The organism is Rahnella bruchi (assembly GCF_003614975.1).
GTDB lineage: Bacteria > Pseudomonadota > Gammaproteobacteria > Enterobacterales > Enterobacteriaceae > Rahnella > Rahnella bruchi.
This window is the reverse complement of sequence record NZ_QZWI01000020.1, coordinates 1-95,729: the sequence shown is the minus strand read 5'-3', so window position 1 is coordinate 95,729 and position 95,729 is coordinate 1. Positions and strand designations below refer to the sequence as shown.

The 95,729-nt window shown below is 52.3% G+C and carries 88 protein-coding genes and 5 pseudogenes; 49 read left to right on the top strand and 44 right to left on the bottom strand.

The features are described 5' to 3' along the window. Positions 1-108 precede the first annotated feature (108 nt). From D5398_RS23095 to D5398_RS23035, 13 genes are all read left to right on the top strand, one after another. Positions 109-513, top strand: coding sequence for a colicin D domain-containing protein (locus D5398_RS23095; protein WP_244216823.1), 405 nt, complete (start codon positions 109-111; stop codon positions 511-513). Further along, positions 510-782 (top strand): colicin immunity domain-containing protein, encoded by a 273-nt coding sequence (locus D5398_RS23090; protein WP_120509698.1) that lies wholly within the window; start codon positions 510-512, stop codon positions 780-782. The genes D5398_RS23095 and D5398_RS23090 overlap by 4 nt, the downstream gene beginning before the upstream one ends. A gap of 326 nt (positions 783-1,108) precedes the next feature. Then, a complete protein-coding gene (locus D5398_RS25705; protein WP_244216822.1) occupies positions 1,109-1,396 on the top strand; it encodes an S-type pyocin domain-containing protein in 288 nt (95 codons plus the stop codon). Continuing rightward, positions 1,396-1,686: a pyocin gene (locus D5398_RS25700; protein ID WP_238485399.1), complete on the top strand. Its 291-nt coding sequence runs from the start codon at positions 1,396-1,398 to the stop codon at positions 1,684-1,686. Before D5398_RS25705 ends, D5398_RS25700 begins: the two co-directional genes overlap by 1 nt. Continuing rightward, positions 1,686-1,943 (top strand): immunity protein, encoded by a 258-nt coding sequence (locus tag D5398_RS23080; protein ID WP_119824774.1) that lies wholly within the window; start codon positions 1,686-1,688, stop codon positions 1,941-1,943. Before D5398_RS25700 ends, D5398_RS23080 begins: the two co-directional genes overlap by 1 nt. A gap of 539 nt (positions 1,944-2,482) precedes the next feature. After that, positions 2,483-2,731, top strand: coding sequence for a hypothetical protein (locus D5398_RS23075; protein ID WP_244216821.1), 249 nt, complete (start codon positions 2,483-2,485; stop codon positions 2,729-2,731). 338 nt (positions 2,732-3,069) lie between these two features. Further along, entirely contained in the window at positions 3,070-3,885 is an 816-nt protein-coding gene (locus tag D5398_RS23065; RefSeq protein ID WP_120509696.1) for an ATP-binding cassette domain-containing protein, read from the top strand. Beyond that, positions 3,885-4,700 (top strand): ABC transporter ATP-binding protein, encoded by an 816-nt coding sequence (locus D5398_RS23060; protein WP_120509695.1) that lies wholly within the window; start codon positions 3,885-3,887, stop codon positions 4,698-4,700. Before D5398_RS23065 ends, D5398_RS23060 begins: the two co-directional genes overlap by 1 nt. Before the next feature lie 4 nt (positions 4,701-4,704). After that, a complete protein-coding gene (locus tag D5398_RS23055; protein ID WP_120509694.1) occupies positions 4,705-5,943 on the top strand; it encodes an MDR family MFS transporter in 1,239 nt (412 codons plus the stop codon). Between the two features lie 13 nt (positions 5,944-5,956). Further along, on the top strand, positions 5,957-7,465 hold the full coding sequence (locus D5398_RS23050) for an ABC transporter substrate-binding protein (RefSeq protein WP_120509693.1): 1,509 nt from the start codon (positions 5,957-5,959) through the stop codon (positions 7,463-7,465). Next, positions 7,465-9,252 carry an ABC transporter permease subunit gene (locus D5398_RS23045; RefSeq protein WP_120509692.1) on the top strand — a complete coding sequence of 596 codons (1,788 nt, stop codon included), beginning with the start codon at positions 7,465-7,467 and terminating at the stop codon, positions 9,250-9,252. The genes D5398_RS23050 and D5398_RS23045 overlap by 1 nt, the downstream gene beginning before the upstream one ends. 89 nt (positions 9,253-9,341) lie before the next feature. After that, a complete protein-coding gene (locus D5398_RS23040) occupies positions 9,342-10,283 on the top strand; it encodes a DMT family transporter (protein ID WP_120509691.1) in 942 nt (313 codons plus the stop codon). Between the two features lie 154 nt (positions 10,284-10,437). Then, positions 10,438-11,712 (top strand): glycoside hydrolase family 10-like protein, encoded by a 1,275-nt coding sequence (locus D5398_RS23035; RefSeq protein ID WP_120509690.1) that lies wholly within the window; start codon positions 10,438-10,440, stop codon positions 11,710-11,712. Positions 11,713-11,833: 121 nt separating this feature from the next. Here the strand turns inward: D5398_RS23035 and D5398_RS23030 are convergent, their stop codons facing one another. Continuing rightward, positions 11,834-13,180 (bottom strand): APC family permease, encoded by a 1,347-nt coding sequence (locus D5398_RS23030; RefSeq protein ID WP_120509689.1) that lies wholly within the window; start codon positions 13,178-13,180, stop codon positions 11,834-11,836. After that, on the bottom strand, positions 13,180-14,088 hold the full coding sequence (locus D5398_RS23025) for an acetamidase/formamidase family protein (protein ID WP_120509688.1): 909 nt from the start codon (positions 14,086-14,088) through the stop codon (positions 13,180-13,182). Before D5398_RS23025 ends, D5398_RS23030 begins: the two co-directional genes overlap by 1 nt. Before the next feature lie 575 nt (positions 14,089-14,663). On the opposite strand from D5398_RS23025, the gene D5398_RS25550 reads away from it, so the two are divergent. The 9 genes from D5398_RS25550 to D5398_RS22985 are packed head-to-tail and all read left to right on the top strand — an operon-like array spanning position 14,664 to position 23,771. Beyond that, on the top strand, positions 14,664-16,199 hold the full coding sequence (locus tag D5398_RS25550; protein WP_208646064.1) for an ABC transporter substrate-binding protein: 1,536 nt from the start codon (positions 14,664-14,666) through the stop codon (positions 16,197-16,199). A 15-nt stretch (positions 16,200-16,214) separates the two neighbouring features. Continuing rightward, a complete protein-coding gene (locus D5398_RS25545; protein WP_208646062.1) occupies positions 16,215-17,156 on the top strand; it encodes an ABC transporter permease in 942 nt (313 codons plus the stop codon). Continuing rightward, a complete protein-coding gene (locus D5398_RS23015) occupies positions 17,156-18,028 on the top strand; it encodes an ABC transporter permease (RefSeq protein ID WP_208646060.1) in 873 nt (290 codons plus the stop codon). The genes D5398_RS25545 and D5398_RS23015 overlap by 1 nt, the downstream gene beginning before the upstream one ends. Continuing rightward, positions 18,028-19,242, top strand: a complete 1,215-nt coding sequence (locus tag D5398_RS23010; protein ID WP_120509687.1) for an amidohydrolase/deacetylase family metallohydrolase — start codon at positions 18,028-18,030, stop codon at positions 19,240-19,242. The genes D5398_RS23015 and D5398_RS23010 overlap by 1 nt, the downstream gene beginning before the upstream one ends. Next, complete coding sequence (locus tag D5398_RS23005; RefSeq protein WP_120509686.1) at positions 19,239-20,255, top strand: ABC transporter ATP-binding protein; 1,017 nt, start codon at positions 19,239-19,241, stop codon at positions 20,253-20,255. The genes D5398_RS23010 and D5398_RS23005 overlap by 4 nt, the downstream gene beginning before the upstream one ends. Beyond that, positions 20,252-21,268 (top strand): ABC transporter ATP-binding protein, encoded by a 1,017-nt coding sequence (locus tag D5398_RS23000; protein ID WP_120509685.1) that lies wholly within the window; start codon positions 20,252-20,254, stop codon positions 21,266-21,268. The genes D5398_RS23005 and D5398_RS23000 overlap by 4 nt, the downstream gene beginning before the upstream one ends. After that, positions 21,255-21,734 (top strand): RidA family protein, encoded by a 480-nt coding sequence (locus tag D5398_RS22995; protein WP_120509684.1) that lies wholly within the window; start codon positions 21,255-21,257, stop codon positions 21,732-21,734. Before D5398_RS23000 ends, D5398_RS22995 begins: the two co-directional genes overlap by 14 nt. Positions 21,735-21,754: 20 nt before the next feature. Beyond that, complete coding sequence (locus D5398_RS22990; protein WP_120509683.1) at positions 21,755-22,954, top strand: aminotransferase class V-fold PLP-dependent enzyme; 1,200 nt, start codon at positions 21,755-21,757, stop codon at positions 22,952-22,954. Positions 22,955-22,970: 16 nt separating this feature from the next. Then, complete coding sequence (locus tag D5398_RS22985; protein ID WP_120509682.1) at positions 22,971-23,771, top strand: IclR family transcriptional regulator; 801 nt, start codon at positions 22,971-22,973, stop codon at positions 23,769-23,771. 39 nt (positions 23,772-23,810) lie between these two features. On the opposite strand, the gene D5398_RS22980 is transcribed toward D5398_RS22985, so the two are convergent. From D5398_RS22980 to D5398_RS22950, 7 genes are all read right to left on the bottom strand, one after another. After that, the gene (locus D5398_RS22980; RefSeq protein ID WP_279635016.1) at positions 23,811-25,286 is read right to left on the bottom strand and encodes a TrkH family potassium uptake protein; all 1,476 of its coding nucleotides are present in this window, start codon (positions 25,284-25,286) and stop codon (positions 23,811-23,813) included. 244 nt (positions 25,287-25,530) lie between these two features. After that, positions 25,531-26,418 (bottom strand): bifunctional helix-turn-helix transcriptional regulator/GNAT family N-acetyltransferase, encoded by an 888-nt coding sequence (locus D5398_RS22975; RefSeq protein WP_120509680.1) that lies wholly within the window; start codon positions 26,416-26,418, stop codon positions 25,531-25,533. 166 nt (positions 26,419-26,584) lie between these two features. Then, positions 26,585-27,913, bottom strand: a complete 1,329-nt coding sequence (locus D5398_RS22970) for an MFS transporter (RefSeq protein ID WP_208646058.1) — start codon at positions 27,911-27,913, stop codon at positions 26,585-26,587. A gap of 53 nt (positions 27,914-27,966) precedes the next feature. Beyond that, entirely contained in the window at positions 27,967-29,058 is a 1,092-nt protein-coding gene (locus tag D5398_RS22965) for an Ldh family oxidoreductase (RefSeq protein ID WP_162940820.1), read from the bottom strand. Continuing rightward, positions 29,045-30,151 carry a mandelate racemase/muconate lactonizing enzyme family protein gene (locus D5398_RS22960; protein ID WP_120509677.1) on the bottom strand — a complete coding sequence of 369 codons (1,107 nt, stop codon included), beginning with the start codon at positions 30,149-30,151 and terminating at the stop codon, positions 29,045-29,047. Before D5398_RS22960 ends, D5398_RS22965 begins: the two co-directional genes overlap by 14 nt. Positions 30,152-30,189: 38 nt before the next feature. Then, positions 30,190-31,035, bottom strand: coding sequence for a fumarylacetoacetate hydrolase family protein (locus tag D5398_RS22955; protein WP_120509676.1), 846 nt, complete (start codon positions 31,033-31,035; stop codon positions 30,190-30,192). A gap of 36 nt (positions 31,036-31,071) precedes the next feature. Next, positions 31,072-31,803 (bottom strand): SDR family oxidoreductase, encoded by a 732-nt coding sequence (locus D5398_RS22950; protein WP_120509708.1) that lies wholly within the window; start codon positions 31,801-31,803, stop codon positions 31,072-31,074. A gap of 202 nt (positions 31,804-32,005) precedes the next feature. Here D5398_RS22950 and D5398_RS22945 point away from each other — a divergent pair, with 202 nt between their 5' ends. Further along, positions 32,006-32,806, top strand: coding sequence for an IclR family transcriptional regulator (locus D5398_RS22945; protein WP_120509675.1), 801 nt, complete (start codon positions 32,006-32,008; stop codon positions 32,804-32,806). Between the two features lie 11 nt (positions 32,807-32,817). Here the strand turns inward: D5398_RS22945 and D5398_RS22940 are convergent, their stop codons facing one another. Then, positions 32,818-34,140 carry an MFS transporter gene (locus tag D5398_RS22940; protein WP_120509674.1) on the bottom strand — a complete coding sequence of 441 codons (1,323 nt, stop codon included), beginning with the start codon at positions 34,138-34,140 and terminating at the stop codon, positions 32,818-32,820. 453 nt (positions 34,141-34,593) lie between these two features. Between D5398_RS22940 and D5398_RS22935 the strand changes: the two genes are divergently transcribed. Both D5398_RS22935 and D5398_RS22930 read left to right on the top strand, forming a co-directional pair. Further along, a complete protein-coding gene (locus D5398_RS22935) occupies positions 34,594-35,361 on the top strand; it encodes an IclR family transcriptional regulator (protein ID WP_120509673.1) in 768 nt (255 codons plus the stop codon). 62 nt (positions 35,362-35,423) lie between these two features. Further along, entirely contained in the window at positions 35,424-36,878 is a 1,455-nt protein-coding gene (locus tag D5398_RS22930) for a metal-dependent hydrolase family protein (RefSeq protein WP_120509672.1), read from the top strand. A 91-nt stretch (positions 36,879-36,969) separates the two neighbouring features. Here the strand turns inward: D5398_RS22930 and D5398_RS22925 are convergent, their stop codons facing one another. Genes D5398_RS22925 through D5398_RS22900 form a run of 6 tightly spaced genes read right to left on the bottom strand, consistent with a single transcriptional unit; the run spans position 36,970 to position 43,413 of the window. Then, positions 36,970-37,740, bottom strand: a complete 771-nt coding sequence (locus D5398_RS22925; RefSeq protein ID WP_120509707.1) for an ABC transporter ATP-binding protein — start codon at positions 37,738-37,740, stop codon at positions 36,970-36,972. Between the two features lie 24 nt (positions 37,741-37,764). Beyond that, positions 37,765-38,631, bottom strand: a complete 867-nt coding sequence (locus D5398_RS22920) for an ABC transporter ATP-binding protein (protein WP_120509706.1) — start codon at positions 38,629-38,631, stop codon at positions 37,765-37,767. Next, positions 38,603-39,508 (bottom strand): ABC transporter permease, encoded by a 906-nt coding sequence (locus D5398_RS22915; RefSeq protein WP_120509671.1) that lies wholly within the window; start codon positions 39,506-39,508, stop codon positions 38,603-38,605. The genes D5398_RS22920 and D5398_RS22915 overlap by 29 nt, the downstream gene beginning before the upstream one ends. Beyond that, positions 39,505-40,521, bottom strand: a complete 1,017-nt coding sequence (locus tag D5398_RS22910; protein WP_120509705.1) for an ABC transporter permease — start codon at positions 40,519-40,521, stop codon at positions 39,505-39,507. Before D5398_RS22910 ends, D5398_RS22915 begins: the two co-directional genes overlap by 4 nt. Before the next feature lie 41 nt (positions 40,522-40,562). After that, the gene (locus tag D5398_RS22905; RefSeq protein WP_415838503.1) at positions 40,563-42,206 is read right to left on the bottom strand and encodes an ABC transporter substrate-binding protein; all 1,644 of its coding nucleotides are present in this window, start codon (positions 42,204-42,206) and stop codon (positions 40,563-40,565) included. A 52-nt stretch (positions 42,207-42,258) separates the two neighbouring features. Further along, entirely contained in the window at positions 42,259-43,413 is a 1,155-nt protein-coding gene (locus D5398_RS22900) for a mandelate racemase family protein (RefSeq protein WP_120509703.1), read from the bottom strand. Between the two features lie 400 nt (positions 43,414-43,813). Between D5398_RS22900 and exoX the strand changes: the two genes are divergently transcribed. Next, positions 43,814-44,476, top strand: a complete 663-nt coding sequence (gene exoX, locus D5398_RS22895) for an exodeoxyribonuclease X (RefSeq protein ID WP_120509670.1) — start codon at positions 43,814-43,816, stop codon at positions 44,474-44,476. Positions 44,477-44,491: 15 nt separating this feature from the next. On the opposite strand, the gene D5398_RS22890 is transcribed toward exoX, so the two are convergent. Continuing rightward, positions 44,492-45,397, bottom strand: coding sequence for a LysR family transcriptional regulator (locus D5398_RS22890; RefSeq protein ID WP_120509669.1), 906 nt, complete (start codon positions 45,395-45,397; stop codon positions 44,492-44,494). A gap of 138 nt (positions 45,398-45,535) precedes the next feature. Here D5398_RS22890 and D5398_RS22885 point away from each other — a divergent pair, with 138 nt between their 5' ends. The 3 genes and pseudogenes from D5398_RS22885 to D5398_RS22875 all read left to right on the top strand — a co-directional run bounded on the left by D5398_RS22885 (position 45,536) and on the right by D5398_RS22875 (position 47,916). Then, on the top strand, positions 45,536-46,954 hold the full coding sequence (locus D5398_RS22885) for an MFS transporter (RefSeq protein ID WP_120509668.1): 1,419 nt from the start codon (positions 45,536-45,538) through the stop codon (positions 46,952-46,954). A 31-nt stretch (positions 46,955-46,985) separates the two neighbouring features. Beyond that, positions 46,986-47,228, top strand: a complete 243-nt coding sequence (locus D5398_RS22880; protein ID WP_120509667.1) for a DUF1272 domain-containing protein — start codon at positions 46,986-46,988, stop codon at positions 47,226-47,228. A 44-nt stretch (positions 47,229-47,272) separates the two neighbouring features. Then, positions 47,273-47,916, top strand: a pseudogene (locus D5398_RS22875) (hypothetical protein). 71 nt (positions 47,917-47,987) lie between these two features. On the opposite strand, the gene D5398_RS22870 reads toward D5398_RS22875, so the two are convergent. Further along, positions 47,988-50,381, bottom strand: coding sequence for a glucose/quinate/shikimate family membrane-bound PQQ-dependent dehydrogenase (locus D5398_RS22870; RefSeq protein WP_120509666.1), 2,394 nt, complete (start codon positions 50,379-50,381; stop codon positions 47,988-47,990). 179 nt (positions 50,382-50,560) lie between these two features. Further along, positions 50,561-52,714 carry a TonB-dependent receptor PqqU gene (gene pqqU, locus D5398_RS22865; protein WP_120509665.1) on the bottom strand — a complete coding sequence of 718 codons (2,154 nt, stop codon included), beginning with the start codon at positions 52,712-52,714 and terminating at the stop codon, positions 50,561-50,563. 784 nt (positions 52,715-53,498) lie between these two features. Between pqqU and D5398_RS22860 the strand changes: the two genes are divergently transcribed. Together D5398_RS22860 and D5398_RS22855 are read left to right on the top strand one after the other, a co-directional pair. After that, complete coding sequence (locus tag D5398_RS22860; RefSeq protein ID WP_120509664.1) at positions 53,499-54,254, top strand: alpha/beta hydrolase; 756 nt, start codon at positions 53,499-53,501, stop codon at positions 54,252-54,254. Between the two features lie 235 nt (positions 54,255-54,489). Next, positions 54,490-55,182 (top strand): HAD family hydrolase, encoded by a 693-nt coding sequence (locus tag D5398_RS22855; RefSeq protein ID WP_120509663.1) that lies wholly within the window; start codon positions 54,490-54,492, stop codon positions 55,180-55,182. Positions 55,183-55,377: 195 nt separating this feature from the next. Here D5398_RS22855 and D5398_RS22850 read toward each other — a convergent pair whose 3' ends face one another. The 5 genes and pseudogenes from D5398_RS22850 to D5398_RS22830 form a co-directional block, all read right to left on the bottom strand. Continuing rightward, complete coding sequence (locus D5398_RS22850; RefSeq protein WP_120509662.1) at positions 55,378-55,956, bottom strand: TerD family protein; 579 nt, start codon at positions 55,954-55,956, stop codon at positions 55,378-55,380. A 51-nt stretch (positions 55,957-56,007) separates the two neighbouring features. Then, complete coding sequence (locus D5398_RS22845; RefSeq protein ID WP_120509661.1) at positions 56,008-57,048, bottom strand: TerC/Alx family metal homeostasis membrane protein; 1,041 nt, start codon at positions 57,046-57,048, stop codon at positions 56,008-56,010. A 28-nt stretch (positions 57,049-57,076) separates the two neighbouring features. Next, positions 57,077-57,532, bottom strand: coding sequence for a tellurite resistance TerB family protein (locus tag D5398_RS22840; RefSeq protein WP_120509660.1), 456 nt, complete (start codon positions 57,530-57,532; stop codon positions 57,077-57,079). A 23-nt stretch (positions 57,533-57,555) separates the two neighbouring features. Next, the gene (locus D5398_RS22835; RefSeq protein WP_120509659.1) at positions 57,556-58,704 is read right to left on the bottom strand and encodes a TerD family protein; all 1,149 of its coding nucleotides are present in this window, start codon (positions 58,702-58,704) and stop codon (positions 57,556-57,558) included. Positions 58,705-58,757: 53 nt separating this feature from the next. Beyond that, positions 58,758-59,024: pseudogene (locus D5398_RS22830) on the bottom strand (TerD family protein); the annotation flags it as partial. A 314-nt stretch (positions 59,025-59,338) separates the two neighbouring features. Between D5398_RS22830 and D5398_RS22825 the strand changes: the two are divergent. From D5398_RS22825 to D5398_RS22805, 5 genes are read left to right on the top strand one after another with little or no spacing between them, the layout of a single operon-like run. Beyond that, positions 59,339-59,539, top strand: coding sequence for a hypothetical protein (locus D5398_RS22825; RefSeq protein WP_120509657.1), 201 nt, complete (start codon positions 59,339-59,341; stop codon positions 59,537-59,539). A 60-nt stretch (positions 59,540-59,599) separates the two neighbouring features. Continuing rightward, positions 59,600-60,736: a phosphoribosyltransferase domain-containing protein gene (locus tag D5398_RS22820; protein ID WP_120509656.1), complete on the top strand. Its 1,137-nt coding sequence runs from the start codon at positions 59,600-59,602 to the stop codon at positions 60,734-60,736. Further along, the gene (locus tag D5398_RS22815; RefSeq protein ID WP_120509655.1) at positions 60,729-61,499 is read left to right on the top strand and encodes an HAD family hydrolase; all 771 of its coding nucleotides are present in this window, start codon (positions 60,729-60,731) and stop codon (positions 61,497-61,499) included. The genes D5398_RS22820 and D5398_RS22815 overlap by 8 nt, the downstream gene beginning before the upstream one ends. A 4-nt stretch (positions 61,500-61,503) precedes the next feature. Further along, positions 61,504-62,583: a cysteine protease StiP family protein gene (locus tag D5398_RS22810; RefSeq protein ID WP_120509702.1), complete on the top strand. Its 1,080-nt coding sequence runs from the start codon at positions 61,504-61,506 to the stop codon at positions 62,581-62,583. Next, positions 62,583-63,539, top strand: a complete 957-nt coding sequence (locus D5398_RS22805) for an HpcH/HpaI aldolase/citrate lyase family protein (protein WP_120509654.1) — start codon at positions 62,583-62,585, stop codon at positions 63,537-63,539. The genes D5398_RS22810 and D5398_RS22805 overlap by 1 nt, the downstream gene beginning before the upstream one ends. A 95-nt stretch (positions 63,540-63,634) precedes the next feature. Here D5398_RS22805 and D5398_RS22800 read toward each other — a convergent pair whose 3' ends face one another. The 4 genes from D5398_RS22800 to rhaS (D5398_RS22785) all read right to left on the bottom strand — a co-directional run bounded on the left by D5398_RS22800 (position 63,635) and on the right by rhaS (D5398_RS22785) (position 67,975). Further along, positions 63,635-64,678 (bottom strand): coiled-coil domain-containing protein, encoded by a 1,044-nt coding sequence (locus D5398_RS22800; protein ID WP_120509653.1) that lies wholly within the window; start codon positions 64,676-64,678, stop codon positions 63,635-63,637. Between the two features lie 140 nt (positions 64,679-64,818). Then, on the bottom strand, positions 64,819-65,400 hold the full coding sequence (locus D5398_RS22795) for an LUD domain-containing protein (RefSeq protein ID WP_120509652.1): 582 nt from the start codon (positions 65,398-65,400) through the stop codon (positions 64,819-64,821). A gap of 126 nt (positions 65,401-65,526) precedes the next feature. Beyond that, entirely contained in the window at positions 65,527-66,966 is a 1,440-nt protein-coding gene (gene aldA, locus D5398_RS22790) for an aldehyde dehydrogenase (RefSeq protein ID WP_120509651.1), read from the bottom strand. Positions 66,967-67,156: 190 nt separating this feature from the next. Continuing rightward, positions 67,157-67,975: an HTH-type transcriptional activator RhaS gene (gene rhaS, locus D5398_RS22785; protein WP_120509650.1), complete on the bottom strand. Its 819-nt coding sequence runs from the start codon at positions 67,973-67,975 to the stop codon at positions 67,157-67,159. Positions 67,976-68,386: 411 nt separating this feature from the next. On the opposite strand from rhaS (D5398_RS22785), the gene rhaS (D5398_RS22780) reads away from it, so the two are divergent. From rhaS (D5398_RS22780) to panE, 5 genes are all read left to right on the top strand, one after another. Continuing rightward, on the top strand, positions 68,387-69,379 hold the full coding sequence (gene rhaS, locus D5398_RS22780) for a rhamnose ABC transporter substrate-binding protein (RefSeq protein WP_104925188.1): 993 nt from the start codon (positions 68,387-68,389) through the stop codon (positions 69,377-69,379). A gap of 67 nt (positions 69,380-69,446) precedes the next feature. Next, positions 69,447-70,961, top strand: a complete 1,515-nt coding sequence (locus D5398_RS22775) for a sugar ABC transporter ATP-binding protein (protein ID WP_120509649.1) — start codon at positions 69,447-69,449, stop codon at positions 70,959-70,961. After that, positions 70,958-71,971 (top strand): ABC transporter permease, encoded by a 1,014-nt coding sequence (locus tag D5398_RS22770; protein ID WP_120509648.1) that lies wholly within the window; start codon positions 70,958-70,960, stop codon positions 71,969-71,971. Before D5398_RS22775 ends, D5398_RS22770 begins: the two co-directional genes overlap by 4 nt. Further along, positions 71,968-72,990 carry an ABC transporter permease gene (locus tag D5398_RS22765; RefSeq protein WP_415838546.1) on the top strand — a complete coding sequence of 341 codons (1,023 nt, stop codon included), beginning with the start codon at positions 71,968-71,970 and terminating at the stop codon, positions 72,988-72,990. Before D5398_RS22770 ends, D5398_RS22765 begins: the two co-directional genes overlap by 4 nt. 173 nt (positions 72,991-73,163) lie before the next feature. After that, a complete protein-coding gene (gene panE, locus D5398_RS22760; RefSeq protein WP_120509647.1) occupies positions 73,164-74,087 on the top strand; it encodes a 2-dehydropantoate 2-reductase in 924 nt (307 codons plus the stop codon). A 39-nt stretch (positions 74,088-74,126) separates the two neighbouring features. Here panE and D5398_RS22755 read toward each other — a convergent pair whose 3' ends face one another. The 3 genes from D5398_RS22755 to ptrR form a co-directional block, all read right to left on the bottom strand. Then, positions 74,127-74,660 (bottom strand): cytochrome b, encoded by a 534-nt coding sequence (locus D5398_RS22755; RefSeq protein WP_120509646.1) that lies wholly within the window; start codon positions 74,658-74,660, stop codon positions 74,127-74,129. Between the two features lie 209 nt (positions 74,661-74,869). After that, positions 74,870-75,277: an H-NS family histone-like protein gene (locus D5398_RS22750; RefSeq protein WP_112287421.1), complete on the bottom strand. Its 408-nt coding sequence runs from the start codon at positions 75,275-75,277 to the stop codon at positions 74,870-74,872. A 535-nt stretch (positions 75,278-75,812) separates the two neighbouring features. Then, entirely contained in the window at positions 75,813-76,697 is an 885-nt protein-coding gene (gene ptrR / locus D5398_RS22745) for a putrescine utilization regulator PtrR (RefSeq protein ID WP_120509645.1), read from the bottom strand. Positions 76,698-76,797: 100 nt separating this feature from the next. Here ptrR and D5398_RS22740 point away from each other — a divergent pair, with 100 nt between their 5' ends. Beyond that, positions 76,798-78,189, top strand: a complete 1,392-nt coding sequence (locus tag D5398_RS22740) for an aldehyde dehydrogenase family protein (RefSeq protein WP_120509644.1) — start codon at positions 76,798-76,800, stop codon at positions 78,187-78,189. 92 nt (positions 78,190-78,281) lie between these two features. Here D5398_RS22740 and D5398_RS22735 read toward each other — a convergent pair whose 3' ends face one another. After that, a complete protein-coding gene (locus D5398_RS22735) occupies positions 78,282-78,533 on the bottom strand; it encodes a hypothetical protein (RefSeq protein ID WP_120509643.1) in 252 nt (83 codons plus the stop codon). Between the two features lie 711 nt (positions 78,534-79,244). On the opposite strand from D5398_RS22735, the gene D5398_RS22730 reads away from it, so the two are divergent. Both D5398_RS22730 and D5398_RS22725 read left to right on the top strand, forming a co-directional pair. Next, positions 79,245-79,550 (top strand): YdgH/BhsA/McbA family protein, encoded by a 306-nt coding sequence (locus D5398_RS22730; protein ID WP_112287418.1) that lies wholly within the window; start codon positions 79,245-79,247, stop codon positions 79,548-79,550. Positions 79,551-80,193: 643 nt separating this feature from the next. After that, a complete protein-coding gene (locus D5398_RS22725) occupies positions 80,194-80,397 on the top strand; it encodes a hypothetical protein (protein WP_120509642.1) in 204 nt (67 codons plus the stop codon). An 890-nt stretch (positions 80,398-81,287) separates the two neighbouring features. Here the strand turns inward: D5398_RS22725 and D5398_RS22720 are convergent. The 7 genes from D5398_RS22720 to D5398_RS22690 form a co-directional block, all read right to left on the bottom strand. Further along, a complete protein-coding gene (locus D5398_RS22720; RefSeq protein ID WP_244216820.1) occupies positions 81,288-82,256 on the bottom strand; it encodes an MBL fold metallo-hydrolase in 969 nt (322 codons plus the stop codon). A gap of 45 nt (positions 82,257-82,301) precedes the next feature. Then, complete coding sequence (locus D5398_RS22715) at positions 82,302-82,859, bottom strand: YbhB/YbcL family Raf kinase inhibitor-like protein (protein WP_120509641.1); 558 nt, start codon at positions 82,857-82,859, stop codon at positions 82,302-82,304. 68 nt (positions 82,860-82,927) lie between these two features. Next, on the bottom strand, positions 82,928-83,623 hold the full coding sequence (locus D5398_RS22710) for an NADPH-dependent F420 reductase (RefSeq protein ID WP_208646056.1): 696 nt from the start codon (positions 83,621-83,623) through the stop codon (positions 82,928-82,930). Between the two features lie 8 nt (positions 83,624-83,631). After that, on the bottom strand, positions 83,632-84,702 hold the full coding sequence (locus D5398_RS22705; RefSeq protein WP_120509639.1) for an NAD(P)-dependent alcohol dehydrogenase: 1,071 nt from the start codon (positions 84,700-84,702) through the stop codon (positions 83,632-83,634). A gap of 73 nt (positions 84,703-84,775) precedes the next feature. Beyond that, a complete protein-coding gene (locus tag D5398_RS22700; RefSeq protein WP_120509638.1) occupies positions 84,776-85,804 on the bottom strand; it encodes an alpha/beta hydrolase in 1,029 nt (342 codons plus the stop codon). Positions 85,805-85,921: 117 nt separating this feature from the next. Continuing rightward, positions 85,922-86,362 carry a VOC family protein gene (locus D5398_RS22695; protein WP_162940818.1) on the bottom strand — a complete coding sequence of 147 codons (441 nt, stop codon included), beginning with the start codon at positions 86,360-86,362 and terminating at the stop codon, positions 85,922-85,924. 78 nt (positions 86,363-86,440) lie between these two features. After that, positions 86,441-87,208 (bottom strand): glucose 1-dehydrogenase, encoded by a 768-nt coding sequence (locus tag D5398_RS22690; RefSeq protein WP_120509700.1) that lies wholly within the window; start codon positions 87,206-87,208, stop codon positions 86,441-86,443. Between the two features lie 257 nt (positions 87,209-87,465). Between D5398_RS22690 and D5398_RS22685 the strand changes: the two genes are divergently transcribed. Continuing rightward, entirely contained in the window at positions 87,466-88,407 is a 942-nt protein-coding gene (locus tag D5398_RS22685; protein WP_244216819.1) for an AraC family transcriptional regulator, read from the top strand. Positions 88,408-88,466: 59 nt separating this feature from the next. Here D5398_RS22685 and D5398_RS22680 read toward each other — a convergent pair whose 3' ends face one another. Next, complete coding sequence (locus tag D5398_RS22680) at positions 88,467-88,859, bottom strand: winged helix-turn-helix transcriptional regulator (protein WP_120509636.1); 393 nt, start codon at positions 88,857-88,859, stop codon at positions 88,467-88,469. 95 nt (positions 88,860-88,954) lie between these two features. Here D5398_RS22680 and D5398_RS22675 point away from each other — a divergent pair, with 95 nt between their 5' ends. The 3 genes from D5398_RS22675 to D5398_RS22665 are packed head-to-tail and all read left to right on the top strand — an operon-like array spanning position 88,955 to position 90,541. Continuing rightward, entirely contained in the window at positions 88,955-89,350 is a 396-nt protein-coding gene (locus D5398_RS22675; RefSeq protein WP_120509635.1) for a DoxX family protein, read from the top strand. A gap of 26 nt (positions 89,351-89,376) precedes the next feature. Further along, entirely contained in the window at positions 89,377-90,120 is a 744-nt protein-coding gene (locus D5398_RS22670) for an SDR family NAD(P)-dependent oxidoreductase (protein ID WP_120509634.1), read from the top strand. A gap of 43 nt (positions 90,121-90,163) precedes the next feature. Next, positions 90,164-90,541, top strand: coding sequence for a VOC family protein (locus D5398_RS22665; protein WP_120509633.1), 378 nt, complete (start codon positions 90,164-90,166; stop codon positions 90,539-90,541). A 118-nt stretch (positions 90,542-90,659) separates the two neighbouring features. On the opposite strand, the pseudogene D5398_RS22660 reads toward D5398_RS22665, so the two are convergent. Together D5398_RS22660 and D5398_RS22655 are read right to left on the bottom strand one after the other, a co-directional pair. Further along, positions 90,660-90,927 (bottom strand): annotated as a pseudogene (locus D5398_RS22660) (recombinase family protein); the annotation flags it as partial. Positions 90,928-91,170: 243 nt separating this feature from the next. After that, on the bottom strand, positions 91,171-92,067 hold the full coding sequence (locus D5398_RS22655; RefSeq protein WP_244216818.1) for a UvrD-helicase domain-containing protein: 897 nt from the start codon (positions 92,065-92,067) through the stop codon (positions 91,171-91,173). On the opposite strand from D5398_RS22655, the pseudogene D5398_RS22650 reads away from it, so the two are divergent. Continuing rightward, positions 92,044-93,234 (top strand): annotated as a pseudogene (locus tag D5398_RS22650) (transposase); the annotation flags it as partial. The gene D5398_RS22655 and the pseudogene D5398_RS22650 overlap by 24 nt on opposite strands. A gap of 69 nt (positions 93,235-93,303) precedes the next feature. Here D5398_RS22650 and D5398_RS22645 read toward each other — a convergent pair. Next, positions 93,304-94,121 (bottom strand): annotated as a pseudogene (locus tag D5398_RS22645) (IS3 family transposase); the annotation flags it as partial. Positions 94,122-94,586: 465 nt separating this feature from the next. Further along, on the bottom strand, positions 94,587-95,729 hold a 1,143-nt coding region (locus D5398_RS22640), incomplete at its 5' end, for an autotransporter outer membrane beta-barrel domain-containing protein (protein WP_162940817.1).

The following is a 95,729-nucleotide window of genomic DNA, read 5'->3' as shown; positions in this document are numbered from 1 at the left end:
GCCCGCTGACACCGGCAACCGCTCTCCGGTTCCGGTCACGCCGTGGCATACGGGCACAGCAGCCAAACCGGTCGAAAGCTGGTCACCACTGTCACCCCCGAAGCAGACGTGAACGGGTTGCAGGACTTTATCTACTGGCGTCCTGATGCGGTTGGTACGGGTGTCGAACCTATGTATGTAATGTTCAGTGATCCACTTGATTCAGGACGCTTTACCCGTAAGCAGTTGCATAAAAAATACCTTAAGCATGCCAGTGATTTTGGTATCAAAGACACGAAGAAAAACCGTGAAACGTTAACTAAATTCAGGGATGCAATTGAAGCGCATCTTGCAGATAAGGAAACAATTAAAAAAGGAACTTATCCTAGAAAAGAAGACTCAGATGTATTCTTTAACCCTAACACAAATAACGTCATTGTTATTGATAGTAAAGGAAAGTTTGTCACAGGGTGGAAGTTAAAGCCTGGAGAGCCGCAATTTCAAAACTTTATCGATAAGGGGATATTACAATGAGTATGACGTTAATTGATTTTGCCAAACAATTTGCTGAGTCGACGCTGAACGCAGATAATTTTGCTGATGAGTATATTCGTCTATGGAAAGTAGAAAGAGATTCAAATAATCAGGAAAAAGACACCGATATTGTATCCGAGTGTTGTTCTAGCATATTTGTCGTCGCCGATTGTTACAATCCAGAAGCTGACAGAGATGATTATGAACTAGATGAAGCTACGTTGAGGATTGAGGTGAAAGCGTTGCTTGAAAAATTCAACCTGCTTTGACGTTTAAAGTTCAAGCATCCGGCGGTAATGCCGGATGCTATTTAATTAAATGCTCACTAGGTCGCATATACATCCATATCTTGCTTACGCACTTAGCCTGTGTGACCTGGAGGAAATGATGGTAGAGCACTGCTCTCTTATCCGCTCAGCGCGGTCCAGAGCAGCCGCGTGAACCTGACGTATCAGCAGCGGACCTGCCGGTGCACGGTGCGCTGTTCTGGAAAATGACCGGCTGACGCTCAGGCTCTTAAAACGGGCGAAGGCAGCTTGCCCGGGACGGGGACGGTGCCGGTGCTGAAGGTCGTACGGGGACGGAGGTGAAATCAGTGGAGACACTGGTCACCACCGTCACCCCTGAAGCAGACGTGGCCGTGTTGCAGGACTTTATCTACTGGCGTCCAGATGCAGCAGGTACGGGCGTAGAGCCGGTGTGTGTGATGTTCAGCAACCTCTACGGCGAGACCAATGCGAAGGGGAAGTACAGCGGACGTGATTACAACACCGACGGCCCCATTCAGAACCTTGACTGGAAAAGTGCCAGCATTAATCGCGCCAGGAGAGATAAGGTGAAGCTGCATAAGGGTGTTTTGAACAAACACTTGAAAATAAGGTAATGATCGACCGTCTGGAGAGAATCCTTAAGGGAGAGCTGCAGACCACCGATACCGACACGCGTTTTTACACCCACGAAATCAGAGAGCTGGAGCGATATCGTAATCCAGGCATAAAAGACGGCGAAGTTCCCAAAAGTGTTCATGAGCAAAAAGCTGCATGGAGTAATACGCATACAGCCACTCTCGAAGACGATAAAATAAATGAAAAGGAGCAGTCTTTTTACACTGACGATGCTCTGCAGGCTGCAGACGAACAGGAATTAAAAAATGCTCTTGGAGGAAAAGAATAATGTCATTAAAAGATATAATCAAAAATGAAAGTGTAGAAGACGTACTAAGCTTTCTGGGACCTACTTCCGACTACCGAAAACTAGATCGCCTGTACACTTATAACCGCTTTAATGTGACTTCTATCGGCGAATTATCATCTACATATGATGAATTATTCCAAAAAGGCGTCCTTCAGGATCAGAACGGTAAAGTAATAAAAGGTCCTAATTGGAAAGCACCCAAATTTGTGACCGAGAAAAAATACGGCATCAAATAATTATTAACATTTTCGGACGATTTTGTTTCTACCACTTCCAGTAGACGATAGATTGCTGGCAGTTATTTCTAAGGCGGATTGCCGGACTTTACTCACAGGCGTCCCTATACGGCTAAAAAGAAGTCGACCATGTACATATGATGTCAGAAACAGCTATGGGGTGACTAATGCTAAAAGGAAGTAGAGCAAATATGAAAACTATATCGACATAGCTGGCGGCATCATTAAAAGCTTGTCTGGCGAAGTACCCGCATTGTTCTCGCCGTGATAGTTCAGATGACACTGTACACATCACGTTGTTAAAACTCTCTTTAAAAAAAGAGGTTATCGACCATCTTGTTAAAATACTTTAGAGGGACGGTAAGCCAGTGACACAGTCTTAGCTTGCATACCAGGAGGTTTGAAAACAGAAACGTGATCGGGCATGAGGTGTTTTCGCTGATCATTTCCCCAGCGTATTAATCATTTTTTCTAAAACTCAGTAATAAATAATGAGGTGCTAAATGGTAAATTTTTATGCAATGGTTCAAGATTAAGAAATGGAAGACATAATTACATTTCTCGTCGAACTCAGCGAAAGTGGTATATCCCATCCGTCTATAGAGCAGTTTTTCGGGAGATATAAAGCCTCCACTAAATACGGAAAATACAACATCAAACTGATCGATGCCATAAAGAATCTTGAGGAGGACGGCCGTATATACTCCGTGGGTGGTTATAGCTATAAAAAAGGCCCAAATTGGTCGAAACCCACCTTTGCAGCCGAGAAAAAATATGGTCTCGAGTGACCTTTTCTCTAAATAGAGTTTAAAAAAGCAACGTCCTAAAGCGAATGTTTTAGGCGTTGTTTTTCTCACCCCCAATGAGTTTAATACAATAAAAGATGTGCACATGCACGCGGATAAATAAGGCTGACGCTGACGGCGCTTTTTTTCCTTTCATTTCGCATATGTTTCTATTACACCCGCAGTGATAAGGCTGTTTACCGTAAGCATGAACTCTGATTTTTCCTTCCTTAAAATCCAGTCTGACGAGAAGAAAAATCCCAAAACCTTTTGCATCAAACTGATACATTTTGTTATGTTATCACATATCATAAGCACCCCAGAGATGAATAGGTTCAGGGATGACGCAAGACAGAGTACAACACACCGCACCGGTTCTGGCGGTTGAAGGACTGACGTTATGGCTCGCGGGTGAAAATCGTATTTCCGGTTTGAGTTTCAACATCAACGCAGGTGAACGCGTTTGCCTGCTCGGCGCTTCCGGCTCGGGTAAATCGCTGACCGCCAAAGCCATCACCGGCACAGCGCCCGCACGCGCAGATCTCCGTGGCAGCATTCGGGTGAACGGCCTGGAAGTGTGCGGCAAACCGCCGGTTTCACGTTGCTCATACAGCCGCGTGGCCACCGTTTTTCAGGATTCGTCTACGGCACTGAATCCGCTGATGACAATCGGTAAACAGCTGCGTCTCGCCCTGCCCGTCGCCAGCGTCCAAGAACTCCTCGCCATGCTGGATGCCGTAGGACTTGGCGATATCGCGCAATTAACGGCCAGGTATCCGGCGGAACTTTCCGGTGGTCAGCGCCAGCGGTTGTGTCTTGCGCTGGCGATGCAGTCGTCGTCTTCGCTGCTGCTCGCCGACGAGCCGACTACCGCGCTGGATGTACTCACCCAGCATCAGGTTTTGCAGGTCATGCAAACAGCCTATTCTGCCAGCCCTACGCGCGCTCTGCTGTTTATTACCCACGATATCGCCGTCGCCGCGCAGTTATGCGAGCGCGCGCTGGTGATGGAAAACGGCGTGCTGGTGGAATCCGCGCCGATGGCGCAGTTACTCCGTCATCCGCAACATCCTTATTCCCGGCAACTGGTGCACGCTGCCAGACAGGCCGACGCGTCGCATCAGAATCACGCAGCGCTGCGAGGAGTGGCGGTCTGATGGAATCTTCACTGCATCTGGTCACTGCCCCGTTTCTGCATCTGCATAAGGTCAGCCGGCATTTTGCGCTGCCGGGTTCTTTCTGGCGCAGGCAGCACACGACGCTTTTCGAAGGTCTGTCGCTGCGCATCGGTGGCCATGAAACCCTTGGGCTGGTCGGTGCTTCCGGTTGCGGGAAATCTTCGCTGCTGAAAATTTTGCTGGCACTCGAAGCGCCAGACAACGGCGAGGTGTATTGCACCGGAGAAAAAATCCGCCCCGGCTCCTTGCGGTCATTACGCGAATACCGCCAGCGTGTGCAGTATATTGCGCAGGATCCTGCCGGTTCGCTGCCGCCTGCTATGACGGTCGGTCAGATCATTGCCGAACCGCTTAAACATCTGGGGTTTACAGACGATATTCGTTTGCGCGTAAGCGAGGTAATGGCGCAGGTCAGCCTGAGCGGAACGCTGATTTGCCGCACCGCAGGCGAGCTTTCCGGCGGACAGGCGCAGCGCGTGGCGATTGCCCGTGCGCTGGCGATCCGCCCGCAGTTTCTGGTCGCCGACGAGCCGGTCAGCGGGCTGGATCTGCCGCTGCGTGCGCAGGTCAAACAGCTGTTGCACCAGGTAACGCAGCAAAATGGCATGGGTCTGCTGATGGTGACGCACGACATCTCCATGGTTGCCGGACTTTGCGACCGGGTGCTGGTGATGTACGGCGGCAAAATTGTCGAAGACCGCGCCACGCAGGACGTTTTACGCGCGCCGGACCATACTCATACACGGCAATTGTTGCAGGCCGTTCCTCATTTACCTTTGACCGTTAACGGATAACCGGATGCTGACCCGTTCCCTTGCGCCCGCTTCTGCGCCCAAACCGCCGCTGCTGCTCGCCAGCAGTCTGGTCTTTAACATTGGTTTTTATGCTGTCGTGCCGTTTCTGGCGATTTTCCTGCGTGACGATTTGCTGCTTTCCGGCTGGGCGATCGGTCTGGTGCTCGGGCTCCGCACCTTCTCGCAACAGGGCATGTTTTTACTCGGCGGCGCATTGTCCGACCGCTACGGTGCGCGGATCATTATTTTGCTGGGTTGCGTGGTGCGCATCGCCGGTTTTCTGCTGCTCGGGCTTTCCGACACACTGGCACCGGTGATACTCGGCGCCTGTCTGACCGGCATCGGCGGCGCGCTGTTTTCCCCTTCGATTGAAGCGTTGCTGGCGCAGGCCGGCACCCACAGCGAAAAAGCCGGAAAACGCAGCCGCGCCGAATGGTTCGCGCTGTCTGCCGTCTGTGCGGAACTGGGCGCGGTACTGGGCCCGCTGCTCGGCTCGTTGCTCTCCGGATACGGTTTTCAGCCGGTGGCGCTGGCCGGTTCCGGTCTGTTTCTGATTGCGCTGCTGGTGCTGTTTTTCACCCTGCCTGCCACGCCGAAACGCGCCACGGAACTGAAAATTGTGCCGTGGTGGCAGACGTTTCGTCAGCCGCGCTTTGTGGCCTTTATCATCGCCTACAGCGCGTATCTGTTCAGCTATAACCAGCTGTACCTGGCGCTGCCGGTGGAACTGCGTCGCTCCGGCGGCAGTGAACAAGATCTCGGGCCGCTTTTTGTGCTGGCCTCAGTTCTGGTGATCGTACTGCAAATGCCGCTGGCGCGTTTTGCACGCCGGATGGGCGCCGCACGCATTTTGCCTGCGGGTTTCGGGTTGCTGTCCTGCGCGTTTGTCGCCGTGGCGCTCTTCGCCTGGACGATCCCGCCACAAGGCTGGCTGCGGCTGCTACCGTCAGTATTGCTGATCACGCTGCTCACCGTCGGCCAGATGCTGATTGTGCCGGTCGGGATGGATCTCATTCCGCGCTTTGCCGGGCAGCATAACCTCGGCGCGCATTACGGTGCACTTTCTTCGATGGGCGGCGTGGCGGTGCTGGCGGGCAATTTCCTGCTCGGCGGGCTGCTCGATTCCGCCCTGACGCCGTCACCCGGCGCGGTCATTGCGTGGCTGGCGCTGGCGGCGGTTCCCTTTTTAAGTGCGCTGGCGATGTGGCGAATCTGCCGCCGCCTGCCTCCTCCCGCAATCTGACAAGGAAACTCTGATGTCTCTGTTACGTGTTAGCCCGCTGGCCGGGCTGCTTTCTGCTGCGCTTTTACTGACCGGCTGCTTCAACGAAGCGGATAAAACGCCCGATAAAAACGCCGGTCAGCGCCTGAAACTGGCGATGTTGCAACCGCCGCGTTCCGGCCTGACGCCGCTCAGTGACGACGCGTTTAAACTCTCACGCTGGAGCACGGCGGAAACGCTGGTGGTGCTGGATAAACTCGGCGAAGCGCAACCGGCGCTGGCAACAAGCTGGCAGCAAACCGGCGAGAAAAGCTGGCGGTTCGGGCTGCGTTCCGGTGTGAAATTCCACGACGGCAGTGTACTGGATGCTACAACCGTGGTGAATGCGCTGACCATCGCCGCCCATGCCGCGCCGAAACCGCGCATTCTGGATGGTGTGCAACTGACTGCGAAAGCCGACGGTCAGCTGGCGGTTATCGTCTCTACCGCAGAACCGGATCCGTTGCTGCCGCAGCGACTTTCCAGCCCGCAACTGGCGATCCTTGCGCAAACGGCCTACGGCGAGGAGGGTACGGTGAACCCGCGTCATACCGGTTCCGGCCCCTTTGAACTGGTGCAGGTCAACGGCACCAGCAGCGCCAGGCTGGAGCGTTTCGCCGGTTACTGGGGTGAACCGGCGAAAGCCAGCGGTATCGACGTCAGTTTTGTGCCGGACGGCACCGCGCGCGGAGCCGCGTTACGCACCGGTGCGGCAGATATTGTGGAAGCTATTCCGGTTTCACAGGCACCGTTGCTCGACCAGAACTTAATCCACGAAGTGCCGATGCCACGCACCAACACGCTGTACCTCAATACGAAATCCGGCGTGATGCAGGATGCAGCGCTGCGTGCCGCCGTGCGCGAGGCCATTAACCGTCAGCAGCTGGTGGATAACGTCTACGAAAAACGTGCCGATGTGGCGCAGGGTTTACTGGGCCCGGCACTGCCGTGGGCAGCAGAACTGCGTCAGCCGGTGAGCCACCCGGTTGCCGCCGCGAAACCTGCCGGTGATACCATCACATTAGCGACATTCAGCGAGCGCGCGGAGCTGCCGGAAGTGGCGGTGTATCTGGCACAGCAACTGACGACGGCGGGCTTCACGGTGAAACAGGTCGTACGTGAGTACTCACAAATCGAATCGGATGCGCTGGCAGGCAAATTCGATGCGTTTATTTTATCGCGGGCGACGGTGCTCGATTCCGGCGATCCGGTGGCGTATATGTACAGCGATTTTGCCTGCAAGGGCTCGTTTAATATCGCGCAACTTTGCCGCCCTGAAATCGATCTGGCGTTGCAAAAAGCCGCGGCGGTTCCGGCAGGCAATGCGCGCCGTGAGGCCATTATGCAGGCTGAAAACCTGATACTGGCTACCGATGCCGCCATTCCGATGCTGCATGAACGCGTGATTCAGGGCGAAGCAGCGGACATTCGTGACGCAGTGCGCGACCCGCGTGAACGCACGCTGATCAACGCAGCAACGCAGCGCATGGTTCAGGCCGACTGATGAGTGAATCCCTGTATTGCCGCACCTGCGCGGGGGTCAGCCGTCTGCGCATGAGTCAGACCGGCGGCGCACTGGTGCCGCTGATTTCACGCCTGCTGACGCTGACGGGGATCGTCGTGCTCACCGGTCTGCTGCCGTGGCTGTCGGGCAGTGATCCGGCGCTGTCGCTGCTGCGCGCACGGTCCGGTGAGCAGGAAGCCACTGCAGAAACGCTGGGCGCTATCCGCCAGTCGCTCGGGCTGGACAACGGCCCTTGGTTCGCGCTGACGCACTGGTTGAGCGGTTTGCTGAAAGGCGAGGCCGGTGTGTCCTGGGTTTCTGGATTGCCGGTTCTGCCCGGTATGTTGCAGGCAACCGGCGTTTCATTAACGCTGATGGCATCCTCGGCCAGCGTGGCCTTTACTCTCGCACTGCTGCTGTGCGCAGGCACGATGGTGCGCGGATTACAGGGCAGAACGCCCCGTCCGGCAGGGTTTACCGCAGCACTGTTCACCGCCCTGCCGGAGTTTTTACTGGCGTCTGTTTTGCTGATTGTGGGTGCGGTCTGGCTTTCCCTCTTTCCGCCTTATGGCTGGCAAGGCTGGCATTACGCAGTCCTGCCTTCGCTGGCACTGGGGATTCCTGCGGGCGGATATCTCGGGCGAATTTACTCCGATGCGCTCTGCGAAACCTTTAAAGAAAACTGGCTGACGACCTGGAGCGTGCTGGGTATTCAACGCCGTCATACCGCGCTGGCGGTTATCTGCCGGACGCTGCCCGGCGTAATGCCGCTGACCGGACTGGTGCTGGTTTCCCTGACCGGCGGCGCGGTGGCGGTTGAAAAGGTGTTCGCGATCCCGGGTCTGGGGCGCGCCACGCTGGGTGCCGCAGCAGCCGGAGATTTACCGGCCTTACAGACCGGCGTTTTGATCCTGCTGTTGCTGGCGTCTCTTTTTGGCATGTTAACCGGAGGGGTGCGGATCGTATTGTTGGGGCGCGCCGTAAGACTGAACGCGCTGCCGGTTCCGGTATCTTCCGATCCCACGGAAAAATCCCGACCGTGGATCCCACTGTTATGTTTGGGAATTCTGCTGGTCATGGTCTTCACCGGTTTGCCACGCGACCCGCTGGCATCGGAATATTTGCGGTTACAGCCGCCCTCTTTCGCCCTGCCTTTTGGCGCGGATGCAATGGGACGCGACCTTCTCGCCCGTGTGGCGCACGGTACGCTCAATACCTGTTTTCAGGCGCTGATTGTTTCGCTGATTTGTCTGGCTATCGGCCTCATTGCCGGAGCGTTTCCCCGCGCCATGACCGGGCCGGTTGAAGTTGCGAATGCGCTGCCGCCGGTGATCGCCGGATTAGTGGTTGCCGCCGTTAGCGGCCCGACGGCGGGAGGCGCCATTATTGCCGTGACTGCCGTCAGCTGGGCACCGCTGGCGGCTCACACAGCCGCGCGGGTGGCAGAAATCCGCGCGCGGGCTTATATGCAGATGCTGACGTTTTCCGGCGTCGGCGCTTTTCGTCGTAATGTGTTTTATGTGTTTCCCGCCCTTGCCGGTCCGCTTCTGCGCCATGCATTGCTGCGTTTACCGGGCATCGCGCTGGCGCTGGCGTCTCTGGGTTTTCTTGGCCTTGGCGCTCCGCCGCCGGTGCCTGAATGGGGACGCGTTCTGGCAGAAGGGATGCCTTACATCGAACGTGCAGGCTGGACGGTTTTCGCACCGGCGGGCGCACTGGCGTTACTGTCGGTGATGGCTGTGACGCTGGGTAACGTGCGCTGGGGAAAACAGGCGGGAGGTCGCTGAATGGTGATATGAACCATTATCTGAATTCATAATTTCGCGCTAATCTGTTGGCCTGATGTATACAAGAAGACAGAACAGGAAGACAGAAAATGGACTCGCGTAAGCCGCTGGACGGATTTGCCAGCAGCGTGATGGTTGGGCTGTGTATTATCTGGGGCGTGCAGCAGGTGGCGATCAAAAGCGCGGCGGAGGATATCACCCCGTTGTTGCAGGTGGCGCTGCGCTCGGGCATGGCAGGGCTGGCGGTGATGATTCTAATGCTTATCCGCCAGCGGAAAATCCCCTTCAGCGCACGGACACTCCGCCCCGGATTGCTGGTCGGTTTGCTGTTTTCCGTTGAATTTATGTTTGTCGCCGAAGGCCTGCGGTTCACAACCGCGGCCCACATGGCGGTTTTTCTCTATACCGCACCGATTTTTGCCGCACTCGGCCTGCATTTCCTGGTGCCGGAAGAACGGTTGAGCCGTCTGCAATGGTCCGGCGTGGGTATTACCTTTCTCGGCGTGATTGTCGCGTTTCTCTTTGGCGGTAATAATGCCGCTGCACCGCAGGCCAGCAACATGTTGCTCGGCGATTTCTTCGGCCTGCTGGCGGGGGCTTTCTGGGGCATGACCACCATCGTGGTGCGGCGCAGTGCGCTATCTTCCGGCAGTGCCACCATGACGCTGTTTTATCAGCTGGCAGGCGCGTTCGTTTTGCTCGGCGCAATGGCGTTGCTGACCGGTCAGACGCAGTTTCGGCTCACGCCGGTTTCGGTCAGCAGTATGGTCTTTCAGACTGTGGTCGTGACGTTCGGCAGTTATCTGGCGTGGTTCAGCCTGATGCGCCGTTATCAGGCGTCGCGTCTGGGGATCCTCTCATTTATGACGCCGGTTTTCGGCATTATTGCGGGCGTCGTATTGCTGCATGAACCGCTGAAAATCAACTTTATCGCCGGTGCCCTGCTGATCATGCTCGGAATTCTGACGGTAAGCGCCGATGGACTGTTGCGCCAGTGGATAGCCAAAAAGCGCCTGAGAAAATTGCGTTAATACCTGATTACAGTGAAAATTAATCCTGATCATAAAGCGCGCTACACTAAGCAGCTACCCTGCCTGTCTGAGCGATTACCAATAAAGGGAGTTTATCATCGCCCGTTTTTATCACATTACCGCGGTCACGGCCGTCAAAAAATCAGCGTCCCTGATGGGTCTGGCGCTGTTACTGGTCAGTTGCTCTTCCACGCCGCCGAAATCGCTGGTTACCCCGCTGCCACCGGTGACCAAACAGCCGCTGCCGGGGAAAACTGCGCAGCCGCAGGAACCGGTGCGCGGGGTGTGGCTGGCAACGGTTTCCCGCCTCGACTGGCCGCCAGTATCCTCGGTCACAGCCAGCAGCCCGTCGGCACGTATCAGCCAGCAGAAAAAAGCGCTGACTGACAAACTCGATAAGCTGAAAAGTCTCGGGATTAACACCGTATTCTTCCAGGTGAAACCTGATGGTACGGCACTGTGGGCCTCTAAAATCCTCCCGTGGTCAGATACCCTGACCGGTAAAATCGGACAGGATCCGGGCTATGATCCTTTGCAGTTCATGCTTGATGAAGCCCACAAGCGCGGGATGAAAGTTCACGCTTGGTTCAACCCTTACCGCGTGTCGGTCAACACCAAACCCTCCACCGTGACGGAGCTGAATAACACCCTGCCGCTTCATCCGGCCAGCGTGTTCGTGCTGCACCGCGACTGGATCCGCACCGCCAGCGATCGCTTTGTGCTTGACCCTGGTATTCCGGAGGCGCGCGACTGGATAACCAGCATCGTGGCCGAAGTGGTGTCGCGCTATCCGGTCGATGGCGTGCAGTTTGATGACTATTTCTATACCGAAGCGCCGGGTTCCACGCTCGACGATAATCTGACGTTCCGCCGCTACGGACAGGGATTTGCCTCGAAAGCCGACTGGCGACGCCACAATACCCAGCTGCTGATCGAGCAGGTTTCGCGCACCATCAAACAGCTCAAACCCGGCGTAGAATTTGGCGTCAGTCCGGCAGGCGTGTGGCGCAATGTGTCACACGATCCGGCCGGTTCCCGCACCTCTGGCGCGGCGGCCTATGATGAAGCATACGCCGACACCCGCCTCTGGGTGCAACAGGGTTTGCTCGATTACATAGCGCCACAGCTTTACTGGCCTTTTGCCCGCAAAGCCGCCCGTTATGATGTGCTGGCGCAGTGGTGGGCTGATGTGGTGAAACCGACCCATACGCGCCTGTATATTGGCGTCGCGTTGTATAAAGTGGGTGAGCCTTCAAAAGGTGAACCGGACTGGATGATTAGCGGCGGCGTGCCGGAGCTGAAAAAACAGCTCGATATGAACGAATCTAACCCGCAAATTCAGGGCACCATTCTGTTCAGGGAGAATTACCTCAACCAGCCGCAGACGCAGGAAGCAGTCAGCTATCTGAAACACCGCTGGGGAAGTTAAAACCTCGAGAACCCCTCTGAATGGCGTGATTTCACGGGTATCAAAAAAGGCTCAACACGTTGAGAAACGTATTGAGCCTTTTTATTTACGATTTTCTTGGGCACTGGAAAAACCTGAAAACTTAGTTTTCTTCCAGCTTCAGCGTAGTTTCACGTTTAAGGATCACGCGTAACACAAAGTAATAAACGACGCCGATTGCCAGCCAGCTCAGGCCAAGAATTTTGGCTTCCCAGTCCATTTCGTAAATAACGAAAGCGATGATACAAAAACCAATGACCGGGAACAGCAGGTGCAGCACCAGATTGCGGGATTTCTGGCGGATAATGTAGTGATTAATCACCGCCACATGCAGTATCAGAAAGCCCATCAGTGCGCCAAAATTGACCAGGCGACTGAGATTGTCGATATTGCCGTTAAACCACAAGCCTGAACACAAAGAGATCAGTCCGACCAGCAATGTACTGACATACGGCGTTTTGAAACGCGGATGCACTTTCGCCAGCAGTTTAGGCAGCTGTTTATCACGCGCCATCGCGAAAAGAATTCGCGAGACGGCAGCCTGTGCGACCAGCGCGTTAGCAATACCCCAGGAGATAGCGGTGGACCAAATGGTGGCTTGTTTCAGCCATTCGCCACCGGCCAGGTTTGCCGTCTCGTAGAATGCCGTATCCAGGCTGGTGAACTTCATGCCAACGGCTAAATCAGCGGCAATCCAGGTCTGCAAGATAAAGAGCACCCCCACCAGCATTAATGCACCGAGAGAGGCTTTACCTACCGTGTCCACGCCGCCTTTCGTTTCTTCAGACAACGTCGAAATACCGTCAAAACCGAGGAAGGACAATACGGCAATGGACACAGCACCCACGACCAGTGGCAGGCTGAATTTATCGGCGTTGTACAGAGGCTCCAGCGTTAAGTGACCCGCCCCGACGCCGGAATACAGCGCTATCAGCCCCAGCACCACAAAAATGCTCAGGATAATGATTTCGGCAAGCAGGATGTAGTTATTGGCCTTCGCCGTGAACTGGATCCCCACCAGATTGACAACGCTGTTGAGCGCGATAAAGCCGACGATCCATGCCCACGAAGGCACGTCCGGTAAGACCGGCGCTAATGCCGCCGCGCTGACGATATAAAGCAGCGAAGGCACCAGAATATAGTCGAGCAGGATAAGCCAGCCGGCAAAGAAACCTACCGTTTCATGAATACCACGCTGTGCGTAAGCATAAACGGAACCCGAAACCGGGAAAGCGCGGGACATGGCCCAGTAACTCATGGCGGTGAAAAACATCGCCACCATGCCTATCAGATAAGCCAGTGCCACCATGCCATTCGAGCCTTCCCACACGTAGCCAAACACACCAAAGGGCGCGATGGGCACCATGAAAATCATCCCGTAAACCAATAAATCTTTCAAAGTCAGTGTTCGGTGTAACTCTTGTTTATAACCAAATTGTTCAACAGACATCAATATTCCTCAATCTTCAACTTCAGCTGTGCAGCCACTGTTTTCGGCAATGCAAACCGGCAGGTTTTTAACGGGTCAACGACCTGACAGATTTGTAAATCACCGGTAATGCTCAGTAAGTTGATGGCATCAGGCAGACTGATATCCGTGTTGTCGGTAATAAAATGCGCCATATTTCGCGTGGCGATATCGGCAGCTTCGTCCAGCGTTTTTGCCGACGCGAGAGTGAAAATAGTGTCGCTATTTTCCAGCATCGGAGTCGGTAATTTCCGGTTTTTAATCACCTGGAGATTGACGACAACTTCGCCGGGAATTTCCAGTCCGCATACTGAGACTTCGCCATCACCCATTGCGGCATGTAAATCGCCCAACGCAAACAATGCGCCCGCCACATTTACGGGTAAATAGAGCGTGCTGCCGGCGGTGATCACTTTGCAATCCATATTGCCGCCATGGCTGTCCGGCGTTCCGCAGGAAATAGCCTCTCCGGCAGGAGCAACGCCAATGACACCGATCATAGAGTTGATTGGGAAACGCACTCCGCCCGGCAGATGCGCCATGCCTTTTTCAACAGGAACAGTCAGGATACGGGGTTCGGTCAGCTCATTCCCAATGACGCCCAGACCAGGTGCGGTGACCATTACTGCCTGATTTCCACGCATGGCAATACGCTTGATTTCAACGCGCAACACGTCGCCGGGTTCGGCACCTTCGACAAAAACCGGGCCGGTTGCCGGGTTGATTCGCTGCCAGTCCAGTTCATTAAATTCAGCCTGCTCGGACTGAATCTGATCAGAAAAGCAGTCGCAGGTTTCAAAGCACACATCGCTGCCGCTGGTGACTGTTGCTGCAGGAGGATTCTCGCGGGACATCGCATAAACCAGATGGGTATTATCAATTCTTAACATAGTCGCCCTGTAATCTGTAAAGTGTCTTCTATTCTGTTATTCGGCTTACAGTTATTTCGACTGCTAATCACCTTTTCCAGAGTCCATATATATTGCTATTTTTAAAGAGTGCAGCGTTATTCATGATTATGTCAGACGTAATTTCAGCATCCTCTGCGGGATGTATTTGTCGCATAAAATGACGTTCTGCCTGCTCGGGGATAATAGATATAGAAAACCTTTCAGAGCTGCAAGCGTTATTTAGATATGCGCATTTAACGCGCACGTATTTTTATTTATTAAAAATAGAGATTCGTATTAATGGCGCTGAACAGGCCTGTATTCAGAATGCAGCCACAGATTTCTCTATTATAGGTACGTGATATTTTAGTAATAAATAATAGTCTGGTAATAAATAATAGATTTTTCTTCTCCCTCCTTCCTGCACCTCAATATTCAAAAAACGTGACCCAGGTTTTGAAAAACACATCCCGCGTCAAAAAGTGTTGACCCTCTGGCTGATAAATGTACATTCACAACTTAGTTACATAAAAGAAACATATATTCCATAATTATGAAACAAACAGGTGATAAATATGTCCAGAACTCTGCACTATTTCTTTGCCATCCTGATGGCGCTCACCAGTGTCAGTGCATACGCCCAGGCTGAACCGACTAAGGGCGGTGTCGTTAATATCGCCATGATAGGCGAGCCCCCGACGCTCGATCCGATGATGTCCACAGCCGATCTGGTCGGCACCATCACTCAACATATGTTTGAAACGCTCTATACCTTTGATGAGAAATGGCAGGTCATTCCGCTGCTCGCCAGCCAGATGCCCGCCATTTCTGATGACGGGAAAACCTATGTGATCCCATTACGTCAGGGGGTGACTTTCCAGAATGGTCAGCCGATGACATCAAAAGATGTCCTGGCGTCGCTACATCGCTGGGAGAAAGTCGCCAGCCGCGGGCGTCAGACGGCAGAAATTATCACCGACATTTCTGCTCCGGATGACCACAGCATCAAAATAGTCCTCAAACAACCTTATGCGCCTTTGCTGGCATTGCTGTCGCTGAACAATTCCGCGGCGGTGATCATGCCTGATGCGCAAACACAGCAAAATCCGCTGACCGAATTTATCGGCACAGGCCCTTATCAGCTGAAATCTCATCAGGCCGATCGTTTTATCCAGCTGACCCGGTATGAGGGTTATCACAGCCAGGCAGGAGAACCCGATGGCTACGGCGGTGCCCGTAAGCAATATCTGGATGAAATCCGGTTTGTTCCGGTGGCTGATCCGAATACCCGCATCGAAGGCGCTGTTTCCGGGCAATTTGCTTACGTTGATTCTTTGCCGGTGGAATCTTTCGACAAGATCAAAAACGGCAAAGATAAACCCGTGTTGCTTAAGCCTTATGGCTGGCCGGTATTTGTGATGAATTCCAGGCAAGGGCTGACTTCAGACATCCTGATCCGCAAAGCCATTCAGGCCGCCCTGGCACCGCAGGACATGATGACGGCAGCCTTTGGTTCACCGGATTTCTTCAGCATTGACGGTGCGATGTACCCGAAAGACAGCATCTGGCATAGCGAAGCAGGGACTGCACCCTATAAGCCAATGGGCGATACCGCTAAAGCGCAGCAGCTGTTGAAAGAGGCGAAGTACCATGGACAAACGCTGCGGATTCTGACCAGCCGCCAGTACGAATTTCACTATAAGCTGGCTCAGGTGGCGCAGGCCTATCTGGAAGCGGCGGGTTTTAAAGTTCAGCTCGACGTAGAGGAGTGGGCTTCCCTGACGCAGAACCGCACCAATCCTGAACGCTGGGATATGTACATCTCTCACAGCCCTTTCCTGCCAGAACCTTCCCTGACCGGCATCATGTCTGACACCTCACCAGGCTGGTGGGTCAGCGACAAAAAACATGCGGCGTTGCAGGCATTTAACAGCGAAACCGATCCTCAGAAACGCGTCGCACTGTGGGCGAACGTGCAGAAAGCCATTTACGAAGATGTGCCGATGTTTAAGGTGGGCAACTTCAATGCACTGGCGGCTCAGTCTCCGGCATTAAAGGGTGTGAGACCTTCGCCGTGGCCATATTTCTGGAACGCCTATCTCACCCAATAACCGCCGGGACTTAACATGTTACGTTCAATTTTGAATCGTTTATTTGGCATGCTGGTGGTCATGACGCTGGTGGTTTCGCTGGTGTTCCTCATCGTGCACATCACCCCCGGCGATCCGGCTGCGGTCATGTTGGGGCCGGATGCGACAGGGGCAGATATTGCTGCATTGCGGGATCAGCTGGGGCTGAATGCCCCGCTCTGGCAACAGTTTGTCCACTATATCGGCAGCGTATTGCAGGGGGATCTCGGGCGTTCGATATTTCTCAATATTCCGGTGACAGAGGCCCTGTGGCAACGCGCTGAACCGACCTTTTTCCTGACCCTTATGGCGCTGCTGATCGCCACAATTATCGCGCTGCCGGTAGGCATTTTGTCCGCGTATTACCGGGGCTCGTTGTTTGATCAGATTGCCACGGGGGTCGCCATGCTGTCGGCCAGCGTGCCGTCATTTTGGTTGGGTTTGCTGTTCATCCAGTTTTTTGCCGTCAGGTTGGGGTGGTTTGATACCTCGGGTTACGGCGGGCCCGATGCCTCTTTCGCCCAGCGGATGCATCATCTGGTGCTGCCTGCGCTGTCACTGGGCGTGGTTTCTTCTGCACTGATCATGCGTTTTACCCGCGCCAGCATGCTCGACGTGCTCAACGATGATTACGTGCGCACTGCGCGTGCCAAAGGGCTGTCCGAATTTCGCGTCGTCGTAAAACATGCCTTCAAAAACGCATTGATTCCCGTCGTTACGGTGATTGGTCTGACGGCGGCGCTGCTGATCTCCGGGGCTATCGTCACCGAAACGGTGTTCGGACTCCCCGGTGTGGGCAGCCTGACCGTTTCAGCCGTTTTACGCAGGGACTATCCGGTTATCCAGGGCACGCTGCTGGTGGTTTCCGGCCTCTACGTGCTGATGAATTTCGCCGTCGATATGTTGTATTTATGGGTTGACCCGAGGGTACGTCGCTAATGTCTATTTCATCCATTACAGTGGCCCGCCATTCCCGCCATGACTCATTTATGTGGCAGTTAGTGTCGCGTCCGACCACGGCAGTCGCGCTGATTTTACTGATATTTATCGTAGTCAGTGCGGTGCTGGCTCCCTGGATTGCCCCTTTTTCACCCAGCCAGCTGGCAATTATGCAACGCCTGAAAGGCCCGGAAGCCGCGCATCTCTTCGGCACTGACGAACTGGGGCGCGATATCTTTTCCAGAATGCTGTTTGCCGGGCAAACGTCTCTGAGCGTGGGGATCGCCGTCGTGGTATTTACTTCTGTCACCGGCGTTTTACTGGGGCTTCTGGCGGGATATTTCCGTGCGCTGGATGCGCCCGTTTCGCGCCTGATTGACGCGATGATGGCGTTTCCGGACATTCTGCTGGCGATTGCACTGGTTGCCGCGCTGGGGCCGTCGGCCACCAATGTGGTGATTGCGCTCGGTATCGTCTACACGCCGCGAATGGCCAGGGTTATCCGCGCCTCGACGCTGGTTATTCGTGAACTGCCGTATGTCGAAGCGGCAAAAGCCCTGGCGGTGCCAACGCCGGTCATTTTGTACCGCCATATTTTGCGCAACCTGACCTCACCCCTGCTGGTGCAATGTACCTTCATCTTTGCCAACGCCATTCTTGCCGAGGCCGGTTTGTCATTCCTCGGCGTGGGTATTTCTCCCGACATTCCGACATGGGGAACCATGATAAGCCAGGGCCGTCAGTATATCGACCAGGCGGGCTGGATCATGTTGTTCCCTGGCATTGCCATCGTGATTACCGTGCTGTCGCTGCAATTACTGGGTGACGGATTGCGCGATTTACTCGATCCTCGACTTTCAAAAGGTGCCTGATGAACACTCACAACACACAATCTGAAGAAGCTTTGCTGATCAAAGCAGTTAAGCCGATAGGTTTCGGCCCGGTTCCCGATGTGCTTAATGGCTGCATTGATGTGCTGATCGGCAGGAACGGACAAGTGATACGGAGCGCCCCGGAGATCCGCGCGGGCAGCGACGTGGAAGTGATCAACGGCAACCGCTGCTGGCTGTCCCCTGGCTGGACCGATTTGCATACGCATATCTGGTACGGCGGCACAGACATTTCCATCCGGCCTGAAATTTGTGGTTTGTCCCGTGGAGTCACCACGCTGGTCGATGCCGGTTCTGCCGGAGAAGCCAATTTTCACGGTTTGCGTGAACTGATTATCGACTCGGCCAGCGAAGACATTTTTGCCTTTCTGAATCTGGGTTCCATCGGTCTGGTGGCCTGTAACCGTGTCAGTGAACTTACCGGACTGGCATCGGTGGATATCGACCGCATTGCCACCACCGTTGAAGCTAATCGGGATCTGATTGTCGGCCTGAAAGTCCGCGCCAGTGGCACCATTACCGCAGGCTGGGATATCGCGCCGGTGAAACTGGCTAAGAAGCTGGGACGCATCCTGAAATTGCCGATTATGGTGCACGTTGGCGAACCGCTGCCGCTTTACGACGACGTGCTTAAAACGCTGGGCGAAGGTGACATCATTACCCATTGTTTTAACGGAAAAATCGGCGGTTCGATTCTGGAAGATGAAGAATTGTACCGGCTGGTGGAAGAGTCGCAGCAGCGGGGCGTGGTGATGGATGTCGGTCATGGCGGCGCGTCGTTTTCGTTTGAAGTCGCTAAAGCCGCGCTGAGCAATAAACTGTTGCCGGACACCATTTCCACCGACATCCACAAGCGTTCTATGCCGGGCTCGGTATGGGATATGTCCACCACCATGTCGAAATTGTTGTCATTAGGCATGCCGCTGGAAGACGTGATCCGCGCGTCCAGCACCCGGCCACGCGAGGTGATCCGTCGTCCGTATCCGGCGATGCTTGAGTCGGGCGCGGCGGCCAATTTCACCCTGTTTGAAATCAATGATTCCGACCTGATTGTACGTGATTCCAAAGGGGTTCCCAGCGCACTTAAGCAGGTCTTTGACCCGCGCTACACCGTGCTGGGCGCACAGCACTGGACGGCCTCACGTTATCAGCCCGCAGAACAGTCGCCACGTTGCACGTGCGGGGGGCATGTATGAGTCTGGCAAAAGATGATGACGTCATTTTATCGGTCAGAGATTTGCAAACGTCTTTCACCACGAAACGCCAGAATGTCATTCCCGTTGACGGCGTGACGTTTGAGCTCAAACGGGGTCAGACGTTGGCGATTGTCGGGGAATCCGGTTCCGGGAAATCAGTCACCAGCCTGTCAGTCATGGGATTACTGGGAAAAAACGGTCATGTCTCCGGCGGCGAAATTCACTACCGCAACCGGCAGCAGGAACCATTACGTCTGGACAGGTTCACTGCGGCGCAATACCGGAAGGTGCGTGGCAAAGAAATTGCGATGATTTTTCAGGAGCCGATGACCAGCCTGAATCCGCTCTTTACAGTGGGAGATCAGATAATGGAAATGATCACCCTGCACCAGCCCATCTCAAAAAAGGACGCGCGGCGCAGTGCTATCGAAATGCTGGAGAAAGTCGAAATTCCGGCGGCGGCTACCCGAATTGATGATTATCCGCACAGCATGTCCGGCGGGATGCGCCAGCGCGTGATGATCGCACTGGCACTCTCCTGCAACCCTGCCCTGCTGATTGCCGATGAGCCCACCACCGCGCTGGATGTGACCATTCAGGCGCAGATCCTCGACCTGCTAAAACGTCTGCAAGCTGACCTGGGAATGAGCATTATCTTTATCACTCATAATCTCGGCGTCGTGGCGGAAATTGCCCAGGATGTGGTGGTGATGTACGCCGGAAGAGTCGTGGAACACGCACCGGTCGAAACGCTGTTTTCACGTCCGGCACACCCTTACACCCGTGGTTTACTGGCCTGCACACCGAATAATCACAACGCGGCGGAGGATGGTTCGCGCGGCGAACTTTACGCCATCCCCGGAGCCGTGCCTTCTTTAAGCGAGTTACCGGCAGGATGCGCGTTTTCCCCACGCTGTGAATACGTGAGCAGTGACTGTCTGGTTGCCCGGCCAGCGCTGCGCAGCGTGGGTAAAAATACCTGGTCGCGCTGCATAAGGAGTGAACAGTTATGAGTGACTCTTTCACTTCTCAGCCTGCGCCACTGCTGCGCGTCGAAGGTTTATGCCAGTATTTTAAAACGCAGGATGGCCGCACGGTTCACGCCGTTGAAGCACTGACGTTTGACATCAAACGCGGTCACACCGTCGGGCTGGTGGGTGAATCAGGTTCAGGAAAAACCACCGCAGGACGGGCTATTTTACGCCTGCTGGAACCGACCGCCGGACAGGTGTTTTTCAACGACACCGATGTGCTGTCGCTGCCGTCTAAAGAGATGAAACGCTACCGGCAGAAAATGCAGATCATCTTTCAGGATCCCTTTTCCAGCCTGAATCCCCGGATGCGTGTATCACAAATCATCGGTGAAGCGCTCAATACTGCCGGTTTCCCCAAAGGAGAGGCACGAAAAGCACGCGTAGAAGAACTGCTGCAACGCGTGGGGTTACAGGCAGAGCACGCGGACCGTTATCCGCATGAGTTTTCCGGCGGTCAGCGCCAGCGTATTGGTATCGCCCGCGCCATCGCGGTCGAACCCGATTTTATCGTGGCTGATGAATCGGTTTCAGCGCTGGATGTGTCGGTGCAGGCTCAGGTGCTGAACCTGCTGGGCGAACTGCAACGCTCTCTGGGATTAACCCTGTTGTTCATCGCGCACGATCTGACCGTCGTGGAATATCTGTGTGATGAAGTGGTTGTGATGTACCTCGGTCGCGTCATGGAGCGCGGGCCTTGCCGGGAAGTCTATGCCCGACCGCGCCATCCCTATACTCAGGCCTTACTTTCTGCCGCACCGGTGCCGGACCCTACCCGGAAAAAACAGCGCATCGTGCTCAGGGGCGATATTCCCAGCCCTATTTCGCCGCCTTCCGGATGCGTATTCCGTACCCGCTGCCCTTATGCGACAGCGCTTTGTGCGGCGGAGGTTCCGGCCGAACAGCACGTCAGCGATGAACATTGGGTGAGCTGCGTTCGCCTGCATGAACTTAACCTTCAGGAACAAGGAAGACACGATAATGCATACCAATAACCGGCAGAGTATGCCTTACCAGCGGCTGGCGGAGATGGGCATTGTATTGCCGGTTTCTCCTGCTCCCGTTGCTAATTTTAGTTCTCACATCATCTCAGGTAATTTGCTGTTTCTTTCCGGTCAGGGCCCGGTGGGCGCGGATAACAGCAAACAACGCGGCAAAGTCGGGCGCGATATTTCTGCTGAGGACGCTTATCAGCATGCCAGACTGACCGGCATCAATCTGCTGGCGGTGATGCATGAAGCGCTGGGGGATTTAGGTCGGGTGAAACAGGTGGTAAAACTGTTGGGCATGGTGAATGCCGACAATGAATTTAGCGATCACCCCAAAGTGATCAACGGCTGCTCGGATTTGCTGGTCGGCGTTTTTGGTAAGCAGGGGATCCACGCCCGCTCCGCCGTCGGTTTCTCTTCATTACCCGATCAAATTACTGTCGAAATTGAAGCGATCGTCGAATTCGAATAACTCTGCGGAGAACGGTAAAAATGAAAAATACTGAACTGGCACAGGCCTTACCGCTGACGCCGGTGGTCAACGTGGCCGGAACCATGACCTATCTGGGTTCGTCTATTGTCGTGCCTGAGGCGATAGACGCCATACTGAAAATTCTGCCGGAATTCGTCAGGATGGAAGAGTTACAGCGTTTTGCCAGTGGCGTCATTGCGCAACTGACCGGGGCTGAAGCAGGTTTTATTACGGCTTCCTGCGCGTCCGGAATTTCAATGGCGGTCGCAGGTTGCCTGACTCAGGACAACCTGCTGGCTATCGAACAGCTGCCGGAACTCAGCACGCCCAAAAACGAAGTGGTGGTACAGGCGGGTCATCTGGTCAGCTATGGCGCGCCGGTGGAACAAGGTATCCGTCTGACCGGCGCAAAATGTGTGCGTGTCGGTTATGCGACGCAGTGTTCTGCTTATCATCTCAGACAAAGTATTACTGAACGTACGGCGGCGGCGGTGTATATCGTGTCGCACCACGTTGTCGATCACGGGCAGTTGCCCTTAGCGCTTTTTTGCCAGATTGCCCACGAACAAGGGGTTCCGGTCATTGTGGATGCCGCTTCTGAGTATGATTTACAGCGTTTTCTGGCCGAGGGCGCAGATATCGTGATTTACTCCGGGCATAAGTTTCTCGGGGGGCCGACGTCCGGCATTGTGGCCGGTAAAAAATCCTGGGTGCGCTACGCCTGGTTACAAAATCGCGGTATCGCGCGCGGTATGAAAGCGGGCAAGGAGAGCGTTTATGGCACGATTGCCGCGTTACAGGCGTGGCAAAAGCGCGATCATCACGCCATCCGTGAGCGGGAGAACCGGGCGCTGACACTGTGGATGAGCGGCCTGCAAAACCGGAAAGGTATCCGGGTTTCGCTGGAAGCCGATCCCACCGGAAATCCGCTTTCACGCTGCAAAATTGAGGTTGACCCGGCGCAGGCTAAGATCACCGCCTGGGATCTGTGCAGTGCACTGGCGGCAGGAAAACCGGCGGTTATCGTTCGTGATCATCAGGCGGAACTGGGCTATTTTTATCTCGACCCCTGCAATCTCCATCCTGAGCAGGAGCACATTGTGCTTGCGAAGATAGCCGGAGAACTCGATAACGCGCAGCGCGCGCCTGAACCGATAATTACCGATTTCGGGCAATACCTGTTACAACGAGAGCAGTCCATATTACGCTGGCCTGATTAACCGCGACGAGATAAACATGACTCAGGAAAATGAAGAGCAGTCACCACAGCAAAGGCGACCACGCACCAGCGGCATAGACCGCGCGATACAGGTGTTAGACCTGCTGCAACAGCAACAGCAATCGCTGACCTGTTATGAGATGGCGAAAGCGGTGGGCGCACCGCTATCGACCATCTATTCTGTGGTAGATGATTTGGTCAACAAATCGATGCTCGAACGTCAGAAGAATGGGCTGATATGGCTCGGGCCGCGTCTTTACTACTACGGCTTATCTTATGGCCGTAATCTGGATTTGCTGACCGTGGCGACCCAAGAGATGGAAAACCTTAGCCAGCAATGCGGTGAAGTGATCCAGATTTGTGGCCGTGACGACGATAAAATGGTCGTGCTGGCCATGGCCGAAGGACGGGATCATTTTCACGTCGCCTCCCGCGTCGGGACGCGCATTCCGCTGAACTGGTCCGCATCCGGGCGCCTGCTGGTGGGGCATCTGAGTCTGGAAGAAAGGCTGGCACTGTTTACAACGTCTGCACCGCCCTCGCCCACCGGAAAGGCCGAAACCGATCCGCAGCGACTGGCGCAAAGTGCGTTCACCGCACTGGAACAACGTTTGTCGATTCAGGCCAACGAATCTGATTTCTCCGTAGCCTGCATTGCTTCTCCCATATGTGACACCAGCGGGGCATGCCGGGCCACCATTTCAATTGTCGTTCCCGCCAGCAAGGTGGATCAGACCCTCCCGGATTTGCGGGCGCTGGCGCAAAACGGGGCAAAAATGATTGAAACCCGTCTGGGATGGCGACCACTGCTGGCCTGAGCCTTCCCGTTGTCAGCGCCAGCAATATTATCTCGCCGGTTATCCACGCCAGAAGAAGCGGGAAAAAAGTATTAATACCGGATAGATTTCCAGACGCCCCAAAATCATCGCGGCGCACATCAGATATTTTGCACCACTGTTGAGTGTGTCGAAGGTCGAGGCGGTATCGCCAAAGCCCAGCCCCATGTTATTGATGCAGGCAGCGACGGTAGCAAACGACGTCATCAGGTCATAGCCCATCAGGCTCAGCGCCCAGACAAAGAAAACAGTGATCAGGATATACAGGAAGAAGAAACTCCACACTGAGCGTAATACGCGTTCGGTGACGACGCTGCCGCCGACACGGATCGGCAGCAGTGCGCGCGGGTGTGAAAGCTGATGCACTTCCTGACGGGATTGTTTAAACATCACCAGAAAGCGCAGCGCCTTGATACCCCCGCAAGTCGAACCTACGCAACCGCCAAAAAAACTGGCCATCAGCAAAAGCACAATGACATTCGATGGCCAACTGGCGTAATCGCCGGTCGCCAGACCGTTGTCGGTAATCATCGAACTGGTGAGGAAGAAGGCGTGAACCAGACTGTCCCGCAGGTTATACATCCCGGCATGCCAGACCTGCAAGGCAACGATCAGCACGATAATAAATGTGACCAGCAGGAAAAATCGCAGCTCAGCGTTTTGCCGGAAGGGTTTCAGCGTCCGCCGGGAAAAGGCGATAAACCAGACGGTAAAGTTAATGCCTGATAGCAGGGAAAATGCACCGGCAACCAGTTCAATCGCGTTGCTGTGATAATAACCAATGCTTTCATTGTGCGTCGAAAAACCGCCCAGAGAAACAGTGGAAAGGCCGTGACAAAGTGCGTCAAAAGCCGGCATCCCGGCCATCATATAAGCAGCCGAACACGCCAGCCCCAGCAATACATATGTCAGCCAGAGAGTACGTGAAGTATCGGCAAGGCGTGGCGTCAGACGCTCTTCTTTAAACGGACCCGGCATTTCCGACTGATACAGTTTTGCGCCACCAATTCCGAGCAAGGGCAGAACGGCCACGGCCAAAACAATAACCCCCAAACCGCCAATAAAATTGAGCTGTGCGCGATAATATAGATACGTTTTCGACAACCCGCTGACATTGCCGATCACCGTTGCCCCGGTGGTCGTGATCCCCGACACCCCTTCAAACAGCGCATCCGCAAAGCTCATCCCCAGCGTATCATCCAGCCACAGCGGCATGGCGCTGATCAACGAAAACAGCAGCCAGAACAAGACAATGATAATAAAGCCGTCACGGGTTTTAAGCTGTATACCGCTGCGTTTGGTAAACAACCATGCCAGGCCGCCCACCATGAAAAACGTCAAAAATGTCGATAAAAAAACAAAGTAGCTGCGGTCTTTGTCAAACAACGCAACCAGCATCGGAGGCAGCATGGAAAAGCTGTAGAGAAAGACCAGAAAGCCACAAAGATGAACCACGACCTGAAGTCTGGGGATCCTCAATAAAGATAAACGCTGCAAATCACGACTCCGGTGAACTCTCATTCTTATAAATGTACTGAGCTGTATTAAAGCTTAAAAACAACAAAAGGAAAGGAGTAAAATGGTCAATGAAGTAAATTAATATTACATCCGTAAAAATAGCCCCCCATGCCGCCTGACCCTTTAATGACGAACATGCCAAGGATAAAACCGGGCTGATGTAAAATCGACCTGTATATGCTGAAGAAATAATTATCTTTTCTCATTTTTTGCCTGAGGATTTTTAATTATCCGCAAAACCCGTAAAATCCTCTTTCTTCACACGCATTGGCGTAATCGGCATTCCGTAAAAATCGGTGGTGGGACCGGTGATCACCCCGCCCAGATCGCTGATAATCTTTACCGTTGAATCCCGCGCATCGAGCAGCACTTTATCCGTTTGCGTTAACATTTTCCCGAGTGAAACCCGCGCCAGTTGTTTACCCATCCCCATTCCGCGATAGCCGGGATCCACCGCAAACCTTCCCCAGTGCCAGTGATTATTTTCCAGCCAGCCAGCTACTGTGCCGAGAATATATTCCCCTGAGCGGACTATCCAGCACTGACTTTTCAACTGCGGCGGTAATGAAATCATTTCCGCCGGAATATTCTGTTCCAGCGAAAATGTTTCAGTTAATAGCCTCATGACTTCCGGCTGGTAATGACTGCGCATTATTTCTATTTGTATTCTTTGCGGATGAAGCGAAGCATTCCGCCGAAAAGTATTTATTCTCAGCGTCCGCAATCCCTTTATTACTTCCTTCACATCCTGTAATTCCATTTCATCATTAACAAATGAAAATGCGTTATCCGCAGCGCCATCTGCTTGCGCTAATTTCTGTACACCTGCCGCCGTCAGCTGAAAACTTTTGAGACGTTTATCCTCAGCTCCGGCAAGGGCCTCAACGTAATTCTTATCCACCAGCGCATTCAGCGTACGGCTCAGTGACGCTTTATCCATGCTCAGTTGCAGGCACAATTCAGCAAATGGCGTCACGCCGTTTTTAGATAAATAGGTCAGCAGATGCGCCTGCGTCAGAGATAAACCCGAATCAAAACAGTTTTTATCCAGCAGCCCCAGTTCTCTGACAAGATAGCGAAGCTCGGTACGGATCGAATGAATGGCCGACATGGTTAACCCTATTTGTTGATAGTATCAACAAAATTAAAGGGTCAGTATTATTCTGTCAAGCAGCTCGTTTAAAGCCCGGAGTATCGAAGTTTTCGCCACCGCCCCTGAGGCAGCGGCTCCCTGATGCACAGATGGGAGCAAACTGTCTTTCGGGCTGATGAGTCAGTTAAACAATTTGTTGTCGCCCCGCTTCTGCGGAAGTTTCATGCGATGTATTTGCGTAGCTTGCCAGCTTTATGACGGCAAACACCGTAATCAAACAACAGATGGCGAGGTAGCCCGAAACATAATGAGAACTACCATGAGCATATTGGACCAATAATGCACAAATCAGTGGCGTAGGTCCGGCGATTAGCATGCTGTTGAGTTCACGTGCCACGCTGATCCCCGAGAAACGGTATTGCGTGGGGAAAATTTTCGCCAGCAGCAATCCCTGCGGCCCAGCCATGCCACCAAAACCTACAATAAAGCCAATACTCATCCCCAGAGTGATCCACTCCATACTTTTTGTGTCCAGAAGCATAAACAGTGGCCACGCAAACAACGCCGTAAAAATAGCACTCAGAATATAAACTTTTGCTGCACCAAACTTATCCGCCAGCCATCCCATAATGGGCGCGCTGATCACGCCGCATAGCGCAGCAATAAGCAGCGCCGTCAGCGCTTGTGATTTCGCAATACCTAAGGTGTTGGTCATATAACTCAGACTGAATGCGCTGAGAATATAGACATTGGCATTATGGCCGGTGACCGCCAGGAAGCCATAAAACAGCTGCCGGGGATAGCGCGTTATCAGCATTTTGAGCGGTAATTTATGATCTTTCTTATCCTGCTCGGCCTTTTGCATCACTTCTAAATATTCCGGTGTTTCATCGAGTTGCCGGCGAATGTACAACGCAATGACAAACAATACGGCTGAAGACAGGAAGGGTATGCGCCAGCCCCAGCTGATAATATCCGTTTCCGAAAGCTGTGAAACACCGAGGAATGCCAGGCTGGCAAACAGGATGCCCACCACTGTTGAGGATTGCAGCAGTGCGGTGAAAAAACCGCGCAGGCGAACGGGGGCATATTCATAAACCAGCGTAACGGCACCGGCATACTCAGCCCCGGCGCCGAATCCCTGCACCATGCGCATCAGCACCAGTAAAATGGGGGCCAATATTCCGATCTGCGCATATCCTGGCAGCAACCCAATCGTTACAGTTCCTATTCCCATCAGGGAAATGGAAAAAATCAGCGCGGGTTTACGCCCGAAACGATCGCCAAAGTGTGAAATCAAGACCCCGCCCAGAGGACGCATGATGAAACCGATGGCAAAGGTGGCAAACGCAGCCAGAACCCCGGCGGTCGCTGACAACTCGGGGAAGAAAATATGATTAATGATCAGCCCGGCAGCGGCACCGTAAAGCGCATAGTCGAACCACTCAATAATCGTACCAATGACAGAGGCGACAACGGCTTTTGTGACGCCCGCCTTTTGGGGAGTTCTCATTGTATGAACCATAGCTGTATTCCTTGTTATCGGTGATAAAAGCTGTGTGGACTTCAGCGACCGGCGATGGGAAGAGGCATACTGAGCCCCTGTTCTGCCGCCAGTTGGCTGATCGTTTCGATCAGTGATTCGGATAACGGGAGCCCGTTTCGCTGCCCTTCAGCCAGCGTCGCCAGACCCCGTTCACCTGGCAATCTCACGCGGTTTATGCCGGGTTTCGGCGGCGAGTCGTGGCAAGCCTGAACCAACGCGTCAATTTGTTTCAGATAAGCATCGTTACCTGCCATGGCGGCAGGCGAGTGCAAGGTAATGGTAATGGCCGCGCTCCAGCCTTCATTAACTTCGCCCCGGCCCCGCCCGCTCAGGCAACCGGAGAGGATCTCCACCATCAGTCCCAGTGCATAGCCTTTATGTCCTGCATCCGTACCGCCGAGCGGCAAAATCGTACCCGGCGTATCACCCGTGAGCAGCGAGGGATCACCGCTGGGTTGCCCCTGCGCATCCTGCAATATGGGTGAAGAAAAATGTTCGCCTGCCGTCTGCTTACGCGCCACGGTCGCATTGGTTGCCAGCGAGGTAGCCATATCAATCAGGATCGGCTCGCCACTGGTGGGCGCACCCAGCGCAATGGGGTTGGATGTCAGTACCGCACCGATACCGCCAAACGGCGCCACGCTGCGGTGTCCCGGATCTGTCAGGGAGATAAAAATGATAAAGCCGCGTTCAGTTGCTGCCTGAAGATATGCGCTCAGACAGGCAGCGTGGTGGCTGTTTTGCACGGAAACCGTTGCCGTGCCATAGCGCTGCGCGCGGACAATCGCTTCGCTGACCGCCCGCTGAACCAGCCATGGGCCCGGCAGTTTGTTACCATCCCATGTCAGACATGCCGCAAAATCCTGAATAACACGCGGTTCACCTTCAAGGTTCATACCGCCCTGGTGAATCTCACGCAGGTAGGCAGGCAGCAGCACAAGGCCGTGCGTCGTGGAGCCAAATCCTTCGCCACGCACCAGCACATCGGCCACCGCCTGGGCCTTATCATCAGGCATGCCTGCACGGGAAAGCAGTGTGTAACTCAGGGCAGTGAGAGCCTGCATGTCATAACGTTTGCGCATGACATTCACGTCATCGTTATCGGATGACATGGCGCGATCCCGGAACACAGTGCGCATCAATAGCCTGCTGACTCCAGTCAATACCTAAACCAGGCTGATCGCTGGGGAATGCCCGGCCATTTTCGATACGCAAACCGGTATGGGTCAGGTCATCAAGCTGAGGAATATATTCGAGCCAGCGGGCGTTAGGCACTGCGGTGCAGAGTGAAACATGCAGCTCCATCAGGAAATGTGGGCAAACAGGCACATTGAAACACTCTGCCAGGTGCGCCACTTTCAACCAGGGGGTGATGCCGCCGATGCGAGCCACGTCCACCTGCACCACGGAACAGGCACCCTGCTGTAAATACTCGCGAAAGTGCAGCGCGCTATACAGACTTTCTCCGACGGCAATCGGCACCGAACTGTGCTGCGAAAGGCGCACATGCCCGCTGATATCATCGGCGGGAAGTGGCTCTTCCAGCCAGCCGATATCCAGCTCTTCATACCGCCGCGCCCGGCGAATGGCTTCGTCTACCCTAAACGCCTGATTAGCATCGGTGAAAATTTCAAACGAATCTCCTACGGCATCGCGTACCGCACGCAGGCGGGCAACATCCTCATTGACCGGGCGACCGACTTTAATTTTGCATCCCTGAAAACCAGATGCCTTCGCCTTCGCCGCATCATCTACCAGCGCCGCAGGCGAAAGATGCAGCCAGCCCCCTTCGGTGGTGTACAACGGAATACTTTCTTGCGCGCCGCCCGCCATCAGGTGCAGCGGCAACCGGGCACGATGACAACGCAAATCCCATAGCGCAATATCGATGGCCGCCAGCGCCAGCGCGGTCAAAGGCCCCACCGTGGTCGCGTGCGTCATGAAAGAGAGTTCATGCCAGATGCCCTCAATCTGCTCGGCGTCTTTTCCGATTAGCGCCGGTGCCAGCGTTCTTTCCAGCAATGAAATGATCGCCGGCCCGCCGGTCCCGATGGTGTAGCTGTATCCCGTGCCCACCACGCCATCAGCATCAGTGATTCGGACAAATGGCGTTTCCTGACAATCAAACGATTGGATGGCATCAACCCGCTTCACTTTGGGCTGTAGCTCAACCATAAAAATCTCAACGTGCGTAATGGTGGCCATAAAACATCAACTCCTGCGGTCAAAAAGGCAAAATACGATCAATCAGCGGCGTAAGTGACCTGGTGCTGCTCACCCAGTCCGTCAATGCCAAGGCGAATATGCTGGCCCGCTTGCAGATAAACTGGCGGGTTTTGCCCCATCCCTACGCCCGGCGGTGTGCCGGTAGAAATGATGTCGCCGGGGTGCAGGCTCATAAATCGCGAAAGGTAAGCGATCAGAAAGGCGACGCCGTAGACCATGGTTTGCGTTGAGCCGTTTTGATAACGGTGATCATCAACCTCCAGCCACATAGACAAATTCTGCGGGTCAGGTACTTCATCACGCGTCACCAGCCAGGGGCCTGTCGGACCAAAGGTGTCGCAGCTCTTTCCTTTGCACCATTGACCCTGATGCTCCAGCTGAAAGGCGCGTTCGGATAAGTCGTTAATGACGCAATAGCCCGCCACATACTCCAGCGCTTCTTCCTCCGTGACATACTTGGCGGTTTTGCCGATGACCACGCCCAGCTCCACTTCCCAGTCCGTTTTTACTGAATTACGCGGGATCTCGACCGGGTCATTAGCGCCCACAATGGCGTCAGGGGATTTCATAAAAATAATGGGTTCGGGTGGGACGACTGCCCCTGTTTCAGCGGCATGATCGGAATAGTTAAGACCGATACAGATGAATTTTCGGCTGTTCGCCACACAAGCCCCAATCCGTTGTTCACCGGATACTATCGGCAGTTGTTCCACCGGCAGCGCCGCCAGCATGGCCAGACTTTCTGCACTGAGTGCAGCAGCATCAATATCGTTAATATGATCGGCGAGAGAGCGAATACGCCCCTGATCATCAAGTAAACCAGGCTGTTCATGCCCAACCGGGCCGTAGCGTAATAATTTCATCCGTTTTTCCCCAACTTACGCGGTGTAATGAATTGATCAGGCAGCCCAGCCGCCATCGATAATATGGATCTGACCGGTCGTAAAACTGGCGTCCGCCAGATACAACACCAGGTCAGCTATCTCCTGCGGCGAACCGATGCGGCCAATCGGCTGACGGGCAATAAAGGCCTTACGTGCCGCTTCATAATCTCCCTGCGCGCGCAAACGCTGCTGGAGCGACGGGCTGTCGACCGTACCGGGACAGATAGCATTGCAACGAATACCCTGAGTGATGTAATCAGCGGCGACTGATTTTGTCAGGCCAATCACTGCGGCTTTCGTCACGCTGTAGGCAAAGCGGTCAGGCACCCCTTTGATGCTGGAAGCCACTGAGGCCATGTTGATGATGCAGCCCTCCTGCTGTGCCAACATGCCAGGCAACACGGCCTGGATCAGCTCATATTGCGCGCAGACATTCAGTTGCCAGGCGAACTCCAGATCACTGCGCGAGCATGTCTTTACCGTGCCGTTATGTACGACTCCGGCACAGTTAAACAGCACGTCAATCGTGCCGACCCGTGCGATCAACGCGTCCATATCCGCCCGGTCCAGCACATCAAGAGCCTCGGTCTGGATATTCTCCACGCCTTGCAGCTCACTGAGTTTTTCCCGATTCACATCGCTGGCGATGACATGGAAGCCCGCCTTTGCCAGCCGCAAAGCAGAGGCGCGGCCAATGCCCTGAGCTGCGCCGGTGATCAATACTTTCCTGACTTTTTCTGCGGTCATAATAAGTTTCCACTCCATTACTGGTTTGTTTCTTAAGATGGGATTTAATGTAACTGAAATGTTCGCATTACCCATTAATGAATTTTGAATTCATATATGAGTGTCACAACAATTCGTATTACCTACTGTAAAATTTCGAATGAGTTCACAGAAATGATAAGATTTGAACGGATCAGGTGAACAGGTAAGGGGGAAAAGCAGAATGAGTGGCCAAGAAGCGGAAGACCATAAAGACGAGGAAGGACAGGAGGATCGCTATCGTGCCCCGGCACTTGATAAAGGGCTGGATATTATTGAGATGCTGGCGGGGCGCGAAGAGGGCATTTCACAGGCGGAAATTGCTAAGGTACTGGGACGTAAGCCCAATGAAATCTACCGCATGCTCGACCGTCTGGTGCGCCGGGGATATGTAATCCGTACCAGCGTTGATCAGTACGAACTGTCGTTGAAAATTTTTGAACTGGGAAATCGTCATTCACCGTTTCGCCGGCTGGCAACGCAGGCCCTTCCGTATCTGCGGGAGTTTGCCCGTGAGGCGAAACAGGCCTGTCATCTAGTGGTTTACGATCGCGGCGCGCTGACGGCTATCACCCAGGTTGATGCGCCAGGTTACTGGGGCTTTGGTATTCGCACGGGTTCGCGGATGGATCTGCTGAATACCGGCTCAGGACATGTGATGCTTGCTTTCTCGTCCGCCAACGAGCGCGAGTTTATGCTGCGCGAAAGTGAAAACCCCGGCAGTACAATCAGCGCTGAACTCGCGCAACAGTTAACGCTGGTCCGCCAGCAGGGCTACGAAATGATGCCCAGCCAGCAAACCGTCGGCGTTTATAATATTGCCGTTCCAATACTTGCCAACGGGGATAAAGTCATCGCAGCGCTGGCATGCCCTTATTTACAGCACCTGGATTACATGAATTCGCCATCGCGTGAACAGGTACTCGAACAACTCAAATATACGGTGGCGCAAATTATGACTGCGACACCCCTGTTTTCGCTTTAAATAGCACTGTTTCACATTCTTTCAGCGGTTTGATTTTGCCGGACCGGCGGCATTGTCTGAGCGTTTCTTAACAGGCTGATCAACAGCGCACATCCCACCGTGATGACGGACAGCGCAATCAGACCGGCGCTGCTGCTGTCCATTATCCGGTCAATCTCCACGCGAATAATCGGTGCCATAAATGAACAAAGTGCGCCCATGGTGGTACAGAATCCGATACCGGCCGCCAGAGCCGAACCGCTGAGCAGTTGCGGCGGGAAAGTCCAGAAAATCGGCTGAACGGACAGGAAACCGACCGCACTTAAACACAGCGCGGCGATGGCAATGACCGGGCTGGCAAACGCAGAAACCGCCAGACCGGCCGCAGCGGCCACCATACACATCACCGATATTGCCACGCGGTAAGCGGGATTACGGTCAGCTACCCGCGGAATAAGATAGACGCCGACGGCTGAAAACGCCCAAGGGATCGCCGCGACCAGAGATTGTTTAAACCCGAGATTCTCACCCATTAATGACGCGACCTGAGAAGGCAGAAAAAACATCAGACCGTACACGGAAATCTGGATGGTCCCGTACACCAGCGCGAGGTGCCAGACTTTGATATTTTTTAACGCCGCACGAACGGAACCGGTTTCTGTTTTCCTCCGCTCCGATTCCAGCTGTGCATTCAGCGCGTCCTTTTCTTCCTGATTCAGAAAACGGGCTTTCGAGGGATTATCGTCGAGATAGAAATAGGCGAAGATCCCGAGAATAAACGCCGGAAGTCCCTCAATCACAAACATCCAGAACCAGCCCGGACGCCCCATCAGCCCGTGCATTTCAAGCAACGCACCGGAAATCGGCGAGCCTAACGTCAGCGCAAAAGGCACGCCCAGCACGAAGATGCCGATCACCGAACCGCGCACTTTATTCGGAAAATAAATCGAGGCCAGCAACAGGATCCCCGGATAGAACCCTGCTTCCCCGAGACCAAGCAAAAATCGCAGAATAATAAACTCAGTTTCATTGGTGACGAACCCGGTCATGGCCGAAAGCAGCCCCCATATCGCCGTGGTAATACTCAGCCATTTTTGTGCGCCGATTTTATTCAGGATCAGGTTAGCCGGTATGCCGAATAACGCGTAAGCGGCGAAGAAAATCCCCGCGCCCAGTGCGAATGCCGGTTCGGATAAACCGATATCCAGTTTCATTGCGTCTTTGGCAAAGCCGATATTTACCCGGTCAATAAAGGCGACAAAATACATAATGAACATAATGGGTACGAGGCGTTTCCAGGATTTGCTTATCGCGGAGTTCAGATGAGGATTGGAATATTGCGCGAGTTTAGCCATTGTTCTTCCTTAATCGTCGTCAGAATATTTTTCCATTCAGGTGCTTAACAGGCATAAATCATTTCTGAACCTTCTCTCTTGCCGCACTGCGCCCGTTGCACGATGTGTTGATACCTTTTTATTCATACATACAAATCGTTCATATATACAAACCTCATATATAAATACAAACAAGGCGAGTATAGCGACGAGCCAAATTGAGTCAAATTTGACCAAATAGTTTCAAAATGGTTCTTAATGTGTTGTTTAATTGAGATTACTTAGTTGCATTCCTGTAAATAACAGCCCTGCCGACGCCGACTTTTTAGTCAAATTTTGAGACCTGTCACAAACGCGCAGACACGGGATGCACGGTGAATGACACACACAGAGGGAAAATCCCTAAGAATTTACGCGGTGAGTTTTTAACCCTAGAATGAAGTTATCTGCCTCTTGTTGAGAAAAATTAGCATCATGGAACATAAGCCTACCCTGCGGGTTTTGGAAATTCTGGAAGCACTTGCTGCGGAAAATAAAGGCATATCGTTAACAAAACTTTCTGAAAAAACCGGCAGCCTGAAAGGCACCATCTTTCCCATAATGAAAACGCTGGTGGAAAAGCGCTACGTCAGTTATGACGCCGCTGCGCAGCTTTATTCTCCGGGTATCGCCTGTTCGATGCTTTCACGTTCCTTTCTCGACAGGTCTTTCTGGCTGACGCTCGTTTACAACGAGATGAGCGACATGGTTAAACAGTGCAATGAAGTGTGTCAGATGGGCATTCTCGATGGCTCGGACGTGCTGTATATCAACAAAGTGCAGGCAGAACAGACGGTGCAACTTGCCTCTCATATTGGTACCCGCCTGCCCGCCATTTTTTCGGCGCTGGGTAAATCGCTCATCTGTGAATACAGCGATGAGCAGATCCGGGAATGGTATCCGGCCGGATTCACGCCCCTGACGGCCTACAGCACCCGCTCCGTCGGGGCACTGCGGGAGCAACTGGAAGCGGTCAAAATACGTGGCTATTCGGTGGATAATCGTGAGATTAATGAAGAAACAATATGCTGCGCGATCCCGCTGAAACAACGCAATAAAACCATCGCGGCGCTGAGCATTTCCATCCCCGTATTCAGGGCAACAGAGGAGAAACGCGAAGAAACTGTCCGCATTCTGCTCGCCGCCCGCGCACGGATTGAGAAAGCGTTAAGCGCGATGCCGGATGTGAATTTTTATCAGTAACCCATACCTGACTATTTTCGAAAGCATGCCTGCCTGAACTGACTGCTGAGGAACATTGCCTTATGCGACAAACACCCCTGAATTATCCGGCTCACGAACATTCTGAAGCCTGTCTTTGCCACAGCCCGGCCTTTGTCCGTATCAACACGGTACTGACCCGTGAAGCCGCAAAAGCACCGCCCATCACCGCAGCCACGGTTTGTGCAGCACTGCCTGGCGAGAAATCTCCCCGAGGGGCCACAACGGCGACATCTGCGCACCTGAAAGCATTCATTAATGTGCGAATTTTCGACGGTGTTTCAGACGATCTTCTCGAGGGTTTGCAGGTCATTATCGAAGGTAATGTGATTAAGTCCGTCGAAACGGCCGGCACGCCGTTACCTCAGGGCACCACGGTAATTGATGGAGCGGGCGGAGTCCTGATGCCGGGCCTGATTGATGCCCACTGGCATGCGATCATGGCGCGTCCGTCAATGATGACCGCCATGACAGCTGATTTTAACTACATTCAGGCACTGGCGATTGCGGAAGCGCAGGCGACCGTATTGCGTGGTTTTACCACCGTGCGCGATATGGGCGGTCCGGTCTTTGGCCTGAAACGCGCGATTGATGAACAGATAACGCCGGGGCCACGTATTTATCCTTCCGGTGCTTTCATTTCACAAACAGGCGGACACGGCGATTTCCGGCTTCTGCATGAAGTGCCGCGCGCACCTGGCGACAGCCTGAGTTATATCGAACGGATCGGGATTACGGCGATTGCTGACGGAGCAGATCAGGTTCTGTTGCGCGCCCGGGAGCAACTGATGCGCGGTGCATCTCAGGTTAAATTTATGGCGGGCGGGGGCGTAGCCTCAATGTATGACGGCATCGACGTCACCGAAGGTTCCGTACCTGAAATTCAGGCGGCGGTGACCGCTGCTGAAAACTGGGGAACTTACGTGACCGTGCATGCTTACACGGCGCGGGCGGTATCGATGGCCATCAAAGGTGGCGTGAAATGTATTGAACACGGCCAGCTGGTGGATGAAGAGACAGTGCAACTGATGGCGCAACAGCATATATGGTGGTGTTTGCAGCCATTCCTTGATGATGAAGATGCGGTGCCGATGGCAACGCCTGCTTCGCGCGCCAAGCAGCTTGTGATGTCTGCGGGCACCGATAACGCTTATCAGCTTGCCAAAAAATACAACATTAAAACTGCCTGGGGCACGGATACCCTGTTTGACGCGCATCTCGCCACCCGTCAGGGCGCGCAGTTGGCCAAACTGGTGCGCTGGTACACCCCGCCGGAGATCCTGAAAATGGCCACCAGCGTGAACGCCCGGCTATGCGCCCTCTCCGGCCCCCGCAATCCTTACCCCGGTAAGCTCGGTGTTATCGAAGCAGGCGCGCTGGCAGACATGATCCTGGTAGACGGCGATCCGCTGACCGATATTGAGCTTATCGCCAGGCCGGAAGAAGCTTTCCGCGTTATTCTCAAAGACGGCAATGTTATGAAAAATACGCTGTCATGAAGGGGAATTGCGATCAGTGTTTACCCCTGCGCTTCGGCGATAGCAGGGGTAAACGCACACTTTCTCCGGACGAAATACGGCGACTCCCGTCCTACAACATCACTTTCGCCGCCATTTCCCGGCTGTAGTCACGGCTGGCGTCGACCAGCACGCGGGTGTAATCGTCCCTGATATCGCCGCGCAGCAGGGCATCGGTTTCCAGCGTTTCGAGAATTTTGCCGTATTTCATTACTGCCACGCGCTGGCAAAGATGAGCAATGACGCCCAGATCGTGGGTGACCATCAGGTACGTCAGTCCTTCCTCTTTTTGAAGATCGAACAGCAAATTAAGGATTTCCGCCTGCACGGAGACATCCAGCGCGGAGGTCGGTTCGTCGAGCAACAGAACGCGCGGTTTGAGGATCAACGCGCGCGCAATCGCCACGCGCTGGCGCTGTCCACCGGAAAGCTGATGCGGGTAACGGCTGCGGAAAGCACGGTTCAGGCCGACTTTCTCCAGAATGGTATTAATGCGCTGATCCCGCTGGTCGATGCGGTGAATTTGCAGCGGCTCTTCCAGAATATCGCCGATGGTGTGGCGCGGATGCAGCGACCCGTACGGATCCTGAAACACCATTTGCACCAGACGACAGCGGTCGCGACCGATGCGGTGTTCGAGCTGCTGACCGTCGATTTCCAGTTCGCCTTTCCAGTGGGTAAACAGCCCCGCCAGACATTTCAGCACCGTGGTTTTGCCGGAGCCGGATTCCCCCACCAGCCCGAAAATCTCGCCCTCGCGCACGGCGATATTCACATCCGTCAGCACCTGCGTGGTTTTCGCGCCCTCACCAAACGTCAGATTCAGGCTGCGCACGTCAATCATGGTTTTATACGTCATTTTGGCTCCTTAATCGGTCAGCCAGCTGGCCTGCCGCTGCATCACCGGCAGCGGATAGCGGCGGTTATCCATGTCCGGCAATGCATTGAGCAGGCCGCGTGTGTACGGATGTTGCGCGTTATCCAGATCGGTGGCGGCGATGGATTCCACGATGCGCCCGGCGTACATCACCAGCACACGATCGCAAAAACTGCGCACCAGATTGATGTCGTGACTGATAAAAATCAGCCCCAGACCGCGCGTTTTCACCAGGTCATCAAGCAGCGCCAGCACCTGTAAGCGCACCGATACATCGAGCGCCGACGTCGGCTCATCAGCAATCACCATTTCCGGGTCGGTGATCAGCATCATCGCTATCATGATGCGCTGCCCCTGCCCGCCGGAAATTTCATGCGGATACAGGCCGTACACGCGTTCCGGGTCACGGATACGCACCACGTCCAGCATGTTCAGCACTTTGCGTTTAGCATCCTGATACGAACATTTATGGTGCGAACGCCAGGCTTCGGCTATCTGATCGCCCACGCACAGCACCGGATTCAGTGAGTATTTCGGATCCTGCATAATCATCGAAATCCGCTTACCGCGTACCTGCCGCATTTGTTTCGGTGTGGCACGCAGCAAATCGACATCGGCGAATTGCATTTTGCTGGCGGTGATTTGCGCTTTTGAAGGATGCAGATGTAACAGCGCGCGGCCAACGGTGGATTTACCCGAGCCCGATTCACCGACAATCGCCAGTTTTTCGCGCCCGAGCTGGAAGGATACGCCGCGCACTGCCTGCGTCACCTGACGGCCATTCACAAAGCTGACGTGCAAATCCTGCACATCGAGTAACGCCGGAGCGTCAGTCATTTCGGGGATCGAGAATGTCACGAAGGCCATCTCCTAAAAAGTTGAACGCGAGGCTGTTAATCAGGATCGCCAGACCGGGAATCGTCGCCACCCACCAGCACTCCATCATGTAAGTACGGCCACTGGAAATCATCGCGCCCCACTCCGGATCGGGTGGCTGTGCGCCAAGTCCGAGAAAGCCCAGACCGGCGGCAGTCAGAATAATCCCCGCCATATTCATGGTAATACGGATGATCACCGACGGCAGACACAGCGGCACAATGTGACGCCACAACACCCGCACCGGTGACGCGCCCTGCAAACGCACAGCAGAAATAAAATCGGCCTGTCGCAGCGAGAGAGTTTCGGCACGCGCCAGACGCGCAATCGGCGGCCACGCGGTGAGCGTGATGGCGATCACCACATGTTCCAGGCCGGGACCGAGGGCAGCGACAAACGCCAGCGCCAGCACCAGACTCGGGAAGGAGATGAAAATGTCGGTGACGCGCATCAGCACCATATCCGTTTTACCACCGAAATATCCGGCGGTGACGCCGAGCAGCAAACCAAGCGGCCCGACGGTGACCGACACCAGCAGCACGATATAGAGCGTGATGCGCGAGCCGTAAACCAGTCGGCTGAAGATATCGCGGCCAAACTCGTCGGTGCCAAACCAGTGCGCCGCCGACGGCGGGCTGAGCGCGTTGTTTAAATCTTGCACCAGCGGATGAAACGGCGCGATCCACGGCGCGAAAATCGCCACAATCATCAGCACCAGAACAATTGCGCCGCCTATAGCAGTCAGCGGATTACAGGCCATCTGCCACAGAAAATGGCCAACGCGCCCAAACGCCCTTTTCACGCGCTGACGTTTTTCGTCGCCCGCGCTGAGCGTGACGGAATCGAGGGAAATCGTCATACTTTTGTCCTCGGATCAAAGACCTGATACAACAGGTCAGAGAGCAAATTCAGCACCACGAAAATCATGCCGACCACCAGCACACAGCCCATCACCGCATTCATGTCGCCCAGCATCAGACTGCTGGTGAGGTACGAACCAAAGCCCGGCCACGAGAACACGGTTTCTATCAGCACCGCGCCTTCCAGCAGCGAGCCGTATGCCAGCGCCACCACAGTCAGCAGCTGAACCAAAATGTTGCGAAACGCGTGGTTCCACAGCACATGCCATTCACTCAGCCCTTTCACGCGCGCCGTAATGATGAATTCCTGCGAAAGCTGCGCCAGCATAAAGCTGCGGGTCATACGGCTGATGTAAGCCAGCGAGTGAAAACCCAGCAGCGATGCGGGCAGAATCAGGTGATTGAGCGCATTGCGGAACACTTCCCCGTTACCGGCGATCAGCGCATCAATCAGCATGAAACCGCTGTGGCGCGTGACCTGTCCGTCGAGGCTGAAATCTACCCGCCCGGCACCGCCGACCCAACCGAGCCAGGCGTAAAACACCAGTAAACCCATCATGCCGACCCAAAATATTGGCGTGGAATAACCGGCCAGACTGATGATGCGCACCACGTAATCCGCGATGCTGTTGCGTTTTGCTGCCGCCAGCACGCCGAGCGGAATACCGACGCCCGCACCGAGAATGATCGCCAGCGTCGCCAGTTCCATGGTCGCCGGAAACACACGCAGAATGTCCTGCGTCACCGGTTTGCCGGTCAGCAGCGCATTGCCTAAATCGCCGTGCGCCAGCCCGGAAAGATAGATGCCGAACTGCGTCCACAACGGTTTATCGAAACCGAGCTGATGGTAAACCTGCTGGTAAGTGCTGTGGTCAGCATCCGGCCCGACAATCGCCAGCACAGGATCGACAGGCATCACGCGACCAATGAAAAACGTCAGCAGCAGCAGGCCGAACAGCGTGATCGCCACCTGCACCAGCCGTTTGCCGATGCGTCCGGCGGGGAATGACATCCGCGCCGTTTGCTTTGAGGCAGGAGCCGGAATTTGCATGGTCATAAGCCTTTACCTCCGGTTGGCTGGGCGTCAGCGGTATCGTCTTTCCAGACATCGCGCAGGAACGTAGTCGCAGAAGGATGTGGCAGGTAGTTTTTGACGTCCCTGCGCACCACGATGGAATCAACCATTTGCGAGACCGGCACCAGCGCAGGGATCAGCGCGTCGTAGCGTTCCTGAATGGCGAAGTAATCCTGTTTTTGTTTCTCCGGATCCCGTTCCAGCAACGCCTGGTCGATATCTGCGTTCAGCTGTTTGTCGTAAAAACCGGTGCGCCAGCCCTGAAAATTGGTTAATCGCGCGGCGTCACTGTTATCGGGGTTATACACCAGCGCCCGCAGGCTGGAATGCGGATGCGGTTCCACGCCGCTGCCGCCGCGCCCGACCAGCATGTCGAACTTACGTTCGCGCATTGCGCCGTAAATCTGGTTGCCGGTGCCGGTAACGATTTTGGCGCGAATGCCCGCCTGCATCAGTGTGGACTGCACGGCAATCGCGATATTGAGGAACGGCTGATCGGCCAGCACCCGCAGTGTGGTATCAAAACCATCGGGATAACCGGCGTCTGCCAGCAGGGCTTTGGCGCGCGGGATGTCGAGTTTGTAACCCGGATCCGGCAGCGTCGCGGGCATCCCGACCTGAATCGGCCGCTGATGCACAATGCCGTAACCGTTCATCAGCGCTTTGCCGATGCCCTGATAATCAATCAGATAGCGCACCGCCTCGCGCACTTTCGGGTTGGCGAAATGCGGCTCTTTCATGCTCATCGCCACGTAATAAATGGTGCCTTTTTTCACCTGATCGACCTGCATGGCCGGGTCATGGCTGAGCGCAGTGACATCTGAAACCGCCATGTTATTGGCAATATCCAGGTCACCTTTTTCAATCATCAGACGCAGGGTTTGCGACTCCTGAAAATGACGGAAAACCACCCGCGATAATTTCGGTTCGCCGCGCCAGTACAGCGAATTGCGGCTCATGTTCAGCACATCTTTCGCCTGCCAGTTATCGAGGCGAAACGGTCCGGAACCGGCTTCGTTGGTGGTCAGCCAGCGGTTGCCCCAGTCGCCGTTCACTTCATGCGCCTGCACGGTTTTGCGGTCTAACGCCACCACGCTGCCGAGCGCCGCCAGCGAATAAATCACCAGTTTCGGATCGTTGGGTTTAGGTAGCTGAATTTCGACAATACCGGGAGACGGCGATCGCACCATTTCATCGACATTCTTTTTGCTGAAACCATAGGATTTCCACACGGATGCCTGCGCCAGATTCAGATGAAGAATGCGGCGCATCGACCAGACCACATCGTCGGCGGTGACCGGATTGCCCGAGTGGAATTTCACGCCGTCGCGCAGATGAAACGTGATGAGATTGCGGGCGTCGTTGACCTCCCACGAGGTCGCCAGCGCCGGTCGCACATTGGTGAGTTGTTGCGGGTCGAGCTCAATCAGCGGGTCGTAAAGATTGACCACGATACCGACAATGTCATTGCCGGTCATCGCTGCGGGGTCGAGCGTTAACAGGTTATTCATGTTCATGCCGATGATCAGCTGGTCGGGGGGCGTTTTCGCCTGCGCCGTCCCGCCAGCGGCCATAAGCAGGAGCGCGAATATCCACGCGCCCCACGTTTTGCCAGAGTTCATGATGTACCTTCCGGGTAGAGTCAGAGGTTTATTATTTTTATCTGCCCGCAGGTCAGTCGCGGCTGACGGTATGGGTTTCTATGTAATCAAAATTGATGTCCTCACCCAGGCCAGGGCGGTCAGAAAGATGAACAAAACCCTGTTCGTCCATCGGGTCGACGATGCTGTTCAGGTACGCCGCCGGTTCGTCGTATTCCAGGAACGGGTGCAACAGGCCGCGTTCATACCAGCGACAGTTGCGGATGGCACCGACCACCGCCAGACTCGCTGCGCCGTTACCATGAACTTCACAGTCCATACCGAACGCTTCCGCCAGACTGGCAACTTTCATGCACGGCGAGATGCCGCCGACGCCGTTGGCACCGGCGCGTAAAATGTCGCAGGCACCGGCTTTCACCCAGTCCGCACGGCTGTGATGTTTACCACCCAAACTTTCGGGACCGATCACGTCGATGGCGAGGTTTTCCGCCAGCCAGGCGTAAGACGCCATGCTCTCTTCTTCCATTGGCTCTTCGAACCACGCGAAGTTAAGTTTTTCCAGCGCTTTACCGATGGTCAGTGCCTGACTGCGGCTGTACCAGTGATAGCCGTCGAGCATCAGTTCAATGTCCGGCCCGACGGCTTCACGCACGGCGGCGCAGGCTTTGATGTCCATTTTCGGGTCTGGCGCAAACGCCACCGGCGGCATCCAGGTGTGCAGCTTGATGGCCTGATAGCCGCGCGCCACCAGCTTCTCGGCAAACTGACCGAATTCATCCGGCGTCGATAATCCGCCTTTCAGCTCATCGCCGCACATGGTGCTGCCGTAAGCCGGAACCTTCTCGCGAAATCCGCCCAGCAGTTTGTGCACCGGCATCTTCAGTTTGCGACCTATCAGATCCCACAGCGCCTGCTCGACAAACGACAGCGCCCTTTCGGTCAGCTGATGCGCACTGCCGCGCTGCCAGTGAACCAGATCCTGCCAGAGACGTTCGCGGTCGAACGGATTCTGACCTATCAATACTTTTCGGAAAAAGGCATTTACTACGTGCGGACGCACAACTTCCGGCGGTGCGAACGAATAGCCGCAGTCGCCTTCGTCAGTCGTGATGGTCAGCATCGCCATTTTTGCCTGACTTTCTTCACCCGGATGCGAATGACCCGCGCTGTCAGAAACGCGACGGGTCGGATAAGTAAAAACAGAAACTTCAACAGAACGTATTTTCACAGCGATACCTGCCATTACTGAGTGAGTTAACGCCCTTCAGGGCGCGCCGGAATTGCCGTTTCTTCCGCTATGTGAGCCCTCTCACACTTCATCGAAACCACAACCCAACAATAATAAAATAGCGTTTCATTATTGAACTTAGCCAGTTTTCAGACGCATTTCCACGGCTAAAAGCCGAAAATTTCCGCGTTTGTTTGGGCATCTGCACGGGGGAATGTGAGCATTTTCACGAAAGCGACGGGAAGTGTGATCTGTACAAGAAATAGACGGAGTAAATGTGGGGTGAAATTACCCGCTTGTATGTGTTGCAAAAAGTTGTGATCAGAAAAGTGGGCACCGGGAGTTCATTCCGTTAGGCTAGCCTTATCAGAAAGTGTTTGGTGATCAGCCGGAGTACAAAATGTTGCGTGTTATTGATACGGAAACCTGCGGATTGCAGGGTGGCGTGGTGGAAGTGGCCTCCGTAGATATCGAGAACGGGAAAATCGTTAATCCGATGAGTGATCTGGTGCGTCCGGACCGTCCGATCGGTCATCAGGCGATGGCTATCCACAAAATCACCGAGGCGATGGTGGCCGATAAACCGTGGATTGAGGAAATCATTCCCCGCTATCACGGCAGCCAGTATTACGTGGCGCACAACGCCAATTTTGACCAGCGTATGCTGCCTGATATGTCAGGCGAATGGATTTGTACCGTGAAACTGGCGCGTCGTTTATGGCCGGGGATTAAGTACAGCAATATGGCGCTTTATAAATCACTTAAGCTGGAAGTGGCCACACCTGCCGATTTGCATCATCACCGCGCGCTGTTTGACTGCTATATCACGGCCGCGTTACTCATCCGTATTATGGATGAATCCGGCTGGACACCGGAAGAGATGGTGACAATCACCGGCCGCCCGGCACTGGTCAGCACCATGATGTTTGGAAAATATCGCGGGAGGAAAATTGCAGAAATCGCCGAAGATGATCCGGGCTATCTGCGCTGGATGCTGAATAACATCAAGGAATTAACGCCGGATTTGCGAATGACGCTCAGACATTATCTGGAAACCGAGTAACGCAGTGATTGTGAGTTAAACCGGTACTTTTTCCCGACAAACGTTCAGCACCAGTTGCCGTAACCAGCGATGTGCGGGGTCAACTTCTGAACGCGGATGCCACATCTGCGAGATAGTGATTTCACGGGTTTTAACCGGTAATTCAAAAGAATACAGTCGTTCAGGGTCTGAAATCAGGAATGAGGCGGGGATCAGAGCCACCAGATCAGAGTTTTGCGCAATGGCCAGTGCGGCAGAAAAGCCCGGCACCACGGCCGCCACTTTGCGCTTAAGCACCACTTCCGCCAGCGCGTCATCCACCGGTCCGTGCGTGTCCGCGCGACGTGAAACGACCACGTGTCCGAAGCTGGCATATTCCTGCGCAGTAATGGTGACGGCGTGTTCCAGCGGATGGCCTTTTCGCACCACTCCGACGAAACGGTCGCGGAACAACGTCTGAAGGCGGATCTCCGGCCCCATTTCACCGAGAACGCCGATTTCGAGATCTACCCTTCCTTCCCGCAAAGGGTTCGCGCTTTTTTCAGGTTTTGGCGCAAAACGCAGGCAAACTCCCGGCGCTTCGCGAGCGACGGCGGCGATCAGCGCTGCGCCAAACGCCACCACAAAACCATCGTTAGAACGCAAAATAAAGGTGCGCTGAAGTGAGCTGAGATTAAGCACTGACGTTGACGGGCGCAGCAATGCGCGTGCCTCAAAGGCCGCATTTTGCGTGCGCTGGCGGATTTCCTCCGCGTAAGGCGTCAGCACCATATTTCGTCCGGCGCGCACCAGCAGCGGGTCGCCGGTGGTATCACGCAGGCGACCGAGTGTGCGGCTCATCGCCGAAGCGCTCAATCCCAGACGCCGCGCAGCACCGGCCACACTGCCTTCAGCCAGCAGCACATCAAGCGCAATAAGTAAATTCAGATCAGGTTCAGTCATCGCGGCAGTGTAGCCTGTTTTTCAGGCTAATATAAGGCGTCTCGTGCAGGTATTAAGTGCAGATGCTGCGCCTTCCGCACTCTGTTACCCGCAGGTATAGTTGCTGCACTCAACAGCAAAAAAGAGAAGTGAAGCGTAATGGAATTATTTTCTGATAAACCGGGCGACGAAGGATTACCAGGGCGCGAGCGCGGGCTGGCGATGGCCGCCGTCATGACCATGGCAACGATGGCCGTTTTCGATGGCTCGATGGTCAACATTGCCCTGCCGCAAATCGCACGGGCGCTGAACATTTCTTCGGGGGCTGCCGTCTGGGTATCGAACGGGTATCTGCTCTCAGCATCTATGACGCTGGCGATTTTCGCAGCGCTTGCCAGCCACATCGGCTTTCGCTCACTGTTTACCGCCGGACTGAGCGTGTTTACCCTGGCTTCTCTGGGCTGCGCACTGTCATCTTCTCTCGATGTGCTGATCGTCATGCGGGTGCTTCAGGGCGTCGGTGCAGCTGCCACGCTGAGTATCGGACCGGCCATTTTGCGCTCCGTTTTTCCCAACCGGCTGCTCGGGCGCATCCTTGGCCTGAACGCGCTGATTATCGCCACCAGCACGGCGATAGCGCCGGTGCTGGGCGGAACCATACTGTCGGCGATGAGCTGGCAATGGCTGTTCGCCATTAATATTCCGCTGGGCGTGATTGCCATTATCCTCACCCTGCGCGTGGTTCCGGCTAATCCGGCGCTGACTAAATCTCCGTTTGATGTTTCCGGTGCGGTGCTGTCAGCCGTTGCGCTCGGTGCGCTGATTATGGCGGCGGATTCGTTCTCGCATCCCAGCGCTCACGAACTTATGACCGCCCTCACCTTCGGGCTTATCGCAGTGATCGCCGGTATAGCCTTTGTATGGCGTCAGCGCCTCGCACCCAAACCCTTGCTGCCGTTAGGCATGTTTGCCTCTTCACGCTTTTCACTGGCGGCGCTGACGTCTCTGGCATCATTTGTCAGTCAGGGGATCACCTTTGTCGCGCTGCCGTTTCTGTTTCAGAGTGTGTATGGCTACAGCGCTTTTGTCTCAGCGCTGCTTTTCACGCCCTGGCCACTGGGGATCATTCTGGCCGCGCCACATGCCGGACGTTATGCCGATCGCTATCCGGCCGCTATTATTTCCACCATCGGATTGTGCGTTTTTGCTGTGGGATTGTTATTGCTGGCACAACTGCCAGAACATGCACAAGTCTGGGATATCGGCCTGAGAAGCTTTATCTGCGGGCTGGGCTTCGGTTGCTTCCAGAGCCCGAATAACCGCGAAATGCTCTCAAACGCCTCGCGTGAAAACAGCGGCTATGCGTCTGGCGTACTGGCTATCATGCGCACCTTCGGTCAGTGCCTGGGCGCAGCGCTGGTCGGGGTTATCTTGTCAGTCTTCGCCGCCCAAAATACCTTTCAGGAAGCTCACGCCGTGCAGTTAAGTCTGTGGGTCGCCGTGATTGCGACGGTGCTGGCGATTGTAATCAGCGTGAGCCGCTTGCGAAAGAGTGCTGCGAACCTGCAGAATGGCTGAAACCTACCTGTACGGATTAAGGATAAATTCTATGCTGGAACTGAGACCTAACTGCGAGTGTTGCAATACCGATCTGCCCCCTGCTTCCGACGCCAGAATTTGTTCGTTTGAATGCACATTCTGCGTCCCCTGCGCCCAAACCAAACTCGCAGGCGTTTGCCCCAACTGCGGCGGGGAATTAGTGGCCCGCCCGCGCAGACCGGCCAATAAACTGGCAAACAATCCGGCGTCCACCACGCGGGTATTTAAGCCAGAAGGTTGTGCTTCTCAATGATGGCTGAAGGAAATCTGTATCATCATTATAAATAAAGGATTTATATGTCCCGCTCTTTTTCTCTGGTTTCTTCATCTGCACTGATTGGTTCGGTTTTTCTGCTCACCGGATGTCCGCCTCCGCCTGATTTAACGCAGTGGCAGCGCCCCAATAGCACCATAGATGATGCGCGTGTTGCGATGGGGCAATGCGGCGTCCCGCTGCCGGGGCCGGAACCTTCTTTTACCGATAATGAATCGGTGCTGTATTACCAGTGCATGGAGGGGAAAGGATTTACCTATAAGGGAGGTTTTCACATTTGCGATTACTACAAAAACACCCCGGCCTGCATCGAGAAACAACAGGGTCACCCGCTCAGTCAGCGACAGCTCGAAGCGCTGCCTTTTGTCGCCGATGAGGGTTTTCACCCGATCAAACCGGATTCAGGCCGGAATGAATACCAACTCATCAGCTGGCGTAAAGCGGGTGCCTCACGGCATTTTCGCACGCAGCTGAGAATGACAAGCTCGCGTTACAGGTGATGTATGAATGCGGCTATCCGAAACCGTTGGGCTCGGTTCCTTTCGTTCCGACCGTCCTGAAAGCTGCAAAAGTTCAGCAATGCATGGTGGACAAAGGCTTTGAACCGAAAGTTAAACTCATGCTGGTTTGCCGCAATTATCCGCAAGTGACGGGTTGTGGGAAATAGCGGGCATTGTTGAAAATATTCCATAAAAAAGGCCGCTTTCGCGGCCTTTCAGTTTCAAACGTTTTGGCTAATTATTTAGCGTCTGGCAGTGCGTAAGCGATGATGTAATCGCCCAGTTTGGTGCCGAACGAACCGTGACCGCCTGCTGCGATAACAACGTATTGTTTACCGTTCACAGAGTAAGTCATCGGTGTCGCCTGGCCGCCTGCTGGCAGACGTGCTTCCCACAGTTTGTCACCGTTGCTCATATCGAATGCGCGCAGGTAGTTATCTGCGGTCGCTGCGATGAAGAACACGTTACCGGCGGTAGAAATCGGTGCGCCAAGCATCGGCATACCCATTTTGAACGGCAGCGGTAATGGTGAGCTGTCGCGCACGGTACCGATACGTTTTTTCCACACGATATCGTTGGTTTTCAGGTCAACGCCGGAGATGTAACCCCATGATGGCTGTTTACAAGGGAAACCCAGCGGAGACAGGAACGGGTTCAGGGTCACGCCAAATGGCACGCCGTACTGTGGCTGAATGCCCGTCTCAGTACCGGAACCGCCTTTATCGTTCGCATCTGGCTCCATAGGATTGCCAGGGCCGCGTGGGATCAGTTTGGACACAAATGGCAGTGCAATCGGGTTAGCGATGGCCACCTGACGGTCGGTATCCACAGAAATTCCACCCCACTCAAACATGCCGAGGTTGCCTGGGAACACCAGAGTGCCCTGCTCGGATGGCGGTGTAAAAGTGCCTTCATAACGCAGTTTGTGGAAGATCACACGACACATCAGCTGGTCGTAGATCGTCGCGCCCCACATGTCTTTACCGGTCAGTTTCGCTTCCGGACGGAAAGTCAGTTCGGAGAACGGCTGAGTCGGAGAAACGTGGTCGCCTTTCGCTGCGCCTTGCGGAACAGGTTTTTCAGGTGCATCAACAATCAGCTTACCGTCACGGCGATCCAGCACGAAGATGTTACCGGTTTTGGTCGGTACATAAATCGCAGGAACTTTGTTGCCGTTCTTGTCAGTGATATCAGCCAGAGTTGGCTGTGCCGGAACGTCCATATCCCACAGGTCGTGGTGAACAGTCTGGTAGAACCACGCCAGTTTACCGGTGGTCGCATTCAGCGCCAGCAGGCCACTCGCGTAGCGCTCCATATCCGGAGTACGGTTGCCACCCCAGATATCCGGTGTTGCCACGCCGATTGGCAGGTAAACCAGATCCAGTTTGTCATCATAAGACGCAGGTGCCCATGAGTTCGGGGAGTTCGGTGTGAAGTGCTGACCATCCGCAGGCATTTTGTTCGGATCAGCGGCACCCGGATCGAAGGCCCACAGCAGTTTACCGGTTTCAACATCGAAGCCACGGATAACGCCGGAAGGCTCACGGTTAGAGTAGTTATCAGTAACCGCACCGGCCACGATAATCACAGATTTCGTGATGATTGGCGGTGAAGTCGGCTCGTAGTGACCTGGCGTTGCGTAAGGCATGTTGCCTTGCAGGTTCAGCTCACCGTTGTTACCGAATGCCGGGCAACGTGCGCCGGTTTCAGCATCCAGTGCGAACAGACGGCCATCGTTAACTGGCAGAATGATACGACGTGAACAGACAGCAGGCGCTGCGCCGTTAGTGGCATCACCAAGTGCCGCAGGCGTTGTCTCGTGATAAGACACACCGCGACAAGTCACGTGCTGGAAGGTAGGGTTTGGCTTCAGCTCAGGATCGAACTTCCACTTCTCTTTACCGGTCGCGGCATCCAGAGCAAACAACTTCTGGTGCGGCGTACACAGGTAAAGCATGTCGCCGATTTTGATTGGCGTCACTTCGTCGGTAATTTCGCCCGGATCGTTCGGGGTCTTCAGGTCACCGGTACGGAAGGTCCATGCCACATCCAGTTTGCTGACGTTTTTGTCATTGATCTGGTTCAGCGGCGAGTAACGGGTACCGCCCTGAGTACGGCCATAGGCCGGCCAGTCGCTGGCTGGAACGCCGGAATCGGTCGCGGCAGGAGCCGCATCAGCAGCTTTAATGGTACCGTTGATTTCCTGCGGATCGTTGAAGACGGAGTACGCCAGCACGAGCACAGTGAACACCAGAGACAGCGCCAGAGCGCCGCGTGCAAAGGCGTTTTTCGCCAGCATCTGGTTATAAACAACCGGCAGCAGGATCCACAGACCCAGGAAGAAGGTGACGTCTAAACGCGGCGTCAGTGCCCAGAAGTCTGTGCCCACTTCCCAGACAGCCCACACGGTAGTGCCGAACAGGAAGATGGCGTACAGCAGTAATGCAGAAGAGCGACGGCGATACAGCAACCACGCAGTAACCAGCGAAATGACACCGGCAATAATGTAATAAAGAGAACCACCTAATTTTGCCAGCCAGATACCGCCGACAAGAAGATAAATCCCGCTTAACGCGGCGAACAAAGCGGTAATTATGACGACGATGCGTGATAACGAGGCTTTCGTTTCCATAGTTGATGACCTTACTGATTTTTTATAATCGTCGATTCAGGGTGACCCGAATCTTCAAGAACATCCGGTTCTCACCGGGTGTCATTCCTTGCATGTGCCGCCCTGCTTAAAAAGTGCAGGTAGCGGGCAGCACCGCGTGGTTCATTTTTCATTCACTGAAAATGCTTACTGACTGAAATTTATTCGAAACTATAAGAAAGCGTAGCGCCGCCACCGTAGTTTCTGCCAGGTGCCGGTTCGAAATAGCGGCCATTGCCTTCATTAACGATCACCGACCCGACGTAATTTCTGTCGAACAAGTTCTCGACGCGGGTAAACAGGTCGAGCGTCACTTTATTCCAGTTGAAGCGATAACCCGCATTCACGCTGGCGACGGTATAAGCCGGTGCCTGCTCGCTATTTTCGTCATTGACTTCGATGTCGCTCATGTAGCGCACATCGGCGCCTGCATGCCAGCCATCAACCGGTGCCCACTCCAGTGAAGCGTAGCCCATGTTGCGCGCGATACCCGGCAGGCGGTTGCCCGCTGGCGTGCAATCTCCCGCGCCACAGGTCTCATTGCGGAAGGTCGCATCAAGTAATGTCCAGGCCATTTTCACGCGCCAGTTTTCTTCAATCTGCTGATCTAACGACAGTTCCAGCCCGCGACGGCGTGTTTTACCCGCATTGGTATAGCTCGATCTTCCGCCGACACTTTCTGCAACAATTAACTCGTCATCGGTATCAGTCTGGAAGACCGCCGCCGTGACTAATCCGTTGCCAACGCGCCATTTGCTGCCCAGTTCAACCGTGTTACTGGTAGAAGGTTGCAGCCCAAGATTCAGGCCAGACTGTCCGTCAGTACGATAGGAAAGCTCGTTGATAGTCGGCGTTTCAAATCCGCGACCGGCGGAGATATAGGTGTTCAGCGCTGGCGTCACCGCATAGTTCAGTGAGGCCATCGGCAGCAGTTTGTGATAACGGCGAGAACCGCTGTCGTCCGGATTTTTGCCGGTGATGTAATAATCCTGCGAGTCAAAACTCACGGTGCTGTAACGCGCGCCAACATCCAGCGTCCAGCGGGGGGTCAGGTTCCACGTGGTTTGCAGATAGGGATCAAGATTCCACATCACGTTCTTTTCATTGCGACGTTCGTCGCCTTTCACGCCCAGTTCGCCTTGATCATTGAAGTTTTCGTAACCGAAACGTCGTTCGGTCATGGTTTCATAATCCAGACCGCCGGTGACGGAGAACGGCACTGAACCTATCTGATCGTCATGTTTCCAGCGGGTATCCACGCCGGAATACTTACGTTCGAGGACAATCACCCCGCCCGCATTCAGCGGATTGGCCTGCGCACTGGCCGGAATGGTCTGGTATTGCGTGGTGTGGCGCTCGCCGTGATAGGTCATCAGGCTAAATTCGTCGTTCTCACCCATCTGACGCTGATAGCGCAGGCCGACTTGCGTCTGATCCAACGATTTACGTGCGTTGTATTGATCAGCGCGTTTTGCCTGCGTCGGGTCGTCATGCCATTCGGATTCGGTCAGACCGCCCGGATCGTTGGCATCTACTGAAACGCTGTTGAACATCAGCGTCAGGGTGCTGGCATCATCAATGCGCACGCCCAATTTACCGTTGCCGAGATTTTTCTGCGTACCGCTGTGGTCGCGGTAGCCGTCGGTAGTGAAACGTGAGCCGGAAATCAGGTAATTCACATCACCCGCGTGCGTGCCGTCACCGGTCGCGCCGCTGGCTTTTACGCTGTTACGAAACGACCCGTAACTGCCGAAATAGGTGCCTGCTTCAAGTTTGGCAGGCTGCGAACCGGTTTGGGTATCCACGTTCACCACGCCGCCGGAAGCATTACCGTAAAGCGCCGAGAAAGGTCCGCGCAGCACTTCAACGCGTTCAACCGAGTTCAGATCGATATTGGAAGTCTGCCCCTGCCCGTCCGGCATGGTGGCCGGAATTCCATCCACATAAATACGCACGCCGCGCACGCCGTACATCGAACGGCTGCCGAACCCGCGCACGGAAAGCTGTAAATCCTGTGCGTAGTTCTGTCGGTTTTGTACCTGCAAACCCGGCACGCTGCCGAGGCTTTCAGACAAGTTGACCTGCGCTTTGCTGTTTCTGAAATCGTCGCCATCTACCACGCTGACTGCCGCAGGTGTATCGAGTTCTGAAAGGCCGCCGTTGATTTCGCGTTTGATAACCATCAGTGAAGATGAGTCTGATGAATCGTCCGTATCGCCCTTAGAGGCGTCGGTCGCTGACTGCGCGTAACTGACTGAAACCGGGTTCAAAAATGACAAGAACGTGATGATAAAAGCAGAGGTTTTGGCGTTCACTTTATGAGTTCTTTTGTTTTGTGTTAAAAGGCTGGGTCAAAAACAAGACACATCTCTCAATTTTAGACATTAGAAGTAGACATAAATCGACCGTTCTGATTGAGAGCCGTAAGGGGGCTCACTATAGATTTTTTCTTCCTGTTAGTACATACGCAACTTTACAAATATAACTTTTTAACAAAATACCGCACGCAGTGTGCATCAGATCCGGCTTTGAAATTAAATCCCCGCGTAAACATCGTGGATTAATTGACCTGCCCCCGCATTTATTCACGGACAAAATAAAACCCGGCTTTCATTTGAAAATTCGCCGGACAAAAAATCACGTTTTATCTGGCTGTAAATGGCAACGGTTACATTATAATTAATCATCTGATATTAAACGATTAAAGCTGTTAGTAAAAATGTTCATTGAGTCTATTAATCCGTCGCCGCTTACGGTTTGATAATTCAGCTTTCGCCTTTCGAAACCGGCTAAGATAAACCTGATTCAGAATAAATATAGACCACTATTCTAAGACAGGAGAATATTCTCTGACGTTTTTTCACTCAATCTGTTCCGGGTAATGAAACAGCCGCTTCTTTACAAAAAATATAAAACCAAAATTCATTCTGCTGTTTAAAAGTTACACAGTCCGCCCTGGGAAAACGTTTCCACACCCGCGCCCTCTCCGCTCTGATGACGTTTTTGTCATCATCACGTCACTTCTCTGTCAGAGCGTCAGGCTCACAGTGGCCCCACAAACAGATGTTCATTGCGTTTTAAAACGAAAGAGGAAGTGCCATGCGTTTACGTTTAGCTTCTACATTGTTATTGGCCGCCACTGCGGCGTTCGGTTCTCAGGCCGCCGTTGCTGCGCCAGTGAAAAATATTGTGCTGGTTCATGGTGCCTTTGTGGGCGGCTCGGGCTGGCGGCCGGTGTACGACATTCTGACGCACGACGGCTATAAAGTGACGCTGGTACAGGAACCGCTGACGTCGTTTAGCGATGACGTTGCGGCCACCAAACGTATTCTGGATAGGCAAAATGGTCCGGCGATTCTGGTCGGTCACAGCTATGGCGGCGCGATTATCACTGAAGCGGGGAACGACCCGCACGTGGCGGGTCTGGTGTATATCGCGGCACATGCGCTGGATAACGGGGAGACAGAAGCGATCAACGGTAAGAAATTCCCGAACTCTGCGCATCCTTTTGTGAAAACGCCTGACGGTTTCCTCTATATCAATCCGGAAAACTTCCCGGCGGATTTCGCCGCTGACCTGCCGCTTAAACAGGCGCAATTTGAAGCACAGGCGCAAATGCTGACCTCCGCCAGCGTGTTTACCGCCAACATTCCTGATCCGGCGTGGAAAGTGAAACCCAGTTGGTACATGGTGGCGAAGTCCGACAAAATCATTAACCCGGATTTAGAGCGGATGTACGCCAAACGCGCGCACAGCCACACCGTTGAAATCGCCGGTGCCAGCCATTCAGTGTATGAATCCCACCCTCAGGATGTGGCAAAACTGATCGAGCAGGCGGCTCTGGGGGCGCAGTAAAATTATTGCGGCAGGTGCGGATTTTTACAGTGCAACGATCCTGCCTGCCGACATTTCATTTGTCTGATCATGACCTCAGGGACATGAGAACAAGGTTCAACGCTGACATACTAATGACCTGCAACGACGCGATATTGCGCAGAAAAACCAATTGGGGTGCAGATGCCTCCCTGATGAAGTTAGAATGTCATATTCACGTTGATAGTGTTTTTGCCTGTGTCCATATGGGAGCAGCATGACAAATGGAGTAGGTGATCAGATGGTTAATGATGTCGTAAGCAACAGTAATTCACTCTCAGTCTTTGATTTCGACGGAACACTCACCAAGCGAGACAGCTTTGTTCCTTTCTTACGCTTTGCCTTCGGGAATCGTGTTTTTGCACCGCGCCTGGTTCGCCTCGTCGTGCCCACGCTCAAATGCATTGGACGCAGGGTCACACGTGATGAACTGAAGGAAGTCTTGATCCACACGTTCCTCACCGGCATTGAAGCAAAGTGGGTTGAGCAAAAAGCCATAGAGTTTTGTCAAAAATACTGGACACGCCTGATGCGCCCTTCCGGCCTCATTGCAGTAGCATCTCAGGTTAACTCCGGCGCAATCGTGACGATTTGCTCGGCTTCGCCCGCTATGGTGCTTAAGCCTTTTGCAGATAAGTTAGGGATACGTTTGATCGGTACAAATTTAGAAATCAAAGACGGAATGCTGACGGGGCGTATAAGCGGCCATAATTGCAGATGCGCGCAAAAGGTAGCAAGACTGGAAGCGGAGTACGGCCCGCTCGCGTCTTATCATCTTCGGGCATGGGGCGATACCCGTGGCGATTATGAAATGCTGGCCGCCGCGCAGGAACCTTACTGGCGACATTTCCATAATGGTGGCGGAAAACGTCATTCTCCAATTGCCAAAATCAAAGGCATTCAGAAATAGGTTCGATATAAACCATTCAGTTCCCAATCCAAAAAGCCCCGATGTTTTACCTCCGGGGCTGTCAGGCGTACGTCAGCTTTAAAAGTTTCCGCCGTGCTGATAAGGCCGTTTTTTGAACCCCTGTAAGAAGCAATCTTCATAAAAGCAGGCGGCGGTTAACGTCTGTTAATTCTGAAGAACGTCCCTTTGCCCCAACTATGAAGCGTTGATACCGTACTGAGAACAAACTGATCCCAGACCACCGGCATAACCCTGACCGACAGCACGGAATTTCCATTCCGTGTTATGGCGATACAGCTCACCGAACAACATGGCGGTTTCTGTCGATGCATCTTCCGTCAGGTCATAGCGGGCGACTTCCTGATGGTTGTCATCATTCACAAGGCGAATAAATGCACCCGAAACCTGACCGAAACTCTGACCGCGGGTGACTGCATCGTGGATAGTGACCACAAACACGATTTTGTCCACATCTGCAGGGATTTGATCGAGTTTGATTTTCAGTGCTTCATCATCACCCTCGCCTTCGCCGGTTCGGTTGTCGCCAGTGTGCAACACAGAACCGTCAGTGGATTTCAGGTTGTTGTAGAAAATGAAATCCGCGTCGCCGCGTACTTTGCCTGCGTTGTTGAGCAGGAAAGCAGAAGCATCAAGGTCGAAGTCCTGACCATCGGTAGAGCGGGTGTCCCACCCCAGACCGATCAGCACGTTTTTCATTGTTGGTGCTTCTTTACTTAACGAGATGTTCCCGCCTTTAGAAAGAGAAACGCCCATAGTTAAATCCTCAATTGTTAACGTTAATAGTCAAAGGGAAGGTCGGGGAAATTAACCCTCTTTGCCTTCCTCAGCATCAGGTTGTCCAGGGAATAACACGCTGACAATAATTCCGACAGCCAGCACAGACAGCACAATGAAAAGACTCGCATTCGCTGAAATGTTATAGCCGTGATGCCACAGATGGTCGGTTGCATTAAGGCCCAATTTCGCGCCGATGAAGAACAACAGCACGATGACGGCTTTTTCGAGGTGGGCAAGGTACTGTCTGAGCGCTTCCAGCACAAAGTACATGGTGCGCAGGCCAAGAATGGCGAACATCATGGCGCTGTAAACGATTAGCGGTTCACGGCTGACAGCGATTACGGCAGGGACGGAGTCGAAAGCAAACATCACATCCGACAGCTCAACCACAGCGAGACACAGAAGCAGCGGCGTCGCATACAGTGCGACTTTGCCTAAACGGCCAACTTTAATGTTTTCGTTTTCAGGCTTTGCCAGTTCAGCTTCAACTTCTTTCTGGCTTAAAAGGAAAGCGCGCCCTTTTAATTTCGGCCAGATCGGGAAAAAGCGTTTCACAATCCGGTAAGCGAGATGCTGAGAGTAATCTTCAATGGCATCATCTTCGCCGCTTTTCAGCATCATGACAGCCGTCCACAAGACGACTAAGGCAAAGACGATATCTACCCACGGGCCCAGAGTCAGCAAACTGGACCCGATGGCGACGAAAATCCCGCGGAAGACGACGGCGCCAATAACGCCCCAGTAAAGTACGCGATGACGAAGATTATCCGGCACGGAGAACCAGGAGAAAATTGCCATCATCACAAAGAGGTTATCTACGGAGAGGACTTTCTCAAGCGCATAGCCGGTCACAAACAGGCTGGCGACTTCGGCACCGTGATGAACATAAAGGAAACCGGCAAACGCCATTGCCACCAGGATCCAGAAAACTGACCAGAGCGCAGCACTCTTTAAAGAAATCGGTTTGTCATGACGATGCATAAACAAATCGATAAAGATGGCCCCTACAGCAAGAAAGACAAAAACGATGACTGTTTCTGCCGGGAAACCTATGTGCGTGGAGACCATATTGTACCCTTACGCCAGAGTGTAAAAATTAAAGGCCAAACTCAGCCGGAGTGAAACCAAGAGCCAGGGCAATTTCCCGAACGGCCATCTTTTCGGACTCATCAAAGTCACCATCGCTTTTCGCCACGGCGATCCCAACACGCACAGCCAGTTGCGCAGCCTCGGGCTGATCTTTAAGCGCCAAAATGTACTTCATGGTTTCGCCTTTCCCGATTTCGTAATCAAAACTGAAGCTGGTCACCAGTTCATTAAAGAACGCAATAACTTCTTTGGTTTCGAATACTTTCAGTTCAGGCGACACCTGAAGAAAGCCAATCATCTTTTGCTTTTCTTCGCTGCTTACACCGTCGCTCGTGACCGCAATACGCGCACAAACAGCCACTGTGCCCTGCAGGAATTTTTTGTTTTTAAAGCGCCCGACTTGTTTGGTCAGTTCATCACGACCGGCATTTAGTGCGCCTTTCATTTTGTCTAAAAAACTCATTATTTCATCCTCAGGATTTGGAATTATTTGGAACCGGCAGACCAGCGAAAGCCCCAGCCCAGCGCTTTGTCCATGTCTTTGTGGCCACTGAAGAACTGGTTGATTCTTTCAACCTTAATGGCCCCGTTTTCATTTACCAGTCGGGCGATCGCGCACATATTGTGGCGGTCTGGCCCTTCGGTTAAACGTGTCTCTATGGGCGGTTGCTCAGGAATATGCAGCGTGACGACGCCGTCAGTTTTATCCCAGCTCGCCGCCCCTTCATAAATGAAGGCGTAGATCAGCACTTGGCGGATGTTCTTCCATTCACGACCGTTAACATGCAACCACTCGCCGTCAGCGACCTGACCCGTACGGTCATCCCCCTGTAACTCAACGAAAGGTTCTGAATTCAGGCGGCCAAAGGTATTTCCTAGCGCCTGAACCACGCCTTTGGTGCCGTCCTGAAGTTCAACAAATGCACCTAAATCCAAATCCACACCTTTGGATTTACTGAACATCCCGCCAAACATTCCGCCTGACGCGGCGCTTCCCTGATTCCAGTTGAGGTTAATTTTGATTTCGCCAAAACTATGCCGCTTGGCAAGGCTGATGGAGGGTTTTTCTTTGGTGAGCGAGACCTTGCTTAAACTAATTTTGGCGGGATCCGGTGACAGTTTTGCAGCCGGTGCAGGAACATCCGAAATGTCTACGCCGAAATGTTCAGCCAGCGGTTTCAGGCCACCGTTGAAGCCCTGCGCAATGAATCGGAATTTCCATTCAGCGTTACGGCGATAAATTTCTCCGAGGATAAGCGCAGCTTCCTGACGACCAGACACTTCCACATTCCCGGTCAGCAAAACGTTGCCGTTAAGTTCAACCTGAACGGAGAGATGTCTGAGTGAGGAGAGCGTCATGTTGCCATCACAGGTTGCAGTGAAAGCCAGTTTTTGTACTTCAGGATGAAGGCGGCAAATATCGACCGTAAAGGCCGTGTCTGTACCGGCACCGGCGAGTTTTACTGACGCATCGTCGTTGACGGGTTGTCCGTAAAACACCATATCCGCATCGCCCTGCACTTTACCGGAGGCATAAAGACGAAACGAAGAAGCGTCGACCGGGACACCAGAGAGAACGCGCACCGTCAGTACCTGTGAAGGAATGGGGGCATTACCCCCTGGCGTCATCGTCATTACCGCACCACCGTGGCGACAATATCCGCATGCATATTATCAATGGTGCGGCCTCCGGAGGCTTTGTCGCCCAAATGAACAACGGAGCCACAACTAGATTTCAATTTGCTAAACCAGATGGTATCAATCGTTTTGCCAGAACTGTCTAACAGGACACAGCCTGCATCTAAATCAATTGAATCCCTGCCGCCACCCATAAGACTCGCTAAAAATCCTTTTTTATTTTTTACAGGATCCCAGCCTAAACCGAATTGCAACTGATTTAATGATGACGTTTCTTTGCTGAGTGAAACAGTTTGGTTTTTGCTTAATGAAACCATTATTTATTCCTTCACGCGTAGGTTGAATTATTATTTTTAAATCAGAATTCCTTTTACTGAAAAAGCATATCATGACGAAGTTGTGCGATACGCCATATTTTCCCTGATTTCGTCTATTCAAAATTAATTGTTTGATTTGAAACGTTATTTAATTTAACGCTAATTTTTTTTGCAATTAACTGAGATTTTTCATGTATTAACGGATATTCATTTCCAGCATCAATTGTAATACTATTATGATTGACATGTGCGAAACGCCTCCCTAGACTCATCTGAATTCTCATTTCCCCTCATCATTCCTGGAAAATAAATGAATGGATTACACCATATGGCTGATGGAAGGATTATCTTCACAGCGATATATTATTTCAGGAATTCATGACCTCTTTGAAAATATTCAAATAGTCTTTTTAAAAAATTCAAATATAGCTGTCATCGTTGTGGCCTCTCATTGCCAAAAAAGGAATGAAATACTTTCGCAGGCCAATGTCGCACTGATTGAGCCCGATGACTGATGTCATCCGTTATAACCCCATCCCTGAAAATCTGTCAGTCCGCGAAGAGAACGCATAACCATGCTCAATGGAAACCCTGTTTACCGTAAATCGCTCTCCGGCGGAACCCTAACGGTAACCCCGACTGGCGGTATCCTCCCATTAGATTCACTTTTCGATATTGCCGAACGGCGTAATCCCAAGCGGGCCTTTCTCTTTGTCAGCAAAGTACTGGGACGACACATCCCGATTTCCCCTGCCATTATGCGGTCCGCTTATCGTCAGCTCGCACAACAGATCCCTGCTGATTTACCGCAACCGGTATTGTTTATCGGTATGGCAGAAACGGCCGTTGGGCTGGGTGCCGGGGTTTTTGATGAAGCCTCGAAAGTTTTCGATGATGTAGTCTACCTGACGTCTACCCGCCATCCCGTCGACGGCGAGCTGATGTGCGAATTTAAAGAAGACCACTCTCACGCGACAGACCATCTGCTATATCACCCAGCCGATCCCGCGCTTCGGGGCCATGTCAGCAACGCCCGGACTCTGGTTCTTATCGATGATGAGGCCACCACGGGAAAGACCTTTATTAACTTACTGGAGGCGCTGCGTACAGAAGCAGGCCTGACCGCAGTAGAGCGTGTGGTTACTGTAACGCTGACGGACTGGAGCGGAAACGCCATCACAGAACAGTGTCCGTTGCCCGTCACTTCGGTATCACTTGTTCAGGGAGACTGGCACTGGGAAAGAAAACCCGATGCCCCCGTTCCCGTGATGCCAAATGTGAACGTCACCGCCACAGGCAGCGTGGCAATCACCGGTAAACAGAGCTGGGGACGTTTGGGCATGGCGACAGCCGCAAGGGATCTCGGCACAAAAATCACGGCATCAGCCGGAGAAAAAATCTTAGTGCTGGGATCCGGAGAATTCGTCTGGGAACCGTTATTGCTGGCAGAACGTCTGGAACTTCAGGGAGCAGAGGTCAGGTTCAGTTGCACAACGCGCTCCCCCATTTCTACCGGTTTCGCCATCGAGTCAGCCATTGCCTTTACGGATAATTACGGACTGGGCATTCCAAATTTTGTCTATAACGTTGCTCATCAGCAGTTTGACCGCATTTTATTGTGTATCGAAACACCGGCTGAGAGTGTTGATCCTGCCCTGCTTGCTGCTTTGAACGCCGTGGCTCCTGCCGTAGAGGTGATCGTTTATGAATAAGCCGGTAGTTTTTTCTGATCTCGATGACACCCTTTTCCAGACCCGCCGGAAAATGGTAGATGAGCTGGCACTTGAGCCCTATCGTCCGGGTGCCTTAGACCGCTCAATGCAAGCCCGCAGCTTTATGACCGAAGAGCAATCCATGCTGGTTGACTGGTTGCTTAAACATGCAGACTTTATTCCGGTCACGGCCCGTGGGACGGAAGAAATTGGCCGCGTGACTATCCCGTTTCACTCATGGGCTATCGTCACGCATGGCGCGGTGATCCTGACGCCGAAAGGAAAGCCGGACGAAGAGTGGAAAGCTCAGATGCTCATGAGTCTGTCCGGTTATCGGGATCAATTGCTGACGATGCAGCGCGACATCACTTCTCTGATGGAAACTCGCGGGATTCAGGGCTGGGCCCGTATCAATTACGAGTATGACAATACGCCGGTGTATCTGGTGATGAAGCATACCGACAGCACCCGGCTGGACGAGCTTTATGCCATCGGCGATGAAATCGAGGCTACCTTCCCGACAGCGGGTTTTTACATTCATCGCAACAGTAACAACATTGCATGGTTACCCACTCCGGTAGAAAAAGGCCTCGCAACCCAGTATCTGCTGAACAAGCTGCGTGCCGAACGCGGCGTTTTCCCTGTCATCGGTTTGGGAGACAGCCTGAGCGACCATCGTTTCATGAAACTGTGTCACTGGTTTGGGCTGCCCCGTCAGAGCCAGTTTGCCGAAGAAATCAGTCGCCATGTTTTCGGAGAATAATAATATGCAGCCATTTATCCCATTTTCCGGTTCCTATCTCGCCGAAGACGTCCAATTCCTGCTTAACCCTGTTGAAATGGAAATGACGCCCGTAGACCAAAAAGAGCAACTGATTCAGTCCGGGGCAAAGCACTACTCCGAAATGCTGAGCCAGGAACCTGAACCGACAAACTGGCACTTGGATTTGTTTGCCAAAGCATTGGATCAGGGGGCGGTCCGTTTGGCGAGAGAAGTCGTGATGCTGGCAAAAGCATTATCAGAACGTTTCGGCGATACGCCCATTGTTTTGGTCAGTCTGGTGCGGGCTGGGGTGCCGCTTGGCGTCATGTTGCATCAGACACTGCGGGCGATGGGCAAACAGTCTCATCATTATGGTGTCAGCATTATCAGAGACCGGGGCATTGACGAAACGGCCATGGACTGGATTGAGCATCGGCACGGCACTGAAGGTGTGGTGTTTGTCGACGGCTGGACAGGCAAAGGCGCAATTACCGGCGAGCTTCGACGCTCGCTGGCATCACGTACAGGCTATCCGGATGATCCACGCCTTGTGGTTCTGGCTGATCCCTGCGGTGTGTCTTGGCTCGCCGCCAGTGATGACGACTGGTTAATTCCCTTCGGCATTATGGGAGCGCCCGTCTCCGGCCTTATCTCGCGTTCCATCTGGTCATCAGAAGGATTGCACGGTTGCGTTCAGTGCGAACATCTTCGCCAGTTTGAATGCAGCCGCCAACTGGTCGACACGGTGGCTGATTGCCGAAAATCATTGGATTTGGACGCAATTCCTGCCAGCCAGTGGGATCCTGAAAATTTTGCGCAGTTGAAATCACAAAGTGAACAGATCATTGCGTCACTGGCCGCTGAGTACAAGATTTCAAGCATTAACCGGATTAAACCCGGCATTGCCGAGGCGACACGGGCCGTTTTGCGCCGGGTGCCTGAGCACGTTCTTGTTCGGTCGGTTAACGATCCCGACGTTGCCCTGCTGGTGTATCTGGCCCGGGAAAAAAATATCCCCATCACTGAAGTCGGCGATCGCATCGGACAGTATCGTGCCATCACCATTATTAAAAAGGTTCACTGATGACAAAGAGACTCTCGCCATACCGGCTGGGTGCCACGCTCTACATGCCTGCAACGCGTTCTGATATTGCCAAAAGCGTGCTGAGTAATGAAATTGAAGGACTCCGTTCGATAGTCATTTGCCTTGAAGACGCGGTCAGCGATGAAGACGTGCCTGCGGCCCTGGATAATTTAAAGCAGGTGCTGGCAGCATTACGTTCTGCGAAGGCTGAAGGACGGGGAACCGAATGGCCTCTTGTCTTTATACGTCCCCGCCATACAGATATGGGCCATTACCTAACGACTGATTTGGATCTGTCGCCGGTGGACGGGCTTGTACTTCCTAAGTTCACCCTCGCTTCCCTGCCTCTATGGTGGGAGATTATGAAAGACACACATCTGTGCATGATGCCGACATTGGAAACTGAAGACGTCTTCGATGTTATACAGATGCGGGAGCTCGCGACGACACTGCTCAGTCACCCCTGCCATGATCGTATCATTGCGCTGCGTATAGGTGGAAATGACCTCATGAACGTCATTTCCCTTCGTCGCCCGCGCAATCTCACGCTATACGACAGCCCGATGGGCTACGTCATCAAGATGCTGGTGGCCGTTTTTGGCTCACGCGATTTTGCCCTGACGTCTCCTGTGTGCGAACACATTGATGATCATAACGTCATGGAACGGGAACTGGCGCTCGATATGGCACATGGGCTGGTCGGAAAAACCGCCATTCATCCAAACCAGATTGCGAAAATCGAACGAGCCCTGATGGTCACTCCTGCCGACCATGCGGATGCGCTGCGGATCTTAAACTCCAGTCAGGCAGTCTTTAAATCTCAGGGGGCTATGTGTGAACCGGCCACGCACCGACGTTGGGCCGCAAGGGTTCTTGAACAAGCTCAGGTTTACGGGATTGCCCATGAAAGTGCCCAGGATGGGGTGAGACTGGTAACAATGACAAGCCCGCATTAAGTGATGAACCTTACTTTTTGCCATTATCCGGGAAAGCGTGTGCTGGGTTAGCCAAAAATCAGGCAGCATGCAACAACGCACACCGGTCATTGCCGCTACGCTTTCCGGCTCCAGACAATCATCAGGGAAAGTGCGTAGACGACGCTGCCGAGGAAAGCGGCGGGGGCGAGATTATCAAACAGATGTCCCGGCTGGGCATCTGAGTAAAGCACCAGCGCGACGACGGAAATCCCCATCATGGCACCGGGAATGTGAACCCAGCGGGTTAAGCGCTGTTTTTGCGCTTTGTAGGCAGCGAACTCCTGATTTGTGCGATCCAGTGCCAGACTCAGGCGCTCGCAATCTTCTTCGTTATCACGAAAGCGCTCTGCTAAACGGCTGTTTTCTTGCTGAAGTTCAGCGAGTTGTTTTTTCAGCTTTGCCTTTTCGCTCTTCGCATTCTGCCCTTCGTACTCTTCCTGTTTCAGGCTGGCACGCAGTTGTGTGACTTTACGGTTCGCTTCCGCTGTCAGTTCTTTCTGCTGGCCGAGCAAGGCATAATTCCCGTCGGCACGGCGGTTGGCCCCATGGCGCTTATCTTCTTCCAGGGCCAGCTGGCCCTGAAGTTTGTCGCGAGCTGCGGCCATCGCGGCCATCTGACTGCCCATATAAGCGACTAGATTTCTGGACTCTTCCAGCTCAGCGGAGACAGAATTCCCTGCGGTTTGCTGACGCGAGCGCATCAGCGCCAGTTCATCAGCGTGCTGTTTTTTCTGCATTTCTGACTGGCGCAGCAGTTCGCTTACACGCGTGTTCAGGCGGTACAACTCCCCTTCCAGTCGCTGAACGTCTTCTTTATTGCCACTTGCGGTTTGATTGCGTGCCACCGCCAGTTCATGGGTCAGACTGCGTACCTGTTTTTCCAATGAGGCGAGCTTGTCGAGTGTGACGGCGGTGTCTTTATAAATGGTTTTTACTTTGGCTTTATCTGCCTCGGCGCGGCTGAAACTGACGCCTCTGAGCGCGCTTTCCACTTCGCGGGCAATGGACGTTTTGTCCATCGCCTTCATCCGGTTGCATGCGCTGGCCAGGAAAGTGGCCGCTTCGTTGCTGTTTCCGGTTCCAAAGGCTTGTTTGATAAGGCTCTGTATCACGCTCATGGTTGTCGCGCTCACTTGCAGTAAAAGTCAGGACACGCCCGTTGTGCCCTTGTTTAATTATTGTATCAGATAGGATTTATTTTATTTACAGGAGTTATTTTAAGCGAAGTGAGTACAGCAGGATCCGTGGGTTTTAGGACTTAAATCGCGATCACCCGCAGACTTTTCACGCCTTTCGCGCCAAGCATCAGCGCACTTTCGCTGTCTGCCATCGCGGCGGGGCCGGTCACCATCACCGTATAGCGCGCATTGAACGGTTGCGGCTGGCGATGAGCAAGATGCAGATGCTCAATGATGTGCTTCACGTCCAGCAGCACCACCAGATTTTTAGCCATCGCGCTGAGGGAATTCACGCAAAGTTGCGGGTCACTGAGAAACACCGCGCCGGTTTCTGCCACACCGAAACAGGCGCGAACCACGCCGACATCCACGTCTTTAAGCGACGCTGCCTGCGTACGGGCGTTGAAATCCACTTCCGCGATAATCTCCGGGGTGGCCGTACAAAACTGTGAATCTGCCGGATACAGCCCGCGCAGATAGGCATTCAGCGGGGTATAGCCATTTTGCGGCGATCGCAGAAATGTGTCATCCCATACGCCCCCCATCAGCGTCAGCGCGCGACCAAAATCGTCTGGCAGATTCGGGTGATCAGGCTGTGGCGCAAACAGCGTCTGGATGAATTTATGCTGACGAAGGCCGGTGAGGAAATCGTTGCGGCTCATGGGTTTTCCTTATCAGGTTCCTGAGTTTCGTTATCAGGTTTAAGTCAGCAAAGCCGGAGTCAGGTTGCCCTGATCCGGCTATTTACTGTTATTGCTTACGTACAGCTCGATCTGACTTCCGGCAAATCAATGAAACTGCAAATACGCGACGTGCGTTTGCAGATATTCCTGCAAGCCGTGTTTGCCGTCTGCGCCGCCGACACCCGATTTACGCCAGCCCGCATGGAAGCCCTGCATGGCTTCAAAGTTTTCGCGGTTGATGTAAGTCTCGCCAAATTTCAGCTGTTTCAGCGCTTGCATTGCGGTGTTGATATTGCTGGTGTAAATCGACGACGTCAGGCCATATTCACTGTCATTGGCCATCGCAATTGCCTCATCCAGTGTTTTGAATGTCGCCACCGGCAGTACCGGACCAAACACTTCTTCGTGCATGATCGGCATATCCTGTGTCACATCGACCAGCACCGTTGGCTGATAGAAGAAACCTTTGTCGCCGTGACGTTTCCCGCCCAGCAGCACTTTCGCGCCCTGTGACACAGCTTTCGCCACTTTGTCTTCCACGCGCTGCAATGCCGCGCCACTGATCAGCGGTCCCATATCCAGCTCTTTTTGTTCAGCAGTATTGCCGAACGTGACTTTCTTCATCGCTTCGCCGATGCGTGAGATGAATTCGTCGTACACACCTTCCTGCACGTATACACGTTCGGCGCAGTTACAGACTTGCCCGGTATTAATGACGCGTGAGCTGACAATGGCTTTCACCGCCAGATCCAGATCGGCATCATTCATCACGATGGCGGGGGCTTTACCGCCCAGTTCCAGCGAAACTTTGGTCACGTTCTGTGCTGCGGCGGTCATGGTGGCGATACCCGCCGCCACGCTGCCGGTCAGACTGACCATGCCAACTTTCGGGTTCGCCGCCAGTTCCTGGCCGACGGTCGGGCCATAACCGGTCACAATATTCAGCACGCCTTTTGGCAGACCAATTTTGTGAATGATTTCTGCAAAAATCACCGCATTGTTCGGTGTGACTTCACTCGGTTTGATCACGATGGTGTTACCGGTGATCAGCGCCGGTGCCGCTTTACGGGCAATCAGGAAGAACGGGAAGTTCCACGGCAGAATACCGGTGGTCACACCGATGGCTTTGCGGAACACAAAAATATTTTCGTTTGGCCGGTCACTCTGAATGATTTCGCCTTCGTAGCGGCGTGCCCATTCAGCCATATAATCGAGATAATCCGCAGTGAACAGGACCTCGGTCTGCGCCAGGCCGTAGGTTTTGCCGCCTTCGGCAATGATAGTTTCGGTCAGTTCGGCTTCGCGTTCACGGATACCCGCAGCGATTTTGTGCAACCACACGCCGCGTTCAACCGCAGGTAATGCTTCCCAGCCCGGCTGCGCCGCTTCGGCCGCATCAATGGCTTTTTTGGCATCTTCCGCCGAGCCTTCAGGGATTTGCGAAATCACCTGTTCTGTCGCCGGATTCACAACGTCAATCCACTTTCCGCCGGTGTTTTCAACGAATTCGCCGTTGATGTACATACGTTTCTGAACTGTGCTCATGTAAAGAGTCTCCAAAGTACGGATAGAGGTGATGAACGAGTTGTTAATAAAAAAGTTCTTTTTTGTGAAGTTTTAACAGCCTGTTCTATCCGTCTGGTTTTTACCTTTCCGTGATTGCCATTTAATTTTCAAAAATGGCAAAAATGTCATGATCGGGCTGCCCGACATAACATTTCTGCAAATCAGGGGTTCACTGTCTGATACTGCGCGGGGCATAGCCAAATTCGCGCTTAAACAATGTGGAGAAGTAATTGCTGTCGCAAAAACCGCAGTTATGGGCAATTTCAGTGATCGGGCTGTCGCTGAACCGCAGCATATTGCGCGCATTGAGCAGACGCAGGCGGTTGAGGTAATTGAGCGGCGTGCAGCCGGTTTGCTGTTTCATCTGGCGATGCAGGGTGCGCAGCGACATTGAGAACTTCGCGGCCAGTTCCGGCCAGTCGATTTCCTCGTCGTAATGTTCGTTCATCCAGTCCAGCAGATTATTCAGGTCACCCCCCTGCCCGCGATAACCCACGTCGCGGCTGCCTTTACGCAGCAATAATAAGAGCTGCATAAAATACAGTTCCTGCTGTGCCTGATTTTCCGGGGACGGGCTGAACGGTTTGCGTGCCAGCAGGTCAATCAGGGTTTTGGCCTGAGTTATCTGATTCGGGCTGATGCGCCAGTGCGCCGGATAAATCCCGCCGACCTCCTGCGGCAACAAATCGCTGACGCCATTCAGGAAACGAAAGGCGTTCGGGCTGCGGTACAGCACGTTAGTCAGATGCAGATTATCGGTATCTTCATAAAGATGATGGTCGTTGTGGCGGACAAAACAGACGCTGCCTGCACTGAGGATCAGCGGCTGATCGTTAAAAACGTGCGTGCCTGTGCCCTGCTCTACCAGCACAATTTCGTCAAAATCCTGATGATGATGCTCAGGAAATGTCTCCTGCGGATAACGGGGTTCAATGGCGACCGGGAAATCTCCTGAGGGGAAATACTCACTACTGCGTAACACGGTCATTTCCGACTCCTTATTAACATTATCGTAATATCTTAGTCGTCGGCGGGGCGACCATAAGGCTGAAACTGTGATCCGCCAGCCGCTTTTGAACAAAACTTTTCCTTCCTTACAAAATCCTTCGCAATCCGCCGTGCTGCGCCGCTTTAGGCCCTATTACAGTGCGGGTTTCACGGATCGGTAATGTGTGTTTTTCTGACCGTTTGGCATGCCCGAAATAAGATTGTTATCAAATTGTGAGGTTGTTCGCTCAAACCTTTGTGTCTTTGCCATAGTTGTCGCTGAACTGGCACTCGCGGAAAGGTCAGCCTGTCAGCAACCTCCTAGAGTCGTGATCATGCGCCTGGCGCGTCGGCAACTTTTCGTCGTTAAACTTTTTGCAGATTTATGCGAATAGCATGCGGAGTACAAACAATGAAATTAAAACACGTACTGAGCCTTACCCTGATCGCGAGCAGCATCCTGCTGGCAGGCGCGGCATCGGCAGAAGTGAAAATTGCACTGGTGGCGAAATCACTGGGCAACGGTTTTTTTGAGGCGGCAAACGTCGGTGCGCAGCAGGCAGCGAAAGAACTGGGTGATGTAAAAGTGATTTATACCGGTCCGACGACGACCACCGCCGAAGCGCAGATTGAAGTGCTGAACGGGCTGATTGCTCAAGGTGTCGATGCTATCGCCGTTTCCGCCAACGACCCGGATGCACTGGTGCCTGTGCTGAAAAAAGCCATGCAGCGCGGCATTAAAGTGGTGTCATGGGATTCCGGCGTTGCCAAAGAGGGCCGTCAGATCCACCTCAATCCTTCCAACAACGCGCTGATCGGCGAAACCAACGTCAAACTGGCCGCTGATGCGCTGAAAGCCCTGAACGTAGAGAAAGGCGATGTGGCAATTCTGAGTGCCACGCCAACCTCCACAAACCAGAATCTGTGGATTGCGGAGATGAAGAAAGTGCTGCCGAAATACCCGTCGGTAAATCTGGTGACCGTCGCTTATGGCGACGACCTGTCAGATAAAAGCTACCGTGAAACCATCGGCTTACTGAAATCTTATCCAGACCTGAAAGTGATTATTTCCCCTTCTTCCGTCGGTATCGTGGCTGCCGCGCAGGCGGTGAAAGATCAGGGCAAAATCGGCAAGGTTTACGTGACCGGTCTGGGTCTGCCATCTGAAATGGCCGGAGCCGTGAAATCCGGCGCGACCAAAAGCTTCGCCATCTGGAACCCGATTGATCTCGGCTACGCCGCCACCTATCTGGCAGACGATCTGGTCAAAGGCACCGCCACCAAAACTGAAGCCAGCATGGGCCGTTTAGGCAAGGTGAAACTGGATGCTGACGGCAGCGGCGCGATGGCAGAACCGTTTGTTTATGACGCCAGCAACATCGACAAATTCTCTAAAATCTTCTGATCCTGAATGCGGCTCATCGTGATGCGGTGAGCCGTTTTGTTGTGCTTAGCCAGACAGGGGAACTGAAATGACAGACTCAACGACGCCACTTTTATCATTAAAAGGCATCAGCAAAGTCTTTCCGGGTGTCAGGGCGTTAAATAACGTTCACGTGGATTTGTATCCGGGAAAAGTAACCGCCCTGATTGGCGAAAACGGCGCGGGAAAATCGACGCTGGTGAAAGTCATGACCGGCATTTATCAGCCGGAAGAAGGCGAGCTGCGTTATAAAGCCATTCCGATCAAACTGCCGAATCCAGAATCCGCGCACAAAGTCGGGATCACCGCCATTCATCAGGAAACCGTGCTGTTCGACGAGCTTTCTGTCACCGAGAACATTTTCGTCGGCCACTATGTTTACCGCGGGCTGTTTAAACGCCTGAACTGGCCGGTGATGCATCAGCAGGCGCGCGATATTCTGACGCGTCTTGAAGTGAACATTGATCCGCACGCTACCCTGAAAGACCTGAGTATTGCGCAGCGCCATATGGTGGCGATTGCCCGTGCGCTGTCGTTTGATGCGCAGGTAGTGATTCTCGACGAACCGACCGCCGCCCTTTCGCAGCATGAAATCGTCGAGTTTTATCAGATTGTTGAGCGCCTTAAACGCGAGGGCAAAGCCATCCTGTTTATTTCGCACAAGTTCGACGAGATTTTCTCTATCTCCGATTACTACACGGTGCTGCGCGATGGCAGTTATGTCGGTTCCGGCAAAATCAGCGACATCAGCGAACAGCAAATGGTGACCATGATGGTCGGCCGAGAGGTCAGTCAGGCATACCCGAAAGTGAACTGCGAGCCGGGCGAAACGGTACTTGAAGTGCAAAATCTCAGCCATCCTACCGAATTTGCGGGCATCAATTTCTCACTGCGCAAAGGTGAAATCCTTGGTTTCTACGGGCTGGTCGGCGCGGGCAGAACCGAGCTTATGCAGGCGCTGTTTGGCGTCACGCAGCCAGGTGGCGGAAAAATTCTGATCAACGGCAAAGAGCAGCAATTCTCGCGCCCTTCTCAGGCCATCCGCGCCGGGATTGTGTATGTGCCGGAAGAGCGGCAGAAACAAGGCGCGATTATTGATTTGCCGATCAGCCAGAATATCAGCCTGCCGCAACTCAGCCAGCTGAATCCGCGTGGCGTGCTCAATGACAAAAAAGAGTGGGCGCTGGCCGACGATTACGCCCGCCGGTTGCAGGTGAAAGCCTCCAGCTGGAAACAAGCGGTCGGCACGCTTTCAGGCGGGAATCAGCAAAAAGTGGTCATCGCCAAATGGCTGGCGACCAGACCGGACATCATCATTCTCGATGAACCCACCAAAGGTATTGATATCGGCTCAAAAGCGGCGGTTCATCAGTTTATGTCTGAACTGGTGGGACGCGGGTTGGCGGTGATTATGGTGTCTTCTGAATTACCGGAAGTGATGGGTATGAGCGATCGCATCATCGTGATGCATGAAGGGCTGATGGTGGCGGAGTTTAAGGCCGGTGAAGCCAGCGCAGAAATGATTGTCAGTGCCGCCAGCGGCGCGGGCGAGGAGGCAGCATGATCAAAAAACTGCTGAAATACCGCGAGCTGTTGCTGGCGGTGGTTATAGTGCTGATGGTACTTGGCGTCGGCGCCCGTTCACCGGAGTTTGTGGGTGCCGGAAACTTGCTGGAAATGTTTAATGACACCTCGATTCTCATCATCCTGGCGCTCGGCCAGATGATGGTGTTACTGACCAAAGGAATCGATTTATCGATGGCCGCCAATCTGGCGCTGACCGGCATGATTGTTGCGCTGATTAACTTCCATCATCCGGACATTCCGGTATGGTCGCTGGTGTTACTGGCGACGGTTCTCGGGCTGGTGATGGGCGCGATTAATGGCCTGCTGGTGTGGAAAGTCGGTATTCCGCCGATTGTGGTCACACTTGGCACCATGAGCATTTATCGCGGCATTATTTTTCTGCTTTCCAATGGTGGCTGGATCAATGCCCATCAGATGAGTCCGCAATTTCTCAGTCTGCCGCGTACAACCTTTATCGGTCTGCCATTGCTCGGCTGGTGCGCGATTGCCGCACTGATTCTGGTGGCCTATTTCCTGCGTTACAGCCGCACCGGGCGCGCTTTATATACCGCGGGCGGCAACGCTACGGCCGCTTATTACACCGGCATCAATGCGGGCAAAATGCAGTTCGTCAGTTTCTGCCTTTCCGGTGCGCTGGCCGGATTCTGTGGCTATCTGTGGATTTCCCGTTTTGCTGTCGCATATGTGGACGTGGCTAACGGCTTTGAATTGCAGATTGTCGCGGCCTGTGTCATCGGCGGGATCAGCACCATGGGGGGCATCGGTTCTGTTGTCGGCTGCCTGCTCGGCGCGCTGTTCCTCGGCGTCATCAACAATGCCCTGCCGGTAATCGAAGTGTCGCCGTTCTGGCAGATGGCGATTTCCGGCGGCGTGATTGTCATTGCGGTGATCCTCAACGAACGCGCCAACAAACGTAAAGGACGGCTGATCCTGCGCCATTCCCCTGCCGTTCATTCTGTGCGACCTGAAACCGGAGCAAGATCATGAGTAAGACCTTAACTTCGCGCAACACGCCGCATTCCGCAGCCGGAGAAAAATCCACTATGGCCATCACGCCGTTTTTCCGCCGCCTGATGTGCTGGGAAGGATTTTTGCTGCTGGTAACGCTGCTGGTGTTTGTGGTGAATGCGTTCGCTTCGCCGTATTTCCTCAATATCTGGAATCTGTCGGACGCGACGTTTAACTTCACCGAGAAAGCCATTATTGTGCTGCCGATGGCGATGCTGATTATCGCCCGCGAAATCGATTTGTCGGTCGCCTCCACAATGGCTCTGAGTTCCACTGTGATGGGATTCTGCGCGCAGGCCGGTTTGCCGACACCGGCGCTGGTCGGCGTCGGGCTAAGTGTCGGGTTGCTGTGCGGTCTGATTAACGGGCTGCTGGTCACGCGGCTGAATCTGTCGTCTATCGTCATCACCATCGGCACCATGAGTCTGTTCCGCGGCATGACTTATGTGCTGCTCGGTGACCAGTCGCTGAATAAATATCCCGCCAGTTTTGCGTGGTTTGGTCAGGGTTATGTCTGGGGACCGCTGTCGTTTGAATTCGCACTGTTTCTGGTACTCGGCGCGGTGTTTTATTTCCTGTTGCACAAAACCAACTTTGGCCGACGCACTTATGCCATCGGCAACAATCCGGTCGCGGCGTGGTATTCCGGTATTAACGTGAAACGCCACAACCTGACGTTGTTCGTGCTGGTCGGTGTAATGTCCGGACTGGCGGCAGTGCTGCTGACGTCGCGCCTGGGCAGTACACGTCCGACACTGGCACTTGGCTGGGAACTGAGCGTGATCACCATGGCGGTGCTCGGCGGCGTCAGCGTGCTCGGCGGGTCCGGCAGCATGACCGGTGTGATCATCGCCGCGTTCCTGATGGGTTTGCTGACATTCGGCCTCAGCCTGCTGAATGTGCCGGGAATTGTAATGTCAGTGATTGTCGGCGCGATGCTTATCGTGGTGATTTCTCTGCCGGTGTTGTATCGCAAAGTTATGGCGCGGAGAACATAATTACATATTCCTCGCCTGCGGGCGGGGAGTTGAATTTTCTACCGACATTTCTTCCGACACAGCACGTACTGATATTTATTTCTTCATGCCAATACTTGCCTACCCCCTGCCGACTCCCGTAGTTTAAAACGCAATATCTGATTTCTGAATGTATTGAAACAACGGGGAAGCATATGCGGATTTTAGTTGTAGGTGCCGGTGCGACCGGCGGGTATTTTGGCGCGCGTCTGGCGCAGGCCGGGCAGGATGTGACGTTTCTTTTACGTGAGAAGCGCGCGCTCGCCGTGCAGCAGGACGGGCTGACCGTGCACAGTCCGCACGGGGATTTCCATTTTCAGCCCAATGTCTTACAAGCATCTCAGCTGACCGGCCCTTATGACCTGATTTTACTGACCGTTAAAAGCTTCGGGCTGGAAGCGGCGATGAAAGATATCGCCCCGGTGGTCAGTGAAAACACGATGGTGATGCCGGTTCTGAACGGGATGAAACACATGGAGGCGCTGAGTCTGCGTTTCGGTGAACACGCCCTGATTGGTGGATTGTGTAAAATCAACGCGACGCTGGATGCCGATGGTCATATCCATCAGATGACGCCGTTGCACCAGATTATTTATGGCGAACTCTCCGGCGAAAAAACCGAACGGATTCTGAAAGTCGATCAGGCGTTTCAGAGTGCCGGTGTCGAAGCCTCCCTTTCTGAAACGATTATGACTGATCTGTGGGAGAAATGGCTGTTGCTGTCGAGTCTGGGTGCCATCACCTGCACCATGCGCGGAAACATCGGTCAGGTGGCGTCTGCGCCAGGAGGCACAGAGTTCGCCCAGGCTATTGTCACCGAGGCGCTGACCACCATGAAAGCCTTTGGCTACGCGGAACGCGCGGCGGCGGTGGCAAAAGTCAGGGAAGCGGTGACTGACAAAAATTCGCCGCAAACTTCTTCAATGTATCGCGATATGATGCAGGGTTATCCGATAGAAGCGGAACAGATTGTGGGTGATTTAGTCGAGCGGGCAACGCGGGTCGGCATCAGCATTCCACACCTTCAGGCCGCTTATACGCATTTATGCGTGTATCAGAAGAACCGCGAATCCGCCTGATAATCTCCCTAACAATCATCGCAATAGCCCGTTTACGGGCTATTTACGCGACGGCCACATTCTGATAAGCGTGTTATCGCGCCGGCGATAGTGATGCCAGAGTGCCGCCAGAGCATGTAATCCGATAAGATAATACCCGGCGTTCGCGAGCCATCCATGCAGCGTTCTTAACTGTTTCTGTAAAGGTAAATCCGGAAAGACGCTTTTCGGCATAAGGATGTTAAACATCATCCAGTCATGGCCGCCATAATATTGTGACAAAATGCCCAGCACCGGCAGGCCCAGAAACATCAGATATATAAGACCCTGTGTGGCCGCTGAAAAATAAAGCTGCCAGCGCACTAACGTCGGTTTAACCGGTGGCGTGGCGTACATTCCGCGAACAAAAAGGCGTACACACATCAGGAATAATACGCAAAACCCCAGACTATAATGGGTAAGTGCTAATAATTCGCGCGCTGGCGTACCTTTTGCAAACTCTCCTTTTATATCCATAGTGGCATAGGCCAGCACCACTAAAACAAACACCAACCAGTGGAGTACAATTTGCGCTGAAGAATATCGGTTACGCATAGCAGTTCCGGTAAACGAAGAGACGTTAACCTTACTTGCAGAGACTTAAGCTTACATTAAGAGGAATTACGTACCGGAGAGAAATGATCGTATGCAGGAGTATTACGGTGTTAAAAAGGGAATTGCAGAATGAAAATGAGAATGCCGAAAATGTGTTATCTGCCTCGCGGTTGGCAAGGCAGAAAACACGGAACACATCGGCAGCCTGATTAACGCGCGATCAGGAAACTCTCTAAGGTTGCGCCACCATCAAGTGCAGCTTTAATGGCAGAAGGCGTACGGCCCTGACCGGTCCAGGTCTTTTTAGAACCGTCGGTGTCGGTATACTCATAAATTGCCGGGCGTGGTTTACGCTTAGCTTTACCGGATTCTTTCGTCGTCTGGTGGCCCAGCAGGTCATCAATAGCGATGCCGTCGTTTGCCAGCATTTCACGGTATTTCAGTAATTTTTCGTCACGTTCCTGCTGCTGCGCACTGCGCGCTTTCACATTTTCGCGTGATTCTTCAACAATAGCCGTCAGTTTCTCAAGAATTTCTTCCAGAGTGCTCAGCGGCATTTCACGAGCCTGTGCCCGAAGTGTACGGATATTATTCAAAACGTTTAATGCGTTGTCCATGATGTGCTCACTTTAGAGGGGTATCATTAAATTAGTGACACTGATTCTACACAAAGAAATAATGATATCAATTGCGCCAACGTAATATTATTGACGGTAACGCAACGGCAGCAATCGACACTCTTTCGCATTAATTGTTAATACTCCATTTCATAACAACTTGTTGCCGCTGCATAATTAAAACTTTCACGAATAAATCACTTCAAAGCCTTAAAAATTACCCGAAAAATTTTATTAACCGCAATTTACGCACGTTGTTAATAGTATCAGCGCGTGAATAAAGTGTGTTGCTATTATGTACAAACTTGTCAAAATCCGGTCATTACGAGCGAACTTTTCCACTTTTTTGAATAATCATTTCTAAAAAACCGGTTAGAAAAAGCATCTTCTGCACCATTTTTAAGGAGCGATTAGACAAGCCAGCCTGTAAAATGAGATCTAAATCACAAAATAAGACCCCTTAACGTTATGTTCAAAACCATTTTTGTCGTTTGTGCTGGCTGTATTGCACTGAAACTGGCGCTCGACTGGCAGATTATTTTGCAGGTGGCTGAAGGCTGATTGTCAGTTCCCTGGCCATCTTCGCAAACTCAGATAAATTTCTGGTCAGGTTCCCACGCCGCCACACCAGCCAGGTTGTCAGATAACGATAGTTATCGGCCAGCGGCCAGATGCTCACCGTACTGCTGCCGGGCATACTTTCCAGCATACTGCGTGGCATCAGTGCCAGCCCGCCACCCGCGATGACACATGCCAGCATGCCGTGGTACGACTCCATCTCATAAATTTTTCCCGCCGCTGCGCCATCATCGGCAAACCAGCTTTCAAAATGACGCCGGTAAGAACAGTTTGAGCGAAACGCATACACAATCTCTCCGTTCACGTCCTGACCCCGCTTAACCGGCGCGTGGTGCAGTGGCGCAACAATCACCATCTCCTCAGGAAATACCGGCACACCATCGAGCACAGGATGCAAAACCGGCCCGTCGACAAACGCCGCTTCCAGTTCCCCGTCAATCAATTTATCCAGTAATTCCCCTGAAGGTCCGGTGCTAAGCGCCAGTTCAACTTTGGTGAATTGCTGATGATAACGTGCCAGCAACGCCGGAATACGCACGGCGGCAGTACTTTCCAGCGCGCCCAGCGCGAAAATCCCTTGCGGTTCGGTTCCGGTCACAGACAGCCGTGCCTCCTCTACTAAATCCAGGATTCGGTTGTTGTAATCGAGAAAATTACGTCCGGCAGGCGAAAGACGTAGCCGCTGATTCTCCCGGATGAATAACTCGACGCCCAGTTCTGCCTCAAGCTGTTTAATGCGCGTAGTCAGGTTTGACGGAACACGGTGCACCCGCTGCGCTGCGGCGCTGATACTGCCAGTTTCAGCTACGGCGCGAAACATTTCGAGCTGGGAGAGATTCATAGTCTTTCTCAAAAAGTGAACGGTTTACTTATTTTTATTCATTTTTATTAAAACCTGCAACCCTCTATTCTGAACGCACTGGTTTAACGAGGAATAAATAATGACGACGACAGATTCACAAACACATGCCATTTCGCAAAATCCGTTTACCGGCGAGCGTATCGGTGAATATCCTTTTGACACCACGCTGGCGCTGGAAGCGGCGGTTTCGCAGGGCAGCGCATCATTTAAGCAGTGGCGTAAAACTGACGTCGCACAGCGTGCCATGCTGCTGGCCAATCTGGCCGCCGAGCTGCGCTCCGCCAGCGAAGACATCGCCCGCATGATCACTCTGGAAATGGGCAAACCGGTGAAACAGGCACGCGCTGAAGTAGAAAAGTCAGCGGCTTTATGCGAATGGTACGCCAAAAACGGTCCGGCAATGCTGGCCCCTGAACCGACCATGGTCGATAACGGCGAAGCGCACATTCACTACCGTCCGTCCGGGATGATCCTGGCGATTATGCCGTGGAACTTCCCGGTGTGGCAGATTTTACGCGGTGCCGTACCGGCGCTGCTGGCGGGCAATACTTTCCTGTTAAAACCGGCACCGAATGTGATGGGCACTACGTATCTGGTAAATCAAGCTTCGCTGAAAGCAGGGTTTCCGGCAGGTGCGTTTGGTGTGATTAATGTCGGCACACCGGCAGTGGCAGAGCTGATTGCCGACCCGCGTGTGGTGGGCGTTACTGTGACGGGCAGCGTTCGGGCCGGTGCGGCGATTGCAGAACTGGCTGGCAAATCACTGAAAAAATGTGTGCTGGAACTGGGCGGTTCAGACCCGTTCATCGTACTCAATGACGCAAATCTGGATGAAGCCGTTAAAGCGGCGGTTGCCGGTCGTTATCAAAATACCGGGCAGGTATGTGCCGCAGCGAAGCGGTTCATCGTTGAGGACGGTGTGCTGGATGCCTTTACCGCAAAATTTGTTGCCGCGACTCAGGCGCTGGTGACGGGCGATCCGCTGGATGACACCACGTATATCGGCCCGATGGCGCGTTATGATTTGCGTGATGAGCTGGACAAACAAGTTCAGGACACACTCGCAGAAGGTGCAACCTTACTGCTCGGCGGCGAGAAAATTGCCGGGAACGGTAACTTCTATGCGCCGACTATTTTAAGCAATGTGACACCCGAAATGACCGCATTCCGTCAGGAACTGTTCGGTCCGGTGGCTGCCATTACCGTCGCACGCGATGCAGACCATGCCGTTGAACTGGCAAATGACAGCGATTTTGGCCTGAGCGCGACCCTCTTTACAGCTGACCTTATGCGGGCAGAGCAGATGACTAATGAGCTGGAAACTGGCGGTGTGTTTATCAACGGTTACAGCGCATCCGATCCGCGCGTTGCATTCGGCGGCGTAAAGAAAAGCGGCTATGGCCGTGAGCTTTCCCACTTCGGCTTACGCGAATTCTGTAACGTGCAAACTGTCTGGAGCAACCGGAAATAGGTTCTGACGTATTGAGAGCAACTATAATCACGGGATTGCATAATCCTGTGATTATGACTTTGTTTGCGAAGTATCCGGTCTACCAGGGCACACTAAGCAATGATACCCATGATTTTCGCCCACTCCCTGACCTGTTCGTCAGTCACAAAACGCAGGACTTCAGGCTCTTTATTTATCACATCCTCCAGAACAAAAACCAGACAAGGGTAGTTTTCCGGCATCTGGCGAATGATTTCACCTTCAAGTTCTCCGGCTTCGAAAGCAGGAGGAATGTCGCCATGACAATTAAAATAATCTTCCGTCATCCAGGTTCTGAATGCTTCTTCATCTTTAAGTAATTTCATACCATTTCCCTCAGAAACGCTGAACCAAAGGAAGAGGAAGAGCGAATGCGGCTTGAAAAGTGACTGCACAGATAACGCTGTCAGTCCCGAACTTCGAAATAAGTCACCAGGTAATGATATTAATCTGTCCGTTAATATCATTAATAAAGTTAAGAAATGATTTATCAGAAAGCCCGGCCTTTTTGCGAACCGCATAATAACGATGCTATCAGACCGCGGCAACGTCCGTTTTTGGACAGAGCTAGTAAACCTCAGTCACAGAGAACCCTGTTAAATAGACTTATAATCAAATAGATAGATAATCATTACATTTCAAAATCAAGTATTTCAATTTTTAAAATGTTGACGAAATACATGGCCACAAAAAGACTCGCTGTTTTCGATTCTGACAGCTTCGCGATATCGTCATCGGGCCAAAATATTCATCATTTCGTTTCTTACCGGAAGACTATGCGCTGTAATAAAGTCGCAATATGGGTACGACGTGTTTAATTCGCCTTTTGGGAATTCATTTCAAAAACACCTAACCTGTAACGAAGTGAAAATATCTTCATTTAAAATCGTGTTAATTGTGGCGAAAGTGTTCTTAACAAGAAATTAGCAATTAAAGCTAAGGATAGTTACATCAAAAGGTGTTTATTAACGTTGTGCCGGTTAATTGACGGCAATGTAATACCCGATTCAGACATTGAACTCTTGAGGAATAACTCCATGAAAGGCTTAGTAAATGATGTTTTATCCATATTTTATCCGAAGTCTGTTAAGCCTGTTTTGATCCGCAGCGGATTATCACATCGTGAAATAGCCTCCCTGCAAGCTGTTGGTGTAACGACGGTTTCCTGGGCTACCTCCATGGAAGAACTCAACAATGCGATTGTCAAAAAAGCGTTAGATGCAGGTGCCGTCGGCTACCACATTACTAATGTGGAATCGCACAAACCGGGTAAAGAGGAACAACATGTCATGGCTGCCACCGCGACGTTTTATCATATCAACCACAAAGTGGCTTATGATTGATGTTTCTGGAAAGTAATGCTGGAATACATAAAGCCGCACACCTGAAAGGACTGCGGCTTTTTTATTCAATCCGATGGTCATAACCCCGCACAATACTTAAATCTCTTAAAACTGTCCAACTACCGCTTTTCATCAATGACTTCGGTCTGCTTTTCCGTTTTAGTAACCCAGTAGTCTGCGGAAAATATCACCCTCCCCCATAGTCCTCCCTTCGTCTACCGCCAGCTATCTGCAAAGCTTCTCTCATGGAATACCACCTCCCGACACTCATCGCATCAGCAAAGGATACCTTCGTAGCAATGATTTTCTCTGACGAGCTTTGAGAACTTTTGAAGGTTCTTCAAATTTTTAAATCACTTAAAGAATCCATCACGGTCAAAGAGTCTTATGTTGGCCTTGTAGTATTCAAGCCGCAAGTGCGTCAAAAAATCAAAAAACAGGCTAAGCATATGGTTTTTAAGCATCGATTTGCGGTACAGTTTACACGCTGCAGCAAAACTGCAGCCGGAATTGGCGTTCCGAATATCACGAGTGTCGGTAGCAATAATGCTTTGCTGCTATTTGTATTCTCATGATTATGCGGAACGCTGACCTCTATGTTCAATTCCCAACCTCCTCGCGTCAGCCTCCTCTGGAGGTATCTATGAAATTCTCACTTGAACATCCCTCTACCAGAGAACTGGTCGATCGCTCTCGTGTTTTGGTAAATGTGATGCTTGAAAATCCGGATGACAATAACCCAAATTATGTGTTGCTACTGATCCTGGCTGAGCAATTGCAGCAACTGTATGATGACCTTGAAGAAGAGGAAGTTAAACAACTAAGAACTGAGAAATTACCTCAGTAATTTGCCTCTCACTACAGCATCAGGGAATGGTGCTGTAGTTCTTTATGCACCGTCACGCTTAAACATGGCATCTATCGAAAACGTTCACGCCATTCGACCTTAGATTTTTCATTTATTTGAGGAGTATTGAAACCGTAGTTTTAATCGACACAGTTTATAGGATGCTTAAGGGCCGCCGCCGTTTAGAGGAATATGGCCATATGGTTTCTACTTTGGTTATTACCGCAATTCAACACAGGGTCTACCCCCCACATTAGTTTCAAACTGAAATACTGAGCAATAATAGATAATTAATATCGCTGTTAAAATCCAATAATGATGTTTAAGAACTACTTCCTTAAACGACGCATATTAAAAATGTATCTCTAATGAAAATAGTAACCGGCAGTTACATGAAAACTAAAATAAGAATGACAAGATTCACTCATTTGTACACATAACATTGTCTCAAACTAGTCCTGCTCGAAACGTGAATTATATCCTGACATAAACAATATAATTAAAATTTCACTGAGCAAGGATGCTAAGTTGCACACGAGGTCACGCTGGATGAGATGAAATGACCTGTTTCGCGACAGTGCGTCTAGGAAAAACTCGTTAACCTAAAAAACTTGTGATTAACTTAACATAAATAGCATTAACCGCACTGGAATTGTAAATCCCACTTGATAATGTATTTTTTAAGTTAATTAGACTTGGTTTTAAATGGCCGGAGCATATGTTTATTACCAGTCGAAACCCCGTATATTTAGGATCATTTACTATGGTTCCGTTGTCCACCATTTTCTAAAATGCTGCTCTTTTCTGTTAAGCCAGATAACCTCGCCTATGACAGGCGTGTCCAACTGGAAATTCGCTCCGTTACCCGCTTGTTCAATCCGCTTGAACGGTTAGTCCCAGTCATGGGCGGCAATACTAAAGCGTCCAACATGTGCGGGCAGAAGCCGTACCGCGTCTAAATCTTCAGCTGCCTGTGCCGCCTCCTCCGGGAACATGTGGATATTGGCCCACCGAGGGTCATATTGGCCCATATCCAGAGCAACTAGGTCGAATTTTCCGAACCGTTGCCCAATGTCTCGAAAATGTGCTCCATAGCCGCTGTCGCCACTGAAATACAAACGCTGCTGGGCAGTTTCAAGGGCAAAGGAGACCCATAAGGTTTTATTACGCGTCAACCAGCGTCCCGAAAAGTGTCGCGCGGTAAGAACGTGAATTTTTACTCCGGGTAGAATATCTACGTCGTCATTCCAGTCGGCTTCGTGAATACGATCCTCTGCATATCCCCAGTGGGCAAGATGGGCACCGACGCCCAGTCCGGCTACCACCTGTTTAACTTTCTGCCTCAGTGCGAGCACGCTTTGATAGTCCAGATGGTCCCAGTGATCGTGGGTGATGAGCATAACGTCAATGGGGGGCATATCGTCTGCTGTATAAACTGAACTGCCATCAAATGCGACATTCGTGGCGGGCAACGGGCTTGCGTTAGTACTGAAAACAGGGTCAAGAAGAATACGTTTTCCGGCCAGCTGGATATAGAAAGAGGAATGACCCAGCCAAACCACCACATCTTGTTCTCGAGGCAGTGATTTTAGGTTAGTGTGGATGACCGGTACCGCAATTGCTGGTTTCAGGCGCGGATTGCGATCAGCAATGAATGACAACATGTTTGAAAAGAAACTGGTATTTCCGGTATCAACCGATGTTTTAAGGAGATTGCGAAACTCTCCATTCACATAATGAGGAGAGCGTTCGACTGCCTGAAGTCGGTTGCCCTGAGGCGAGGCACCGAACTTAGGCATGGCCAGCCAAATAAATGCACTGGCCGTCAGAACGGCGACAAGCAATGCAATCATCAGCATATATTTGTTCCGTTTTTTCATGATACCTGACTCTGCCCTGACCCGTTACTGTGCTGGACGCACAGAGACTGGAACCAACTCCGCACTGGCAATACTGTTCGAGTTAAGCATGTAACCGACCAGCGCCCCCCCTGAATCCTTATCAACTGGCAGTTTATCTACTTTCAAAGCCCATATTTTAAAATGGTAATGATGGGTTGCATCCCCTGCGGGTGGACATGGGCCGCCATAGCCAGGGCCGCCAAAATCGGTACGCCCCTGAACGGCTCCGACAGGAATATTTTTACCATCGGTAGAGCCAGCATTACGGGCCACGCTGTTAATCTCTTTTGGAATATTAACCAACGACCAGTGCCACCATCCGCTCCCTGTCGGCGCATCCGAATCGAACATGGTTATTGCAAAACTTTTCGTTTCTGCTGGTGCGCCGGTCCATGAAAGTTGCGGCGAAATATTCTTTCCGGTACAGCCCGAGCCGTTTAATACATATGCGTCTTTAACCTGCTCCCCCTGCCTGACATCTGTACTGGTCAATTTAAGCGACTGTGCATGCAGGCCTGAAATACATGAAAGCAGAGATAATCCCAGAATGATTTTTTTCATACTTTTATCCTGTAAAATTCGCAAAGAAAAACCAAGATTTCCTGGTTAATTAAAATTGGTCGTGCGTCTTATGAGTATCGGCCAAAGTTGTAAACCCATTTGGGGCCATGGGGGGTTCCGTAAGCCAGCTCAGTCGCCAACATGGCGAAAGGTTCAATGTAGCGCGCCAGTTTCAGCGGGCCGGCATCAACCGGTTCAAAGCCAAACTGTTTTAGGAGCTCCCGGACCGTCTTTTTGCTTTCCCGATCATTGCCGCAATACACCATACTTGGTCTGGGAGCTGTGTATTTCCCTTCAAATACCTCCAGCAGCACTTCACTTGGCGTTGCCTGAAAGGCTGCCACGACGTGTGCACCGGGTAATTTCCTGGCAACGGTTTCAGCTCCCGAATCGGTATGTGCAACAACCAGCTCGGTGTCTGAAATATTCAGCGGATTCGTACAGCTGATGACGATTTTTCCGCGTAAATCGCCCGCCTGCGAAAGCACATCATCCAGCTGCGTCCAGTGAACGGCCAGAACGAGGATATTTGACTGCTTCACCGCATACTCTGGTGAGCAGGCCCGCCCGCCAGATGTTAATGCAAGATTTTGCAACTTTTGCTGACTGCGGGAATAGCTGAAAATGACCTCATGGCCAAGCCTTGCGAAGACAGTGCCTATGGTTGATCCCATTCTGCCGGCACCGAGTATCCCAATTTTCATCAATATATCTCCGTGGTATTTTTCCTGCCGGAAACTCCGTTCTCCGACAGGAACGTTCATCCCTGCCTCTAACTGAGCGCATTCTCCGCCTGAGGCTGTTCCAGCGTGGCCATATCAATTACAAAGCGATACCGCACGTCAGAGCGCTCAAGGCGGTCAAACGCTTCGTTGATCTGGTCCATGCGGATCATTTCGACTTCAGGCAGCACATTCTTGCGAGCACAGAACTCCAGCATTTCTTGCGTTTGTTCAATACCAGCGATGGCGGAACCGGCCACGCGCCGGCGGCCGAGGAGGAGCGGAATGCTGCTCATTTCAGCCAGTGGTCCAATCTGACCAACGACGCACAATGTCCCGTCAATATCCAGCAGGGGAAGATACGGGTCGAGTTCGTGCTTGGCCGGGACCGTATCAATGATCAAGTCAAAGGAAGAGGCTGCCTGCTCCATTGCCACTTTATCGCTGGACACAAGAAATGCATCAGCGCCAAGCGCTTTTGCATCCTGCGCCTTTGCCGGCGAACGACTCAGCACCGTCACGCGAGCCCCCATGGCTTCAGCCAGTTTGATGGCCATGTGCCCTAGCCCGCCCATGCCAATCACACCGACACGACTTCCAGGGCCGACATTCCAGGTTCGCAACGGTGAATAAGTGGTGGCGCCAGCACATAACAACGGTCCAGTTTTAGCCAGATCAAGACCCGCAGGAACATTCAGAACGAATTCTTCCCGTACCACGATATGTTTTGCGTATCCGCCCATGGTAGGTTCGCCGGTTATGCGGTCAGCGCCTGCGAAGGTTTGCGTATTGCCTTCACGACAAAGCTGTTCTTCACCTTTATGACATTGATCGCAATGCTGGCAACTGTCTACCATCGTACCCACAGCGACATGATCGCCGACCTTATGTCGGGTTACGTCAGCACCGATACTGAGTACACGACCGACAATCTCATGGCCGACTACAATAGGGAAATTTGTCCAGCCCCAATCATTACGCGCCGTATGAAGGTCTGAATGGCAAACACCGCAATAGAGGATTTCAATCACAACGTCATTCGGGCGGGTTTCACGGCGTTCAAAAGAAAACGGAACCAGCGGTTTGTCCGCTGAAAGGGCAGCAAAAGCATAGGTTTTCATAAGTCACTCTTCTGTTGATAAGGAGAGCCCTGCCGGTACAATCAGGCAGGGGATTAGGAGCTACCAACTGAAATTATTTCAGATTGGTTTTAAAGAATTCCGTCAATTTGTTGAAGGGGATAAGGTCAACGCGGTCATAGAGGTCGACGTGGCCTGCCCCTGGCACGATGAAGAGTTCTTTAGGCTCACCTGCACGTTTGTAGGCATCTTCGCTGAACTCTCTGGAGTGCGCTTCAGATCCGGTGATAAACAACATCGGACGTGGCGAGATCGTCTCAATATCCTCAAACGGATAGAAGTTGTTAAACTTCACCTCGCTTGAAATAGGACGGTTCTGCGACTGTTCTACAGTCGTGCCTTTAGGCACAACCTGACCGCGTGGCGTACGATAGTAGTCATAGAATTCACGGCGAGTCGGATCCGCATCGGCCGGTAATTTCACTGGCAGGTAATCTACCCATTTGGTTTTACCGCCGGTAAATTCTACATATCGTTGCTCTGCCGCTGCGGCAATCATTGCTTTACGCTGTTCAAGCGAAAGACCCTTGCGAATACCGTTTCGTGTGACCGAGCCCATGTCGTACATGCTCACAGTCGCAATGGCTTTCAGGCGCGGGTCGATCTTGGCTGCACTGATGGCAAAACTGCCGCTGCCACAGATGCCGATAACCCCAATGCGATTGCGGTCAACAAACGGGCGTGTTCCAAGGTAGTCAACTGCCGCATTGAAGGATTCAGTGAACATTTCCGGGGAGACGGCATTGCGCGGCTGGCCTTCGCTTTCACCAAAGAAAGACAAATCGATAGCCAGGGTGACAAATCCTTGCTCAGCAAGCTTTTGTGCATAGAGGGTTGCACTTTGCTCTTTCACTGCGCCCATCGGATGACCAACAATGATGGCAGGATTTTTCGCTTTAGGATCGACCCCTTTTGGGATGTACAGATTACCTGTGATTTTCATCTTGTATTGATTGAGAAACGTGACTTTTTCTGCCACCACTTTGTCACTTTTATAAAAATTATCTGCCCCGCGCGACATGTCGGCTCCGAGGGAGGCAAATGAAGAAACGAGAAGCCCGCAGGCTAACAAAATTCTTTTCATGGCTTTATCCTTTAATCGATTTTTCCGTCAGCAGCACCGCTGACATGACGGACCCAGTTGTAGTGATATGTACTGCATTTATTTAGTTACGCTATGTGTCCAGAGGCTCTGGACGTATTAAGAAATCTCGATAAGTTGAACGAAAACACCATCGGGATCCTTAATGACGATGCATCGGACGTTGGCGCCAAACTGCTTTGGTTCCTCGGTCAGAAAAATCAGTCCCCTTTCCTGTAATTTCCGCACAGTGTTAGTAAGATCAGTTACGCGCAGCGCAAACCGATTCAGCCCTGTGTGGTGTGCGACTGCATAAGCCTCTCCAGGCGATACCGGAGCAACCCATTCAACAAGGTCAATAAAGAGACCTGATTTCCCGTCGGGAGGGGCAAGATAAACCACTTTTAGATGACTGGCTGGCAAGCAGAATGCTTCTGCAATACCTTCTTCCTCAACGTCACCGAAGTCTTTAATCACCGCCAACCCAAGTGCTTCGTAAAAGCGGATGCTTTTGTTAAGATCTCGAGTGGCGATGCTCAGATGAAAGAAATCCTGTACCATTTTTCCTCCGGCTGTGCAGGCTCTTATAATGGCCTGATATCCAACATTTTCACCATGATGCAGGCAACTCATCACCTGTCAGTTAGCGGTAAAACCCCCATCAACCGGTAAGCCAATGCCTACCACGAAACTGGCCCCCGGACTGCAAAGCCATAAGACCGCAGCAGCTATCTCTTCCGGTTCTCCAAGGCGATTTATTACCTGGCGGATCATGATGTCTTCCATGGCTTCTTTTTGGGTTTCCATCATCGTTGCCACCATCGGGGTATTAACTGTGCCCGGGCATACCGCGTTTATACGAATACCGCGTGCGGCATACTCAAGGGCCGCACCTTTCGTCATCCCAAGTACCGCATGTTTCGTTCCGTTATAAGGAGCCAGATTTGGCTGACCAACTAACCCGCCGACTGAAGCACAGTTCACGATGGCACCGTACCCCTGCGATCGCATTTGCCAAAGTTCATGTTTCATGCATGCCCAAATCCCGCGCTGATTAATCGCAACCAACCGGTCAAACTCATCCGCAGGCAGTTCAGCAAAATCACTCGAGGGGGCCTGTACGCCCGCGTTGTTATAGGCAAAGTCAAGGCGACCATAAACTTCGACGGTTCTTCTGACCACTGAGGCAACCTGCGACTCTACTGTTACATCACAGGCCAACCCGGTGGCAGAATACCCCTCTGACTCAAGCTGCCTTGAAAGCGCGATAACCGCCTCGCCGTCAACATCAGCCAGAAGCACACTTGCACCACTTTGCGCAAAAGCACGGGCGGTGGCGGCACCGATCCCGGTACTGGCTCCGACTACTAAAGCAACCTGGCCGCTAAAATCGTAAACAGGATTCATCGTCAATTTTCTCCACTTGGTCCTTTCATGAGCCGCTTCCCTGAGCATTTATCGGGGAAGGTTATTCGTTACAAAGCTAACGTTTCTCACAGGCAAGTTAGTTTGTTCATTTTCCCCGCACTTGTATTTTCCAATGTTATTGTTTTATTAGTTAGCGTGATTGACTGGATTACTTGCCTGATCCGATGAATATTAATAAATAATGTGGTTCCGGCAGGGGAGGGAAGATAATATGCAAGCAGGAGGAATCTATATAAATGACCACACAACCACTGATGAACCATGAACACGAGGCACTGCTTGCCGGATTTGTTCAAACTATTGACCAGCACTCAAAGGGAACAGGAGATTTTGCGACGTCTATCAATGGGCTGACTTTTTTCCGACGTGATGAACCCGCTCATCCCGTTATGTGCATGATTGAACCAAGCGTTGTAATTGTCGCCCGCGGGGCAAAACATGTCTGGATTGGTGGAGCACCCTATCGATATGATACTTCGCACTTTTTAATCACTTCATTGGACCTGCCTGCTAACTCAGAAGTGGTTGAGGCAAGCAGAGAAGCCTCGTGTCTCGGCATGACAATGAAGCTTGATTTACGGATTGTAGCGGAGTTGATTGCACAGGGCGTATTGCCACCAAGGCGAGATCGCGGAGTCAGCTCAAGTGTAGGAATCGGTACGGCATCATCCTCACTATTAAAATCATTTAGCCGGATGCTTGAGTTACTGGATGAACCTGAAGCAATTCCTGTCCTGGCCCCTTTGTTTCAGCGTGAAATACATTACAGGCTTCTGCAGAGCGATCAGGCGGCCAAGCTGCGGCAGATAGCCTCTGTTGACAGTCAGGGTCACAGAATAGCCCGAGCGATAGACTGGCTTAAACTGCATTATGCCGATCCTATACGGGTGGACGAACTCGCCGACCGGGTGCAGATGAGTACGCCAACATTCAACCAGCATTTCAGGCAGCTCACGTCAATGAGTCCGCTGCAATATCTGAAGTGGCTGCGTTTGAATGAAGCCAGGCGCCTGATGTTAAATGAGCATCTTGATGTTTCCACCGCCTCCTACAAAGTGGGCTATGAAAGCCCGTCTCAGTTTAGCCGTGAGTACAGTCGCTTCTTTGGCGTACCGCCCAAAAAAGACATAGCATCACTGCGAGAGGCCAATACTACAAATCCGCAACGCCCCCTTTAGCACTAAAACAATAAACGACTGGAACATCCCGTCGTTTATTGTTGAGTGTATATAAAAGATTAGCAGGTTGTTTTTTCCGCAGAAGCGCGACGCCCACGCCCTGCCGGTTTTGCCGGAACAGTATCACCATATTCTAGCCACCATGCTGTGAGTGCTTCCATGGTGGGGCCGAGTCCGCGCGCTTTGTTTGTGATTTCATATTCGACCCGTGGCGGAACCTCCGCAAATACGGTTCTGGATACCAGTCCATCGTTTTCAAGTTCCCTGAGCTGGGCTGTCAGCATGTGCTGGGTTATTCCCGGGATCGCTTTGCGCAGCTCTCCGAAGCGATAAATGCGCTGATTTAACAACCACATGATTTCCAGCTTCCATTTCCCGGACAGTAAATTGAACGCGCGGCGCATTTCTTCATGCATGTTAACTTCATTACCCTCATTGGTATGTTTTTCCATACTAACCACCTTTATTTCATCCTACTTGTCAAATTTCATCTTAGGCCACATTCTCTCACTGGTCGACAATTTAGATTAACGGAAGGTAATTCTGCATGACTGAAATTTTAATTTACTGGATAAGCACTGCCCTCCTGGCCCTGCTGTATGTGACTTCAGCAACATTATATGTTGTGAAGGCCGGATGGGTACGTCAGACGCTGGCTGACTTTGGGTATCCTGTTTATCTGCATCCCCTGCTTATCGTGTTGAAGGTTCTCGCTGTCATTGCCATTGTGTCGCGTTATAGCATTTTCCTGAGCGATTTAGCATATGCGGGCATTTTCTATCATCTGTTACTGTCCGCTCTAGCTCATTTAGGTGTCAAAAAACCAGCCGGCGCCTTACCTGCCTTAGTGGGGCTTGTATTGTTTGCCGCGTCATTTGCCACGCAAAATTCAGTAAGAGAGATTCCTTCACCCTATCCACAAATTGTCGTTAATCACCCGTGATCCCATTAAATATGAGAGGAATGTCCATGAACCGACTCAATGAAAAAGTTGCTATTGTAACCGGAGCAAGCCGGGGTATAGGCCGTGCCATCGCAATGCTGCTGGCATCAGAGGGCGCTAAGGTGGCGGTAGTATCCAGGACTGCAAGTGAGGTTGAAAAGGTTGTCGGGAGCATTAACGCTGCCGGCGGGTCTGCGCTCGCAGTTGTGTGCGACATGAGCATTGATGACCAGATCAAAGCGGCCGTAGAACAGACGGTGAAGACATTCGGGGGTGTCGATATTCTGGTTAACAACGCCTTTGACCCGACCGTGCCACAGTCCACTGTTCTTAATTTATCCGTAGAACAACTGCAGCGTAATTTTGATATGGGGCCGGTGTCCTATCTGCGAATAATGCAGTATTGCTATCCATGGCTGAAGAAGAGCAGTGAGGGTCGCGTTATTAACTTTGGCTCAATAGCAGGTGTACTGGGTATGGAGGGATATGCGCCGTACAACATGGCAAAAGAGGCTGTCCGGGCCCTCACGCGCACTGCAGCAAGGGAGTGGGCAGCTGACAAAATTACGGTGAACAACGTGTTACCAGTCGCCAAAACGTGGGGAGACGACGTCAGCGTCCCTCCTCCAGGCAATGCCCTGGGTCGGTATGGTTCAGCTGAAGAAGATATCGCGCCTGTTGTACTTTTTCTGGCGAGCCGGGATGCACAATTTCTTACCGGTTACACTCTCACACCGGATGGCGGTGCCATGATAGACAGTGCGCGCTAAGAGATGAAAACCAATTGTTAACCTATTTCTTAATGGAGGCTTTATGTTTGATCATATTCAATTTAATGTAAAAGATTATGCGAAATCCGTTAAATTTTATGATGCTGTTTTATCTGCGCTGGGATATGCGAAGCTGTTTGAAACCGGTGAGGATAATACAAGGAGAGTAGGTTATGGAAAAAATGCTCCCCAGCTATGGTTAGCCGAAGGCGAATCTAATAGTGGAAAAATACACATCGCTCTGCGTGCTGAAAATAAGAGAGCAGTTCAGGATTTCTATTCCAAAGGCCTCGCAGCAGGTGGTTATGATAACGGAGAACCGGGTTACAGACCCGCCTATTACCCAGGTTATTACGCAGCATTTTTGACTGACATTGACGGAAATAATATAGAGGCAATATTTCACGATATTATAAATTAATCATCTTCTTTACAGCCTGACGCTTGAACAATTTATGACGCGGGAAGGCGGCAGTGACGAATGTTACTGACCGCTTTACTTTCATTCTGTCGCCGGCGATATACCGGGTAATTCTCTCAGCGATCAGCATGTCCAACATCATGCCATTGATTGCCCTGAGCATTGCCCCAGTGAAGTCGCTGCCACCCTTCCCGCTCAAAGCCATATGGCTAGTCGGTAAATCAAGACTCACTACTGCCAGTTGCTTTTCATGAAAGCCTGTCAACCTGCTCGATAAGAATGACATCCCCCTTATCTACTTCTTTTAACAATCTCATTAACTCTGGACGCTGGAGTGACGCGCCTGACTCATTTTCTATGTACCAGGCTGCAACACGGTAGCCCATCGGAAGATCTAGACGCTGCTGATACTTGCAGTACCAGACTTTCAATGTCTTCTAGGAGGGGTAACCGACCTAGCTGCTTAAGTGCGATGTCATCGTTCAGGAAATGACTTGGCTCACTCGCGCGTCGTAGCTAGGCTAGGCGTAAGGATTCATACGTAAATGTGTAAGATCACGCTCTAGCCCTTGCCACATCTACGCTGCCGAAATCAAGCGTCATGCCACTGGCTATATCAATATATGAGTTTATGGTTGCCAATATGGAAGTAATGAGTTGCCAGGACTATCAACTACAAGAGCTACACTCTGTTTCGCCCTTGTGACTGCGACATAAAAACTTGCTGCAGGTCCTGGTTCCAGAGGATCGCCAGTTTGAATAAACTTCAGGATCCCAGCAGTAGGCACGATGAGTACCCGCTCATGTGTTGAACCCTTCGAAATTTTAAAATTCATGAAGTCAAGATGAAACTCTTTGCCCGAACTGGCCGTATTGCGCAAACACTGAGGCTGATATTTGGCAACATAATCAGCAACGTGCCTTTTAGGTACTAGGAATACACCATCATGATCTGTAATTATCTCGTTCTTAGAGTCCGTTGCAGGAAACCGCCAGCTTTTATAAAAAATAGTATCAGAGAATGCAGCAATCGCGGGATGGCAACGCCATGTCGTGGCACTCTCGGTAATATTTATAAGCCCTTTGGCTTGGCGTTCACGGAACCAGCTTATTACTTCTGCATAGGCATATTTTCTATTTTTTGAGCTACGTGGATTAGTCGAGAGTACAGATTGGCGAATATCACCAACCATTCGAATGTCAACCGATGAACGAAGACACTCATCGATAATCTCCCAGTCATGACTGCTAAGATCTTGCACTTCATCGATTAAAATTTCATCATATAGACATTCCAATCGATGCATTAACGCCCCTCCACTTTCTGAAATAAGTTCGTGAGCAAGGCGACCGAGCTCACATGCATATGCGGCTCCGCTTGAATCTAAAAACCGGTTAACTCCTCTAGCCATCATCGTTGGCCTACCATCAAAGTTGAATCCAAGAATACGCTTACTCGGAAATTTAAAGGGTAGAAAAGGTTTGGCAAAATGGCGAAGTAGGAATGGCTTCACTGGGATAAGCATATTGGCCCACTGAGTGGACATAAGGGAAAATTAAAAAAATCGACGCGCCGAAAAATCATCACAACCTTTGCTTATGCTACAGGCCTTGGGCCGATGCAGACATCCCGCACTATCGCCGATATCAGTGCCCGGCAAATTTCGTTTGTTGATCAGAGGCAGGTGACGACAGAAAAGCTGGAGGCAGCAACGATTGACATAATTAATGGTTATAACCAGTTCCAATTGCCCCGGTATTGGGGGGAAACCAAACGGGTTGCTGCTGACGGAACTCAGTGGGATCTGTATGAAAACAACCTGTTATCCGAACGGCATATTCGCTATGGCGGTTATGGAGGCATTGCTTATTATCACGTCAGTGATACTTATATTGCCTTATTTTCGCATTTTATTCCGTGCGGCGCGTGGGAAGCGATCTACATTCTGGATGGGCTCACCAAAAATAATTCAGATATTCAGCCCGATATTTTACACGGCGATACGCAGGCGCAGAGTGCGCCCGTTTACGGGCTGGCTTTCCTGTTAGGCATTAAACTGATGCCCAGAGTCCGGAACTGGAAAGACCTAAAATGGTTTAAAGCTACACCAGATGAAATTTATCAACATATCGAGACGCTGTTCAGTAAAGAGGCCATAGACTGGGCGCTAATTTCCTGCCACTTACCCGATATGTTGCAGGTTGCCCAATCCATCAGGGCTGGGCGGCTTTCGCCTTCAACTATTCTGCGAAAACTGGGCACCGCCAGTCGAAAAAATAAACTGTACTTTGCATTTCGCGAGCTTGGTCGGACGATCAGAACGTTGTTCCTGCTGGAATATATTGGCGATGACGAATTGCGCCGTGTTATTCAGGCCGCGCAAAATAAATGTGAAGGTTTTAACCAGTTCACCCAATGGGTTCATTTTGGGGCCGATAAAATCACGGAGAACGCACGAGATGAACAACTGAAGGTAATAAAATATAATCATTTGGTCGCTAACCTTGTGATTTTCCACAACTGCCAGACGTTAACACAGGTACTGAAAGAGCTGGAAGCTGAGGGGATGGTTTTAACCCCCGAACTTTTGGCCGCATTTAGTCCATACCGTACCCATCATATCAATCGCTTTGGTTTATCCGAGGTGAAAGAGCGTCATCCCCAACCTGCAAGCTATGACGTTAAATTCTGATAGTGCAGGCATGGCAAGGGTTGGCGGGGGATCTTACACATTTACGCACGAATCCTTACACCCAGCCAGTTCCGGCCCGTCATCCATCCGCATCTTCAGTGGATATCCACGGTTTGCTACTATTCTGTCTAGCACCCGCACGACCCGCTACGCCGGGATATTAAGGTCAATTTCGATAGCCAGAGCTTCACGGTTAAAATCATCGACAACATTGAAAGTCCGAAAACGTCGGCCACATGTCAGCGCGTCGTGCATAAAATCAATCGACCAACTTTGGTTCCGTGCTTCCGGCGTTGCCAGCGGAGCCGGATTGCGCACCGGCAGGCGTTGTTTACCCTTACGACGAAAATTGAGTTTTAGCAGACAGTAAATCCGGTATAGACGCTTGTGGTTCCAGACGTGACCCTGCCTGCTAAGGACCTGAAAAAGCTTATTAAATCCGTAGCGGGGATAGCGTTCAGCTGCCTCGGTCAACCTCTGGATCACCGCTTCAACACGTCGTGTATCTGGTTGATAACGAAACACCGTCCTGCTCAGCGATAACGTCCTGCATGCCTGGCGTATGCTCATCGTAAACTGCGTGGTCAGATAGCTGACGAGCTCACGCTTTATCGCTGGTTTTAAAGCTTTTTTTCGATGACGTCTTTCAGCGTCCGGCATTCCAGACTCAGATCGGCAAACATCTGCTTCAGACGACGATTCTCGTCTTCAAGAGCCTTTATCTTTTTGATGTCAGCGGCTTCCATCCCGCCATATTTCGCCTTCCAGTTGTAATAGCTGGCTTCGGAAATAGCGGCCTCGCGGCACACATCTTTGACGGTCCTGCCAGCTTCGACTGATTTCAGGACGGCGATGATCTGGTGCTCGGTGAAACGGATTTTACGCATAGCGATCTCCTCGGGGACATAAATAGTATGTCGGAAGATCTCTATAAGTGAATGGGCCGTTTTGGTGGGATACTTACAATTGGCCTATGAGCAGATTATTCGAACATGCATTCCATGCGTGATATCGGTTATTGATTACCTTAGCCATCCTCTTTGAGTCCCGTGTACTCGCCAAAAAATAGTACGGTAAGCCTTTTTTTGAACAGGCTTACCTACAGCAGATAGGGGCGGGCATCGGGGGAAATCGATCGTACTTTAGGAAACAATGCTAGCTTTTTGAAAGGCTGTACCGTGAGCAAGGAGTGTTTGCCCGAACGTTACTTGGTCACAAATATCAGCAAATTACCGACGGATATATTGACATCCCCGGTAAAGATTACCGGAGATTGAGACTCTGATATTGTGGTTATAGCCGATTAGACGTGAAACTGCATAGTATCAATTTCACGCCTAACGATAAGCGGGTTAGAAACTGTACTTGATACCAATAACTGCTGAGGTATCTGAGTAACCTGAATCACCGATCTGCTGACCAGCATACCCAGTTAAATTAAACTGAGGGGTAAGTCGGCCCTCTACACCTATTCGTGCTTCTCCAATATTATGGGAGCCGGCCTGACTTATCTCTACTCCATCCATAGATACACCGCGAGTTTGTGTATTATGGATCCAGTTTGTTTCTATAAATGGCTTGAAGTTGCGATTCTTCCCATCGTCTAACGTACTGTGTCCTTTGAGAAATACCTTTAACCCAAGTTTAGAGGATACATTGTCATTGCCGTTGCCTTGCACTATTGTGCCGTTATTCTCTTTATGTTGATCAGCTTTAATTCCTGACCATGCAACACTAGCCTTAGGCTGTAGATACCAATTTAAATCATTATCACCATTTACCCCACCCATCGCGAAAACATATCCCGTTTCCAGTGTAGTTTGTAATCCTTTCGAATTATATTTTTCTTCCTGGAGCTCTTCACCTCTTACACTGTTAGTAAACCAACTATATTGCACCAGACCATCAATATAAGCGCCTTGCTCACTGTTCCCGTCTGCATACCAGGTCGCGTAGATTCCAGTGGTATAGCCATTCACTTGACCTTTAGCGTTATATCCTGATTCTTTGGATAATGTGTTACTTTGGTTATTACCATACCCAACCAGAGCACCTGTACGCCATGCACTACCTTCCTGAGATGATCCAGTTGCCAGGTCTCCGCCCAACAAAAGGGAATATCTATTGCTGCGGGTTCTGAGCTGGCCACTGTTATCATTGAAACGTGTGTGTCCACCTGTGTTTTTCATCCAAAGACTGGTAAGTTTTTGTTCCCCAGAGATGTTATCGGTATATTCTGTTTCTCCTAAGCGATCACTAAGCGGCGCACTGAACATGTTGTCGGCAGCATAAAGGTTGGCTGTGTATGCGCCTCCTTCAGGTCTCAAAACCTCGATATCTGGACCGTTATCACCGCCGCCGTTATCACCGCCGCCGTTATCACCGCCGCCGTTATCACCGCCGCCGTTATCACCGCCGCCGTTATCACCACCGCCGTTATCACCACCGCCGTTATCACCACCGCCGTTATCACCACCGCCGTTATCACCGCCGCC

Excerpts from the sequence above, each read along its gene's own strand:
- D5398_RS23090 (WP_120509698.1), top strand. The coding sequence starts at position 510 with ATGAGTATGACGTTAATTGATTTTGCCAAACAATTTGCTGAGTCGACG.
- D5398_RS25700 (WP_238485399.1), top strand. The coding sequence starts at position 1,396 with ATGATCGACCGTCTGGAGAGAATCCTTAAGGGAGAGCTGCAGACCACC.
- D5398_RS23080 (WP_119824774.1), top strand. The coding sequence starts at position 1,686 with ATGTCATTAAAAGATATAATCAAAAATGAAAGTGTAGAAGACGTACTA.
- D5398_RS23075 (WP_244216821.1), top strand. The coding sequence starts at position 2,483 with ATGGAAGACATAATTACATTTCTCGTCGAACTCAGCGAAAGTGGTATA.
- D5398_RS23065 (WP_120509696.1), top strand. The coding sequence starts at position 3,070 with ATGACGCAAGACAGAGTACAACACACCGCACCGGTTCTGGCGGTTGAA.
- D5398_RS23060 (WP_120509695.1), top strand. The coding sequence starts at position 3,885 with ATGGAATCTTCACTGCATCTGGTCACTGCCCCGTTTCTGCATCTGCAT.
- D5398_RS23055 (WP_120509694.1), top strand. The coding sequence starts at position 4,705 with ATGCTGACCCGTTCCCTTGCGCCCGCTTCTGCGCCCAAACCGCCGCTG.
- D5398_RS23050 (WP_120509693.1), top strand. The coding sequence starts at position 5,957 with ATGTCTCTGTTACGTGTTAGCCCGCTGGCCGGGCTGCTTTCTGCTGCG.
- D5398_RS23045 (WP_120509692.1), top strand. The coding sequence starts at position 7,465 with ATGAGTGAATCCCTGTATTGCCGCACCTGCGCGGGGGTCAGCCGTCTG.
- D5398_RS23040 (WP_120509691.1), top strand. The coding sequence starts at position 9,342 with ATGGACTCGCGTAAGCCGCTGGACGGATTTGCCAGCAGCGTGATGGTT.
- D5398_RS23035 (WP_120509690.1), top strand. The coding sequence starts at position 10,438 with ATGGGTCTGGCGCTGTTACTGGTCAGTTGCTCTTCCACGCCGCCGAAA.
- D5398_RS23030 (WP_120509689.1), bottom strand. The coding sequence starts at position 13,180 with ATGTCTGTTGAACAATTTGGTTATAAACAAGAGTTACACCGAACACTG.
- D5398_RS23025 (WP_120509688.1), bottom strand. The coding sequence starts at position 14,088 with ATGTTAAGAATTGATAATACCCATCTGGTTTATGCGATGTCCCGCGAG.
- D5398_RS25550 (WP_208646064.1), top strand. The coding sequence starts at position 14,664 with ATGTCCAGAACTCTGCACTATTTCTTTGCCATCCTGATGGCGCTCACC.
- D5398_RS25545 (WP_208646062.1), top strand. The coding sequence starts at position 16,215 with ATGTTACGTTCAATTTTGAATCGTTTATTTGGCATGCTGGTGGTCATG.
- D5398_RS23015 (WP_208646060.1), top strand. The coding sequence starts at position 17,156 with ATGTCTATTTCATCCATTACAGTGGCCCGCCATTCCCGCCATGACTCA.
- D5398_RS23010 (WP_120509687.1), top strand. The coding sequence starts at position 18,028 with ATGAACACTCACAACACACAATCTGAAGAAGCTTTGCTGATCAAAGCA.
- D5398_RS23005 (WP_120509686.1), top strand. The coding sequence starts at position 19,239 with ATGAGTCTGGCAAAAGATGATGACGTCATTTTATCGGTCAGAGATTTG.
- D5398_RS23000 (WP_120509685.1), top strand. The coding sequence starts at position 20,252 with ATGAGTGACTCTTTCACTTCTCAGCCTGCGCCACTGCTGCGCGTCGAA.
- D5398_RS22995 (WP_120509684.1), top strand. The coding sequence starts at position 21,255 with ATGCATACCAATAACCGGCAGAGTATGCCTTACCAGCGGCTGGCGGAG.
- D5398_RS22990 (WP_120509683.1), top strand. The coding sequence starts at position 21,755 with ATGAAAAATACTGAACTGGCACAGGCCTTACCGCTGACGCCGGTGGTC.
- D5398_RS22985 (WP_120509682.1), top strand. The coding sequence starts at position 22,971 with ATGACTCAGGAAAATGAAGAGCAGTCACCACAGCAAAGGCGACCACGC.
- D5398_RS22975 (WP_120509680.1), bottom strand. The coding sequence starts at position 26,418 with ATGTCGGCCATTCATTCGATCCGTACCGAGCTTCGCTATCTTGTCAGA.
- D5398_RS22970 (WP_208646058.1), bottom strand. The coding sequence starts at position 27,913 with ATGAGAACTCCCCAAAAGGCGGGCGTCACAAAAGCCGTTGTCGCCTCT.
- D5398_RS22965 (WP_162940820.1), bottom strand. The coding sequence starts at position 29,058 with ATGTCATCCGATAACGATGACGTGAATGTCATGCGCAAACGTTATGAC.
- D5398_RS22960 (WP_120509677.1), bottom strand. The coding sequence starts at position 30,151 with ATGGCCACCATTACGCACGTTGAGATTTTTATGGTTGAGCTACAGCCC.
- D5398_RS22955 (WP_120509676.1), bottom strand. The coding sequence starts at position 31,035 with ATGAAATTATTACGCTACGGCCCGGTTGGGCATGAACAGCCTGGTTTA.
- D5398_RS22950 (WP_120509708.1), bottom strand. The coding sequence starts at position 31,803 with ATGACCGCAGAAAAAGTCAGGAAAGTATTGATCACCGGCGCAGCTCAG.
- D5398_RS22945 (WP_120509675.1), top strand. The coding sequence starts at position 32,006 with ATGAGTGGCCAAGAAGCGGAAGACCATAAAGACGAGGAAGGACAGGAG.
- D5398_RS22940 (WP_120509674.1), bottom strand. The coding sequence starts at position 34,140 with ATGGCTAAACTCGCGCAATATTCCAATCCTCATCTGAACTCCGCGATA.
- D5398_RS22935 (WP_120509673.1), top strand. The coding sequence starts at position 34,594 with ATGGAACATAAGCCTACCCTGCGGGTTTTGGAAATTCTGGAAGCACTT.
- D5398_RS22930 (WP_120509672.1), top strand. The coding sequence starts at position 35,424 with ATGCGACAAACACCCCTGAATTATCCGGCTCACGAACATTCTGAAGCC.
- D5398_RS22925 (WP_120509707.1), bottom strand. The coding sequence starts at position 37,740 with ATGATTGACGTGCGCAGCCTGAATCTGACGTTTGGTGAGGGCGCGAAA.
- D5398_RS22915 (WP_120509671.1), bottom strand. The coding sequence starts at position 39,508 with ATGACGATTTCCCTCGATTCCGTCACGCTCAGCGCGGGCGACGAAAAA.
- D5398_RS22910 (WP_120509705.1), bottom strand. The coding sequence starts at position 40,521 with ATGTCATTCCCCGCCGGACGCATCGGCAAACGGCTGGTGCAGGTGGCG.
- D5398_RS22905 (WP_415838503.1), bottom strand. The coding sequence starts at position 42,206 with ATGAACTCTGGCAAAACGTGGGGCGCGTGGATATTCGCGCTCCTGCTT.
- exoX (WP_120509670.1), top strand. The coding sequence starts at position 43,814 with ATGTTGCGTGTTATTGATACGGAAACCTGCGGATTGCAGGGTGGCGTG.
- D5398_RS22890 (WP_120509669.1), bottom strand. The coding sequence starts at position 45,397 with ATGACTGAACCTGATCTGAATTTACTTATTGCGCTTGATGTGCTGCTG.
- D5398_RS22885 (WP_120509668.1), top strand. The coding sequence starts at position 45,536 with ATGGAATTATTTTCTGATAAACCGGGCGACGAAGGATTACCAGGGCGC.
- D5398_RS22880 (WP_120509667.1), top strand. The coding sequence starts at position 46,986 with ATGCTGGAACTGAGACCTAACTGCGAGTGTTGCAATACCGATCTGCCC.
- D5398_RS22870 (WP_120509666.1), bottom strand. The coding sequence starts at position 50,381 with ATGGAAACGAAAGCCTCGTTATCACGCATCGTCGTCATAATTACCGCT.
- D5398_RS22860 (WP_120509664.1), top strand. The coding sequence starts at position 53,499 with ATGCGTTTACGTTTAGCTTCTACATTGTTATTGGCCGCCACTGCGGCG.
- D5398_RS22855 (WP_120509663.1), top strand. The coding sequence starts at position 54,490 with ATGACAAATGGAGTAGGTGATCAGATGGTTAATGATGTCGTAAGCAAC.
- D5398_RS22850 (WP_120509662.1), bottom strand. The coding sequence starts at position 55,956 with ATGGGCGTTTCTCTTTCTAAAGGCGGGAACATCTCGTTAAGTAAAGAA.
- D5398_RS22845 (WP_120509661.1), bottom strand. The coding sequence starts at position 57,048 with ATGGTCTCCACGCACATAGGTTTCCCGGCAGAAACAGTCATCGTTTTT.
- D5398_RS22840 (WP_120509660.1), bottom strand. The coding sequence starts at position 57,532 with ATGAGTTTTTTAGACAAAATGAAAGGCGCACTAAATGCCGGTCGTGAT.
- D5398_RS22835 (WP_120509659.1), bottom strand. The coding sequence starts at position 58,704 with ATGACGATGACGCCAGGGGGTAATGCCCCCATTCCTTCACAGGTACTG.
- D5398_RS22825 (WP_120509657.1), top strand. The coding sequence starts at position 59,339 with ATGGATTACACCATATGGCTGATGGAAGGATTATCTTCACAGCGATAT.
- D5398_RS22820 (WP_120509656.1), top strand. The coding sequence starts at position 59,600 with ATGCTCAATGGAAACCCTGTTTACCGTAAATCGCTCTCCGGCGGAACC.
- D5398_RS22815 (WP_120509655.1), top strand. The coding sequence starts at position 60,729 with ATGAATAAGCCGGTAGTTTTTTCTGATCTCGATGACACCCTTTTCCAG.
- D5398_RS22810 (WP_120509702.1), top strand. The coding sequence starts at position 61,504 with ATGCAGCCATTTATCCCATTTTCCGGTTCCTATCTCGCCGAAGACGTC.
- D5398_RS22805 (WP_120509654.1), top strand. The coding sequence starts at position 62,583 with ATGACAAAGAGACTCTCGCCATACCGGCTGGGTGCCACGCTCTACATG.
- D5398_RS22800 (WP_120509653.1), bottom strand. The coding sequence starts at position 64,678 with ATGAGCGTGATACAGAGCCTTATCAAACAAGCCTTTGGAACCGGAAAC.
- D5398_RS22795 (WP_120509652.1), bottom strand. The coding sequence starts at position 65,400 with ATGAGCCGCAACGATTTCCTCACCGGCCTTCGTCAGCATAAATTCATC.
- aldA (WP_120509651.1), bottom strand. The coding sequence starts at position 66,966 with ATGAGCACAGTTCAGAAACGTATGTACATCAACGGCGAATTCGTTGAA.
- rhaS (WP_120509650.1), bottom strand. The coding sequence starts at position 67,975 with ATGACCGTGTTACGCAGTAGTGAGTATTTCCCCTCAGGAGATTTCCCG.
- rhaS (WP_104925188.1), top strand. The coding sequence starts at position 68,387 with ATGAAATTAAAACACGTACTGAGCCTTACCCTGATCGCGAGCAGCATC.
- D5398_RS22775 (WP_120509649.1), top strand. The coding sequence starts at position 69,447 with ATGACAGACTCAACGACGCCACTTTTATCATTAAAAGGCATCAGCAAA.
- D5398_RS22770 (WP_120509648.1), top strand. The coding sequence starts at position 70,958 with ATGATCAAAAAACTGCTGAAATACCGCGAGCTGTTGCTGGCGGTGGTT.
- D5398_RS22765 (WP_415838546.1), top strand. The coding sequence starts at position 71,968 with ATGAGTAAGACCTTAACTTCGCGCAACACGCCGCATTCCGCAGCCGGA.
- panE (WP_120509647.1), top strand. The coding sequence starts at position 73,164 with ATGCGGATTTTAGTTGTAGGTGCCGGTGCGACCGGCGGGTATTTTGGC.
- D5398_RS22755 (WP_120509646.1), bottom strand. The coding sequence starts at position 74,660 with ATGCGTAACCGATATTCTTCAGCGCAAATTGTACTCCACTGGTTGGTG.
- D5398_RS22750 (WP_112287421.1), bottom strand. The coding sequence starts at position 75,277 with ATGGACAACGCATTAAACGTTTTGAATAATATCCGTACACTTCGGGCA.
- ptrR (WP_120509645.1), bottom strand. The coding sequence starts at position 76,697 with ATGAATCTCTCCCAGCTCGAAATGTTTCGCGCCGTAGCTGAAACTGGC.
- D5398_RS22740 (WP_120509644.1), top strand. The coding sequence starts at position 76,798 with ATGACGACGACAGATTCACAAACACATGCCATTTCGCAAAATCCGTTT.
- D5398_RS22735 (WP_120509643.1), bottom strand. The coding sequence starts at position 78,533 with ATGAAATTACTTAAAGATGAAGAAGCATTCAGAACCTGGATGACGGAA.
- D5398_RS22730 (WP_112287418.1), top strand. The coding sequence starts at position 79,245 with ATGAAAGGCTTAGTAAATGATGTTTTATCCATATTTTATCCGAAGTCT.
- D5398_RS22725 (WP_120509642.1), top strand. The coding sequence starts at position 80,194 with ATGAAATTCTCACTTGAACATCCCTCTACCAGAGAACTGGTCGATCGC.
- D5398_RS22720 (WP_244216820.1), bottom strand. The coding sequence starts at position 82,256 with ATGCTGATGATTGCATTGCTTGTCGCCGTTCTGACGGCCAGTGCATTT.
- D5398_RS22715 (WP_120509641.1), bottom strand. The coding sequence starts at position 82,859 with ATGAAAAAAATCATTCTGGGATTATCTCTGCTTTCATGTATTTCAGGC.
- D5398_RS22710 (WP_208646056.1), bottom strand. The coding sequence starts at position 83,623 with ATGAACGTTCCTGTCGGAGAACGGAGTTTCCGGCAGGAAAAATACCAC.
- D5398_RS22705 (WP_120509639.1), bottom strand. The coding sequence starts at position 84,702 with ATGAAAACCTATGCTTTTGCTGCCCTTTCAGCGGACAAACCGCTGGTT.
- D5398_RS22700 (WP_120509638.1), bottom strand. The coding sequence starts at position 85,804 with ATGAAAAGAATTTTGTTAGCCTGCGGGCTTCTCGTTTCTTCATTTGCC.
- D5398_RS22695 (WP_162940818.1), bottom strand. The coding sequence starts at position 86,362 with ATGGTACAGGATTTCTTTCATCTGAGCATCGCCACTCGAGATCTTAAC.
- D5398_RS22690 (WP_120509700.1), bottom strand. The coding sequence starts at position 87,208 with ATGAATCCTGTTTACGATTTTAGCGGCCAGGTTGCTTTAGTAGTCGGA.
- D5398_RS22685 (WP_244216819.1), top strand. The coding sequence starts at position 87,466 with ATGACCACACAACCACTGATGAACCATGAACACGAGGCACTGCTTGCC.
- D5398_RS22680 (WP_120509636.1), bottom strand. The coding sequence starts at position 88,859 with ATGGAAAAACATACCAATGAGGGTAATGAAGTTAACATGCATGAAGAA.
- D5398_RS22675 (WP_120509635.1), top strand. The coding sequence starts at position 88,955 with ATGACTGAAATTTTAATTTACTGGATAAGCACTGCCCTCCTGGCCCTG.
- D5398_RS22670 (WP_120509634.1), top strand. The coding sequence starts at position 89,377 with ATGAACCGACTCAATGAAAAAGTTGCTATTGTAACCGGAGCAAGCCGG.
- D5398_RS22665 (WP_120509633.1), top strand. The coding sequence starts at position 90,164 with ATGTTTGATCATATTCAATTTAATGTAAAAGATTATGCGAAATCCGTT.
- D5398_RS22655 (WP_244216818.1), bottom strand. The coding sequence starts at position 92,067 with ATGCTTATCCCAGTGAAGCCATTCCTACTTCGCCATTTTGCCAAACCT.